Source organism: Roseateles puraquae (assembly GCF_002205845.1).
GTDB classification, from domain to species: Bacteria; Pseudomonadota; Gammaproteobacteria; order Burkholderiales; family Burkholderiaceae_C; genus Pelomonas; species Pelomonas puraquae.
On the sequence record NZ_NISI01000002.1, the window covers coordinates 166,023 to 278,592 of the forward strand.

Sequence of the window (112,570 nt, forward strand, 5' to 3'; positions counted from 1 at the left end):
GACCACGCCGCTGAAGGTCTTCTTCGCGTCCAGCGGCTTGCGGGTGGTGACGTTGATCGTGCCGGCCAGGCCACCGTCCAGCACATTGGCCTGCGACGTCTTGTAGATGGTGGCGGCATTGAGCACCGAGCTCGGCATCAGGCTCAGCGACGTGGAGCGGCTGCTGGAGGTCTGATCGGAGATGTACCAGTCACCACCGGAAACGGTATGGCCGTTGAAAAGGATCAGCGTCATGTCCGGGTTGGTGCCGCGCATGGCCACCTTCTCGGCTTCGTCGTAGTCGGTGCGCACCGCCACGCCGGCCACGCGCTGCAGCGAGTCGGCCAGGTTCTTGTCGGGCATCTTGCCCACGTCCACCGCGGTGATGACTTCGACGTTGGCCGAGGCGTCGCGCTTGGCGTTCAGCGAGGCCTCGGTGGACGCTCGGATGCCGGTCACGACGACCGCTTCAAGCTGCTTGGCCTTGGCATCCTTGTCGTCCTTGGCCGGCGTCTGCTGCGCCAGCGCCGCGCCGTGCAGGGACACCAGCAGGCCGGCCAGCGCGAGGCTCACGGGGGTGGGCTTGAAGAACTGCATCGTTTCATCTCCGCTCTATGACTGAATGCGAAGATTCTTGCGACGCCCGCGCCGCCGTGTGAGCGGGCTCGCCCGTGAAGTCGGCACGGGAACAACACTCGGCGCATGACGGAATGGTCCGGTGGCATGTGCCGCGGTTATGGCCCGCCGGGTCGACCCCTGGCGGCGGGTCAGTTCAGTGCGCGCTCAGACGACGTGGCAGGCCACGCGCCGGCCGTCGACCTCGCGCAGGAGCGGCACCTCGTCGGCACAACGCGGCTGCGCCAGCGGGCAGCGCTTGTGGAAGGCGCAGCCCGTGGGCGGGTTCAGCGGGCTGGGCAGTTCGCCATGGATGACGATGCGCTCGCGGCGGTCGGCCCGCTTGAGCGCCGGCGTGGCGCTCATCAGCGCGCGGGTGTAGGGGTGCAGCGGCGCGCCAAACAGGCGGCGCTTCTCGCCGATCTCGACGGCCGCACCCAGGTACATCACCATCACCTCGTCAGCCACGTGCTCGACCACGCTGAGGTTGTGCGAGATGAACACATAGCCCGTGCCGAACTCGTCCTGCAGGTCCATGAAGAGGTTCAGGATCTGGGCCTGGATGGACACGTCCAGCGCGCTCACCGGCTCGTCGGCCACGACGATGCCCGGGTTCAGGATCATGGCCCGCGCGATCGCGATGCGCTGGCGTTGCCCGCCCGAGAACATGTGCGGGTAGCGGCGCAGGTGTTCAGGCCGCAGGCCCACCTTGGTGGCGAGCTCGGCCACGCGCTCGCGCCGCTCGGCGGCTGTCATGGGCGTGTTGATCAGCAGCGGCTCGGCCAGCGTGGTCTCGATGGTCTTGCGCGGGTTCAGCGACGCGAACGGGTTCTGGAACACCATCTGCACGTCGCGGCGCAGGCGCTGCAGCGTGGCGGGTTCGGCGGTGGCCGCATCCGTCCCGCGGATCTTCAGCGAGCCGTGGGTGGGCGGCTCGATCAGCGTGAGCTGTCGGGCGAGCGTGCTCTTGCCGCAGCCAGATTCACCGACGACGGCCAGCGTCTTCTTCGGGGCCAGTGTGAAGCTCACGCCATTGAGCGCCTTCACCGTGGCCTTGGGCTTGAACAGGCCGCGGCTGACGCTGTAGTGGCGGGCCAGGTCAGTCGCCTGAAGCAGCAATTCAGACATGGGCAGCGGCCTCGACAGGGAAGAAGCAGCGCACGCCGTCGGCCAGCGCCGGGCGCTCGACGCGGCAACGGTCCTGCACGCGCGGGCAGCGGGGGCTGAGCAGGCAGCCGGCGGGGCGGTCCAGCGCACCTGGCACGATGCCGGGCAGGGCCGACAGGCGGTGCGCGCCCTGGTTGTGTTCAGGAATCGCCGCCAGCAGCGCGTTCGTGTAGGGGTGGCGCGGGGCGTCGAAGAGCTCGGGCACCGGGCCGGTCTCGACGATCTGCCCGGCGTACATCACGGCCACGCGCTGGGCCATTTCCGCCACCACGGCGAGGTCGTGCGTGATCATGATCAGCCCCATGCCCTGCTCGCGCTGGAGCTTCAGCAGCAGGGCCATGATCTGGGCCTGGATGGTGACGTCCAGCGCGGTCGTGGGCTCGTCGGCGATCAGCAGCTTCGGCGAGCAGGCGATGGCCATCGCGATCATCACGCGCTGGTTCATGCCGCCTGACAGCTGGTGCGGGTAGGCGTCCGCACGGTTGGCCGCGTCGGGAATCTCCACCAGCTCCAGCAGCTCGATGACGCGCCGGCGTGCGGCCTTGCCGCTGAGGTTCAAGTGGGCCTTGAGCACCTCGGCGATCTGGGCGCCGACGGTGTAGCTCGGGTTGAGGCTGGTGAGCGCATCCTGGAACACCATCGCGATGTCCCGCCCGATCAGCCGGCGGCGTTCGCGCGGGGTGAGCTTGAGCAGGTCGACGCCTTCGAACTCGACCGCATCGGCGGTGACCTGGCCGGGCGCGTCGATGAGGCCCATCAGCGCCAGCATGGTGACGGATTTGCCGGAGCCGGACTCGCCGACGATGCCCAGCAGTTCGCCTTTGTCGACGGTGAGGTCGACGCCGTCGACGGCGGGGAAGGGGCCGAAGGTGACGCGCAGGTTGCGGAGGGTAAGGAGGCTCATGCGCTCGGCGTTGATGATGGTTTTCTGGCAAGGCCCATGCCGGGAGTTCGCCCCGGCGGGCGACCTACTTTTTGAGCGACCAAAAAGTAGGCAAAAAGTCGCCCCCCGATCCGCCCGGCCCTGCGGGCTTCCCTGCGCTGCTCAGGCCTTGAGGGCCCGCGCAAAACTCGCTTCGCTACGCTGCGCTCAAACAGTTGCGCGGAGTCAGTTGTTGAAGCGTGCTGCGCGCGCGCCCTCAAGTCCTTCCGCTGCTCGGCGGGCTCAAGGGGGGACAGCGAAAACAGCCACGACCGAAGGGATGTGGCGTTTGGCTGTTGGCTGTTTCGGCTGTTCTGGGCTTCCCCTTCTAAACCGCCGAGAAGCGCAGCAACCCAGGGCGCGCGCGCAGCGCGCATCAACCTCTGACTTCGCGCCCCTTTGTTTGAGCGTAGTGAGCGCAGCGAACGAAGCGAGTTGGGCGCGGCCCTGGGTTGCGAGCATCGCAGGGAACCCACCCGCAGGGTGGGCGGTTTTGCAGGGGCCGCTCTTTGCCTACTTTCTGGCGGGCCAGAAAGTAGGTCGCCCGCCGGGGCGAATTCCCGGCTGGGCCTTGCCCCCAAGCCAAATCCACGCAAAAGCATCGAAGCGCCGCAGGCAACCTCCATCACGCCACCTTCTTCAACTTCGGATCGAGCGCATCCCGCAGCCCATCCCCCATCAAGTTGATGGCCAACACCGTCACGAGGATGGTCAGCCCCGGCAAAGTCACGACCCACGGCGCCCGCGTGATGTAGTCCCGCGCCGCCGACAGCATCGTGCCCCACTCCGGCGTGGGCGCCTGCACCCCCAGGCCCAGGAAGCCCAGGCCGGCTGTCTCCAGGATGGCGGAGGAGAACGACAAGGTCGCGTTCACGATCAGCGGCGCCATGCAGTTGGGCAGCACCGTGATGAACATCAGCCGCCACACGCTGGCGCCGGCCACGCGGCTGGCGGTGACGTAGTCGCGGTTGATCTCGCCCAAGGCCGCCGCGCGCGTGAGCCGCACATAGCCCGGCAGCGCACCGATGGCGATGGCAATGACCGTGTTGACCAGGCCCGGCCCGAGGATGGTGATCACGCAGATGGCCAGCAACAGCGCCGGCAGCGCCAGCACGATGTCCATCACGCGCATGATGGCCGGCGACAGCCAGCGCTGGAAGAAGGCCGCCAGCAGCCCGAGCAGCACGCCCGGCACCAGCGACATCACCACCGCCGCCAGGCCGATGCCCAGCGACACGCGGCCACCGTGGAGCAGCCGGCTCAGCATGTCGCGGCCGAGTTCGTCGGTGCCCAGCAGGAAGCGGGTGCTGCCGCCTTCGGCCCAGACGGGCGGGGTCAGCATGAAGTCGCGGTATTGCTCGATCGGGTCGTGCGGCGCCAGCAGCGGCGCGAACAGCGAGGCCAGCGCGATCAGCGCGAAGACGATCAGCGCGATGAAGGCGCCGCGGTTGGCCGTGAAGCCTTGCCAGAACTCTCGCAGCGGGCCGGGCGGGTCGATCGGTTTTTCAAGCACGGCGCTCATCAGTGCCCGCCTCCGCGGATGCGCGGGTTCACCACGCCATACAACACGTCCACGATCAGATTCACGCCGATGAAGGTCAGTGCCGAGATCAGGATGCCGGCCTGCACGACGGGATAGTCGCGCCGGGCAATCGAGTCGATCAACCACTTGCCGATGCCGGGCCAGCTGAAGATGGTTTCGGTCAGCACCGCGCCGGCCAGCAGGCTGCCGGTCTGCAGGCCCACGACGGTCAGCACCGGGATCAGTGCGTTGCGCAGCGCATGCACCACCACCACCCGCGTGGGCGACAGCCCCTTGGCGCGTGCGGTGCGCACATAGTCTTCGCGCAGCACTTCCAGCATCGAGGAGCGCGTCATGCGCGCCACCACGGCCAGCGTGCTCGTGCCCAGCACCAGGGCCGGCAGGATGAGGTGCATCAGCGCCGACCTGAACGCCCCTTCCTCGCCCGACAGCCAGGCGTCGATCAGCATGAAGCCAGTCACCCGCTCGGGGTCGTACTCGATGCCGATGCGGCCGCTCACCGGCGTCCAGCCCAGTTGCACCGAGAAGAACATGATGAGGATCAGCCCCCACCAGAACACCGGCATGGAGTAGCCCACCGTGGCCACGCCCATCACGCCCTGGTCGAGCAGCGAGCCGCGCTTCAGGCCCGCGCTCACGCCCAGCAGCAGCCCCAGGCCCACGGCAAACACGAGCGCGGCGGTGGCGAGTTCGACCGTGGCCGGAAACAGGGCCGCGAACTCCTTGCTGACCGGCTCGCGGCTCACCAGGCTCTGGCCGAGGTCGCCCTGCAGCAGCTTGCCCACGTAGTCCAGGTACTGCACCGGCAGCGGCTGGTCCAGCCCCATGCGCTTGACGAGGGCGGCGTGGGTCTCGGCGTCCAGGCGGCGCTCGCCCATCATCACCTCGATGGGGTCGCCCGGCACGAGGCGGATGAGGCCAAAGGCCACGATCGTGATGCCGATCAGCGTCGGCACCAGCGTGGCCAGGCGTTTGAGCAGGAAGGCGAGCATCGGGGCGGCTTACCAGCGCGAGGTGTAGGGGCGGGTCTCGCCTTCGGCCGCGCCTGCCACGCGCATGGTCGCGGGCGTGGAGGCCACTTCGATCAGCGCGGCCGTCTCGGCGTCCACCACGCCGGAGATGTCGCGCGGGCGGTACTTCATCTGGAAGGTGCTCACGACCTCCTTGGTCAGCACATCCATCTGGCCCGAGCGCGACACGTTGTAGCCGATGCGGGCGAGGCGGTCCTGCAGCCAGGCCACGTCGCGCGGTGCGACCTCGTGCTCCAGCGTCTTGATGAGCACCGACGGGCCGTCCGGCCAAGGGATGAGGCCGGCATCGGCCAGCTGCTTCCACGGGAAGTTGGGGCCGGGGTCCTGCTTGCGGCCGGGGGCGATGTCGGCATGGCCGATGATGCGCTCGGGCCGCACGTTATGGCGCTTCTGGATGTCGCGCACCAGCGCGATGACCTCGTCGACCTGCGCCTGCGGGAAGGGCGCATAGACGCGGCCGCCGGGGCCATCGACGAAGCCCGGGTTGACGATCTCGATGCCGATGGACGAGGAGTTCAGGTTGGTGTTGCCCGCCCAGAAGCTCGCACCCGCGTGCCAGGCCCGGCGGTTCTCGTCGACCAGGGCATAGCTGGCCACCGGGTTGTCGCGCACCAGGTAATGGGCCGAGACCTGGCCGCCGGTGGTCAGCACCTTCAGCGACTTCTCCCAGTCCAGCACGGTGTAGTGCAGCACGATGTAGAGCGCACGGCTGTCCTGGTTCTGGGAGGTGTAGCTGCGGTCGATGTTGGGGGCGCGCAGGGCGATGCCCGTCGCGGTGGTCGCAGGCGCAGGGCCGGGTGCGGTACCGGAGGGCGCCGGGGTCGGCACGCTGGCGCAGGCGCTGAGCAACAGGGCCAGGGCGGCAGCGACGAGAGAGGTGGACTTCATGCGGGATTCGGGCGTGGCCGGAGGCCGGATTGTTGCAGCGCACCGCGAGCCCGGGCCCCGGGCCTCCCCGCAGGGGCCATGTCGGTCGGCCATGCGGGTATGAGCCCAGGTGATGGTTGAATGGCGCATGGTCTACGAAACCCTGCACGCCACGCCGACGCCCGAGGTCTACCGCCAACTGCGGGTGGGCGCCGGCCTGAGCCCCAAGACCGCCGAGGCCGCGGCCCGTGGGCTGCCCAACACCCTGTTCGCCGTGCAGCTGCTGCACGAGGGCCAGCCCATCGGCATGGGCCGGGTGGTCGGCGATGGCGGCACCGCCTTCCAGGTGGTGGACATCGCGGTGCTGCCGGCCCATCAGGCTCGGGGCCTGGGCAAGCGCATCATGGCCGAGATCGCCACCTGGCTGCGCGAGCATGTACCCGAGACCGGCTATGTGAGCCTGCTGGCCGATGTGCCGGCCGATGCGCTGTACGGGCAGTTCGGCTTCGTCCACACCGCGCCGCGCACGCTGGGCATGGCCTGGCAGCGCCCCACGCCATGAGCCGGCGCATCGCCCGATGCGGGATGGCGCTGTTGGCGCTCGCGGCATCGCTCCACGCCGGCGCCAAGACGCTGACCGTGTGCACCGAGGCCAACCCCGACGGCTTCGACTACGCGCTCTTCCACGCCAACTCCACCGCCGATGCCTCCTCCGAGGCGCTCTACAACCGGCTTGTCGAGTTCGAGCCCGGCACGACCCGCCTGGTGCCGGGCCTGGCCGAGCGCTGGGAGATCAGCCCCGACGGGCGCAGCTACACCTTTCATCTGCGGGCCGGCGTGGCCTTTCACACCACGCCCTGGTTCAAGCCGACGCGGCCACTGGCGGCGCAGGACGTCGTGTTCAGCGTCATGCGCCAGCTCGACCCGCGCCATCCCTGGCATGGCCAGGCGCGGCCGGGCTGGTACTACGCGTCGGCCATGCAGCTCGCCCGCCTGGTGCAGCGGGTGGTGGCGGTGGACGAGCGCACCGTGCGCATCGAGCTCAGCCGGCCCGAGGCGCCGTTGCTGGCCAACCTGGCCATGGGCTTTCTCAGCGTGCTGTCGGCCGAGTATGCCCAGCAGCTCGAAGCCGCCGGTCGACTGGAGGACATGAACCTCAAGCCGGTCGGCACCGGTCCCTTCGTCTTTCGCAGCCATGTGAAGGACGCGGTGGTGCGTTACGACGCCCACCCGGGCTATTTCCGCGGCCGGGTAGCGCTGGACAAGCTCATCTTCTCCATCTCACCCGACCCCGCCGCCCGGCTGCAGCGGCTCAAGGCAGGCGAATGCGATGTCGCCCTCTACCCGGTGCCGCAGAGCTGGGATGACATCCGCCGCGACGCCCGCCTGCAGCTGCTCACCGGCCCCGGCCTGGTCACCACCTTCGTCGCGCTGAACGTCACCCGCAAGCCGCTGGACGACCGCCGCGTGCGCCAGGCCCTGGTGCTGGCGACGGACCGGCCGGCGGTGGCCCGGGCGGTCTATGCCGGCGCGGCGACACCCGCCGGCAATCCGTATCCGCCGTCGCAGTGGAGCTACGACGAGCGGGTCGCGCCGCCGGGGCAAGACCTGGCCAAGGCGCGCGAGCTGCTGAAGGCGGCCGGTGTGGCCGAAGGCTTCACGCTCAAGCTCTGGATCCGCTCGGGCGCCGGTGCCACCAACCCCAACCCGCGCGCCACGGCCGAGCTGCTGCAGGCGGACTGGGCGCGCATCGGCGTGAAGGTCGAGGTCGTCACGCTGGAGTTCGGCGAGCTGCTCAAGCGCACGCGGGCCGGCGAGCATGATGCGACGCTGCTGGCCTGGGCGTCGGACAACGGGGACCCCGACAACTTCCTGACGCCCAACTTCAGTTGTGCGGCCGTGACCGGCGGCAGCAATGTGTCGCGCTGGTGCCGGCCGGAGGTCGACGCACTGCTGGCCGAGGCGCGCCAGGTGGCCGACCTTGCCCGGCGCGACAGCCTCTACCGCCGCGCCCAGGCACTGGTGCGGGACGATGCGCCCTGGGTGCCGCTCGTCTACCCCACCACGGCGATCGCCACGAGCCGTCGCGTGGTGGGCCTTGCGGTCAGCCCCTTCGGGCTCAACAACTACGCCAAGGTGGACCTGCGATGAAGATCGCCGACATGAACTGGATGCAGGTCGAGGCCTACCTGCAGCATGACGACCGCTGCCTGCTGCCCATCGGCTGCACCGAGCAGCACGCCGCGCTCAGCCTGGCGGTCGACGCCATCCTGGCCGAGCGCGTCGCGGTGGAGGCCGCCGAACCGCTGGGCGTGCCCGTCTTCCCGGTGCTGCCCTTCGGCATCACGCCCAGCTTCATGAGCTACCCGGGCACGGTCACGCTAAAGATGGAGACGATGCTGCGGGTGGTGACCGACCTGCTGGACAGCCTCGACCACCAGGGCTTCCGGCGCATCCTCATCGTCAACGGCCATGGCGGCAACCAGCCGGTGGCGGCACTCGTCGCCGAATGGATGGCCGCCCATCCGCGCACCCGGGTGCGCCTGCACAACTGGTGGAACGCGCCGCGCACGCTGGCCTATGTGAAATCCATCGACCCGCAATCAGCCCATGCCTCCTGGATGGAAAACCTGCCCTGGACCCGCCTGCCCGGCGTCACCCAGCCGCCAGGTCGCAAGGCGCCCGTGGACTATCAGCGTTATGCGGTGCTGCCGCCGGACGCGGCGCGGGCGCTGGCGGGTGATGGCAACTTCGGCGGCGCCTACGAACGGCCGGATGCCGAGGTGCTCGAGATGTGGCGCATCGCGGTCGAGGAGACCCGGGCGTTGATCGAAGGGCCGTGGGCCTAGCCAGACCAGCTCAGCGCAGCCCGTCGATCAGCTGCTGGCGCTGCATGGGCGTCAAACCCGGTGCGCGGCCCAGCCATGCGGCGGCTCGCGCCGGGTCGATGTCCTGCAGATGGCCGGCCAGGGCCTGCCAGGCGGCCCAGCGGCGTTCGGGTGAGCTGATGCGGGCCACGAGGTCCAGCGCCTCGGCCGGTGCTTCGCGGGCCAGTTCATCGCTGGCGGCGTAGCGCGACAAGAGGGCATCCAGCTCCGCGGACGGCGCGGTGGCGCGCAGCCAGTCGCGGGCGCCGGGGCCGTCCTGGGCGAGCCAGCGTGAAAGGCCTTCTTCGAGCAGCGCCTGGCGCGTGTCGCCGGGAGGCAGTTGCGTGGCGAACATGGCGGCCGAGCGGGCGTCCTGGTGCAGCCAGCGGTCCTGCAGCGCGCCGAGCGGCGCCATCTGGCCGCTCGCCAGTGCCCAGCGGGCGGCCTGGTCGGGGGCGGTCTCGGCCCAGTGGTCGAGCAGTTGCTGGCGCAGTCGCGCGCGGGTGGTCTCGTCCAGCGGGGCGCGGCCCAGGGCCTGCAGCGCCGACAGGTGCAGGCGTTGTTGCGCCCAGCGGCTGGCCAGGGCTTCGTACAAGGCCGCGGCGCGGCCCGGCCAGCGCCGGGCAAAGGCCTCCAGCTCCGGCAGGGCGGCTTCGCGCAGGGTGCCCAGGCGCGCCAGCAGGCCAGCCTCGGTGGCGGTGGCGGTGGCGGTGTCGGTGGCAGACGCTGCGGCTGCCGTGTCGCCCGTGGTGGGCGCCGCCAGCCCGATCATCTGCAGCACCGGGCTGGGGGCCGGGCGTGCGCCGCTTGCCAGCACGACGGCCGCGGGTGGGGCGTCCGGGGCCAGCAGCGCGAACGCCCCCAGCCCGGCCGCCCCGGCCAGCAGCAGTCCCGCCAGCGGGCGCCCACGCATCACTTGAACACGCAGGCGCGTGCGACGTTGCTGGTGTTGGTGTCCTTCACCGGCTCATTGCCCGAGCCCGTGCCGACATAGCCTTCGCACTTGGGCTTGGAGCCGCTGTAGACGAGGTCGGTGATGGTGGCCGCGTCGTACTGGCCGGCGATGCCCGACTTGCTGTCATAGCTGCTGTTCACGCCCAGGCCGGCGACGTTCAGTTGCCCCAGGCGCACGCCCGAGATCGTCACCTTGCGGGCGTACTGGGTCGAGCAATTGCCGCACGAGCGGTAGAGCTTGCCGATGTTGTCGGCATAGAAGTCCTGGATGACCAGCGTGCCGTCGCCGTTGTGCTGGAACAGCTTGTCAGCCGCCTTGAAGGCGGCGCCGCCGCTGATGGTCAGCTTGCTGGTCACGCCGCTGAGCTTCTTCACGGTCGCGCCGTCCTCGCCCACGTCGGCCCAGTAGACGTTGGTGATGTTGCACTGACCGTAGCAGTGCACCCCGTCGGCGCCGCCCGCGGCCAGGTTGGTGCCGCTGCCGAGCGAGCCGTCGCCAATCACGACGTTCTTCACCGTCGAGCCGTTGTTCAGCTTGAACATCGGGATCTGGCTCTCGCTCTGCGTGCCTTTCATGTTGGACGCCGTGCCCACGAGGCAGACCCATTTGCCGTACTTCGCCAGCCCGTCCCAGGTCGTGCCCGCCGGCACGTCGATGGTGGCGCTGACGTTGACCTTGGTGCAGGCCGGGACGGTGCGCACGCCCGGCGCGGCGGCGGCGCTGCCGGCGGTGGCAATCAGGGCCAGGCCGAGCAGGCCCTGCCAGAAATGGCGCATGCGGTGCTTGAGTGTCATGGTGCTTGTCTCCTGTCGATGCTGTGGATGTGGCCGCCGTGTGCATGAGCGGCTCGGCGTCAGCGCAGGGTCGAAGCCAGCAGGGCGTCGACAGGAATCCGTGGGTGCCGTGACGGCCGCCCAGCACCGCCGGCAGGGGCGGTCGAGGCCTCGGTGGGAGGCGTTGGCGCTGAACGGAACGCATGTTCATTTTTTTGAAACGCCATTCCAATCGGCGATTGCCTGACGCTGAATCAGGGGGCAAGGCGGCTGCTGCGCCGCAGCATGGGTGATCCTCATCTCGCAGTCGCGGGCGTTGATCCATTCGCCGGGCGGGCGCCATCCTGGGGCCGCCGTGGCGTTCAGCATGACTTTGGCGCCCCAAGGGCCAGCGGCCTAGCATGCAGAGCTTCAAAGGATTCGCCGCACGAACCGGGCGTTTCTGCGCGCCGGAGGTCGGGTATGGAAGCGAAGAGGGGTTGGCCCTGCAGCCGCTGGCTGCGGGGTCTGTTCATGGGGGTCAGCGTGCTGGCGTCGGCTGTCGCGCCGGCACAAGCGAGCGGGCCAGCACCCGGGCCGGCTGTCATGGCCCTGCAGGTCGACGCGACCGACCAGGTCCACAAGGTCTTCCAGATTCGCCAGCGCCTGCCCGTGGGCGGCGACGGCGCCGTCACGCTGCGATACCCACAGTGGCAGGCCGCCAGCCATGCGCCGACCGGGCAGGTGGGGCGCCTCGCCGGGCTGGTTGTCCAGGCCAACGGGCAACCCGTCGCCTGGACCCGCGACCCGCTGGACCCGCATGCCTTCCGGCTGCGCGCACCGGCAGGCACGCGGGCGCTGGACGTGAAGTTCACTTACCTCTCGCCGCGTGTCGGGAATCTGGCGATGACGCGGCAGATCGTGAACGTCGGCTGGTCCAACCTGCTGCTGTACCCGGCGGGCGTCGACGTCCGGGAGCTCCAGGTGCAAGCCGAGGTCCGGCTGCCGGCCGGCATGCAGTTCGCCACGAGCCTGGAGGTTGACCGGCGCGATGGCGATGTCGTGCGATTCAGGCCCGCGTCGTTGCAGACGCTGGTGGATTCGCCGGTGATCGCGGGCCGGCATGTGCGCACGGTGTCGGTGTCGGACAGCCCTGATCTGCCCGTCACGCTGACCCTGTTTGCGACTCGGCCGGAAGACCTGGCGCTGCCCGAGGCCGCGTTCGCGCCGCTGCGTGCCTCGGTGGCCGAGGTGCAGCGGCTGTTCGGCGCGCGCCGGCGCGCGGCCTACCGTCTACTCGTGGTGCTCGACGAGCGCATGGGTGGCCCCGGCGGCATTGAGCATCGGCACTCGACGGAGACCTTCCTGCCCGCCAGCGTCTTTGCGCGGCCTGAAGACAACCTGCGCAATCTGGACCTCGCCCTGCATGAGTACATCCACGCCTGGAACGGCACCCAGTTCCTACCGGCGGGCATGGAGCAGCGCCATTTCAATCACCCGTTGCAGAACTCGTTGCTGTGGGTCTACGAGGGCTTGACCCAGTACCTGGGCAAGGTGGCGGCGGCACGCGGCGGCATGCGCACCCTGGCGCAGGCGCTCGACGACCTCGCCCTCGACGCTGCGGCGGCCGAGACCCGAGCGGCGCGCGGCTGGAAGCCCCTGCGTGACAGCGTCCACGACCCCGTCATCCTGTCCGGCCGTGGCATCGAGTGGCCCGACTTCACCGGCAAGAAGGACTACTACGTCGATGGTGCGCTGCTCTGGCTGGCGGTAGATGTCGAGATCCGCAGCCGCAGCGGAGGGCGCCTGAGCCTGGACGACTTCGTGCGCGTGTTCTTCGCCGAGCGCCGCGGCGCCGATGCGCTGCATGTCTATACCGAGGCCGACCTCCTCGCCACGCTCGAGCGGCTGGTGCCGGGTGACTGGCCGCGCTTCTTCGCGGCGCGGCTGGACACCCTGGCGGATGCCGGCCTTGTGCAGGCGTTGGCCCGTGGTGGTTACCGCCTGGCCTACGTCGACGAGCCGACCGAGACCTTCCGTCAGGATGCCCAGGACCGTGGGGTGGACGATTACCTGTCCTCCGCCGGGATGGCGGTAGGCAAGGCGGGGCTGCTGCGCGCCGTGCGTTGGGACGGCCCCGCCTTTCGTGCCGGGCTGACGGCGGGCGCCCGACTGGTGGGGATCAACGGTCAGCCCTACGACGCGGGCACGCTGAGGGCCGCGCTGGCGGCCGGTGGGCCGCTGGCGCTCGATGCCGAGATCGACGGCGAGCGGGTGGCGGTGAGGGTGGAGGCTGGCAGTGGCCTGCGCTACCCGCGGCTGGTGCGGTCAGAGCCGGGCCCGGCCCTCATCGACGCGATCTTCAGCCGCCCTTAGACGCCGCCACCGGCGGGCGCTTCGCGCGGGCGCGCTTGGCCGCGGGCCGCGTGGGCTTGTCAGTGTCGGCAGGCAGGGTGAGCGGCCCCAGTGCCGCCAGCGCATCCAGTTGCGTCAGCAACCGCTGCAGATAGTCGGGCGACAGGGTCTTGAGCTCCTGCAGCGCCCGGGCGACCAGCACCTGGCTGTTGAGGGGCCCCAGGTGCTCGGGCACCGGGGCGCTGACCTCGGCGAGGCGGCGGTTCAGGCGCAGGGCGCGCCAGGTGCCCTCGTGGGCCTGCACATGGCGCAGCTCGGTGCCGGCGGCCTGCAGTTGCGTCACCAGCGCGGCGAGCGGGCGCGGGGTGTCATCGCGAGGCGGCAGTGCCGGCGCAGGCAGGGGCGCGCCGGCCCGCTGCACCAGGCGCGCCACCAGCTGGGCCCGCAGCGCCTGCGAGGGGGCGCTCGCCGCGCGCCGCGCCAGGCCTTCGAGCACGCGCTGGCGAACCGGGTCGGCCGCGGCGTGCGCAGCCACCCAGGCGAGCGGGTCGTGCTGGGCGTCGTCTACAGCGTCGTCCATGGCGTCGTCCATCAGGGGGCTGAGGCGGCCGAGGCCGCGGCGCTGGCGGCGGCCGTCGCCTGGCGCGGCCGCGGGGTGGGGGCGATCTCCACGCGCCGGTTCAGCGCGCGGCCGGCCGCGTCGTCGTTGGAGGCCACGGGCTGCTGCGGCCCGAAGGCGGCGGCGAAGACGGCATCGGGCGGCAGGCCTTCGGCCATCAGCGCGCGGGCCACGGTCAGCGCGCGCTGGGCGGAGAGCTCCCAGTTGTCTGCGAACTTCGGCGCGCCCTTGCCGGTGATCAGGCCACGGTCGTCGGTGAAGCCGCTGACCATCAGGATCTCGTCGCGCTGTGCAAGGTAGGTGCGCAGCGGTGCCGCCAGGCTCTTGATGAGCGCGCGGCCGTCGGCATGCAATTGGTCAGAGCCCACCGCGAACAGCACCGCGCCGCTGATGCCGATGCGGCCCTCCACCAGCGTGATGCGGCCATCGGCCAGCGGCCCGGCCAGGGCGCGCTCCAGCGCCTCGCGGCGGGCCTGCTCGGCCTGGCGCTGGGCCACTTCGGCTTCGAGCTGGTTGGCCAGGTCCAGCTGGCCCACCAGGGCGGCCGCCAGCACGAGCACGAAGGCGCCCAGCACGCCGGCCATCAGGTCGCCAAAGGCGGCCCAGGCGGGCGCACCCACACCTTCCTGTTCGATCTCCAGCGGCTCATCCATGCGAGGCGGCTCCCTGCAGCGCGTCCAGCACCTGCTTCTGCGAGCCCAGGCACAGGTCGATCACCTCGCGGGCCTGCGCCACGTAGTAGCCCAGCTGCTCGTCGCTGCGCGCCATGGTGCTGCCCAGGCGCTCTTCCAGGGCGGCCAGGTGCTGCACGAGCTGCGCGTTGGCGGCCTGGTATTGCTCGACCGCGGTGCCGAAGCCTTCGCCCAGGCTGGCCATCTCGGCCGCACTCGCGGCGATGGTGGTCGCCGCCTCCGCCAGGGCCTGGCCGGTCGCACCAGACTGCTCCGTGAATCGCTCGCCCAAGGCTTGCAGCTGTTCGGCCGAGCGGCTCACCAGCGTGTCCACCTGCGAGGCGGCGCTGTCGACGAGGGTGTCCAGCGCGCTGCGCTGCTCGCCGGCCGCCTGCTGCAGGGAGGCCAGCAACGTGGAGACGGTCTGCATCAACTCGGCACGCTCGGCCAGCGCGGCGCGGTCCTGGGCCTGGCTTTGCGCCAGCTGCTCGCGCAGCGCGGCCACCACTTCCACGGCCGCACGCGGCGCCTCGCCAGCGGCCTTGAGCAGCTCGCCCGCTTCGGTGAGGGTGCTGCGCGCCTGGGCTTCGGCCTGGGCGACCAAGTTGCGCGTGTGCGCCAGCAGCCCGTCGGCGAGCTGCTGCTGCTGCGCCAGCTGCGTGGCGCCAGCCGCCTGCAGCTCGGTGCGCCAGGCGGCCAGGCGTTCGGCATCGTGGCGTGCATGGGCCGACTGCAGCTCGCCATGGGCCTGGGCGATGGCGGCGATGGCGGCCTGGGTCTGCTCGGTGAAGCGGGCGGTCAGCTCGGCCAGTGCGGCCTGGGCACGCTCGCCGCTGGTGGCCAACAGCTGCTGCGCCGCGTCGCGCTGGGCCGCGAGCAGGCGCTCGTTGGCGTCGCGCTGTTCAGCCAAGGCCTGGGCCTCGGCACGGGCTTCGGCACGGCGCTGGGCGTCGAGCTCGCCCTGCAGCGCGGCATGGCGAGTCTGGGTCTCGGCGATGCGGTCGAGCAGGTCTTGGGTCTGGGTTGCGAAGCCCGTGGTCAGCTCGGTCAGGGCGTTCTGGGCGCGGGCGCCGCTGTCGGCCAGCAGCTGTTGCGCGGCCTCGCGCTGGGCGGCCAGCAGGCGCTCGTTGGCGCCGCGCTCCGCGGCCAGGGCTTCGCGCTCGGCCTGCAGGGCGGCGCGCTGTTGTGCCTCCTGCGCGGCCTGGGCAGCGGCGCGCTGGGCTTCGCGCTCGGCCTGCTCGGCCTGCTGGCGGGCCTGGGCCTCGGTGAGGCGATCCAGCAAGGCCTGCGTCTGGCTGGCGTGGCGCTCGGCCATGGCGGCCAGTTCGGCCAGCAGCGCCTGGGCCTGCTCGCGGTTGCGCTCGGCCAGGCGGTCCACGGCCTGCTGGGCGGCAGCCTGGGTCTCGCTGAGTTGCTGCAGGGCCGCCTCGCGCTGCCGGGCGAGTGCGGTGGCCTGGGCGGCCAGGGCTGCTTCGCCCTGCTCGGCGATGCGCGCCGCGCCCGCCTCGAAGCGCGTGGCCACAGTTCCCAGCTGCTCGGTCACCTGGGTGCTCACGGCGCCGAGCTGCGCGGCCACTTCGCTGCCCACGCGTTCGTGCAGGGCCGAGGCCTCGCGAGCGATGCCGGCCATCACGGCTTCGGCCGCGGGCTGGATGGCTTCACCCGCCAGGCGCGCGCTTTCGGTCAGGCTCTGGCGCAGCGTGGCGTCCACGCTGGCGGCCAGGGCGGTGTAGGCCTGGTGGGTCTCGCCGTGGAACTGCTGGTTCTGCGCGGCGATCTGGTCAGCCATCTGGCGGGCGTACTGCTGCAGCTGGGCCACGAGTTCGAGCTGGTGCTGGCGGGCGGCCTCGGCCGCGGCGGCGCGGGCGGCTTCTTCGGCCAGCGCGCGGCGGTGGGCGGCGGTCAGCGGGCGCAGCGGGCCGAGCAGGGCCACGTCCAGCTGGGCCGATGCGGCGGTGCGCTCGCGCCGTGCCAGGGCCACCATCAGGCCCAGCATGGCCGAGCCCGTCACGCCGGCCACGCTCGCACTGAAGGCCAGGCCCAGGCCCTGCACCGGCGCGCCGAGCGCATTGCGCAGCGCGGCAAGGTCGGCCGTCTGGCCCAGGGCCGAGGCCGTGCTGCTCAGCGTGATGACCAGGCCGATGAAGGTGCCCAGCATGCCCAGCAGCACCAGCAACCCGGCCAGGGCCGGTGCGAGCGACAGGCCCGGCAGCATCACGCGCAGGCCCTCCAGGCGCTGCTGCACGGCCGCCCGCAGGCTGGCAGGCAGGCGCGCCACCCAGGTGTCGTCCGGTGGCATGGCGAGTGCCGCCTCCAGCTCGCGGCTGGCGCGGCGGAAGGCCTGCAGCTCCATCGCACCAAGCGCGAAGAAGGCCGCGATCAGCAGCGTCATGGCCAGCGCCACCGGGTGGTGGCGGCTCGCGGCGAGCGCCGCACCGGCAATGCCTGCCAGGCCGGCGGCCAGCGCGAAGGGGTAGAGGGCGTTCAGGAGGCGGTTCATCGGGCAGCGTCGTCGTGCAGGGCCTCGATCAGGCCCAGCACCGGTTGAAGTCGGAGGTCGAGCTCGGCCCGCAGCAGGCGCTGCAGGTCGGCCCAGAAGCGCGCGCGCCAGCCGCGCGGGTCGGCGGCGTGGTGTCGCTCGGCGCGGCGGGTGAGCAGGGCGGGCAGGCCGGCCAGGCGCTCGCGTTCGGGGCCCAGGGTGGCGCGCTCCAGCAGCGCGTCGAGCTGGGCCAGGCGCGCCAGGGCGCCGGAGCTTTCGGCGAGGTGGGGCCGCAACCGCTCACGCAGCGTGCCGATGCGGGCGGCCATGCTGCGCTGCTGCTGCGCATGGTGCAGCCGGTAGGGCGCCAGCAGGTCGGGCAGCGACACGCCCTCGGGCGCGGGCTCGGCCGATTCGCGCGCCAGCAGGGCGTCATCGAAGGCGGCGGGCAGTTCCGCCTGCAGCCGGGCCAGCGCGGCATCCGCCCAGTCCAGCGCCTGGGCGCGGGCCTGAGGGTTGCCGGCCGTGGCGGCGGGCGCGGCCAGCACCTGCGACAACCCGATGGCATCGGCCCAGCCCAGCCAGCCGCCCAGGCGTTCGGCCACCGGCGGCGTGGCGGCCATGGGCACGTGGGCGACGCCCCATTGCAGCAGCAGCCGGGCCAGGGGCTCGGCAGGGTGGGGCTGCGGCAGGGGCGAAGACATGCGGGTGGGCGCGTTGGGCAAAAAGGGCAAGATTTTAGTGACCCGCCGGATGCGCCTCCAACCCGGCCTCAGCCCGTCACCATCGGGCCTCTCTCGTCGGCGCAGAATGCGGCGCATGCATTCCCACGACCTCTCCGAATGGCGTCACGACCACGTCTTTGACGCCGGCAATGCCGCCGCCGAGCGCGGCACCCGCTGGGTGATGTGGATCACGCTGGCCATGATGGCCGTCGAGATTGCGGCCGGCTGGTTTTACAACTCGATGGCGCTGCTGGCCGACGGCTTTCACATGAGCAGCCATGCGGTGGCCATCGGCCTGAGTGCCTATGCCTACGCGACCGCCCGGCGCCACGCCAACGACCCGCGCTACGCCTTCGGCACCTGGAAGATCGAGGTGCTGGGCGGCTTTGCCAGCGCGGTGTTCCTGCTGGTGGTGGTGGCGCTGATGGCCTGGGGCTCGATCGAACGGCTGATCAAGCCCGAGGCCATCCACTACCCCGAGGCCATGGCGATTGCCGTGCTGGGCCTGGTGGTGAACCTGGTGTGCGCCCTCATCCTGGGCAAGGCGCATGACCACGGGCATCGCCATGGTCATGATCACCACGGGCACGCGCACCACGGTGACCACCACCACGGCCATGATCACCACCACGACCTGAACCTCAAGTCTGCCTACCTGCACGTCATCGCCGACGCTGCCACCTCGGTCGCCGCCATCGCGGCGCTGGCGGGCGGCTGGTGGCTGGGTTGGGCCTGGCTCGACCCGGTCATGGGCCTGGTGGGTGCGGTGCTGGTGGCGGTGTGGGCCAAGGGCCTGATCGCCGAGACCAGCCGTGTGCTGCTCGACCGCGAGATGGACCACCCCGTGGTGGACGAGATCCGCGAGGTGGTGGCCGAGCAGGGGGCGGCCTCGCACACGTTGATTGCCGACCTGCACGTCTGGCGCGTGGGCCGCGCCACCTATGCCTGCGCGATGAGCCTGGTCACGCACGACGCCGCGCTCACGCCACGCGAGGTGCGCGCCTGGCTGGCGGTGCACGAGGAGATCGTGCACGCCACCATCGAGATCCACCGCTGCACGAACGATCACTGACATGGCCACCGCCTACAGCAACACCACCCCCAACGCCGACATCGACCTGCGCAACCGCTGCACCCGCTGGCTCAACGGTCACCGGCCGCTGCGCAGCATGCGCGAGTCGCTGCTGGCGCTGGCCGAGGCCCCCGAGGCCGACCTGGCGCTGGACGTCTATGGCCAGGGCGAGGCCCTGCAGACGCTGGAGGCTGACGTGGCCGCGCTGCTGGGCAAGCCGGCGGCGCGCTTCCTGCACAAGGGCGTGGCAGCCCAGCTGGCGGCGCTGCGTGTGCATGCGGGCGAGGGCGATGGGCCGGTGGCCTTGCATCCGCAGAGCCATATCGCCATCGACGAGGCGAATGCCGTCGAGCAGCTGATGCGCCTGCGCAGCCTGCCGATGGGATCGACCGATGTGCCCAGCGGCGTGGCCGACCTGGCAGCACTCGCTGAGCGCCCGGGAGTCGTGACCGTGGAGCTGCCGCTGCGGCGCGGCGGCTACCGGCTGCCCACCTGGGATGAGCTCGTGGGCATCAGCTGCTGGTGCCGCGAGCGCGGCGTGCCGCTGCACCTGGACGGCGCGCGGCTCTGGGAGGCGTCGGCGCACTACGAGCGCCCGCTGGCCGAGATCGCGGCGCTGGCGGACTCGGTCTATGTGTCGTTCTACAAAGGCCTCGGGGGCCTGGCGGGCTGCGTGCTGGCCGGCAGCGCCGAGTTCATCGCCCAGGTCACGCCCTGGCAGACGCGGCTGGCCGGCAACCTCTACACCGCCTACCCGATGGTGCTCAGCGCGCTGCAGGGCCTGCGCCGCCGGCTGCCGCAGATGCCGGCCTACCGCGCCCGCGCGCAGGCGCTGGCGGCGGTGCTGGCCGCAGAGCCAGGTTGGCGTGTTGCGCCGGAGGTGCCGCAGGTGAATGCCTTCCAGCTGCATCTGCCCGTGGCGCCCGAAGCGCTGCGCGAGGGGCTGCTCGCCGTGGCGCGCGCGCAGGGCTTTTGGCTCGGCGCGCGGGCGGTGGCCTCGCATCTCATCGACGGCGGCGCGATGGTGGAAGTCGTCATCGGCGATGCTGCCGCGGGGTGGACGGATGCCGAGGCGCTCACCGCCTGGCGGCAGGCCGTGGCGGGCTGATCAGCGCGGCGGCGTGCGCTGGATGAAGGTCACGACGTCGTCCAGCACCGGTGCCAGCCAGCGCAACGGCGCGCCGAAGGCGCCGATCAGCGTGGCGTGGCTGACGCCGTCGTAGGTCTTCACGGTCACGGGGACATGCAGCGCCTGCAGGCGACTCGCCAGGCCCAGGGTGTTGCGCTGCGGGTCGACCAGGCGGTCGTCGCGCGCGGCGCCCAGGAAGGTGGGGGGTGCCGTGCGGCTGACATGACTCACCGGTTGCGAGCCGGGCGGGTAGTTGGGGTGGAAGAACACCGGCTGGGTGTCTTCGTTGGTCATGGGCAGGAAGTCGTACGGCCCGGCCAGGCCGATGAAACCGGCCAACTCGTCAGGATGGTGCGCGCCGGCCGGGTTGCCCTGCAGCCAGCGCGCATCCAGGGCCAGCATGGCCGCGTTGTAGGCGCCGGCACTGTGACCCATCACGAACACCCGGCGCGGGTTGCCGCCAAGGGGCGAGGCGTGTTCGAGGCCCCAGGCCAGGGCGGCGGCGCTGTCGCGCAGGAAGTCTGGGTAGCGCACCTCGGGGTAGAGGCGGTAGTCGGCCACCAGCGTCAGGATGCCGCGGGCGGCGAGGGCCTCACCCACGAAAGCGTAGTCGCCGCGCGCGCCGCTGTTCCAGGAGCCGCCGTAGAAGAACACCACCACCGGCCAGCCGCCCGTCGGCGCGGGCTGCGCCGGGCGGTAGATGTCCAGCTTCTGGCGAGGGCCGTCGCCGTAGGCCACGTCAGCGGTGCGGGTGTGGGTGCCGGCGGGGGCCAGCGCGTTGAGGGCCGTGATCGGCGAGCAGGCCACCAGCGCCAGCGCCGCCACCAGGGCCGCGAGCAGGGCCCAGCCGAACTTCATCGCCGCCATCGTCGGGTTCCGTCCTTTGAGATGCAAAGGCCCGCATGGTGCGCAAAAAAACGGCCGCCCGGTGTAGTCCGGGCGGCCGTTCGATGGGGGCCGGTCAGGTCAGCGACGGGCGCCTGCGGTCGGCGCGGGGCGCGGGCCACCGAGGTGACGGAAGGTGATGCGGCCCTTGGTCAGGTCGTAGGGCGACATTTCCAGGGACACGTTGTCGCCGGCCAGGATGCGGATGTGGTGCTTGCGCATCTTGCCGCCGGTGTAGGCGATGACCTTGTGGCCGTTCGTCAGCGTCACGCGGAAGCGCGAGTCCGGCAGGATTTCGTCGACGACGCCGTGCATTTCGATCAGTTCTTCTTTGGCCAAGTGTGGGGCTCCGTTTGCGAGTTGTTGGACGGGGGCCGGGCCCGAAGGCCCTGCCGGCACGAGGTGCGGCCGCTTGCCGCAGGCGCTGCTCAGTGGCAGCGCGCCCAGGCCAGGCCTTCGGCGCGGGCGTAGCGCAAGGCCGCGCCCGGGCTGATGAACTGGGGCGTGAAGCGCATGACGCGGTCCACGCTGGCCATGCCGCGTCCGGAGCGGATCGACACCAGGGCGTCGAAACCACCGCCTTCGCGGGCCTGGGACATGGGTGAAACGATGAAACGTCCCACCGGGATGATGTTGTTGTTGTTCTTCAAGTACTTCTTTACTGAAAGGGGCGCCGCTCGGGCGCCCCGGGCACGCCTTACAGCGTGCGGATGTTGGAGGCTTGCGGGCCCTTGGCGCCTTGGGTCGATTCGAACGAGACCTTGGCACCTTCGGCCAGCGTGCGGAAGCCGCCGCTGTTCTTAATTTCGCTGTGGTGGGCGAACAGGTCCTTGCCGCCCGCGTCAGGCGTGATGAAGCCGAAGCCCTTGCCGTCGTCGAACCACTTCACGGTACCGGTTTGAGTCGTCATGGTGTTTCCTTTGAAAAGATGGAATGGAGAAACCTCCCGCTGGCGACATGCCTGACGGGAACAGAAACACTCAAGAACACTCGCCGGGGAGTTGGCTGAAGCGAGCCGCTCGCAAGAAGGGCCAGGGGGTGGCCAGCGGGGCTGCAGATAAGACCTTGAGGAAACGGTCTTGCGCGAATCTATGCCCGCTAATGTACCAGCCGTGTCAAGCCCTGCGGCGCAGCAGGGGTGGGTGGGTCGGCGTGGGCGATGCAACCGTTGTCAAGTTGCGTGGCAATTGCACATAAATGGCCGTCAATTTGCGTTGAAAATAATTTCTGGCGGCGTTTGCAATCGATGCAGGCCGCCGCTGCAAGACGGCCGGCTGCCCGCATCCGCACGGCCCAGGAGACGAGACACCCATGATTCCCCCGGCGCTGCCCCCCGATGAGGCTGAACGCCTGAAGGCGCTGCAGCAGCTGGCCGTGCTCGACACCCCGGCCGAGGCGGCCTTCGACGCGCTGGCGCGGGCCGCGGCGGCGTTGTGCGGCGTGCCGATCGCGCTGGTGTCGCTGGTGGATGCCGACCGCCAGTGGTTCAAGGCCCGCGTGGGCCTGGACAGCACGCGCGAGACTCCGCGCGAGCAGGCGTTCTGTGCCCACGCGATCCTGCAGGCAGACGTGTTCGAGGTGACTGACGCGCAGGCCGACCCGCGCTTTGCGGGCAACCCCCTGGTCGCCGGCCCGCAGGGCATTCGCTTCTACGCCGGCGCGCCGGTGACCCTGCCCGGCGGCGCGGCGGTGGGCACGGTCTGCGTCATCGACCGCGTTCCCCGCCAGCTCGACGAGCGCCAGCGCGAGGTGCTGGCGGAGCTGGCCCAGGCCGCCTCGGCCCTGCTGCAGGCACGGCGCGACGCCCACACCCTGGCGCAGAGCGAGGCCCGCTACCGCGCGCTGGCCGAGCTGTCGCCGGCCGGGCTCTTCCTGGGGGATGCCGACGGCCAGTGCACCTACACCAACCCCAGCTGGCAGGCCATCCACGGCCTGTCGCTGAGCGAGAGCCTGGGGCTGGGGTGGATGCAGGTGGTCGAGCCTGCGGAGCTGGAGCGGCTTGGCGGACAGTGGCGTGCCGCCATTCGCGAGCGGCGGCTGTTCGATGAGGTCGTGCGGGTGAGGCGCCTGGATGGCAGCGCCTGCGTCGTGCGCAGCCGCTCCGCACCGCAGTTCGACGACCAGGGGCGGCTGACCGGCTTCGTCGGGCTGGCGGAAGACATCACCGCATCGCATGTCGAACAGGAGCGTCTGGCCGACGAGCGCCAATACCTCGCCTCCGTCATCGAAAGCACCGGCGTGGGCACCTGGGAGTGGCATGTGCCCAGCGGCGCGATGCGCATCAACGAGCGCTGGGCGGCCATCCTCGGCTACACGCTGGAGGAGCTGGAGCCGGTGTCCATCGACACCTGGCGGCGCCTGGTCGACCCTGAGGACGAGGCCCGTGCCCGGATCGCCCTGCAGCGGCACTTCAGCGGCGAGCTGCCGCAGTACCGCTGCGAGGTCCGCATGCAGCACAAGGCCGGTCACTGGGTCTGGGTGCTGGCCGTGGGCCGGCTGCTGTCGCGCGCGGCGGATGGCACGCCGCAGTGGGCCTTCGGCACGCACCTGGACTTCAGCGAGCAGGTGCGCCATCGCGAGGCGGCCGAGCAGGCCTACCGGCGCATGGAGCTGGCGCTGGAAGGCGGCGGCGTGGCGCTGTGGGAGTACGACGTCGCCCGCAACCAGCTGAGCTGGCAGCAGCGGCTGGAGGCGCTGTATGGCCTGCCCGACGACGCGCCCGCCATGACCTACCCGGAGTGGCTGGCCGTCATCCACCCGGACGACCGCGAGCGTGTGCAGGCCGAGATCGGCGAGGTCATCTCGGGTCAGCGCGATTACGACATCCGCTTTCGCGTGCAGCGGGCCGACGGTGCGCTGCGCCACATGCATTCCATGGCGCGCTGCCGCTACGACGGCCAGGGCCGCGTGGCCGGCCTGCTCGGCGCCACCTGGGACACCACCGAGCTGAACGAACTCAGCGCCGAGCTGGCCGAGCAGCACGAGCTCATGCGGGTCACGCTGAAGTCGATCGCCGACGGCGTCATCACCACCGACCAGCGCGGCTGCGTGACCTGGATGAACCCGGTCTCCGAGCGCATGACGGGCTGGCTGGCCGCCGAGGCGCGGGGGCGGCCGCTGGAAGAGGTGTTCGTCATCCGCTCCGAAGAGACCCGCGCCCTCGCGGCCAACCCGGTCCAGGCCTGTCTTGCCACGGGGGAGGTCGCAGGCCTGAGCCCGCACACGGTGCTGATCTCGCGCAGCGGCGAACACTTTGGCATCGAAGACTCTGCTGCTCCCATCCGCGACACACGCGGCCGGGTGCTCGGCGCCGTGCTGGTGTTCCACGACGTGACCGAGCAGCGCCGCCTCAGCTCGGAGATGACCTACCGCGCCAAGCACGATGCGCTCACCGGCCTGGTCAACCGCCAGGAGTTCGAGCACCGCTTGCGGCGCGCGCTCGAGCAGGCGCGGCGCGACGCAGCCTGCCACACGCTGCTGTTCATCGACCTTGACCAGTTCAAGCTCGTCAACGACGCCTGCGGCCACCAGGTGGGCGACCAGCTGCTGCGGCAGGTGGCCCAGCTCATCGGCACGGTCGTGCGCTCGCGCGACACGCTGGCGCGGCTGGGCGGTGATGAGTTCGCCGCGGTGCTGGAGCAATGCACCAGCGATCAGGCCCAGCGCGTGGCGCAGCAGATCTGCGACCGCATCGACGAGTTCCGCTTCGTGCACGACGGCCGGCGCTTCCGCATCGGGGCCAGCATCGGCCTGGTGCAGGTCGATGCGCGCTGGAACGACCTGGCCGCCCTGCTCAAGGCCGGTGACGCCGCCTGCTATGCCGCCAAGGAGGCCGGCCGCAACCGGGTGCACACCTGGTACGAGTCCGACCGCATGATCCTGGAGCGCAGCGGCGACATGCAGTGGGCCACGCGTCTGGCCCAGGCGCTGGACGAAGAGCGCCTCGTGCTGTTCGGCCAGCGCCTGCAGCCTTTGAAGGAAGGGCCGGACGGCCTGCACGTCGAGGCCCTGGTGCGCATGCGCCAGCCTGACGGCAGCCTCACGCTGCCCGGCAGCTTCCTGCCCGCCACCGAGCGCTTCGGCCTCGCGCCGCGGCTGGACCGTTGGGTGGTGCGCGAGGCGCTGCGCTGGCTGCACGACCATGGCGCCGGCTGTGGCCTCGCCTGCCTGCATGTCAACCTGTCGGCCCAGTCGCTGGCCGATGCGAGCTTTCGGCGCGACATCCTCACCGTGCTGGAAGACGCCGGCACCGCCAGCTGCCACGCGCTGTGCTTCGAGATCACCGAAACCGTGGCCCTCGCCAACCTCGGTGAGCTGGCCGCCTTTGTGGACGGCGTGCGCGCCCGCGGTGCGCGTGTCGCGGTGGACGACTTCGGTGCCGGGGCCTCCCACTTCGGCTACCTGCGCTCGCTGAAGGTGGACATCATCAAGGTCGATGGCCAGTTCATCAAAGGCATGCTGCGCGACCCGCTGGACGATGCGTCGGTGCGTGGCTTCCTGGAAGTGGCGCGCGTTCTGGGCGTGCAGACCGTGGCCGAGTTCGTCGACGAGGCCGCGGTGCTGACCCGCGTGCGCGAGCTGGGCTTTGACTTCGCGCAGGGCTACTTCATTGGCAGGCCGCAGCCGTTGTCCAGTTGCACGGCCGGCGCAGTCTGAGGCGGCCCGCCTATGCTTGCGCCATGTGCAGCAACTACAAGCCCGTCACGCTGCAGGACCGCCTGCTCGCCCACTTCGGCGTGGCCCGGCCTGACGATGCCGAGCCGCCCGAGCTGACCTACGCCGGCCGCGCGGCGCCCTTCATCGTGCGCACCGACCAGCGCGAGGCCATCGCCTGCGAGGTCGGGCTGTACGGCCTGCTGCCCGACTGGGCGCCCAACCTTGCCTTCGGCCGGCGCACCTACAACTGCCGCACCGAGACCATGCGCAGCAAGCCGAGCTTCCGGCAGGCCTGGTTCGAGGGGCGGCGCTGCGTCATCCCGGTGGAGATGCTGTTCGAGAACTGCTGGGAGACCGGCGACCCGGTGCGCTGGGCCATCTGCCGCAGCAATGGCGACCCGATGGCGGTGGCCGGCCTCTGGGGCGTCTGGCACGACCCCGAGGGCCGCGAGGTGCTGAGCTTCACCATGCTCACCGTCAATGCCGATGGCCATGGCGTGTTCGGCCGCATGCACCCGCCCGGCGACGAGAAGCGCATGCCCGTCATCCTGCGCATGCAAGACCAGCACGCCTGGCTGCACGGCAGCCCCGCCGAGGCCCTGGCCTTCATCCGTCCCTTCCCGGCGGAGATGCTGCGCGCCGAGCCCGATCCCGCTGCCTGGAAGCCCCTGGCCGAGCCCAAGAGCTGGGCTGCTTCAGAAGACCTCTTCGCCGACGACTGGCACCAGGCCGCGGCCGACCCCAAGGCCCGGGCGCTGAAGGCGCGCCGCACACGCGCGGCGCCGCCACCGCCGCCTCCGGCGCAGGGCGGGGACAGCGGTGAGACGGGGGATCTGTTCGGCTGACGGCAGGGGCGCTCAGGTGCTGCTGTCGGCCGTCGCACCCTGGCGCGCGAGCTCGATGAAGGCCTTCAAGTAGTCGATGTGCAGTTCGCTGTCGCGCGCGCCCAGGTAGATCTGCTTGGCGACACCCTTCTTGCCCAGCTGCACGGGCACGACGTCCAGTCGTTCGGCGTATTCCTCGACCAGCCAGCGCGGCAGGGCTGCAACGCCGCGGCCGCTGGCGACCATCTGCAGCATGATGTCCGTGGTCTCGATGCACTTGTGGCGTCGCGGTGAGATGCCGGCGGGCATCAGGAACTGGGTGTAGATGTCGAGCCGCTCGATGTCCACGGGGTAGGTGATCAGCGTCTCGGACGTCAGCTGCTGTGGCTTGGCATAGGCGGCGTTGGCCAGCGGGTGCCCGCGGTTCACCACCAGCACCTGCTCGTAGTCGAACACCGGCTCGAAGTGCAGGCCGGGCTTGAACAACGGGTCTGGCGTCACGAGCAGGTCGATCTCATAGCCAAACAGCGCACCAATGCCGCCGAACTGGAACTTCTGCTTCACATCCACGTCCACGTCCGGCCAGGCGGCGAGGTAGGGCGAGACGACCTTCAGCAGCCACTGATAGCAGGGGTGGCACTCCATGCCGATCCGCAGCGTGCCGCGCTCGCCCGCCGCGAACTGGCGCACGCGCTGCTCGGCCAGCTCCAACTGCGGAAGCATCCGGTTGGCCACGGCCAGAAGGTATTCGCCCGCTTGCGTCAACCGCAAGGTCCGCCCTTCGCGCAGCCAGATTTGCGTGCCCAGCTGGTCCTCCAGCTTCTTCATCGCGTGGCTGAGTGCGGACTGGGTCACGCAGAGCACCTCGGCGGCGGCCGTCAGCGTGCCGGTGCGTTCCACCTCCCGGATCACGGCGAGATGAGTGCGTTCAAGCATGAGCGAAATTGATTGAACGTTGAGAAATGACCATTTTACGTCATGGGTTGGGCTGCCTACGATGCCGCCATCGACAGGCCCTCGGACGCCCTCACGCCATGCCCACCTTGAACCCACCGCTTGCCTTCGCGATCCAGCGCGTTTGCTTCGATGAGCATTACCAGCCGTCTGACAGCACGCGCATCACCACCAACTTCGCTAATCTGGCCCGCGGGGCCAAACGTCAGGAGAACCTGCGCAATGCGCTGAAGATGATCAACAACCGCTTCAACGCCTTGGCCCGCTGGGACAACCCCGGCGCCGACCGCTACGCCGTCGAGCTCGAGATCATTTCCGTGCAGATGCGGTTTGGCGCTGATGGCCCCGGTGACGCCGTGCCGGCGATCGAGGTGCTGAAGACCCACATCCTCGACAAGCAGACCGGCAAGCGCACCGAGGGCATCGTCGGGAACAACTTGTCGTCCTACGTGCGGGACTACGACTTCAGCGTGCTGCTGCAGCGGCACAACCAGAACCGGACCGCATTCAGCATCCCCGACAACTTTGGCGACCTGCACGGCAAGCTCTTCCAGCACTTCGTGCATTCCGAGGCCTACCGGCAGAACTTCGCCAAGCCGCCGGTCATCTGCCTCAGCGTCTCGGACAACAAGACCTACCACCGGACCGAGAACCAGCATCCCGTGCTGGGCTTGGAGTACGTGCCCGAAGCGTCATCACTGACCGAGCGCTATTTCAAGAAGATGGGTCTGCAGGTGCGCTTCTTCATGCCACCCAACAGCGTGGCGCCCCTGGCGTTCTACTTCTTTGGCGATCTGCTCAACGACTACACGAACCTTGAGCTCATCAGCACCATCAGCACGATGGAGACGTTCCAGAAGATCTATCGGCCGGAGATCTACAACGCCAACTCCGTCGCGGGCGCCTGCTACCGGCCGGACCTGAAGAACCCTGACCATTCGATCACCCAGATCGTCTACGACCGCGAGGAGCGCAGCCGCCTGGCCGTCGAGCAGGGCCAGTTTGCCGAGGAGCACTTCATCAAGCCCTACCAGGCGTTGCTTGAGCAGTGGACGGCCGGCCCCCTGCACTGACCGATCGATCGACCCACACAGAGCAAAGGCTCGCGCAAGACCATGAAAAGACTCCTCCCCACCGCAACGGCAGGCAGCCTGCCCAAGCCCGCCTGGCTCGCTGAACCCGAGAAGCTCTGGTCGCCCTGGAAGCTGCATGGCGCTGAACTGGCCGAGGGCAAGCGCGATGCGCTGCGGCTGTCGGTGCAAGAGCAGCAGGTGGCGGGCATCGACATCGTCAGCGACGGCGAACAGTCGCGCCAGCATTTCGTCACGACCTTCATCGAGCACCTCGATGGCGTCGACTTCGAGAAGCGCCAGACCGTCAGGATCCGCGACCGCTACGACGCGAGCGTGCCGACGGTGGTGGGCCCGGTGTCACGGTCAAGGCCGGTCTTTGTCGAAGACGCCCGATTCCTGCGCCGCCAGACCCAGCAGCCCATCAAATGGGCGCTGCCCGGCCCCATGACGATGATCGATACGCTCTACGACGCGCACTACAAGAGCCGCGAGAAGTTGGCGTGGGAGTTCGCCAAGATCCTCAACCAGGAAGCCCGGGAGCTGGAGGCTGCCGGTGTCGACATCATCCAGTTCGACGAACCGGCCTTCAACGTGTTCTTCGACGAGGTCAATGACTGGGGCATTGCCGCGCTGGAGCGGGCCATTGAAGGGCTGCGGTGCGAGACCGCCGTGCACATCTGTTACGGCTACGGCATCAAGGCCAACACGGACTGGAAGAAGACGCTGGGGGCGGAGTGGCGGCAGTACGAGCGCACCTTCCCGAAGCTGCAGGCCTCCGGCATCGGCATGGTGTCGCTGGAATGCCAGAACTCGCGCGTACCCATGGATCTGATCGAACTGCTCCGCGGCAAGCAGGTCATGGTCGGCGCCATCGACGTGGCCAGCGAGACCGTGGAGACGCCGGAGGAAGTGGCCGCCACGCTGCGCAAGGCGCTCCAGTTCGTCGATGCCGACAAGCTCTTCCCGTGCACGAACTGCGGCATGGCGCCGCTGTCGCGCACGCTCGCCCGGGCCAAGCTCGAAGCCTTGAGCGCCGGTGCCGCCATCGTCCGCAACGAACTCGCTCACTGAGTCGCTAACTGACTCGTGAAGCGGCGCGATGGCGTGCCCCGCATAATCCAGATGCCCCGCGGTTTTCCGTCTTCCTCACGGGGAGGCCGGAAATGAAAAGGGAACAACAGAAGGGTCGCTGGCGACCTGCGCTGTGGCTGCCCCCGCAACTGTGATCGGCGAATGTCGTGCCCCTCAGCCACTGGCTCCGTGCCGGGAAGGCGGGTGCGATGTCACGACCCGAGAGCCAGGAGACCTGCCGCGGAGCGATTGTTTGTGACTTGGGGCGGGGTGTCTCCGAGCAAGAAGCGCTGCCGCGTGGCGAGTGCCTGGACGGTCTGCCTGCTCATGGCCAGGCCGCCTACGGCGCTCGCGCGTCCGCAACTCTCTTGCCCAAGCCTCGCTCCGCGATGGAGAACGTGCTTGTCCCCCTCTCTCGAATCCACTCCCGCCATGACCGTGGTGGACATGGTCTGGCCGGATCAATCCAATCACCACGGCACCTTGTTCGGCGGCGCCGCCTTGTCGATGCTGGATCGCATGGCCTTCATCATGGGCAGCAAGGTGCTGCGCGGCTCGGTCGTCACGGCCGCCGTCGGCCAGTTGAACTTCGCGGCACCCGCGCCGGCCGGGCATTTGGTCGAATGCCAGGCCGTCGTCATCAGGCAGGGCCGCCGTTCGGTGACCGTCGAGACACGGCTGTTGGCCGAGGACCTGCTCAGCGGGTCGCGCACGCTGTGCCTGAGCGGGGAATTCGTGATGGTCCGTCAGGCCGATGACGGCGCACCACCGTCCTTGGCGGTCGATGTCGAAGAGCGACAGGCGGATTCGGGCCACTTCGCGTCAGCCACCGTGGCAGAGATCGTCTTCCCCGGCCACGCCAACCACAGAAGCCTCTTGCACGGCGGCCCGGCGATGGCCTGGATGGCCAAGGCCGGGTTCGTCGCTGCTACGCGCCAGGTGCGGCGGACGGTGGTCATGGCCGCCAGCGAGAAGCTCGATTTCAAGGCGCCAGCGCACGTCGGCGAGGTGGTGGAGGTCCTCGCGCGTGTCACCCGCGTCGGCAACCGCTCCGTGCAGGTGCAGACCGAGATGTGGGCAGAGTCGCCAACCACCGGCGCGCGCCGCCAGTGCACGACGAGTCAGCTGGTTTTTGTCGCCATCGATTGAAGGCAACCCCGCCAAGCGACGGCTTGAGCGTGGCCGGTCGGCGCCAAGGCCTGGCTTCGCCGGCGCGCCCGGGCGACGAGGGCGTGCCGCGGCGGCTCAGTCCAGCGGCTGCGTCTGCGGCGTGCGCTGGAAGGCGGCCTTGTCGAAGCCCAGTTCGGCCGCGCGGTCCAACAGGGTCTGCAGCGTGGCCTCGTCAAGCTGCGGCGTGCGCGACAGCACCCAGGCGTACTGGCGGCTGGGCGCGCCCACAAGCACGTGCCGGTAGTCGGCGTCGAGCGCCAGCACCCAGTAGTCGCCGTAGAAGGGCCAGAAGAAGCTCACCCGCAGCTTGGCATTGCCGCTGCCGTCCACCACCTTGGCGCGGCCCTTGATGTCGTCCACCCGGCCATCGGCCAGGCGGCAGCGGTTGAGCACCGCCACGCGGTCGCCGTCCAGCTGGTAGCGCGCCTGCGTGTCGGCCACGCATTGCTTCTGGAAGCGGTTGGGCAGCAGCGCGATTTCATACCAGGCGCCGGCATAGCGGGCCAGGTCGACGCTTGGCACGGTGGGCAGCGGCGGCGGGGCAGCCCGCACCGTCAGCGCTGCAAGGGTCAGGGCGAAGGCGGTCAGCAGTGTGCGCATCAGGCGTAGGCGTAGAACAGCGCCGCGAAGAAGTGGCAGACGCTGCCGCCCAGCACGAACAGATGCCACACGAAGTGGGCGTAACGCAGCTTGTTGTCGAGTAGGAAGACCACGGCGCCGAGCGTATAGCTCAAGCCGCCGGCCACCAGCAAGGCCAGGCCGCCGGCCGGCATGCGCTCCACCAGCGGGCCCATCGCAAACACCACCACCCAGCCCATGGCCACATAGAGCGCCGTGGACACCAGCGGGTGGCGCAGCCGGTTCAGCAGCTTGATGGTCACGCCGAACGCGGCCGCGGCCCACACCGCGATCAGCAGCGTCAGGCCCGGCCCGGTATTCAGCACGCCCAGCGTAAAGGGCGTGTAGCTGCCGGCGATGAAGACATAGATGGCGGCATGGTCCAGCCGGTTGAGCCAGGCCTTGACCCGGCCGCCAGCCAGGGACGCCGGCAGCGCGTGGTAGGCCGCCGAGATGCCGTACAGCAGGATGGCCGTGGCCGCGAAGATCGCCGCCGCCACCACATCGGCCACGCCACCGTGGTTCACCGCACGCATGACCAGGATGGGCAGTGCCGCCACCGCCAGCAGGGCACCCAGGCCGTGGCTGACGGCGTTGGCGATCTCTTCGCCGAGGGTTTGCGGGCGGTCGGGCGTGGCGGTGGACATGGCGGGGTACTGCAGGGTTCGAACTACGAGGGCAAGCATGCCACAGCGCAGCCCGGCGGCGCCTCCACAGCCTTGACACCCTCTTGCCGGCAGCGCCGGGCTTCTTGATGCGTTCTTGACGGCCTGCGGCCTAGATTGAAGGCCTCGCAACACAGGCCGGTTCAGCCCGGCTGGCTCATGAGATCGATCGCCATCCTTCAGCACGACCCGCTGCAAGGGCCCGGATTCCTGCAGGACTGCCTGCGCGCCCAGGGCTGGGACACCCACGTGATCCGGCCTGCCTTTGGTGACCCGATGCCCCAGCACAGCCGGGATTTCGCCGGCCTCGTCGTGCTGGGCAGCGACCATAGCGTGCACGACCGCCTGGGCTGGATCGTCGCGGAACGTGCGCTGCTGCGCGATGCCCTGGCCCACGACGTGCCCGTGCTCGGCCATTGCTTTGGTGCGCAACAACTCGCGATGGCCGCCGGGGCTCGCGTGCACCGCAACGCCTGGCCCAACGTCGGTTGGTCGCGGGTATGGGTCACGCCGGACGGCCGGGCGCTGCTCGGCGGCGCGCAAACGCTGGACGTCTTCAACTGGCACTACGACACCTTCGAGCTCCCGGCCGGCGCACGCCGCACGCTCTATGGCGCCCATTGCCTGAACAAGGGTTTCCGGCTCGGCCCGCACCTGGGCTTCCAGTGCCACCTGGAGGTGACCGAGGCCGGGGTGCGCCGCTGGTGCGAGGCCGGCCGCGCCGAAGTGCAGGCCTTGCGCGGCCCCGCGGTACAGACCTGGGCCGACATCCAGCGCGATCTCGGCGCACGGACCGCAGCGCTGCAGGCCGTGGCCCGCGAGACCTATCGCCAATGGGCGGGCTCGCTGACCCGGCCGCCCTTGCTGCGCGTGGGGGTGGGGCTGGGCGTGTGACCGGCAGGGCCGCGGGTTGCCAGCGGCCAGCACCCTTGCGACACTGCGCCCACACTTCGGCCGCGTCCTGCAACGCGCCATGGGCATGCACAAGATGGAGACAGGGGGGCGGCACGCCCGGCTGTGGCGCGCATGGGTGGGGATGGCCTGGGCCGTGCTCGCGGCTCCCGGGGCGCTCGCCACCGAGCCCCTGAACGTGACCTTGGCCGCCACCGAGCGCGTGCCTTACCTGGGCGAGGCCTTGCCGGGCGGCGGCTACGTGGCCGAGTTGGTGACCGAGGCGCTGCGCAGCCAGGGCTACACGGTGCGCCTGCAGTTCTACCCGGCGGCCCGCGGCCTGGCGCTGCTGCGTCGTGGCGAGGTCGATGGGCTGCTGCCCGCCACCGAGGCCGACGCCGCGCCCGAGCAGGGGCTGGGTGCTTCCGACGCCTTCCCCGGCGACACCGTCGGCCTGCTCAAGAAGACCAGCACCGCCCTGCCGCCCGGCCTGGCGACGCCAGGCGCCTCCCTCGCAAGCGCCCTGGCCGCACTGCGCCAGGCCGGTATGCGCGTGGGCGTGGTGCGCGGTGCGGCAGGGGAGGCGGGCGAGGGCCCGGAGCCCGCCGACACCGCGGCCGATGACCTGCAGAACCTCGACAAGCTCGAACGCGACCGGGTGTCACTGCTGCTCATCGACAAATACACCGCCGCCGATCTCATCACCGGGCGACGCCCCCACCTCATCGGCAAGCTCGCCTTCGTGCCCGAGGTGTTTCAGTCACGACCGTTTCGCGTGATCTTCAACACCCGCACGCCGCAGGGGCGTGCCCAGCTCGCCGCCTTCAATGCCGGGCTCAAGCAACTGCGCCAGGGGCAAGGCCTGGCACGCATCCAGGCGCGCCACGGCCTGCAGCCGGCGCCGGCGGTGGCGCCCGGTGAGCAGCGGCTGGTGATCGGCACCGTCAACAACAGCGACATGCTGGTCATGCGCCAATTGGCCAGGGAGTTCGAGACCGCGCACCCCCGGGTCAAGCTGCACTGGCGTGTGATGGACGAGGGCACCTTGCGCACGCGGCTGCTGAGCGACCTGGCGATCGCCGACGGCCAGTTCGACGTCATCACCCTCGGCGCGTACGAGGTGCCGCTGTGGGCGCAGCGGGGCTGGCTTGAGCCTTTCGGGCCGCTGCCGGCGGCCTATGAGCTGGACGATCTCTTTCCCGGCGTGCGCGCCGGGCTGACGCACGCGGGCCAGCTGTTCGCGCTGCCCTTCTACGCCGAGAGTTCGCTCACCTACTACCGCACCGACCTCTTTCGCGCCGCCGGGCTCACCCTGCCCGCGCAGCCCACCTGGGATGACATCGCCACCGCCGCGGCCCGGCTGCACCGGCCCGAGGCCGGCGTGTACGGCATCTGCCTGCGCGGCCGCCCCGGCTGGGGCGAGAACCTGGCCCTGATCACCACCATGGCCAATGCCTACGGGGGCCGCTGGTTTGACGAACGCTGGCGCGCCGAGCTGACTTCCCCACCTTGGCACAACGCCGTCACGATGTATGCGCAGCTGCTGGGCCGCTACGGGCCGCCCGCGCCCACGCAGAACGGCTTCAACGAGAACCTGCGCCTGTTCGCGCTGGGGCGCTGCGCGATGTGGGTGGATGCGAGCGTGGCCGCCGGCACGCTGTACGACCCCAAGCGCTCGCAGGTCGCCCAACAGGTGGCCGTGACCGCGGCACCGCGGGCCGTGACGGACCGGGGCGCGGCCTGGCTGTGGAGCTGGTCGCTGGCGGTGCCGCAGTCGTCCAGCCAGCGAAGCGTGGCCCAGGACTTCATCACCTGGGCCACCTCGCGCGGCTACATCCGCAGCGTGGCACGGCGCTACGGCTGGGTTGCGGTGCCACCCGGCACGCGCAAGTCCACCTACGACAGCGAGGAGTACCGACGCGTCGCCCCCTTTCATGCCGCGGTGCGGGCAGCCCTGGACGGCGCCTCGGTCCAGGCCCGTGCACCCCAGCATCAATACCCCGGCATCCAGTACGTCGGCATCCCCGAGTTCCCGGCCATCGGCAGCCAGGTGGCGGTCGAACTGGCCAAGGTCGTCAGCGGCCAGCAGACGGTGCCGCAGGCCCTGCAGCGGTCGCAGTCGCTGACCACCGCGGCCATGGCGGCGGCAGGCTACGCGCCGCCCTGAGGGGCGAGGCCCCGCTCCACGCGGGCCTGGAAGCAGTTGAACTTGGAGCGGATGTGCACATACGCCACATCCTCGCGGGCCAGCAGGGTGCGGCAGGTGGCATCGAGCGCCGGCCCGTCCAGCACCTGGCCGGTTTCGTAGACGATCCAGTCCGCCGCGTTGTAGCCGCGCACCAGGGCGGGCGACAGATGCGCGAACCAGGCAGGCAGCGCTTCGGCGTCATAACGCGGGCAGTCAGCGGCATGCAGAAAGATCGGCCCGGTCTCGGCGTAAGGCTGCGCATGGTCGAAGGGCCGGTAGGCCAGCACCAGCTTCTCGTCACCCTCGCGGATGAGCTGCAGGCAGTGGCGGCAGGGGTTGCCGGGCCCCTGGGCCACGGCGCGCAGCGGCAGCTGGCCGTTGGCGTCGGGGCCGCCTTGGCGCAGGGCCTGGGCGTGGGCGGTCGGGATGCCTCGGACGGCGAGGCGAAGCGGCAAGGATTTCATGGCCGGTGTGCGAGTGAAGATGCCTCATTGCACTCGCCCTTGGCCCAGCCGGCTCGCCGGGACCGGACATGCAGTTCCTGCCCGTCGCGGTCGTTCAGAACCGGTGGCTCAGGCTGGCGCTGGCCAGCCAGGTGCGGCCCGGCGCCGGCTCGAAGAAGCGCCCGTTGCCGTCGTTGACGATGACGGAACCCGCATAGCGGCGGTCGGTGAGGTTGTCCACGCGCAGCAGGGTCTCCAGCGTCCAGGCGCCGCGGGTGAGCGTGTAGCCGGCGGTGGCGGCCAGGGTGGCGTGGCCGGCGGCGGCGTCGGTGTTCAGGTCGTTGACCCACACGCGGCTCAGCGCGCGGCCCTCCAGCCCGAGTTGCCAACCGACGGCGGGCTGCCACTGCAGCGCGGCATAGCCGGCGCTGCGGGCCAGGCCGGGCAGGCGGTTGCCGGCTGCCACCGCGCTGGCCGCGGTGGCGCAGGGCGTGGCGGTGCAGGTCAGGAAGCCGTCGCGGTAGCGGGCGTCCAGCCACGTGGCGCTGAGCAGGGCCTGCAGCGTGGGCGCGAGTGGCCAGCGGGCCGAGGCCTCCAGCCCGCGGCGCTGCGTGGCGCCGGCGTTCTGGAAGGTGGCCCGGCCGCCGAGGTTGGTCTGCGTGACGATCTCGCGCGCCGTGCGGGTGTCGAAGACCGCGAGCGTCGCCTCGCCGCTGCCAGGCAGCTGGGCCTTGAGCCCGACTTCGAGACTGCGGCTGGTGGCCGACTGCAGCGCGAAGTTCAGGCCCGTGGCGCCGCTGGGGCGGTAGGCCAGTTCATTGAGCGTGGGCGTCTCGAAGCCGCGCCCGGCGGTCGCGTAGACGCGCAGCCCCGGCGCCAGCGCATGGCTGACGCCCAGCACGGGCGACGTGGCGGCGTAGCGCGCGCGGCCGCTGTCGTCGGGGTTGGTGGCGGTGATGTAGGCGTCGGTCGAGCTGAAGCTCACGCGGCTGCGGCGCAGGCCGGCGGTGACCAGCCAGTGGGCCGACGGGCGCCATTCGGCCTGCAGATAGGGGTCGGCGCTGTTCACGCGGTTGGTTTCGTCGCGGCGCAGCGCGCCTTGCACGCCCAGCGCGCTGCCGACGAAGTTCTGGTAGCCCAGGCGCCGCTCGCGCAGGCCGTCGGCCGCGATGCCGGCCACCAGCGTGAAGCCCGGCTGCTGCCAGCGCCAGCGCAGGTCGGCGCCTTCGTAGTCGCGGGCGAGGTCGATCACGCCGCCGGGGTGCAGCGCGTTGGCCTGGGTCGCCACCGGAATCGCCTGGAACTGCGTCGTGGCGCGGTGGCCCTGGTAGACCATCACACGCAGGCTGTGGGCCGCATCGATGCCGTGCTCCAGCACCAGGCCGCCCTGGGTCTGCTGCAGGGTCTTGCGGGTGTCAAAGCTGAGGGCGGCCGGGTCCACGCCGCGCGGGTTGGCGGCCCATTGCGTGCGGCTCAAGCCGAGTGGGTCCTGCGCTTCGGGCAGGTCCAGCGAGTTGGCCACCAGCGTGAGCCGTGTGCGCTCACCGAGCTGCCAGGCCAGCCGGGCATTGGCCAGCCGCCGGTCGGCGGCGCTGTGCTCGCGGTAGCCGTCGGTCGTGAAGCGGCTGGCGCCCAGCGTGTAGCCCAGGCCGCCGGCCGTGCCGCTGGCGGTGGCGGCCACGCGGCGCAGGCCGTCGCTGCCCACCGCCACGCTGGTGCTCACGCGCGGTGGGCGGGCCGGCTCTTCGGTGTAGAGGCTGATGACGCCGCCCGAGGCATTGCCATACAGCGCGGAGAACGGCCCGCGCAGCACCTCCACCCGGCCTGCGCTGCCCAGCTCCATGTGCGTGACCTGGCCCTGGCCGTCGGGCAGCGTCGCCGGGATGTCGTCCACATAGACCCGCACCCCGCGGATGCCAAAGCTCGCCCGCGCCCCGAAGCCGCGCACCGAGATCTGCACGTCCTGTGCGTAGTTCTGCCGGTCGCGGGCCAGCAGGCCGGGCACCTCGCCCAGGCTTTCGGAGAGGTTCACCTGCGCGCGGCCGGCGCGCAGCGCGTCACCGTCGATGCGGGTGACGGCGGCCGGCACCGCGAGCGCGGCCGCCTCGCTGCGCGTGGCGGAGACCACGACCGTCTCCAGCCGCTGTGTCGGGGCCGTGGCCTGGGCCGAGGCGAGGCCGGGCGTGGCGCCGCCCAGCAGCGCAAGGCAGGCCAGGGTGAGGGGGGAGGCGGGGCGTCGTCGAGGCGGCACGGGCACAGGCGGGGTCAGCGGCGATGGGGGGCGAAGCATGCCAGGGTTGCCCATCGTGCCTCGCCCGCGGCACGAGCAGCCCCACGGTGGCCGCAGGCGTGGCGCGGATCACGCGAAATGCAACAGGCGGTAGCCCGAAGTCACAGCCCTGCGTGACGGCGCGCCGACAACGTTGCCATCGGCGCTGTTACATGTTGCCCAGGACCCTTACCGACCCTCGTTCCTAGAGTCGCGCCTGCTCTCAATCCCCACTGATGCAGGCTCGCAGCGTTCCCTCGTGAAGGGTCATCTCAGGTGACCGGGCGTGGTGCGGCGTGCGTCTCCTACGCAAGGCGTCGACACCATGAAGTCCAAGCACTCCTGCCCCCGCCCGCGCCTGCTGCTCGTGGCAGCGGCCTGCCTCGCCAGCGCCGGTTCGGCGCACGCTGCGCTGACGCTCAACATCAAGCAGGACGTCTGGCAAGGCGGCTTCTGCAGCCACGTCAATGTCTACAACGACGCCAGCCAGCCCAGCGGCGCCTGGACGCTGCAGTTCGACCTGCCCCAGGGCCAGGTCACCGGCACCTGGAACGGTCAGTTCAAGCAAAGCGGCAGCAGCTTCACCGTCACCGGCGTCAGCTGGAACTCGCCGGCCGCGCCGGGCCAGCGTTTCGAGGTGGGCTTCTGCGGCAATGGCACCGCGCCGGCGGTGTCGTCCTTCCGCATCAATGCCGGCACCGTCACGCCGCCGCCGGCGCCCTCGCCAGCGCCTTCACCGGCACCGACCCCCGCGCCTACTCCCGCGCCTACCCCCGCGCCAACGCCAGCCCCGACACCGGCCCCCACGCCCGCTCCCACGCCGGCGCCTGCACCCGCTGGTGACCTCGCCGTGCCGGCCAACGGCGAGTTCAAGCCGCCCTTCAGCATCGTGGACGGCAACCGCGTCGTCGACAGCCAGGGCGCCACCACGTCCATCCGCGGCGTGAACTGGTTCGGTTTCGAGACACCCGACCTCATCGCCCACGGCCTCTGGCAGCGCAACTACAAAGACATGATTGCGCAGATGAAGAGCCTGGGCTTCAACGCAGTGCGCCTGCCGTTTTGCTCGCGCACGCTCAGCGCCACCGGCGTGCCCACGGCCATCAACACCAGCCTCAACACCGACCTCACCGGCAAGACGCCACTGCAGGCGCTGGACCGCATCGTGGCCGAGTTCGCCAGCCGCGGCATGTATGTGCTGCTGGACCACCACCGCTCCGGCGACTGCAGCGTCATCTCCACCACGCCGCAGACCACCAACTACTCGCTCGACCAATGGGTGGCCGACCTCAAGTTCGTGGCCCAGCGCTACCGCAACGTGCCCAACGTGATCGGGCTGGACCTGAAGAACGAGCCGCACAGCGACGGTGGCAGTGGCGCCTACTGGGGCACCGGCAACCTCGCCAACGACTGGAAGCTCGCGGCCGAGCTGGCCGGCTCGGCCGTCAACGCGGCCAACCCCAACCTGCTGGTGTTCGTGGAGGGCGTGTCTGACAACGGCGGCCGCTGCGAGTCGCCCGAAGGCCACTGGTGGGGCGGCAACATCGAGCCGCACGCCTGCTATCCCATCGACACCACGCGCATCCCGGCGTCCAAGCTGGTGCTGTCGCCGCACATCTACGGCCCGTCGGTGTTCAGCATGGCCTACTTCGCCGATGGCACCGGCTTCCCGAACAACATGCCCGCCATCTGGCAGAACCAGCTCGGCCGCTTCATGCCGCGCAACGCGGTGATCCTCGGCGAGTTCGGCGGCAAGTTCGAGGGCAAGGACGCGCTCTGGCAGACCAAGTTCGTCGACTGGCTCAAATGCAAGGGCGTGCGCAACTTCTTCTACTGGTCGTGGAACCCCAACTCGGGCGACACCGGCGGCATCGTGCTCGACGACTGGACCACCGTGTCCACGGCCAAGTACAACAACCTCAAGCGGCTGTGGGACGGCTCGGCCGTGGACAGCAGCGTCTGCGTGCGCTGAGGGCGGGGCCGGCGCAGTTGTCAGCCAGCGCGGCGGCGTGCTGCCGCAGCGCCCAGCACGGCCAGGCCGGCCAGCGCGAGGGCAGCGTTGGCCGGCTCGGGCACGGCGGAGGTCAGGAACACGACGTTGTCCAGGCCCACGTTGTAGGCCGAGTTGCGCCATTCGATGCGCAGGCCGGCCGTGGAGGTCAGGCCGAGGTTGAAGGTGTTGGCGCTGATGCTGCCGTTGCCTACGGGGCCGACAAAGCTGTAGAGCTCGGCGTTGCTGCCCAGGTCGAACACCTTGAGGTCGGTGCCGCGGGTGGTCAGCGAGTAGGCGCCCAGGTCCAGGCTGGTCAGCGTGATGCTGTGGCCGGCCAGTGGCACGAGGTCCACGCGGGCGTAAGACGCGGGGTTGTCGCCGCCGTCGGCCCAGAGCACGCCGTACAGGTTGTTGTAGTTGGTAGACCACCACCGCAGCGAGGTGGCGCTGGCGGCCAGCGGCTGGCTGTACTGCACGTCGAGCACGCCGGCAATGTCGCCATAGCTCTGGTTGATCCAACTGCCATCGCTGCAGCCCGTCAGGGCCCCCACGCCGTTGGCGGCCGCTGCACAGATGCTGGGTGCGGGCGCCGCGTTGGAGAAGTCCAGCGTGTCAGCCTGGGCTTGCAAGCCCGCAAGGGCAAGAGACGCGGTCAACAGCAGCTTGGTCATGGCGGTCCTCCAGAAGTACTGCTGATGCTGCACGGGGCGGCCGGTCTGGAGAACCCCTCGAATCGAGTTTCCGGGCGCTGTGTCGCCGATGCGGGCGACACAGGCCCCGGCGGGCGCTCAGCGCCGCCTTACCCGCGCACTCTTGCGCGTGGCCACGAAGAAGTCATCGGGCTTGGTGCGCACCCAGTCCACGAAGCGGCGGATCTCGGGGTGCGTCAGCAGCGCCTCGACGGTGGCGTACTGGCGGGCGAGTTCGGTCTCGGTCAGCAGCGCATGGATCTGCCGGTGGCAGACCCGGTGCAGGTACTCGGTGTGCCGCCCGCCGCGGCTCTTGGGCACGAGGTGATGGGCGTCGCGCTGCGCGGGCGGGATGGGCCGCTCGCACAGCGGGCAGACGACGGGCTCGGGCACGGCCACGGGCAGCGCCTCAGGCCAGGCCCGCCAGCAGCCAGCCGCAGGCCGCGATGTGCGCCAGCGTCACCCCCACCGACAACCCGTGCAGCCAGGCAAAGCGGCGCCGGTCGCCGGCATCGGTGGCGCGGTTGATGGCCGGCATCAGCAGCTGCCGCACCGGCACCGTGCTCAGCGCCACCGCCGCCAGCACGGCGGCCCGGCCCGGGTGCAGCGGCCACCACAGCGCTGCGGCCAATGCTGCCGTGCCGATGACGAACAGGTAGAACCACGGAAAGGCCCCGCGCAGCACCGCCCGCGCCGAGGGCATGGGCAGGGTCTTGAACAACACCGCCGCAAAGCCGAAGGCATACAGCGTCATGCCGCCGAACAGCAGCGCGGTGGTCAGCAGGGCGAGTGCGGCGAGCATGGCGGGCGGCGACGGGGTGAGCGCAAGCGGGCGAGGCCTGCATGGTGGCGCGGTGCCGCGGGCCTTGCAGGGCCACCTGGCCAAGACCCAGCCGTGCGGCCGTGATTGGCCGTGTTCAGCCGTGTCCGGCCCTGTCTGGGATGAGGATGAGGGCCTGGCGCTCAGTCGCCCGCGCCCGTGGCCGAGCTTTGTGACTCGCGCGCCTGGTCGATCATCAGCCGGGCCATCAGCACCGCCACCAGCACCTCCACGGCGGGGTCGTCGCTGAGCAGCTGCACCCCGTGGCGGTTGCGCAGCGTCAGCCACTTGCCCTCGGCCGTGGCAAGCACCTGGCCCTGGTGCTCCAGCTTGAACGACATGTCGATGAAGTTGCCGGTGAAGGTGGCGCCGCTGAACGGCCCGCTCTCCACCACCAGCGTGCGTCGCAGTGTGAACACCCGCTGGCTCAGCGTGAACGTGCCGCGCGGCGAGCGGATGTCCCAGCGCGGCACCCAGCTCAGCAGACGGCGGCGCATCTCGGTCTCGCTGCCGTCCGCGGCCGTCAGCACCCACACCTCGCGGAACCACGCGAAGCGCCAGGTGCAGTCGTACAGCTCGCGCGGTTCGTCGTCGCCCCGCTCCTCGCGGATCTTGAAGCGTTCCTTCAGGGACAGGAGCTTGGCGGCGATGCTGAGGTGGCGGGGCATGGGCGCGGCATGGGTGAGCTGGCGGGGCCGCGAGTGTCCACGAGAAACGAAGCGGCGCGGCTCAGTTGCCCAGCGCCTGCCACAGCGCTGCGGCCCGCGGGGGCAGAGCGGGGTCGGCGCTGATGTCGATGTTGGTCATGAACAGCCGCCCCACGCGCGTGGCCGGGTCCAGGAAGAGAAAGACCGTCACGCCGTCGTCGCTGCCGGTGTGGCCCACGCTGCCGTCCTTGCGCAGCGCGAAGAACAGGCCCTGGTTGGGCTCGCGGGCGTTCAGCCCCGGCGGCGTGCGGCCGGGCGCGAACTGCGGCGCCAGCGCGGCGCGCAGGGCCGTGGCGGTGAGGGGCGCGGGGGCCTGGCCGTCCAGCGCGCCGGCCCAGGCCTGCAGCAGCCGGGTGAGGTCGGCGCAGGTGCTGCGCAGGCCGCCGTCGGGGTAGGTCGCCAGCAGGTAGGGCGCGAGCGGCTGGCGGTCGCCCGCGTAGAGCGTGGCGCGCTCGGCCGCGCGGTGGGCGGGCATGAACCAGCCGGTGTGCTGCAGGCCCAGCGGCTGCAGCACCTGCGTGGTGGAGAGCACGTCGAACGGCTGCCCGGCCGCGTTGGCCAGCACCTGCGCGGCAAGCGCCGAGCCCACGTTGCTGTACTGAAAGCGCGCCCCCGGCGCGGCCGGCGCGAAGTGGCTGCGCTGGTACAGCCGGCCGCCCGGGCGCAGGTAGGCGTCGAGGTAATCGGGCAAGGCCTGGCGCGGGCGCTGCGGGTCGCCGCGGTCGCGTTCGTAGGCGGCTTGCTGGTAGCCGGCTTCGCTGTCGGCGATGCCGCTGGTGTGCGTGGCCAGCTGCCGCAGCGTGATCGGCACGCCCGGGTGGGCCGGGTGGCGCAGCGGGGTGCGCAGGTGGCGGTCGATGGGGGCGTCCAGGTCCACCACGCCGCGCTCGGCCAGCTGCGCCAGCGTCAGGCCGATGACCGTCTTGCTGACCGAGCCCACCGGCTGCCAGGTGTCCACGGTGTAGGGCCGGCGCTGCGCCACGTCGGCATAGCCAAAGGCCTGCTGCAGCTCCACCGCTGCGCCGCGCGTGCGGGCCACGCAGCCGCCGGGCAGGGCGGCGGGCGCCAGCAGCGCAGCGAGGCGCTCGGCCCGCGGCGCAGGGCTGCTGCCGCTGCCCTCGGTGAGCGTGGTGGCGGTGGCCAGGCTGGTCAGCGCCAGGCCGGCCAGCGTGCCGATCAGGCGGTGGGCACGCCGTGCGGGCGCCAGGTGGGCCGGCAGGCGGGGGGCGCTGGGTGGGAGGGCCATGGGCGGGGTGGCAGTGTCGAAGTTGGCGTTGTAGCGCAACCTTGTCGCCCACTCGGCAGGGCGGGGCCAGGTCTTGCGGCACACTGCGCCGCGCAGAAGAGGAGGAGCCATGAGCCACAACAACCCGGCCATGCTGCAACAAGAACAACCGCCCGCCGCGCTGCTGGCGCAGAGCCAGGAGCTCTGGTGGCGTGAAGACGAACACGGCGTGCTGCAACAGCTGTCCGGCAGCGTGCAGGCCCTGACTGGCTGGGCCCCCGGCGCGCTGCTTGGCCAGCCCGTGAGCCGCCTGCTGTCGCCCGAGGCCGGCCAGGCGCTCGCGCATGCGCTGGCCCAGGGCGAGCCCGACTGCCGCACCTGGCTGCAATGCCAGGGCGGCCCGCCGCGCCGCGTGGCGCTGAGCGCCCAGCCCGTGGCCCATGCCCTCGGCCAGCCCGCCGGCCGCTGGGTGCTGGCGCGTGACCTCACCGACCTCGCCCGCCTGGAGGCCCGCCTCCAAGACAGCGAGCGCCGCTACCTGGAGCTGGGCGAGACCGCCAGCGAAGGCATTGCCGTGGTGCAGGACGGGTGCTTCCAGTTCGTCAACCGCCACCTGTGCGACTTCGTCGGCATGACCGAGGCCGACCTGCTGGGCCGGCCCTTCCTGGAAGTCATCCACGAAGACGACCACGAGCTGGTGTTCTCCAACCACCGCAAGCGCCTGGCCGGCGTGCCCATCCCCACGCGCTACGAATACCGCGTCAAGACCCGCACCCGCGGCGTGCGCTGGCTCGAGATGGGCGGCGCCCTCATCGACTGGCAGGGCCGCCCGGCCACCATCAACACCATCAACGACGTGACCGTGCGCAAGGAGCTTGAAGCCCAGGTGCGCCAGCTCGCGTTTGTGGACTCGCTCACCGGCCTGCCCAACCGCCGCCTGCTCGACGACCGCCTGCGCATGGCCGTCAACCAGGCGCCGCGCAGCGGCCTGCACGGCGCGGTGTTGTTCATCGACCTCGACCGCTTCAAGCCCCTGAACGACACCCACGGCCACGCCGCCGGCGATGCCCTGCTCGTGGCCGTGGCCCAGCGCCTGCAGGCCGCCGTGCGCGCCTCAGACTCCGTGGCCCGCCTGGGCGGTGACGAGTTCGTGGTGATGCTCACGCCGCTGCCCGCCAGCGCGGCAGAGGCCCACCAGCAGGCCGAAGCCGTGGCCGCCAAGCTGCGTGAGCGCCTGGCCCAGCCGTATGAGCTGCGGCTGCCTGAGCCGGGCGGGGCCGGCCCAGCGGGCGCCGAGCGCCGCCTGCTGCACCACGCCTCCGCCAGCATCGGCCTGGCCGTGTTCGGCCCGCAGGACGACAACCCCGAGGCGGTGCTGGCGCGGGCGGATCAGGCGATGTACCGCGTGAAGGCGCGGCGCTAGCGCGGCACCGGCGTCGGCGGCGTGTCGACGCAGCCGCTGTCTGAGTTGCAGCGACGGCGCGTTGCACCACAGATCGGTGAGCCGGTAGGTTGGGGTGAGCCCTGCGAACCCCAACGCGGTCGTCGTCGGGAAATGTTGGGGTTCACTGCTCTCACCCCAACCTACGCGCTGAAGTCGTAGTGGTTCGACATGTTGCTGATCGCCGCCAGCTCGCCGTTTTCAGCCGCCAGCTTTACGTAGGCGCGCGAGCGCGCCATCCAGTCGCGCACGGCCGGCTGCTCGGGCTGGGCCGTGGCGTTCAGCATCGCGTCGCCATACGGCCCTTCTTGCAGGAATGCCATGGCCGCGCCGGGCACGCCGGCCTACGCGGCCCGTTCGGCGTACTGCAGCGCGGTAGGTTGGGGTGAGCCCTGCGAACCCCAACGCGGCTAACTTCGGGATATGTTGGGGTTCACGCGGTTTACCCCACCCTACGGCCCTGCATGACCCGCCGGTGTTTCGATTCATCTTTGATGAAGCGCGATGGGTTAAGGGGGGCGAATCCCAACGAGGGTGCTCCCGGGGTATATATTTGGGTTTCCGCGCTCACCCTCTTCTATTATGTCGAGGATTGGTTTTCCCCCAGTTGCCCCCGAAGAAGTTCAGAATATTCTGTAAATCTGACTTTAAGGGTAGCGTCTGCGAGGGTGGATTTGCTGCTAAGCGCGCGACTACCTTTTTTACGTCATCGACGGTTCGAATTTCATCGACATGGCGACGATTGTTGTCGTAGTTGTCAATGGATTCTGCGCATGGCGCGATAAAGTCGATTAAGTACCGCTCGTCTCCTGAAATCTTGTAAGCCCGAGCGTACAACTGTGCGAGTACTAATGTGGCGCTGAAATAGGTTTGATTCTTCCTCTTTTGTGTGTCGAGTCGAACTTTTCGCGCATGACCAACACCCTCCGTTATCTCTTGAAGTTTGATGCCAAACATCAGTTCTGCTTTTGCGCGCTGCAGCCAATAGTGAGGCTCTAGGGCGTAGATATCAGAAATTCCCTCGTAGATCCGCTTGATGAAGACTCGCGAGCGATGTCCTCCGGATATTTCATTAATCTTGTCAATTCGAAGCAGGTCTTTTGCATGGCTTGAGAATCCGTGCCGTTCAAGTCCCCGAATAACATCGCTGACAGCCTTGTGTGCGAATTCGTTCGATTTGACAAAATCATGAATTATCTTGAGCAGCCAAAGTGTGGCACTGCAGACCAGCACGCGGTCGCCGGTTTTGGTGATTTCTATTTCAAAAACTCGATCGTTCTTGGAGACAAAACCAGCAACATCGAAGTTCTCTGACACGCACGCAATTTGCTCAAGTGATGCTTTGCCGAAGGCAACCAGCAAAATTAGAACAAGATAAGTTTCCCCGCTAAAGCGTTGATTGAAAAGGGTGGATGTTGGCAACTGCCCTTTAAACTCTTCGTGGCATCGAAAGGCAAAGTTGATCAGATTTTCTTTATTGTTAATTATTGGAAGGCCGGACTTTGCGAGCTGTAGATTGAACTGCTTGATTTCTGTTGGATTCAAATAGTTAGAAATCTGAACCTCAGCGAATGGCACGGAACGCTCGCCAAGCTTGGCCCGAACCCGCTCCGCGTCACCAGCGCTTGCGCAGAGAACAAGCCGGCTGCTTGCTGCAAGCTTTGACTCAAGAACTTCTGTCAGTGATTCGGAATCTAAATGATTAGAATCGAAGACGAAAAGGCAATTCTCTAGGTTGTCAATTTGGCGCCCAATTAGCGGCGTGTAAGAGTCGCTTGAGCCGAAAAACTTGGCTCCAAACTCCTGCATAGCCAACATGAGTTGGAACAGAAATAGAGTCTTGCCACTGAATCGGCGCCCAGTGACGAGCAAGCAGTCATTATCTCGTAGAAGTCGGCGAGCGTCGTCGATTACGGTTCTACGGGCAAACGTTTCGCTTGCAACAGCGACTCTGCGTTGGTCGACAAGTCTGTAAATGGGGCCGCCGTTTGCGATCAATTCGATAGCTGTGCCTCGCGGCAGAACAGCGTCGTCAAAAGCTAACTCCCTCACCGGGGCATCACGATGAATTCCCGACAAGGTGATGCGCAGCCAATGGTAGATCTCATCGTAGTTGTCAAAATATATTACTCGGCTGATTCCATAGTTTGCCAAATTCAGCCTGTCCTCCACTGAGGTCTTGCCCTTTTTTAAATAGATCGATTTCGAGAAGGGTGTATCTCGAGTGAGGTGGATTAGATCCAACTCCGCATCCAGGCTGCACCCGACGAACAAAAATGCGGAGGTTTTTGCTTGATCGGATAAGAACCCGAGGAGAGCCTTGTTGCTAGCGATGCTGTGAGCGTAGTCGCGCCAAGTGAAAATCAGGTTGGTATCTTCGGTGGCGACAAAATCCTTGATGTCCCCATGGATCTTGAAGAGACATTGATTGGCTGAAATATACTCTCGGGAAGTCACCTTGTTCGGACGAAGCTTTTCGTATTTATTGGTGGTGCGCTCGATTGCATCGTCAATGTTGAAGGTGAATATGTGAGGCCAATCCAAGTGAAGTATTGCGCGCTTGTCATGACTTGCGATTTCAACTTTGTAGAATATATTTCCAAGGAGCGTTTGGGCTTGCTTGGTTGATATGTAGTCTGGCGTCGACAATAAGGAAAACGCGCTCTTTAGAGCTTTAATCGCGAGGATTTGTTGTCGCTGCTCCTCTGATATTCCCGGCTTGGAGCTTGCAATCTTTGTTATCTCCTTTGTGAGCTCCGTGGCATCCGGAACGCGACCTTTGGATGCCTTCTCGTTACGCGTGAATCCGCTGCCGAAGAAAGGTATGAGTCGTGAACCCTTAAATAGAGTCTGAATCTCCTGGGTAGCGCGCGGATCTGTAAAATGAATCTCATCAATCGATTTCATGCCATCCCCGTTTTAATGCGTCGCCTAGCGCTTGGGTTGGGTAGGCGAAGCGCTGGTTAATATTCTCGTCGGTCAGTTTTTTGTGCGATCACGTCATGCTCATTCATTCGATATTCCGAATTGGCGTGACGTTTAGTAGACCAGTTAGCCCGCCCTCCTGTACAGCGTATTCCTACTAATCCCCAACCTCCTTGCCGCCTCCGACACATTCCCCCCGGTCGCGGCCAACACCTCGCGAATCCGCGCCGCCGTCAGCGCCCGCAAATCCTCCGGCGCATCGCCGTCCACGGCCGCCACGGCGGCGCTCGCCACGCGGCGCGATGAGCCGTCAGCCGCCCGCACGGCATGGCCCCGATCACCAGCCGTCACCACACCTTCCCCAGGCACGGCTTCCATCGCAGCCCTGACCTCCTCCGGCCATTCCTCCGCCGTCACGACGTCCACCCCTTCGTCCAGCAACGCCACCGCCGTCCTCACCGCATTCGCCAGCTGCCGCACATTCCCCGGCCAGCGCAGCCGCTGGAGCGCAGCCATCACGGCGTCATCCACGCGCAGCGCGCGCTCGGGCGCCTCGGCCTGCAGCAGCTTGGTCACCAGCGCGGGGAGGTCGCTGCGCTCGCGCAGCGGGGGCAGGGTCAGGGTCAGGCCGTTGAGGCGGTAGAACAGGTCTTCGCGGAAGCGGCCGGCCGCCACTTCATCCGCCAGGCGGCGGTGGCTGGCGCAGATGAGGCGGAAGTCCACCGCCACGGCCGCGCCGCCGCCCAGGGGCGTCACTTCTCGCGCTTCCAGCACGCGCAGCAGGCGGGCTTGCATGGCCAGCGGCATGTCGCCGATTTCGTCCAGGAAGAGGGTGCCGCCGTGGGCTTCGCGGATGCGACCCGGGGCGCCCTGGCGGCTGGCGCCGGTGAAGGCGCCGGGGCGGTAGCCGAAGAGTTCGGCTTCGATCAGCGTCTCGGGCAGGGCGGCGCAGTTGACGGCCACAAAGGGCTGGCTGCGGCGGGTGCTGCTGGCGTGCAGGGCGCGGGCGAGCACGTCTTTGCCAGTGCCGGTTTCGCCGTGCAGCAGCAGCGGGATGGCGGGTTTGTCGAGCACGCGGCGGGCGCGTTGCAGCGTGGCGCGGAAGGCGGCGTCGCCGGTGTCCAGCGCCGCCAGCGCGTCCAGCGGGCGCCAGGCGGTGTCGGTGGCGGGCGCGGCCGGCGCCGTGGCGCGCGGGCGGGGGCGCAGGGTGTGGCCGGGCTCCACGCGCAGCCACAGCGGGGGCAGGCCGGCGGGGCGGGGCAGCGGGCGTGGGGCGCCGCCTTGGGCGAGCAGCTGGGGCAGGGTCAGGCCCAGCGCGCGCTCGGCGGTGGCGGCGCCGATGTCGCGGCGGGCCAGGCCCAGCAGTTCCAGCGCGGCGGTGGTGGCGCCCACCAGCCAGCCGTCTTCGCTGAGGGCGAGCAGGCCTTCGGTCACGGTGCCCAGGCCTTCAGCTTGCGCATGCAGGCGCACCACCAGCCCGGCCTGGAAGCGCGCGGTGAAGAGCTGGTGCTCCACCATGCGCGCGCCGCTGCGCACCAGGGCCAGGGTGTGGCGGTGGTAGCCGCGGCGGTCGCCGGAGATGTCGAGCACGCCGAGCAGCTGGCCGCCGGGGTCGGCAATCGGGGCGGCGGCGCAGGTCAAAAAGCCGTTGCGCTCCAGGTAGTGCTCGCCGCCGTGCACGACGGTGGGCTGGGCTTCAGCCAGCGCGGTGCCGATGGCGTTGGTGCCGCGCCATTGCTCGCTCCACAGCGCGCCGGGGCGCAGGGCCACGCGGGCGGCGCGGTCGGCAAAGTGGGCGTCGCCGGTGCTGTGCAGCAGCAGGCCTTGCGCATCGGCCAGCAGCACGAGGCTGTCGCTGCCCTGCACCTGTTCGTTCAGGAAGGCCATCACCGGCTTGGCGTGGGCCACCAGGCTGTGGCGGTGGTCCAGCGCGCGGGCCAGCTGGGCGGCGCTGGCATGCGGCGCGCCTTGCGGGCGGCCCAGCGGCTCCAGGCCGAACTCGCGGCAGCGGGCCCAGCTGGCGCGCAGGGCGTCGGGGATCAGGCCGGTGTCGACCTGGCCTTGCTCCAGCCATTGGCGGCGGGCGGTGCGCAGTGGGGTGGGCGCGGTGGGCATGCGGCATGTCTCCTGGGTGGCCGTGGTCGGCTCTGGCCGGCAGGCTAAGCCTGCGCGGAGATGCGGACGCTAGCCTGACGGCGCCGCTCGTCAAGCGCTCGGCGCGAGGCTGGGCTGATCTGTGTCAACCCGAGGCGTTGTGACACCGGGGTGTGTCATTTCGGAACAGTTCGCCGGCCGCGGCGGCCGGGTTTTGCGCCGGCGTGCGCCCGGGCCGGGCCGAACCCGCGCTGGCACGCCCCTTGCGCTGAAGCGCCCGACCCGCGCCATGTCACGACGCCGGGCATTCATCCAGGAGACACCGCCATGACCGTTTACGCCGCACCCGGCACTGCCGGCGCCCCGCTCGCCTACAAGGCGCGCTATGACAACTTCATCGGGGGTCGGTTCGTGCCGCCCGTGGAGGGGCAGTACTTCGACGTCATCACGCCGATCAACGGCCAGGTCTACACCCAGGCCGCCCGCTCCGGCGCCGCCGACATCGAGCGCGCGCTGGACGCCGCCCACGCGGCCGCCGCCGGCTGGGCCGCGGTGCCGCCGGCCGAGCGCGCGAACGTGCTGCTCAAGATCGCCGACCGGATCGAGCAGAACCTGGCCCTGCTGGCCTACGCCGAGACCGTGGACAACGGCAAGCCCATCCGCGAGACGCTCAATGCCGACATCCCGCTGGCGGTGGACCACTTCCGCTACTTCGCCGGCTGCGTGCGGGCGCAGGAGGGCGCGCTCAGCGAGATCGATCAGCACACCATCGCGTACCACTTCCACGAGCCGCTGGGCGTGGTGGGCCAGATCATTCCGTGGAACTTCCCCATCCTGATGGCGGCGTGGAAGCTCGCGCCCGCGCTGGGCGCCGGCAACTGCGTGGTGCTCAAGCCGGCGGAGAGCACGCCCATCAGCCTGCTCATCCTGGTGGAGCTGATCGCCGACCTGCTGCCGCCGGGCGTGCTCAACGTGGTCAATGGCTTCGGCCGCGAGGCGGGCATGCCGCTGGCCACGAGCAAGCGCATCGCCAAGATCGCCTTCACGGGCAGCACCGCCACCGGCAAGGTCATCGCGCAGGCCGCGGCCACCAACCTCATCCCGGCCACGCTGGAGCTGGGTGGCAAGAGCCCCAACATCTTCTTCGAGGATGTGATGGCGGCGGATGACGCCTTCCTCGACAAGGCCATCGAAGGCCTGGTGCTGTTCGCCTTCAACCAGGGCGAGGTCTGCACCTGCCCGAGCCGTGCGCTCATCCAGGAGAGCATCTACGACCGCTTCATCGAGCGGGCCTTGAAGCGCGTGGCCGCCATCAAGCAGGGCAACCCGCTGGACACCGACACCATGATGGGCGCGCAGGCCTCGGCGATGCAGATGGACAAGATCCAGACCTACCTCGCGCTCGGCAAGGAAGAGGGCGCCAAGGTGCTGATCGGCGGCGACCGCGCGCAACTCGGCGGAGACCTGGCCGGCGGCTACTACATCCAGCCCACGCTCTTCCAGGGCCACAACCAGATGCGCATCTTCCGCGAGGAGATCTTCGGCCCGGTGCTGGCGGTGACCACCTTCAAGACCGAGGCCGAGGCGCTGGCGATTGCCAACGACACGCCCTACGGCCTGGGCGCCGGCGTGTGGAGCCGCGACGGCAGCCGCGCCTACCGCATGGGCCGCGCCATCCAGGCCGGCCGGGTGTGGACGAACTGCTACCACGCCTACCCGGCCCACGCGGCGTTTGGCGGCTACAAGGAATCGGGCATCGGCCGCGAGACCCACAAGGCCATGCTCGACCACTACCAGCAGACCAAGAACCTGCTGGTGAGCTACAGCCCGAACGCACTGGGCTTCTTCTGAACGCGGCGGCCCACCCGGCCGCTGGCGACCCTCAGACCCTCGGGGCGGCTGCGGCCGCCCCTTTCTGCAGGAAGGCGGCGATGACGGAAGCCCTCCCCCGCGTTCGCGCGACCGATGCGGCCCAGGCCTTGGTGGCCGAGTTGCAGCGACAGCACGGCGAGATCCTGTTCTACCAGTCGCACGGCTGCTGCGCCGGCAGCGCGCCGATGTGCTTCACGGCGCAGGAGCTGCACCTGAACGAGAACGACCGCCGACTGGGCGAGGTGGCGGGCGTGCCCGTCTACGCGAGCCAGTCACAGTGCGACTACCTCGCAGGCCTGGCCATGACGCTGGACGTGGCGCCCGGCAACAGCGGCAGCTTCGGCCTGGAAGACGGCTCCGGCCAGCACTTTGTGGCGCACCTGCGGCTGTGGACCGACGACGAACTGCCCCGCCTGGCGCCGATCACGCCCGCCCTCGGCGCGGCGAGCTGAGCCGCCCGGCCGCAGCTCGCCGGCTCAACGGCGGCGCCGTGCCAGCGGCAGGGCACCCAGCGTCAGGGCCACCAGCGGCAGCGTGCCCGGCAGGGGCACGGTGTTGCCGTTGCCTTCGCCGCGCAGGGCCACGCGCAGGTTGTCCAGCGTGGTCTCTTCGTTGCCGCCGCTGGCCTCATGGGCCTCGTTCCAGCGGAAGCTGGTGATGGCGAAATCGGCCACCACGCCGATGAAGATGTTGGCACCCGTGGCATTGCCGGCGATCTCCAGCAGCTCGGTGCTGCCGTCGCTGAAGGTGAACACCAGCTGGCCGGTGTCGACCGCGGTGCTGCCGTTGCCGGGGATGGACTCGAAGCTCCCAATGTCCAGCGCCACGGCGCGGTAGGGCAGGGTGTACTGGCCCTCGTAGTAAACGTTGCCGCCGCCGCGCCCGCCCAGGGCGAAAGCTTCCAGGTCCGGGCCGAAGACCTCCAGCCGCTGGGTGTTGGCCGTCAAGGTCATGCCGGGCAACAGGGTCTCGCCGAACAGGCTGGTGCCCGTGGCATAGCCGGAGAAGTCCTGCGTCTGGACGGCGCCGGTCACGGCGGCCTGCCAGTCGGCGAGGTTGGTGAACACGCTGACCGTTGCTGCCTGGGCGGCGGCGGCGGTCAGCAGGGCGAGGGCGGTGAGGGTGCGGCGCATGCGAGTCTCCTGGCCGTGAGCGGCGCCACGATTGGGCGCCGGCCTGCGCGGTGCGCGCACCCTACGCCTTGGGGAGGACCCCGCAGCCGTGCGGCCGGCGCCCTGCCGATGCGGGACGGTGGCTGCCCGGTTCAGGGGGCGGCGGCGGTGCCGCGGCTTGACAACAGCATGGCCAGTCTCGCTGGCAGGGCGTCGATGTCCAGCGGCTTGGTCCAGTAGTCGTCGAAGCCGGCGGCCAGGGCGCGTGCGATCTCCTCCGGCATGGCATCGGCCGACACCGCGACCGCGGGCACCTGGCTCAGGCGCGGGTCGCGCTTGAGCCGGCGCAGCAGCTCGCGGCCGTCCATGTCGGGCAGGCTCATGTCGAGCAGCAGCAGGTCAGGCGGCTGTTGCTCGGCCAGTGTGCAGGCGGCCTGGCCGGTGGTGGCCACGGTCAGCACCACGTGTGGGAGGCGGTCCAGCACGGCCTGCATCAGCAACGCGTTGACCGGGTCGTCTTCGGCATACAGGAGCTGCCAGGTGCGGCCTTCGGGTGGGCGGGCCAAGGCGGCGGGCAAGGGCGCCACCGCCGCGCCGTCCTCAGGCGCGGGCAAGGGCGTGGCGGCGGGCAGCTCCACGGTGAAGCAGCAGCCGTCGCCCGGCTGCGACTGCAGCTGCAGCGTGCCGCCCATGCACTCCACCAGATGCCGCGTGATGACCAGGCCCAGGCCCGTGCCCTGCACGCGGCTGCGCTCGGCCCCCAGGCGGTTGAAGGGCTGGAAGAGCTGTTGCTGCTGCGCGGGCGTCAGGCCGGGGCCGTTGTCGCGCACCCGCAGCTGCACGCGCGCGGGCCGGGGGCCTTCGCCCACGGCAGCCACTTCCACCGCCACCCAGCCGCCGTCGCGCGTGTACTTGATGGCGTTGGAGACTAGGTTGTTCAGCACCTGCTGCAGGCGGGCCTCATCGGCCAGTGCACCCAGGCCGGCCGTGGCCGAGACGGTCAAGGTCAGCCCGCGGGCCAGGCGCGCCGGCTCCAGCGACTGGCAGACCTGCTCCACCAGCGGCGCCAGGGGCACCGGCGCGAGCTGCAGATGCAGCCGGCCGGACTCGATGCGTGAGATGTCGAGCACCTCGTCCACCAGCTGCAGCAGCTGCTCGCCGGCCGCATGGATGATGCCCACGCGCTGCTGCGCCTGGGCGCCTTGCAGCGTGGCGTCGGAGCCCAGCAGCTGCGAGAAGCCGATGATGGCGTTCAGCGGCGTGCGCAGCTCGTGGCTCATGCGGGCGAGGAATTCGCTCTTGCTGCGGTTGGCCCGCTCGGCCGCGTCGCGCTCGCGTTCGGCCTCGTCCACGGCCACCTGCTCGGTCACGTCGACGATGGTGCCGTACCAGACCATGCGCCCGTCGGGCTCGGCATAGGGCTGGGCGCGCACCCGGTGGCAGCGCCACGGGCCCTGGCCCGCGCGGGCGCGGAACTGCCCGACCCACAGGCTGAGCGTCTGCGCCGAGTCTTCGCGGCGGGCGAGCAGCGCGGCGCGGTCGTCGTCGTGCACGCAGGCCAGCCAGGGCGCATCGCTGAAGGCCACGGCCTCGGCCGTCAGGCCGTAGAGCGACACGAGACCGGCGCTCGCGTAGTTGAGCCAGCTGCGCCCGTCGACATCGCGCACGCATTCGAACAGCACGATGGGCGCGGCATCCGCCGAGCGTTGCACGCGGGCGAGTTCGGTCTCCACCCGCAGCCGCTCGCGCATGGGCGACAGCACCAGCTCGGCCAGTGGCCCGCCCGCTTCGCCCGGCCGCTCCACCAGGCTGGCCGAGCACAGCACATGCACCTTGCCCGACGGCGCCCGCAGCGACAGGCTCAGCTCCTGCACCTGGCCGTGCAGCCGCAGCGTGGGCAGCAGGTGGGTGTGATACAGCACGCGGCCCGGGCGGCTCAGCAGCTCGTCGACCGGCTGGCCGATGAGCGCCGCCGCCGGGCGTCCCAGCCAGCCGGCGAGGCAGTCGTTCAGCGCATGGATGCGGCCGTCGAAGCTGACCTGCAGCACGCCGACCGGCAGCCGCTCAAGCGCTGGTGCGAGCCCGGGCATCGAGCACCTCCTGCACGAGCTCCACGGTGAGCGCCGGATGGCTGACGTGCGGGCAGTGCCCCGAGATGTCGATCTCGCGCAGCCGGCTGCCGGCCATGTGGCGGTGCAGCCATTGGCCGACTTCGGGAGGCGCAATGCCGTCCCGCATGCATTGCACGATGGTGGTGGGCACGCGGGTGCGGCTCATCAGCTCGCGGGCATCGGCCAGGAAGGCCAGCCGCGCGAAGTGCCGGGCGATGCGCGGCTCCAGCGCACACAGCGCGGCCTCGAACTGCTGCACCAGGTCCTGCGGGTTGCTCTCGCCGATGGCGATCGGGGCCAGGAAGCGAGCCCAGCCGAACTGGTTGGACTCCATCAGGTGGAACATCTCGTCGAGGTCTTCCCGCTCGAAGCCGCCGATGTAGTCGGGCGGGTCGTTCACGAAGCGCGGCGACGGGGCCAGCAGCAGCACATGCTCGAAGGCGTCGGGGCGCTGCTCGGCAGCATGCAGTGCGATGACGCCCCCCACGGAGTGCGCCACGCAGATGGCCGGCGCCATGCCGGCTTCGTCGATGACCTCCAGCAGGTCCGCGGCATAGCCCTTCAAGCTGGCGTGGCGCTGCAGGTCCCAGGCGGGCACCGCGCGGCCGCAGCCGGCATGGTCGTAGACGAGGGTGCGGCAATGCGGCTCGAAGGCCGGCTCGACGAAGCGCCAGATGTCGCGGTCGCAGCCGAAGCCGTGGACAAACACCAGGCGGGTGCCGCCAGTGCCCCGCAGCACGGCGTGGTGGCGTTGAAGTGCAGGCCCCTTGTCCATGTCCACCCTCCTTGATGTGCCGCCGGCCGCAACGGTCGTGGCCGTCTTTGCAGCCATCGTTGCCGAGGTCGCCCTGGGGCGTCAAGGTCCGACGCGCCCCGGCGGCGGCGGTGCGCAGGGGCTGCTGGAAAACGTTGCAAAAGTCACGCATCGCGAGGTGACTCGCGGGTTTGGCGCGATGCGGGGCGGGGTGACGAACGTTCTCGGCAGCATGCGCTGCTAACGTTCTTGCCATGCTGAGTTTTCGTCCCCTGACCCCTGCCGACCAGGATGCCCTGTGGCACTGGCTGCACATCGCCCTCTGGGACCCGCCGCCGGCGGGCCTGCGCCCCATCGAAGTCCTGCAGCACCCCGGGGTGCGCATCTATGCGGAGGACTGGGGCCGCCCGGGCGACATTGGCCTGGTGGCCGTGCGCGATGGTGAGGATGCCGGCGCCTGCTGGATGCGGGTGCTGCCCGAGGGGGTGGGGCTGGCGTCGGTGGATGCCGACACGCCGCAGCTCGGCATCGGGCTGCGGCCCGCCTTCCAGCGCCAGGGCATCGGCCGGCCGCTGATGCAGGCCGCCTTGCGCGCGGCATGGTCACAGGGCCACAGCCAGGTGGCGCTGACGGTCCACCCCGAGAACCCCGCGCGCCGGCTGTATGCCGAGTGCGGCTTCGTGGACGTGGAGGTGCGCAACGGCTACCACCTGATGGTGGCCCAGCGGCCCTGAGCCGCGCGCGGCATGGCCGTCAGCGCTGGCCGGTGCAGTTGGCGTAGAAGCTGACCGTGGCCGGCCAGTCGGAGAACACGCCGATCACGCCGATGTCCTGCGCCAGCACGTCCAGCATGCGGAACATGTCGCCCTCGCGTTTGATGGCGGCGTCGTAGGTCTGGTAGTAGGACCCGTTGTTGCCGTCGGCCAGGATGCCGCTGCGCTCCAGCGACCAGGTGATGATGTCCAGCCCCGCCGCGCGGGCGTTGCGCGCGTAGGCCGAGGGCAGCAGGTTGCCGCTGCTGTCGGCCTGCAGCAGCACCCACAGCGGCGGCGCCACGATGCGGATGCCCTGGGCGCGGTAGCTGCGCAGCTGCTCCAGCGTGGGCACGTCGGCCGGCGTGTTGGCGTCGTCCAGGTAGACGGCCTGGCGGCCGAACGCGGGTTCGTTCTTGACCCAGTACAGGATGTCGTTGATGTCGAAGCTCTGCGCCCACACATCGCGCGCCGGCACGCCCGCGGCCTTGTGTTCGTCGATCATCTTCTGCGCATACGCGGCCTGGCTGAAGCCGTTGAAGGGCATGGCCACGCTGGGCGACTTGAGCTCCGGCGTCATCTTCACGCCGAGCTGCTTGAACAGGGCGATCGCTTCCTTCAGCGACAGCAGCGTGCCACTGGTGGGGCCGGCGTAGAGGTCGGTGCGCCAGTTGGGCGTGCCGGCCATGTACTCGGCCACCGTGCGGCCGCGCGGATTGAAGGCGTCCATCTTGCCGCGCAGGCTCTTGAACTCGGCCAGCGTCAGCTCGCTGGTGCGGCATTCGGCAGCAGCCGGCGTGACGACATTGCCCGCGGCGTCCAGCACGGCCGGCGTGAACGGCTTGATGCAGGTGGCCGCCAGCGGCGTGGCCAGGATGTTGGTGGTGGTGTGCAGGTCGTTCTGCGCGTGGCGGCAGACGAGTTCCTTGTCTTTGGTGAAGGTCACGTCGCACTCGACGATGCCCGCACCCATGCGCGCGGCGGCCTCGTAGCTCTCCTTGGTGTGCTCGGGGAACTGCAGCGCCGCCCCCCGGTGGCCGATGGAGAACAGCGTCGGGCGGTAGGTGTCGCGGGTGGCGGCGCAATGCTGCAGGCGCTTCTTGAGCGGGCTGTCCAGCATGTCGTTCACCAGGAAGAACGGGCGCGGGCCGAGCTGCACCGGCACGCCTTCACTGCGGTCGTGTGCCAGCGCGGGCAGGGTCGCGCCGGCCAGGGTCAGGGCCAGCGTGGCCAGGCGCAGGAGGGAGCGGTTCATGCGGTGTCTCCGTGGAATGAAGCACCGCACGCTAGGCAGCCGGCATGAAGCCGGCATGACAGCGCGCCGCGAAGTTAGGGGTGGCGTCAGGCGCCCGGCGCGTAGGCCTTGGTGCGCAGCGCATCGGCAATGCCCTTGCGGTTCTGCGCCAGCGCGGCCATGCTGAAGTGGATGTGGCCGCTGCCCGGCGACTGGCGCCGGATGATGTCGATCTGCGCCAGCACTTCGTCGGGCTGCCAGCTTTGCGGCGTGTCGTTGATGCGGCTCGTGAACAGGCCCGGGTGGATGGGCCGGCCCAGCGGGTTGAGCGCGCGCCAGGCTTGCAGCAGCGGCTCGAAAGCCTGTGCCGTCTGCGCGCGCGGCCAGTAGAGCTGGGGCGCGAGGTAGTCCAGCCAGCCTTCGCGCAGCCAGAGCTCGACGTCGGCGTAGAGCTTGTCGTACTGGCTGAAGCCGCTGATGCCCGGCGGGCGCGCGCCCGGCTTGGGCAGGCCGAAGGGGCTCACGCCCACCCGCGTGCCTGGGCGCACCTCATGGGCCAGCGCATAGAGGCGCTGCACCAGGCGGTTGACGTTGTAGCGCCGCCAGTCGGCCCGGCCGAGGCTGCCACCGCCGGCCAGGTAGCGCTGCCAGCTGGGGTCGTCGGGGAAGTCCACCTCCTGCTTGGTGGCGGGGTCCTGCACCGGGTAGGGGTAGAAGTAGTCGTCGATGTGGATGCCGTCCACCGCATAGCGGCTCAGGCAGTCGCGCACCACCGCGAGCGTGTGCTCGGCGGCGGCGGGCTCGCCGGGGTCCATCCAGAGCTGGTCGCCATAGCGCTTGACCCACTCCGGGTGGGTGCGGCTCACATGGCTGTCGGCCACGGCCGACTTGGCCGTGCTGTGGCGCGAGCGGTAGGGGTTGAACCAGGCGTGCAGCTCCAGCCCGCGCGCCTTGGCCTCGGTGATCCACACCGCCAGCGGGTCGTAGCCCGGGTGCTGGCCCTGGGTGCCGGTGAGGTATTCGCTCCAGGGCTCCAGCTTCGATTCGTAGAGCGCGTCGGTGGACGTGCGCACCTGCAGGATGAGCGCGTTCAGGCCCGTGGCCACCGCGGTGTCGCACAGGCTGCGGATCTCGGCCTGCTGCACTGCCGCGGGCAGGCCGGGCTTGCTGGGCCAGTCGATGTTGGCCACGGTGGCCACCCAGGCGGCACGCCATTCGCGCGGCGGTGGGGCGAGCAGCGGGCCGGAGGCGGCGGGGGCCGGGCTGGTGACCGCGCCGAGAGCGGCTTCGCCGGGCGAGACCGGCGCGTTGGCCGGCGCGGGCGAGGGCGGTGTGGCGCAGGCGGCGAGCAGCGGGGCCGAGGCGAGGCTGAGGAGGTGTCGGCGTTTCACGGGGTCAGACTTTCACGAACCACTGCTTGCGGTACATCACCCAGGCCACGGCATACATCACCGCGACGAAGGCCAGCGCATGCAGCAGCGAGGCGTTGACGGGCGCGAGGCCCGAATCGCGCAGCGGCGCGTAGAGCGTGGCGCCGAGGCTGCGGCCGTCGGTCAGCTTGACCGTGTAGAGCAATTTGGCCACCAGCCCCGACAGCGCGAACAGGAAGAGGGCGTTCATGCCGAACACCACCAGCGGATGCAGCCAGCGGGCCCAGCGTGCGCGGGACAGCGGCTGGGGCTGCGCGTCCAGCAGCCAGTAGAAGACCGCGAACACGACACAGGCCCAGCCCGCCATCGTGAACACGAAAGAGGGCGTCCACAGCGACTTGTTGATCGGCATCAGCCAGGCGTCCAGCACCTGGCCCAGCCAGAGCGAGGCCAGGCCGGCCAGGACCCAGGTCATGGTCTTCTCGGCGGGCTGGCGGCGGGAGGCCAGTACATAGCCGGCCAGCACGCCCAGCAATTGCGACGACACCGCGGGCAGGGTCGAGAGCAGGCCTTCGGGGTCCCAGGTCTTGGCCTGGCGCCACAGGTGCCCGTCCATCAGCTGGCGGTCGAGCCAGGCGCCCACGTCCTTGCCGGGCTCCAGCAGGCCGGTGTGCACGACGCCGTCGGCATCGGGCACGGGCACGGTGAGCTGCAGCACCGCGTAGACGGCCATCAGCGCCAGCGCCCACAGCGCCACGCCGCGTGGCCGGCACCAGATGACGATGGGCGCCGCCAGCAGGGTGCACAGCCCCAGGCGCTGCAGCACGCCCGGGATGCGCACCGAGCTGAAGTCGAAGCTCGGAATGAGGTTGAGCAACAGCCCGATGCCGATGATGAGCGCCGCCCGGCGCGCGGTGGTCAGCATCAGGGCGGTCTTGTCGGCGCCAGCCTGCGCGCGGCGGGCCAGGCTGATGGTCATGGCCATGCCGCTGATGAACACGAAGAAGGGGAAGACCCAGTCGGTGAAGGTCCAGCCGTGCCACTTGGCATGCAGCAGCGGCGCGTAGACATGGCCCCAGTCGCCGGGGTTGTTCACCAGCAGCATGGCCGCGATGGCGAAGCCGCGGAAGGCATCGAGGCTGAGCAGGCGCTGGCCCGTTCGCGCGTTCATGCGTCCTCCTTGCGGCCGAAGTTTTCGGGAACCTTGATCAGCGCCGCCATCGCAAAGCTCGGCACGGTCGCCACCAGCACCCACACGAAGAAGCTCACGTAGCCGAGGTGGTCCTGCAGCCAGCCGCTCCACATGCCGGGGATCATCATGCCCAGCGCCATGAAGCCGGTGCAGATCGCGTAGTGGGCAGTCTTCTGCGGGCCTTCGGCCACATGGATCATGTACATCAGATAGGCCGTGAACCCGAGGCCATAACCGAACTGCTCCACGGCGAGCGCGGCGCTGATGACGGCCAGGTTCGTCGGGTGCGTGAGCGCCAGCACCAGGAAGGCCACGTTGGGTACGTGCATGGCCAGCACCAGCGGCCAGAGCGCGCGCTTCAGGCCCACGCGGGAGATCACCCAGCCGCCGGCCAGGCCGCCCAGAGTGAGCGCGGTCAGGCCCACGGTGCCATAGGCGATGCCGACTGCCTTGGTGGACAGGCCCAGGCCGCCTTGCTCGACCGGGTCGAGCAGGAAGGGGCTGGCCAGCTTGAGCAGCTGCGCCTCCGGGAAGCGATAGAGCAGCAGGAAGCCGAGGATGACCGCGATGCCGGGCTTCTTGAAGAAGCTCACGAACACCGCGAAGAACTCGCGCGCCAGGCCGCGGGCGGCACGGTGGCCCGGGCCGCGCACATCGGCTGCGGGGCGCGGCAGCACCAGCGCATGCCACGCCGCCAGCGCCACGAACAGCCCGCCAAGCAGCCAGAACACCCAGCTCCAGGCCTGCGCGGCACTGCCGGTGCGCTCGGTCAACTCGCCGGCGAGGTAGACGAGCCCGCCCTGGCCGCCGATGTTGGCCAGGCGATAGAAGGTGGAGCGCACGCCCACGAAGGCGGCCTGCTGGTGCTGGGGCAGGGCCAGCATGTAGTAGCCGTCGGCGGCGATGTCGTGCGAGGCCGAGGCGAAGGCCATCAGCCAGAACACCGCGAGCGACAGCTGGAACACGTGATCGGTCGGGATCGTCAGCGCCACGCCCGCGAGCGCCGCGCCCACGAAGAACTGCAGCACCGCCACCCATTGCCGCTTGGTGCCGAACAGCTCGGCCAGCGGCGACCACAGCGGCTTGATGACCCAGGGCAGGTAGAGCCAGCTGGTGTAGAGCGCGATGTCGGTGTTGGAGATGCCGAGGTTCTTGTACAGCACCACCGACAGCGTCATGACGACGACGTAGGGGATGCCCTGGGCGAAGTAGAGCGTGGGGATCCACGCCCACGGGGAGGTTTGCCCCTCGACCGCCGGGTACGGCGGTCGATCCCCCGGCGCTGCGGCCTTGTCGGTCATGCGCTCAGGGCCCGGCTCACGCTGCCGTCGGCCGCGTCCAGCAGCGCCCGCGCCTGGGCGGCGTCCACGCCCCGCTTGAGCATGACCAGCGCGGTCTTCACGTGGTGGTCGCATTGCGCGAGTGCGGCTTGCGCGTCGGCTTCGCTGGCGCCGCTGGCGCGCACGGTCAGCGCCAGGGCGCGCTTCACGAGCTTGGCGTTGGTGGCCTTGAGGTCGACCATCAGGTTGCCGTAGACCTTGTTCAGTTTGACCATCAGCGCCGACGAGAAGGTGTTCAGCGCGATCTTCTGCGAGGTGCCGGCCTTCAGCCGCGTGCTGCCGGAGATGACCTCGGGGCCGGTGTCCAGCGTGATGCCGATCTCGGCCTGGGCGGTGACCGGGGCGCCGGGGTTGTTGGCAAAGCCAATCGTCAGCGCGCCGGCCGCCCGGGCCGCCTCGATGGCGCCCAGCACATAGGGTGTGCCGCCCGACGCGGCCAGCAGCAGCGCCACGTCGTTCGGGCCGGGGTTCAGCGCGGCGAGGTCGGCGGCGCCCTGGGCGCGGTCATCCTCGGCGCCTTCGACCGCGACGAACATCGCGCCCTCGCCGCCGGCAATGACCGCCACGGCCCGCTCGCGCGGCCACGAGAAGGTGGGGTGCAGCTCCACGCTGTCGAGCACGCCCAGGCGGCCGGAGGTGCCGGCGCCGGCATACAGCAGCCGGCCGCCCGCGCGGATGCGGGGCAGCGCGGCGTCCACCGCCGCCGCGAGTTGGGGCAGGGCCGCCTTCACGGCGGCGACGGCGGCGGTCTGGTCGTCGATGAATGCATCCAACAGGGCCGGCGTGGCGTAGGTGTCCAGGTCGGGGTGACGGGTGCTCGGGGTCTCGGTGTTCAGCATGGGGAAAAGGCAGCGGCAGGCTGCCGGACTCTAGCGGCTGCCACCGGGGCCTGACGAATGCCGGCCGCCATTGCAGTCATAACGTCAGCTCATCAGAATCTGACCGCGGGCTGTAAGGAAGCGGCCAGTCATGCCGACGCAAGCAGGCAAGTCGATGCGGAGGGCTGCTCTGCTCGACCTGTGGTGACCCGATCTCAACCACTTCCTTTTTTCTGGAGAGCTTCATGAACGCATCCCTCAAGACCGGCCTGGGCATTGCCGCCGCCGCTGCCGCCCTGTTCGCCACCGCCGTGCCCACCACGGCCCTTGCCGCTGACGGCATGGTCAAGTGCTCCGGCATCAATGGCTGCAAGGGCACCTCCGAGTGCAAGACCGCCAAGAGCGAGTGCAAGGGCCACAACGGCTGCAAGGGCCAGGGCTGGGTCAGCAAGAAGTCGGCCGAAGAGTGCACGAAGGCTGGTGGCAAGGTAGAGAAGTAAGACCCCCCCTACCGGCTGACGCCGGCCCCCCGAGGGGGCACTGCCAATGGCCCGGCAAAGCCGGATCCATGGCAGTCGCTGGATGGCGCGGGAGCCTGTGGCCCCGCGTCTGCTTCTTTGTACGCCATGACCCACATCCAAGGCTTTGGCCTGGGGTTGCGCGTGGAGCATTACGCGGCCTTCGAGGCGGGCGTGGATGCTGCGGTGCGGCCTGACTGGCTGGAGATCATTTCCGAGAACTACCTGGTGCCGGGCGGGCCGCCGCTGGTGCATCTGGAGCGCATCCGGGCGGACTATCCGCTGGTGATGCATGGCGTGTCGCTGAACATCGCCGGGCCGGTGCCGCTGGATGAGGGCTATCTGCGCGAGCTGCGGGCGCTGGCTGACCGGCTGGAGCCCGGCTGGGTGTCCGACCACCTGTGCTGGAGCGCCGATGCGCACAGCCAGTTGCATGACCTGCTGCCGGTGCCGCTCACGCGCGCGGCGCTCGACCATGTCGGCAGCCGCATCGCCCAGGCGCAAGACGCGCTGGGCCGGCCGCTGGTGCTGGAGAACGTGTCGAGCTATGTGCGCTTCGCGGCCGATGAGATGACCGAGTGGGACTTCATCACCCAGCTGCTGAAGGCCACCGGCGCGCAGCTGCTGCTGGACGTGAACAACGTCTATGTGTCCAGCCGCAACCATGGCTTCGACCCGCTGGACTATCTCGCCGGCCTGCCGGTCGAGCCGGTGCGGCAGATCCACCTCGCCGGGCATGAAGACCGCGGCGACATCGTCATCGACACCCACGACCACCCCGTGCGCGATGAAGTCTGGGCGCTCTACGAGCAGGCCGTGCGCCGCTTCGGCCGTGTGCCGACCATGATCGAGCGCGACGACCACATCCCGCCGCTGGAGAGCCTGCTGGCTGAACTCGCCGTGGCACGCCGCCTGGCCGCCGCCGCATGACACCCGCCGCGCTGCAATCCCGCCTGGCCGCCGCCATCCGTGACGGTGCGGATGCCGACGGCCTGCTGGCGGGCGATTTCGCGCTCGGCCTCGAGGTCTACCGCCATGCCTACCGGGCCCGGCTGGCAGCGGCCCTGGCCGACAACTTCACCGTGCTGGCGCGCGCGCTGGGGGACGAAGCCTTCGAGGCCCTGGCTCAGGCCTACCTCACCGCCCGGCCCAGCCAGCAGCCGTCCATCCGCTGGTTCGGCGACGGGCTGGCCGACTTCATGGCCGGCGCGGGCGCTGACCACGTGCCCCATCCGAGCCTGGTGGACGTTGCCCGCATGGACTGGGCACTTCGCGGCGCCTTCGATGCGGCCGAGGCGCTGCCGCTGCAGGCGGCTGCCCTCGCTGCCCTCGCCCCGGACGACTGGGCCGGCCTCGTGCTGCACCTGCATCCCAGCGTGCAGCGGGTGGCCTTGGCGCATGCGGTCGAGCCCGCGTGGCGTGCGCTGCGCGAATGGGACCCCGAGTCCGGTGACGCGCAGCCCGAGCTGGACGAGCCCCTGCCGCACCGCCATGTGCTGCTCGCCTGGCGCCAGGGTCACGAGACCCGCTGGCGCTCGCTGGCCCCGCTGGAGGCCGGGCTGCTGGCCGCTGTGGCGGCAGGGGCGCCGTTCGCGGCCCTGTGCGAGCAGGCCGCGGCTGAGCTGGGGGATGCCGGCGCCGCCGCGCAGGCGGTCATCGGCCTGCTGCAGGGCTGGCTGGCCGAGGGCCTGCTTCAGGGGCGGGCGTCGTAGCTGAGCAGGTGAGAGGCGCTTCGCTCGCCCCGCAGCACGCCGTGCCGGTTCATCGTGGCAGGCGTGCTGCCCAGGGCGGTCGAGGTCCAGACGATCGTCAGGTCACAGCGAGCGACGGCGGACGTGCGCGGGTCGTCGTTGTTCTGGCTGCGGCTGGCAGCGTTCAGCGCGTCATCCACGGTGGCCGGCTCCAGCCGGTAGCCACCTCCCACGACGCCATCGGCACGCACGCCCAGGGCGGTGCCCGTGGTGGTGAAGCGGCTGCCATCGGCGCGGGTGCAGCTGCCCACGGCCGTCGCACTGGCCGTGCCCACGGTCGCCAGGCTCAGGCGGACCGGCAGCGCCAATCCGCCACGCGTCATCAGGGGCGTGCCCATGGGTTGCAGCACCGTGAAGGCCGGCGGCATCGTCACCTGGCTCACATGCCGCACGCCGGCGCGCGTGAAGACCACCTGCACCACCGGCAGAGCGGAGGCCGCCGGCAGCTGGGCGGTGTAGTCGTAGCGCTTGCCGTCCGGGTTGTCCATCGTCACCTCCGGACTGCCGTCGATGCTGGCGCTCAGCCGCTCGTTGGGCGCCATCAGCACCGTGGTCAGCAGGTTGGCTGACTTGCCCAGGTTGCCGCGCACCTGCACGGCGCTGTCGCCGGCCGCCTGGCTGGCGGTGAAGCGGGGGCTGATCTCATCGAGGTTCAGCGTGCTGGACTCGGTGCAATTGCGCACACCGCAGACGACGCCGTCACCGACCGCCTGTCCGATGTCGTTGCCGACGTCACTGCCGACGCCGCCGCAGCCGGCCAGCGCCCCCAGAAGGGCCAGTGGCATCAGTCCAAGCGCCGTCACGCGGCAGCTGGGGGAAGAAGTCATGTCATTCACCTCGGTATTCGACGCCGCGCATACTAGCCACTCGCCGGCCGCGCCGGCACCCCCTTGACCTGTGACTGTTCACCTCTTGGAGTCGTTATGTTGACGTCTACTGCCCGCCTGCTGTCGGCCCTGCCCCTGCTGCTCGGCCTGGCCCTGCCTGCCCATGCGGCGCTGACCGTCGGCGCGCCGGCGCCCGACTTCAGCGCCGACGCCGCCGTCGGCGGCCAGCCCTTCAAGTTCAAGCTGGCCGAGGCGCTCAAGCAAGGCCCGGTGGTCGTCTACTTCTACCCCAAGGCCTTCACGAGCGGCTGCACGGTCGAGGCGCACCAGTTCGCCGAGGCGACCGACAAGTTCAAGACGCTCAACACCACCGTCATCGGCATGTCCAACGACAACATCGACACGCTGAAGAAGTTCAGCGTCGAGGCCTGCCGCAACAAGTTTGCCGTCGCGGCCGACGCCGATGGCAAGGTCATCAAGGCCTATGACGCCAGCCTGAAGATGGTGCCGGGCACCATGGCCGACCGCATCTCCTACCTGATCGGCACCGACGGCAAGATCGCCGCCGTGCACGCCAGCATGGACCCCGATGGCCACATCGCCGCCATGCTGAAGGCCGCGGAAAAGCTCAAGAAGTGATCGCCGGCCTGTCGGCCGCCGAGCTGCTGTCGGCCTACCGCACGGGTGAGCTCTCGCCCGTGGAGGTGATGCGCGCCGTGCTGGCCCAGGCCGAGGCGCGCGAGGCCGAACTGCATGCGTTGTGCGCGGTCGATGCCGAAGGCGCGCTGGCCGCGGCCCGCGCCAGCGAGGCGCGATGGCGGGCGGGCCAGCCGCTGGCGCTGGACGGCGTGCCGGTCACCCTGAAGGAAAACATCGCTGTGCCGGGGGCGCCCTACCGCCTGGGCACGGCCGCCACGCCCGAGACGGCGGTGGCAGGTTTTGAGGCCCCGCCCGCGGCGCGGTTGCGCGAGGCGGGCGCCATCGCGTGGGCGCGCACCACCATGCCCGACTACGGCATGCTGAGTTCGGGCCTGTCCAGCCTCTACCCCGAGCCGGCCCGCAACCCCTGGGACACGCGGCTCACGCCCGGCGGCTCCAGCGCCGGTGCCGCCGCCGCCGCGGCGGCCGGCTATGGGCCGCTGCACCTGGGCACCGACATCGGCGGCTCCATCCGCCTGCCGGCGGGCTGGTGCGGCCTGGTCGGCCTCAAGCCCAGCCATGGCCGCGTGCCCATCAAGCCGGCCTATGCCGGCCGCGTGGCCGGGCCCCTGACCCGCAACGTGGCCGACGCCGCCTTGATGCTCGCCGCGCTGGCCCAGCCCGATGCGCGCGACGCGACGCAACTGCCACCCGCTGACGTGACGCCGCGCCCGCTGGCGCTGCGCGGCCTGCGCCTGGGACTGATGCTGGACGCCGGCTGGGGCGAGGCGGTGCAGCCGGAGGTGGCCGCTGCCATCACCGCCGCGGCGCGGGCCTTCGAGCGGGCGGGCGCGGTGGTCGAGCCCATCGCGGGCTTCACGACGCGCGAGATGGCCGACGGCATCGACCGCTTCTGGCGCATGCGCTCCTGGCTGGACATCTCGGCCCTGCCGCCCGCGCAGCGTGCGCGGGTGCTGCCCTACATCCTGGACTGGGTCGCCCCGGCAGCGGGCTACGACGGCGCCACGGTGTTCCACGGCTACAGCCAGATGCAGGCCCTGCGCGAGGCGGCCAACGCGGCCATGGACGGGCCGCGGCCGTTGGACTTCCTGCTCTCGCCGGTGTCGCCGATGCCGGCCTACCCGGCTCACCAGGCCAGCCCCCTGCACGACCCGGCACGGCCCTTCGAGCACATCGCCTTCACGCTGCCCTTCAACATGAGCGAGCAGCCGGCGCTGGCCGTGAACGCGGGCTACACCGCGGGCCGCCAGCCCTTGCCCATCGGGCTGCAGATCATCGGCCGGCGCTTTGACGACGCCGGTCTGCTGGCCCTGGGGGCGGCCTGGGAGCAGCTGCGCCCGGCCCAGCGGCCCTGGCCCTTCGAGCCGGGCTGAGCGGTGCCCTCAGGCCGTGCCCAGCCCGGCCGGCATCGGCTGCTGCGGCAACCCAGCCTCGCGCAGCACGCGGTTGACCTCGGCCCAGGCGTCGGTCGGGGTGGTGCAGACCACGCAGGGGCGACTGCGCCGATAGATGGCGGCCATGTCGGTCACCATGGGGGCGTCTTCATCGCCGGGCGCCACGAGCAGGATGGTGGCCAGCGGCACCGTCTGTCGATCGATGAAGCCGCCGACCGTCTCGCGGAATTCGCGCAAGCCGTCTTCATCCAGGCCGAGCGGCCGGCGGAACTCCATCAGGCTCACATAGCGCCGGTCCGCCGGAATGCGCTCGGCCGCGATGTTGGTGCCCCGCTTGGCGGCGGCCATCAGCGTGGCGTCGAACGGCCCCTGGGCGATGTAGTGCATGACCCGGTCGAGAAAGCCCACCGTGACACGGCCGAAGCCGTAGGCATCAGGCTGTTCGTACAGGGGCGTGGGGCCGGCGGCGCACATGGGAATCGGGGGCAGTCGCCCGGATTCTCGCGCCAATGTGGTGCAAAGAGGGAGAGACAGGGGAGCGGCTGGCTCAAGCGCGCGGCCGCGGTGTCGGCGCTGGTTGCGGAGGCAGGCCGGCGGCGATGAGGTCGGCATTGACCAGCGCCCAGGCGGCGTCGAAGGTGTCGGCGCGGCGCACCGGGCGGCTGGCGCGCCAGATGTCCATCAGCGCGGGCAGCCGCTCGATGCCCGGCAGCCCGGGCGGCACCAGGAAGACGGTGGACACGGCCACCAGCCCCCGCGAGGCGAAGGCGTCGATGCTGGCGCGGAGCTGGTCCACGGCGTTGGCGTCCATCTGCAGGCTGGTGCGGATCTCGATCATGTCGCCGAAGCGGCGGTCGGCCGGCAGCCGCTTGCCGGCCAGCGCGATGGCGCGCTTGGCGGCGGCCATCAAGGCGGCATCAAAAGGCCCTTCGGCCACCGACATCATCACGCGGCCCACCACGCCCACGCTGACCCGACCGAAGCTCGACCGAGGCTGCGGGCGGCGGTGGGTGAGCAGGGGAGGGCGGGGCGTGGCCATGATGTGAGACGATTTTGCACGCTCAACTGAGGAGTCATGACGATGTTGACCTTGTACGGCACCAAGGGCTCCGGCTCCGCCGCGATCGAAGCGGCCCTGGCGCGCGCGGGCCTGGCGTTCACCAGCGTGGACGCCGCCTCCTGGAACCCCGGCCCAGGGCATGAAGCGCTGCTGCAGGTGAACCCGCTGGGGCAGATTCCGACGCTGGTGCTGGCCGACGGCACGGTGCTGACCGAAAGCGCCGCCATCCTGATCCACCTGGGCCTGACCGTCGCGCCGGGGCTGCTGCTCCCCGCCGAGGCCAGCGAGCGCGCCCGTGCGGTGCGGGGGCTGGTGTACATCGCGGCCAATTGCTACGCCGCCATCAGCGTCATCGACTACCCCGAGCGCTGGTGCGAGCCCTGCGACGACGACATGAAGGCCCGCATCCGCGCCGGCACCCGCGCGCGGCTGCACGAGCACTGGCGCGTGTTCGCCGACCAGTTCAGCATCGGCTTCGAGGCCGCCAAGCCCGGCGCGCTGGAGCTGCTGGCCGCGGTGGTGAGCAAGTGGTCAGGCACGCGCCCGATGCTGCAGGCCGAGCGGCCCACCTTTCATGCGCAACTGCTGCGGGTGGAGCAGCACCCGGAGGTGGCCGCCGTGTTCCAGCGGCACTGGCCCTGAGAGCAGGAGGCCGGGATCAGAACACCGGGTCGGGCAGTTTTTCCTTGGCCACCACGCGCTGCGTCGCCGGGCGCTCGAACACCCGTTGCAGGTAGGCGCCCAGCGCCGGGCGGGTCTTGGCCGGGCGGGCCTGCATGCGCGTCCAGCGGCACAGCATGAAGGCCAGCGGGTCGACCGCGCTGTAGGTCTCGCCCAGGAACCACGGGCCGCCGTGGCGGGCGAGCTCGGCGTCCATCTGATCCAGCATCGGCGCCACCTGCGCTTCGGCGCGGGCCTTGACCTCCGCGGCGTCGCTGGCCATGCGGTCGGGGTAGAAGTAGTGGATCAACATGGCCTGCAGGGTGTTGGTGAGCCACACCATCCACTTGTAGTACTGGGCGCGCTGCGGCGTGCCCGGCGCCGGGCAGAAGCCCGGGTGGCAGTCGGCCAGGTGCATCAGGATGGCGGCGGTCTCATAGAGCACGAGGTCGCCATCGACCAAGGTCGGGATGAGGCCGTTGGGGTTGAGCTTGAGGTAGGCCGGCGACTTGTGCTCGTTGTTGGCCCGGTCCACCTGGCGCAGCGTGTAGGGGATGCCCATCTCCTCCAGCAGGATGTGGGGCGCGAAGCTGGCGTTGCTGGGGTAGTAGTGCAGTTCGATCATGAGGCTGACAGGCGGGCGACAGGGGAAGCTGCGAACTTTACGTGGGCGCAAAGCGCCGGCAGTCCACCGGCGCCAAGCTCGCGACGTTGCCTGCCCATCACGGCTGCCTCCCTGACGATCATGAATGCCTTGCTTCGCACCACCGCCACGGCGGTTCTGGCCCTGACCGCCGCGTTCTCTGCCCATGCCGATGTCCGCGCCCGCGTGAACATCGGCATGGTGTTCGACAACCGCTACCACCACGACCATTACTACCCGGCACCCGGCTACATCGCACCGGTCGTGCCCCATGGCGCGGTCATCGTCGGCGCCGGCCCGGGCCGCTATTGGTTCCATGGCGGCGTCTGGTACCAGCCCTACGGCCCGCGCTACCGCGTGGTGCTGCCGCCGGTGGGGGTGGTGATTCCGCTGCTGCCGCCGGCCTATGTGACGCTGACCGTGGGCGGCCTGCCCTACTACTACGCCAACGGCGTGTACTACCGCGCCGTGCCCGAGGGCTACGCCGTGGTGGCGCCGCCGCCCGAGCCGGTGGCCCAGGTGCAGCCCGCTCCACCGCCCCCGCCGCCGCGGGCCGAGCCCATCATCTACCCGCGCAACGGCCAGTCGGCCGAGCAACTGGAGAACGACCGGCGCGAGTGCAACCGCTGGGCCACCACGCAGCCAAATGCCCAGGCCGACGCCAGCGTGTTCAACCGCGCGGTCGAGGCCTGCATGGACGGCCGCGGCTACACGATGAAGTGAAGCCCGCCGCCCGGGCGGGCCGGCTTGGGTCGGCCCGGCGCTGGGCCCGTTCCGGGGGTCAGAGGGCGCAGCCGGCTTCGACCGTGTTGCCGCCGGCCTGGTAGCGCACGGCGGTCATCTCCGCCAGGATGCTCAGTGCAATCTCCGGCGGCGTGCGGGCGCCGATGTTCAGCCCGACCGGGCCGTGCAGGCGGTCGAGCTCCGCGTCGCTCAAGCCGAAGTGCTCGGCCAGCCGAGCGCGGCGCTTGGCCTGGTTGACCCGCGAGCCGATGGCGCCGACGTAGAAGGCCGGGCTCTTGAGGGCCTCCATCAGTGCCAGGTCGTCGAGCTTGGGGTCGTGCGTCAGCGCGACGATGGCGGTGGCGTCATCCACCTGGAAGGCCGTGACCACGTCGTCGGGCATCTCGCGCGTCAGCGTGACGCCGTCGATCGCGAAGCCGTCGGCGTATTCCTCGCGCGGGTCGCACACCGTGACGCCGTAGCCGAGGGCCTGGGCCATCTGGGCGAGGTAGTCGGTCATCTGCCCGGCGCCGATGACGAGCAGCCGCCACTGCGGGCCGTGGTGGCTGATGAGCTGGGTGTCGGTCACGCTCAGCGTGTCGGCCCCGCGTTCGGCGGGGGCGAGCGTCACGGCGCCGGTGGCGAGGTCGAGCGTGCGGCGCACGCGCTCGCCACGGGTCAGGCGGGTGAGCAGGTCGTCGAGTGCCGACCGCGGGCCCAGCGGCTCCAGCATCAGCTCCAGCGTGCCGCCGCAGGGCAGGCCGAAGCGGCGCGCCTCCTCCGCGCCCACGCCGTAGCGCAGGGGCGCGGGGCGGTCGAGCGTGAGGCTGCCCGCGCGCAGCTGGGCGACCAGGTCGTCCTCGATGCAGCCGCCGGACACCGAGCCGGCAATCTGGCCGTCATCCCGCACGGCCACGAGCGAGCCCACCGGCCGCGGCGCCGAGCCCCAGGTGCGGGTGATGGTGCCCAGCACCACGCCGCGCTGCTCGGCACGCCAGCCGGCGGCGGTGCGCAGCACGCTCAGGTCGAGGTTGTCCATCGTTTGTTCATCCCAAGCTTGATTCCCCACTAGGGTAAACGGCAATCACAAGTCCGGTGGGCAGGAACAGCATTTGACCCACAACACCCACGGAGACAAGCGATGAAGATCCAGCTCACGGTCAACGGCCGTGCGGTCAGCCGCGACGTGTCGCCCGACAAGCTGCTGGTGCAGTGGTTGCGCGAAGACCTGGCCCTCACCGGCACCCATGTCGGCTGCGACACCTCGCAGTGCGGCGCCTGCACCATCCACCTCAATGGCCGCGCAGTGAAGGCCTGCAGCCTGCTGGCCGTGCAGGCCGATGGCGGCAGCATCACCACCATCGAGGGCCTGGCCGCCGCTGATGGCGGTCTGCATCCGATGCAGGCGGCTTTCAAGGAATGCCACGGCCTGCAGTGCGGCTTCTGCACGCCGGGCATGGTGATGAGCGCGGTGGACCTGGTGCAGCACCACGACTGCAGCAGCGAGGCGGCCATCCGCGAAGGGCTGGAGGGCAACCTGTGCCGCTGCACGGGCTACCAGAACATCGTGCGCGCCGTGCAGACTGGCGCACAGGCCATGAAGGGGGCGTGACATGAACGCACCGCAAGACGGCTTCATCGGCCAGAGCGTCAAGCGCCGCGAGGACGCGCGCTTCCTGACCGGCCGCGGCCAGTACACCGACGACATCCTGCTGCCGCGCCAGACCTACGGCGTCTTCGTGCGCAGCGCCTATGCGCATGCACGGCTGAACAAGGTCGACACGGCCGCCGCCGCTGCGGCGCCGGGTGTGCTGGGCGTCTACACCGGCGAGCATTTCAAGGACGTCGGCGGCCTGCCCTGCGGCTGGCTGATCAACAGCCTTGACGGCTCACCCATGAAGGAGCCCAAGCATCCCATCTTGGCGCACGGCAAGGTGCGCTATGTGGGCGATGCGCTGGCCCTCGTCGTGGCCGAGACCCTGGCCGAGGCCAAGGCCGCAGCGACGCTGGTGGAGGTCGACTACGAAGAACTGCCTGCGGTGGCCGACACCGCCACGGCGGCCGGCCATGCGGGCGTGGTGCACGACGAGGCGCCCGACAACCGCTGCTACACCTGGGGTTGCGGTGACAAGGCCGCCACCGATGCCGCCATGGCCGGTGCCGCCCACATCACGCGGCTGCAGTTCCGCAACAACCGGCTCATCCCCAACGCCATCGAGCCGCGCGCGGCCAACGCCAGCTACAGCCCGGCCGACGAAAGCTACACCCTGTACGTCGCCAATCAGAACCCGCATGTGGAGCGGTTGCTGATGTGCGCCTTCGTGCTGGGCATCCCCGAGCACAAGCTGCGCGTGGTGGCGCCGGACGTGGGCGGTGGCTTCGGCTCCAAGATCTTCCTGTATGCCGAGGAGACCGCGCTGGTGTGGGCCAGCAGGCAGCTCGGCCGCCCGATCAAGTGGACGGCCGAACGCAGTGAGAGCTTCCTGAGCGACGCCCATGGCCGGGACCACGTCACCACGGCCGAGCTGGGCCTGGATGCCAACGGGCGCTTCGTCGGGATGCGGGTGCACACCACAGCCAACCTGGGCGCCTACCTGTCCACCTTCGCGTCCAGCGTGCCCACCATCCTGTACGCCACGCTGCTGGCGGGCCAGTACACGACGCCCCGCATCTACGCGGAGGTGACGGGCGTGTTCACCAACACGGCGCCGGTCGATGCCTACCGGGGCGCCGGCCGGCCCGAGGCCACCTATGTGGTCGAGCGCCTGGTGGAGACGGCCGCGCATGAACTGAAGCTCGACCCAGCCGAGCTGCGCCGGCGCAACTTCATCACGACCTTCCCCTACGCCACGCCGGTGGGCCTGACCTACGACACCGGCGACTACGACGCCACGCTGCGCCAGGCGCAGGAACTGGCCGATGTGGCGGGCTTTGCGGCCCGCCGGGCGGCGAGCGAGGCCAAGGGGCTCAAGCGCGGGCTGGGCTACTCGACCTACATCGAGGCCTGCGGACTGGCGCCGAGCAACATCGCCGGTGCACTCGGCGCGCGTGCCGGCCTGTTCGAGGCGGGTGAGGTGCGGGTGCACCCCACCGGCAAGGTCACGGTCTTCACCGGCAGCCATTCGCATGGCCAGGGGCACGAGACGACGTTCGCCCAGGTGGTGGCCGACCGGCTCGGCATCCCGCTGGACGATGTCGACATCCAGCATGGCGACACCGGCAAGGTGCTGTTCGGCATGGGCACCTACGGCAGCCGCTCGCTGTCGGTGGGCGGCACGGCCATCGTGAAGGCGCTGGACAAGGTCATCGCCAAGGGCCGCAAGATCGCCGCCCACCTGCTGGAGGCCAGCGAAGGCGACATCGAGTTCAAGAACGGCGAGTACCGCATCGCCGGCACCGACCGGGCCGTGCCCTTCGCCCAGGTGTCGCTGACCGCCTATGTGCCGCACAACTACCCGCTCGACAAGCTGGAGCCCGGCCTCAACGAGAACGCCTTCTACGACCCCACCAACTTCACCTACCCGGCGGGCAGCTATGTCTGCGAGGTGGAGGTGGACCCGGCCACCGGCGTGGTGCGCATTGACCGCTTCACTGCGGTGGACGACTTCGGCAACATCGTCAACCCGATGATCGTCGAGGGCCAGGTGCATGGCGGGCTGGCGCAGGGCATCGGCCAAGCGCTGCTGGAGCATGGCGTGTACGACGCCGACTCCGGCCAGCTGCTCACCGGCAGCTACATGGACTACGCCATGCCGCGTGCCGACGACCTGCCGAGCTTCACGGTGAAGACCGCCACCGGCACGCCCTGCACCCACAACCCGCTGGGCGTGAAGGGCTGCGGCGAGGCGGGCGCCATCGGCTCGCCGCCGGCCGTCATCAATGCCATCTGCGACGCCATCGGCGTGAAGGACCTGCCCATGCCGGCCACCCCCTGCGCGGTCTGGACGGCGCTGCAGGCCAAGGCCTGAGGAGACGACGATGAACTACCAAGTTGCTGCTTCCGTAGCCGCCGCCCGCCTGGGCGCCGACGACAAGTTCCTGGCCGGCGGGCAGAGCCTGCTCGGTGCCATCAAGCTGGGCCTGGCGGCGCCCGAAGGCCTGGTGGACGTGCGCCGCCTGCCCGAGCTGCAGGGCATCAGCGTGACGGGCGCTGCGGTGCGCATCGGGGCTGCCACGCCGCATGCGGTGGTGGCCGCCTCGCCCGAGGTGCGGCGCGCCATCCCGGCGCTGGCCGACCTGGCCGGGCGCATCGGCGACCGGCAGGTGCGCAATCTCGGCACCCTCGGCGGCAGCCTGGCCAACAACGACCCGGCGGCCTGCTACCCCGCAGCGGTACTCGGGCTCGGGGCCACGGTGCATACCGCCACGCGCCAGATCGCAGCCGACGACTTCTTCCAGGGCCTGTTCACCACGGCGCTGCAGGAAGGGGAGCTGATCACCGCGGTGAGCTTTCCCATCCCGAAGGCCGCCGGCTGGCAGAAGTTCAAGCAGCCCGCCTCGCGCTTCTCGCTGGTGGGTGTGTTCGTCGCGCGCTTTGACAGCGGCGTGCGCGTGGCCGTGACGGGCGCGGGGCCGGGCGTGTTCCGTTGCCATGAGCTGGAGGCGGCACTGGCCCACGACTGGAGCCCGGCCGCCGCCCGCGCGGTGAAGCTGTCAGCCGATGGCCTCAATACCGACCTGCACGGCACCGCCGCCTACCGCGCCGCCCTGATCCCCGAACTGGCCGCCCGGGCGGTTGCGGGCTGAGCGGCGGGCCGGGTGGGTCAGCCCACCGGGCGCTCGTTTTCCTGGGCGGCGATCAGCGCTTCGCGCCAGAGGCGCGCGGGGATGAAGGTGCGCAGCTGCTCCATGGCCTTCTCGATGAGGGCCGGGTGCAGGCTGTGGTCGATGTGTGGCAGCAGGTCGGCCGTCACGTCGGCACCCAGGTCGACCAGGGCCTGGGCGGCATCCACCACGTGGCGGTAGGGGAAGCGCTGGTCGGCGATGCCGTGCAGCAGGTGTACGCACACATCCTGGGGCGCGCTCTCGGGGCGCGCCAGGTAGCCGCCGGCAAAGGCCAGCACGCGGCCCACGAGCGCCTGCTCGGCCTGAACGGCTTCGAGGGCCAGCAGCGCGCCATCGCCCACACCCGCCAGCGCCACGCGCTGCCAGGGCAGGCCGTGGCGGGCGGCCTCGAAGCGCAGGCGCTCGATCAGGTGCGGCACGGCGGCGTTGACGCCGGCTTCGTCCGGCGAGGCGCCGGGCCACCAGCGGCAGCGGCCTTCGGCATCCCGCAGCGGCGGGTGCAGGTGCAGCACCAGCGCCCGCGGGTATTGCGCCGCCAGGGCCGCGGCCAGCGGGGCGAGGGTGTCAGGGCCGTCAGGGGCAATGCCGCTGTCGGGCAGGAGGGCGAACAGCAGGTCAGGGGCTGTTGCATCTTGGGGCTGGCTCATGCCGGTATTTTCGTCGCCTGCGGCTATCCTGGGGCGCCCTGCTCGCCGAGATGACGCGCCGATGGATCTGAAAGTGAATGGCCAGGTCGTGGCCCTGCCCGAGATTGCCAGCGACCCCGCCATGCCGCTGCTGTGGGCGTTGCGGGATGGCCTGCAGCTCACCGGCACCAAGTTCGGCTGCGGCGTCGGGGCCTGCGGGGCCTGCACCGTGCATCTGGACGGTCAGCCGGTGCGGTCCTGCGTCACGCCGCTGGGTGCCTGCGCGGGCAAGCCGGTCACCACCATCGAGGGTCTGGCCCCGGCCGGCTCGCCGCATGCGTTGCAGCTGGCCTGGCTGGCCGAACAGGTACCGCAGTGCGGCTACTGCCAGAGCGGCATGCTGATGGCGGCCGCGGCCCTGCTGGCCCGCAACCGCCGCCCGACGGATGCCGACATCGACGCCGCCATGACCAACCTCTGCCGCTGCGGCACCTACCCGCGGGTGCGGGCGGCGATCAAGCAGGCGGCCCAGGGGCTCAAGCCATGAAGCGCCGTACCTGGTTGCTGGCCGGTCTGGGCGCGGCCGGCGCGCTGGTGGTGGGCTGGGGCGCGCTGCCGCCGCGGTCGCGCCTGGGCACGGCCCACAGGCTGCCGGTGGTGGCGGGCGAGGTGGGGCTCAATGGCTGGATCAAGATCGCCGCCGATGGCCATGTCGTGCTGGCCATGAACCGCAGCGAGATGGGGCAGGGCGTGCACACCGGCCTGGCGCAGTTGGTGGCGGAGGAGCTCGATGTGCCGCTGCACACCGTGCGCCTGACAGCTGCCGGGCATGAGAGCCTTTACGGCAACGTGGCCACCATGCTCGGCAACATGCCCTTCGGCCCGCGCGACGAGGGCACTGTGCCCGAACGCATCGCGCACTGGGCGACCGTGCGGGTCGCCCGCGAGCTGGGTATCAACCTCACGGGCGGGTCGTCGAGCATGGCCGACGCCTGGGAGCCGCTGCGCCTGGCCGCAGCCACGGCCCGCGCGCAGCTGCTGGGCGCGATGGCGCTCAAGCACAAGCTGCCGGTGGCCGAACTCACGGTCAAGGACGGCGTCGTCCACCATGCCAGCGGGGCGCTGGGCCATTACGGCGAGGTGGCCGCCCAGGCGGCGCTGACGCCGCCGGGCGAGGTGACGCTGAAGCCACCCGCGCAGTGGCGCCAGATCGGCCAGGCCCTGCCGCGCATCGACCTCGCCGGCAAGGTGAATGGCCAGGCCCGGTTCGGCCTGGACGTGCGCGAGCCCGGCCAGCTGTTCGCGGCGGTGCGGCACTGCCCCATGCTGGGCGGCGGCGTCGGCCCGGTGCGCAACCTCGCGCAGGTGATGGCCATGCCCGGCGTGCTGCGGCTCGTGAGCCTCGGGCCCATGACCGGGTCGACGGCGGCCTATGCTGTCGTGGCCCGCACCACCTGGCATGCCCAGCAGGCCGCCCGCGCGCTGGAGGTGGACTGGCAGGCGCCACCGTCGGGCCGGGTCGATTCGGCCACCGTGATGCAGCAGCTGGCGCAGGCCGCGCAGGCGGCGCATGACAGCGGCGGGGGCTTCGCCTTTCGCCGCGAGGGTGACGTGAAGGCCGGCCTGCAGTCGGCGGCACGGCAGGTCAGCGCGGTCTACAGCGCGCCTTATCTCGCGCATGTGACGATGGAGCCGATGAACTGCACCGTGCAGGTCCGCGACGGCGCGGCCACGGTCTGGGCGCCCACGCAGGTGCCCGGTGCTGCGCGTGAGGCGGCGGCCCGCGTGCTGGGGCTGCCCGATGAGGCGGTGACGGTGCACGTGACCTACCTCGGCGGCGGGTTCGGCCGCCGCCTGGAGGTGGACTTCATCGCGCAGGCCGCGCGCGTCGCGCTCGAATGTGGCGGCGCGCCGGTGCAGCTGGTCTGGTCGCGCGAGGAAGACATGACGCACGACTTCTACCGTCCGGCCGGAGTGGCCGTGCTGCAGGCGGGCCTCGGCGCTGACGGCCGGCCGGTGGCGCTGGCCATCACGAATGCCGGCGACGCGCTGGTGCCGCGCTGGCTGTCCCGCATCGTGCCGCGGGTCTCCGGTCTGATCGATGGGCTCACCCGCAACGGTTTCCCCGACAGCCGGGCCCTGGGCGCGCTCACCGCCCCCGGCGACGCCCCCGACAAGACGGCCGCCGAGGGCCTGTTCGACCTGCCCTATGCCGTGCCCGCGCTGCGCGTGGCGCATGTGGCCACGCACAGCGGCATCCCGGTCGGGTCCTGGCGGGCGGTGGGGCATTCGCACCACGCGTTCTTCCTGGAGAGCTTCATCGACGAGCTCGCGCATGCGGCAGGCGCCGACCCGGTGGCCTACCGCCTGGCGCTGCTGGACGGTCTGCCGCGCCATGCGGCGGTGCTCAAGCGCGCGGCCGAGGCGGCCGCCTGGGGGCAGCCGTTGCCGGCGGGTGTGGCGCGCGGTGTGGCCCTGCACGAGAGCTTTGGCAGCATCGTGGCGCAGGTGGTGGAGGTGACCCAGCTCGCCGGCCGGCCGCGCGTGCGGCGCGTGGTCTGCGCGGTGGACTGCGGCACCGTGGTCAACCCCGGCGTGGTGGCGCGGCAGATGGAGAGCGGCATCGTCTTCGGCCTCACGGCGGCGCTCTATGGCCGCATCGACGTGGTCCGCAGCGAGGTTCAGCAAAAGAACCTGCCCGACCAGCCACTGCTGCCGCTGGCGGAATGCCCGGTGATCGAAACCTATTTCGTGCCGAGCGACGGCCCGCCGACCGGTGTGGGTGAGCCGGGTACCCCGCCCATGGCGCCCGCGCTGGCCAATGCCTGGTTTGCGCTGACGGGAGAGCGGCGACGCAATCTGCCGCTGATTTGAGCGAGCCGATCTTTGCCGGCGGATTTCCAGGGCACCTCGGAAATCTTTCTGGTTAGTAAAACACCGGCTTTCGCCAAACTGTCCGTGTGGCGGACTCGGTGAATATTCGCATTGAATATCCCATGACTTCCAGCATGGCTCCGCATGCGCTCTTGGCCGGCGACGTGGCGCTGTGCGCGCACCGGCATCTGCGCGCTGGCGCGATGGAGTTGTTGGGAAGTTGCAACATAAGTGTCACGGAGAGGCCTGCCCAGGCTCCGGGAAGACCCTGGATCGAAGCACAGGGATGACCTCCCAAGGGACCCCCTCCCTAACATGAGGTTTCGAGCCCGATGGCCGCGTCGCCCCACCCGGATTACGCAGGGTTCGAGATACCCCTTGATGGACCCAATATGCCTACGAACTCCACCCGCTTCAAACCCGCTCGCAAACCCATCGCGATTGCAGTGGTCGGTTTGATCCTGGCGCAGCAAAACGCGCTCGCCCAAACCCAGGCCCCGGAAACCAAGCCCGCCACCACGGCTGAAACTCCCGCGCCCAAGACCGACAACCCGCAGAAACTCGAAACGGTGGTCGTCACCTCGGGTTCGCGCATCAAGCGTGACAACTACAGCAGCACCGCCCCGCTGCTGGTGGTGAAGACCGAAGACGCTGCGCTGGCTGGCTACAGCTCGACCGCCCAGGTGCTGCAGGGCACGGCGGTGACCGGCGGCCAGGGCCAGATCAACAACGCCTTCGGCGGCTACGTCACCGACGGCGGCCCCGGCGCCAACACCATCGGCCTGCGCGGCTTCGCCCCGACCCGCTCGCTGGTGCTGCTGAACGGCCGCCGCATGTCGCCCTCGGGCACGCGCGGCTCGGTCGGTGCCGCTGACCTGAACACCCTGCCGAACTCCATCGTCGACCGCATCGAAGTGCTGAAGGACGGGGCGTCCTCCATCTACGGCTCTGACGCCGTGGCCGGTGTGATCAACATCATCACCAAGAAGGACCTGACCTCCATCCAGGTGGACGGCTCGGCCTCCCGCACGGTGGACGGCGGCGGCAACGCCTACAACTTCTCGCTGGCCGGCGGCTTCGTCACCGACCGCACCCGTTTCCTGGCGTCGTACAACTACAACGCCATCACCGGCATGACGCTGGCCCAGCGCGACTGGACCACCTGCAACACCGACTACCGCCGCACCAGCGTGAACGGCGTGGTGGGTGACTGGGGCAGCGCCGACACCATCGACCCGCTGACCGGCAAGCCCAAGTGCTACCCCATCACCGGCACGGGCTCCAACGGCGTGACGATCAACACCATCGGCACGAACACCCTGACCGGCGTGCCCGCCGTGGGCGCCACCGGCACCAGCTTCAACCGCTGGCGTCCGAACTCCTCCGTCTCGACCGGCCTCGTGGGCTTCGAAGGCGTGGGCGGCGGCCAGACCACCAACACCAACATCCGCGACACCTTCGACCCGCGTACGCTGAACCGCACGCTGTACTCGCCGGTGCGCAACCACAACATCTACGCCCAGGGCGGCGTGGACCTGGGTGTGCTGGGTGATGCCGAGCTGTACTACGAAGTGCTGCTGAACCGCCGCGAGTCCTCGCAGGTTGGTTACCGCCAGCTGTCGCTGGACTACATCAAGGGCAGCCCGCTGATCCCCGCCAACCTGGCAGGCAGCACCTTCTCGGGCCCGGTGAACACCAGCAACGGCCAGAACGTCGGCGTGCGTGCCTTCATCGGCTTCGGCAACGACTACAGCAGCCAGAGCGTGGACTTCGTCCGCACGGCCGTCGGCCTGCGCGGCGCCATCCCGGCCTTCAGCTCGTGGGACTACGACGTGTCGTGGACGCACGCTGAAAGCCGCGGCTCCTACGCCCAGCAGTCGTTCCTGACCGACCGTCTGGCCAACAGCCTGAACGTCGTGGCCAGCGGCAGCGGCTTCGCTTGCGCCAACACGTCGGCCACCGGCTGCGTGGCGGCACCCCGCCTGACCTCGGCCGTCATCGGCGGCCAGCTGCCCCAGGCCTGGGTCGACTACGTGTGGCAGACCGTCACCGGCATGACCAAGTACAAGGAAGACGTGGTCACGGGTTCCGTCACGGGTTCGCTGTTCAAGCTGCCCTACGGCGATGTGAAGGGCGCCTTCGGTGCCGAGTTCCGCAAGAACAAGATCGACGACACCCCGTCGCTGGACTCGCAGAACAACAACCTCTACAACCTGACCTCCTCCGCCCCGACCCGCGGCAGCGACCAGGCCACCGACTTCTTCGGCGAAATCGAAGTGCCGGTGCTGAAGAACCTGCCCCTGGCCAAGGAACTGACGGTCAACGCCTCCACGCGCTACGCCGACTACAAGTCCTACGGCTCTGACTCCACCTACAAGTTCGGCGCCATCTGGGCCCCGGCCAGCTGGATCACGCTGCGTGGCTCCAACGGCACGTCCTACCGCGCACCGGCCCTGTACGAGCAGTTCCTGGGTGCCACCACCGGCTTCCTGAGCAACCAGAACGACCCCTGCAACAACTGGGACAACCCCGCCCAGGCTGGCACGCCGCGCGCGGTCAACTGCAAGTCCGAAGGTCTGCCGGCCGGCTTCCAGGCCACGTCCAGCATCACCGTCGTCAACTCCGGCGGCCGTGCGGCCGGCCTGAAGGCTGAAACCTCGAAGAACGCCTCCTGGGGCGTGGTGCTGCAGCCCGAGCTGCCCACCGGCTGGGGTACGGTCTCTCTGGCGGTGGACCGCTTCGACCTGGTCGTCGACAACGGCGTCTCGCGCGCCGGCACGGCCAACATCCTGCAGCGTTGCTACGACAGCCCGGGCTTCCGCCAGGCCGGTGGCTTCTGCCGCCTGGTCGATGCTCGCAACACGACCTCGAACGCGCTGACCGTCAACGACAGCTACGTCAACCTGGCGACCGACATCGCCCGTGGCTTCGACTACACGGCCCAGTACACGAACGAGATCGGCTCCGGCAAGCTGAAGATCGACCTGACGGTGACCGAGTACCGCTCGCAGGCCTACAAGCTGTTCGCGGACGATGCGCTGGATGACAACAACGGCAACGTCGGCACGCCGAAGTGGTCCGGCCAGCTGGACGTGAAGTACAACCTCAAGAACTGGGGCGCGTACTACAGCCTGGAGTGGGTCGACAAGACCTCCAGCTACGCCTACTACGGCGAAGATCCGGCCACCAGCCGCTTCAAGCTGAACACCCCGAGCTACTTCCTGCACTCGGCCTCGGTCTCGTACAACGACTCGGTCAACAAGTGGAAGGCCACCATCGGCGTTCGCAACCTGTTCGACAAGAAGCCCCCGGTGATCTCCTCCGGTGTCTACAACCGCGTGGGCAATGCGCCCCTGTACAGCGGCTATGACTACCTGGGCCGTCGCCTGTTCGTGAACGTCTCCAAGACGTTCTGATCGCGTAAGTGATCCAATGCCCTGGCAGCTTCGGTTGCCGGGGCTTTTTTTTGACGTGAGACTCCCATGAAGAGCTATTTCAGGCCGGCAGGCCAGGCGCTGGTGATCGCCAGCGCAGCCCTGCTGTACAACTTCGCGGTGGCCGCCGAGGCGCCGCCGATCCGCGTCCCCACGGTGGAGACGCTGGCCCAGTTCCCGGGCATGACGGGCTTTCGCATCTCGCCGGACGGCAAGCACATGCTGGCCATCCAGAGCCAAGGCGACACCCGCAACATCCTGGTGTGGAAACTGGCCGACCTCGCCGCCAGGCCCACGGTCATCGGTTCCAAGAACATGCAGATCAGCAGTGCGTCGTTCCTGAAGAACGACATGCTGCAGGTCACCATGACCCAGCCCTACGACTGGCGCGATGACGAGATCACCAAGACCTTCATCAGCAAGCTGCTGTTCACCGACCTGGAAGGCAAGAACTGGATCGAGCCGACCGTGTCGGGCGAGGTAGCCCGCTCCGAAGCCGCCAAGCGCGCAGCCGCGCTGTCCAACCCGCGGGTGATCAACCGCCTGCTGGCCGACCCCGACAACGTCATCATCCAGAGCGGCTCCATCGAAGGCCGCGACATCTACCGCTACAACCTGCGCACCAACAAGACCTCGCGCATCCTGCGGCTGGGTGAGTCCGACAACACCGTTCGCGTGAACAACGCCGGGCAGGCCTGGGCGAAGTCGCGTGCGGGCATCGATGCCACCGGCCCATTCATCGCGATCGACTTCCGCAGCCCTGACGGCGAATGGGTCGAGCATTTCCGCAGCTATGTGAAGGACCGCGACATCGTGGACGTGGTCGCGCCCGGCCTGAAGCCCGGTACGGCCATCGTGCGAAGCAACGTCGGCCGCGAGTTCACGGCGCTGTACGAGTACGACATCGCCGCCCGCAAGATGGGCGCACCGGTGTTCGAGCACAAGTATTTCGATGCCAGCGGCGTGCGCAGCTTCCGTGACGACGACGCACCTCGCGAGGAGGGCTTCGATGGCTACGTCTTCGAAGGCCACCTCGGCGGCGACGAGCACTGGGAGAACCCCAAGCTGGAGGCCACCCTGCGCGGCGTCGCCCAGGCGCTGGGCATCAAGGAGATCGACCAGGAACTGGTGAATATCGGCAGCGGTGAGCGCGCCACCATCAAGTCACTCGATGGCGTGCAGGTGCGACTGGTGTCGTATGTGGGGGGCGAGACGCCGACCTACCTGATCCGCGTCAGCGGCCTGACCTACCCGACCGAGCACTACCTGCTGCGCGGCCAAGCCATTCAACTGCTGGCCAAGGAGTACCCGGACGTCGACAAGCGCTCGCTCGGCACGGCCCGCTTCGTGTACTACAAGGCGCGCGACGGCCTGACCATCCCGGCCTACCTCACGGTGCCGAACGCGCAGCTGTGCGGCCCGGGCCCCTACTCGGCCGTCATCCATCCTCACGGCGGCCCGTGGGCGCGTGACACCATGGACTACGACCGCTCCGGCTGGGTGCCGCTGCTGGTGTCGCAGTGCCGGGTCGTGCTGCAGCCGCAGTTCCGCGGCTCGGCCGGCTGGGGTCGTGCCCTGTGGTACGCAGGCGACCGCGAGTGGGGCCAGAAGATGCAGGACGACAAGGATGACGGCGCCAAGTGGCTGGTCAGCGAGAAGCTGGCCGACCCCAAGCGCATCGCCATGTTCGGCTTCTCTTACGGCGGCTACTCGGCCTTTGCCGCGGCGGTGCGGCCCAACGGGCTGTACAAGTGCGCGATCGCCGGCGCGGGCGTGTCGGACATCGAGCGCATCGGCGCGCGGCTGTTCACCAACCCGTTCTTCCGCTCCGCGCAGGAGCCCACGATGCGCGGTCTGAATCCGCTGGCCCAGGCCGACAAGATCCAGATCCCGATCATGGTCTACCACGGCGACCGCGACCAGACCGTGCCGCTGATGCAGTCCGAGCTGTTCGTGGACAAGGCCAAGGCCGCCGGCAAGCCGGTCGAGTACCACGTGCTCAACGACTATGCCCACGGCCCGGCCTGGACGCGCAAGGTCAACATCGACCAGCTCAACCTGATCAGCAACTACCTGGGCAAGGGCTGCGGTGGTGGCGGCCTGTGATGGCCTGACACGCTAACCCAGCGACTCATGACGGCGGCTCTCGGGCCGCCGTTATTCATGGGGTCAGACCTTGATCTTGAAGGGGTTGAAGTTGGTGCCCCGGTCGTAGAAGTCCACGCCCTCGGCGCGCTTCAGGAAGTTCACGACCCGCGCGGTGACCGGGTACATCACCGCCTCCCAGGTCGTCTTGAACAGGTACTGCGCCAGGATGACCGCGAACAGCTGCTCGTTGGCCCAGATGCCGTAGAAGGCGATCAGGAAGAACACGCTTGTGTCCACCAACTGGCCCACGACGGTGGAGCCCACGATGCGGGCCCACAGGTAGCGGCCCTGTGTGGCGATCTTCATCTTGGCCAGCACGAAGCTGTTCGCGAAGCTGCCGCAGGCAAACGCGATCATCGAGCCCGCCGCGATGCGCCAGGTGTTGCCGAACACCGCCTCCAGCTGCGGCTGGTAGACCGCCATGAAGGGCGTATCGGCCGGCGTCTGGTGCACGACGGCCCAGGCCATGAAAGCCGAGAACAGCAGCGCGCCGAAGCCGGCCCACACCACGCGTCGGTCGCGGCCGTAGCCGTAGACCTCGGTGAGGATGTCGCCAAAGATGTAGCTGATCGGGAAGAAGAACAGGTCGGCGCCGTAGGTCACCGTACCGATGAGGGGCAGCGTCAGTTGCGCCTGTTTGGCCGCCCCGATCAGGTTGGAGCACAGCAGCACGCAGACGAAGGCCGCCATGATCAAGTCGTAGTACTTGAAATGACGCGGCGCGGTGTCGTTCATGGGGGCCCTCCGTGTGGAGCCCGCATTGTCAGTGTTTGGCCGAGACCAGGCGCAGCAGGGTTTGATGCAGCTTGGGTGTGTCGATGGGCTTGGTGAGGAAGTCGTTCATGCCGGCCGCAAAGGCATCGTCGCGCTCCGACACCAGCGCGGCCGCGGTCAGGGCCACGATGGGCAGCTGCTCGGCATTGAAGTGCTTGCGCAGCTCGCGGGTGGCGTCATGCCCGCCCATGACCGGCATCTGCACGTCCATCAGCACGATGTCAAAGGGCTTGCCCACGCTGGCGGCGGCCAGCACGGCCTCGATGGCCTGGCGGCCGTCACTGGCCTGGGCGACTTCCATGCCCCACTGCTCCAGCTGCGCCACCGCGATCAGCATGTTGACCGGGTGATCCTCGGCGATCAGCACGCGGCGGCCGAACAGCGCCTCCTCGGCCGTGCCCTGCGGGCGCGGGTCGCGGGGCTGGTGGGACAGCGGGGCCGGCGCGGCCGGCAGGGGCAGTTCGGCCCAGAAGGTCGAGCCCTGGCCGGGTGTGCTGTTCACGCCCACCTCGCCGCCCATCAGCGAGGCCAGCTCACGGCAGATGGACAGGCCCAGGCCCGTGCCGCCGAAGCGCCGCGTGGTGGATTCGTCGGCCTGCGTGAAGGGCTGGAAGAGCCGCGCCTGCTGGTCGGGCGCAATACCCGGGCCGGTGTCACGCACCTCGATGCGTACCCAGTCACCGGCACTGCCACGGGCGTTGGCCGTCAGTTGCCGCACGCTGACCGTGATGCCACCCTTTTCGGTGAACTTCAGCGCGTTGGTCAGGTAGTTGGACAGGATCTGGCGCGTGCGCAGCGGGTCCCCGAACACCCAGTGTGGCAGCCCGGGGTCGATCTCGACCGCAAAGCTCAGGTCGCGCGCCTGGGCCAGCGTCAGGTAGGCCAGGCGGATGGACGCGAGCAGCTCGCGCAGCGAGAAGGGCTGGGTCTCCAGCGTCAGCCGGCCGGCTTCGATCTTGGAGAGGTCGAGGATGTCGGAGATCAGCCCCGACAGGCTCTCGGCACTGTCCATCATCTGGTTGAGGTAGTCGCGCCGCTGGGCGTCACTGATGTCGGGCTGCTGGGCCAGGCGACCCAGGCCCAGCAGGCCGTTGAGCGGCGTGCGGATCTCGTGGCTGGTGTTGGCCAGGAAGGCGCTCTTGGCCCGGTTGGCGGCCTGCGCTTCGTCCATGGCCTGGGCGAGCTGGTCTTCCACGCGTCGGCGCTCGGTCACGTCCTCGATGATCCAGATGGTGCCGCCGCGGCTGGGGTGCGCCGGGTCCACGGCCTGGGCCAGCAGGCGGGCCAGGAAGGTGCTGCCGTCGCGCCGGCGCATGACGCGCTCGATCTCCACCTGCTGACCGGCGGCCAGCTCCGGGCCGAGCTCGCGCCCGACCGCCTGCCAGTCTTCCACGCTCGGCCACACCACGCTGCCATGCTGGCCGATGAGGGCGCCGCGCGGCCAGCCAAACATCTTCTCGACCCGCGGGTTGGCGAGCACGAACTGCTGGTCCCGCGTGAGCGTGATGCCGATGGAGGCGTTCTCCAGGATGGCCCCGTGCACGAGCCGCGTGCGCTCGCTCTCGGACACGTCGCGCGCGTACAGCACGAGGTAGTGCTGGCCGTCCATCTCGAAGGGCGCGACCGAGACCAGCATGGAGATGGTGCTGCCGTCCTTGCGACGGAAGACGACCGCCCGGTTGCTGGCGATGCCGTCGCGGCGCACGGCTTCGCGAATGGTGTCGCGGTCGACAGGGTTCTGCCAGATGCCGATCTCGGTCGAGGTGCGGCCCACGACCTCGGCGCTACTCCAGCCGGTGAGCGCCTCGAAGGCCTGGTTGACCATGGCGTAGCGGCCGCTCTCGGCTTCGGTCAGCGTGATCAGGTCGGGGCTCGTGGCCACGAGGTGGCTCAGCAGGCCTTCGCTGCGGCGCAGCGCGTCCTGCGCGCGGCTCTGCTCGGTCTGGTCGGTGAAGAAGGTCAGCGTGGCCGGGCCGCTGGCGGTTTCCACGCGCACGCTGGTGGCCTGCACCAGGCGGCGCCGGCGCGACAGGGTGCGCAGCCGGTACTCGGCCATCGGCTGCATCGCCCCGGGCGCTAGGCCTTCCAGTCGGGCGGCCTGCTGGCGCGCGAGTTCGTCGTCGCCCGGCTCGTAATGGCTGAACAGGTCCTGGCCGATCATGCTGGAGCGCTGGGCATAGCCGAACATCGCCATGGCCGCGGGGTTGGCATCCACGACACGGCCCCAGCGGTGCAGCACCAGCGGGCTGGGCGAGCGGCGGAAGAGCTCGCGGTAGCGCGTCTCGGTGGCCAGCAGGGTCTGCTCGGCCGCCACCTCATGCGTCACGTCGCGGCCCACGCCCCAGTAGCCGCGGAAGTTGCCCTGGCTGTCAAAGCGCGGCTCGCCGCTGATGGACACCCAGCGGGCGCTGCCGTCGGTGGCCACCCGGCGGGCCACCATGCCGTGGAAGGGGCGGTGCGACTCCAGGTCGGCGCGGTGGGCGTCGAGCTCGTCGTCGGTGAGGCCCATGCCCTCCAGCTCCCAGGGCGTCTTGCCGATGCGTGACTCCAGGTCCAGCCCCGACGACCCCGGCCGCTCCTCCGCCACGTGGGTGAAGCGGAATTCGCGGTCCATCTCCCAGTACCAGTCCACCGCCATGCCCAGCAGGCCGCGAAAGCGCGCCGTGCGCTCCTCGGCCTCCACCAGCGATCGCTGCACCATCTTCAGCAGGCCGAAGCCCGCGATCAGGCCCGCACCCAGCAGGCAGAACTGCACCGTGGTGCGCAGCAGCAGGCTGTTCATCGCCATCGGATGCGTGGCCCAGCCCTGCGCCTCGGCCAGCCCCAGGCCGGCCAGGGCCAGGCCCGCCAGCCCGGCCAGCGTCGCGCCCGCGCGCAGGCCCAGCATGCCGGTGGCAAAGGTGACGATGACGCCGGTGATCGCGAGGCTCAGGGCCCACAGCCCTAGGTTGCGCGAGATGGCCACGCACACCGGCAGGGCGATCACCAGGGCCATCAGGGCCAGGGCGATGCCTGGGCGTGACTCGCTGCGCGGGTTGCGCGACAGGAAGAACAGCCGCACCAGCGCCAGCACCGACACCAGGGCCGACATGATCGGCGGCAGCCAGCCGTCCAGCCACTCGCCGGGCTGGCGGGTGTAGGCCAGCAGCGCGGCCACCGGCAGGAAGATGGGCGCGCAGGCCAGCAGGAACACCCGCGCGGCCTGCCAGCGCATGCTGGTGGCCAGCTTCACGCGCTGCAGCTCCGGCGGCGCGGCCAGGCCGACGAGGCTGCTGGGGTCGTCGCCGGTGCGGGCCATGTCAGGTCAGCGAGGCGCGTGTGGCCTCGGCCACCGCGCGGGCGCGTGCCGCGAAGTCGGGGCCGGCGCTGGCATACAGGATGGCGCGCGATGAATTGACCACCAGCGGCGCCGTGCGGCCGGCAGCCTGCACCACCGCAGCCGCATCGCCGCCCTGCGCGCCCACGCCAGGCACCAGCAGCGGCAGCGTGGGTGCGAGTTCACGCACGCGGGCGATTTCGCCCGGGTAGGTGGCGCCCACCACCAGGCCGAGCTGGCCATTGCGGTTCCACTGCGTCTCGGCCAGGTGCGCGAGGTGCTCGAACAGGCGCGGCTGACCCGGGACATCGGCCAGGCGCTGCATCTGCCAGTCGTCACCGCCCTTGTTGGACGTGCGGCACAGCAGGATGGCGCCCTTGCCCTCGTAGGCGAGGTAGGGTTCGACGGAGTCAAAGCCCATGAAGGGCGACAAGGTCACGGCGTCGGCCTGGTAGCGCACGAAGGCCTCGCGGGCGTACTGCTCGGCGGTGGAGCCGATGTCGCCGCGCTTTGCGTCCAGGATGACCGGCACGCCGGGGGCGACCTCGTGGATGTGGGCGATCAGCTGCTCCAGCTGGTCCTCGGCGCGGTGGGCGGCGAAGTAGGCGATCTGGGGCTTGAAGGCGCAGACCAGGTCGTGCGTGGCGTCGACGATGGCCGCGCAGAAGTCGTAGATCTTGCTCGCGTCACCCGCCCAGGCTCCCGGGAACTTGCTCGGCTCGGGGTCGAGGCCGACGCACAGGCGAGAGGAGGACAGGGCTTGGAGTTGGGCGACGAAGCTGGGCATGGATCAGAGGGCGTAGGCGGAAAGGGGGGCCGCAGCCGACGTGGCGGCGACCTGCGCAAGGACGAATTCTGCAAAAGCCTGCGCGGTCAGCGGCCGGCTGAACAGGAATCCTTGCACCGCCTGGCAGCCCTGATGACGCAGGAAGGCCAGCTGGCCCTCAGTCTCGACACCCTCGGCGAGCGTCTGCAGCCCCAGGGCCGCGGCCATGCGGATGACCGCGTCGACGATGGCGCGGTCTTCCGCGTCCTCGGTCAGGTCGCGCACGAAAGACTGGTCGATCTTGAGCTTGCCCACGCGGAACTTCTTCAGGTAGGCCAGCGACGAATAGCCGGTGCCGAAGTCGTCGATGGACAACTGCACGCCGCGCGCATGCAGCTCATTCATCACGGTGATGGCGACGCTCGGGTTGTCCATGGCCGCGCCCTCGGTCAGCTCCAGCTCCAGGCGCTCCGCCGGCATGCCGACTTCGTCCAGCACGCGGCCCACCAGCTCAGGCAGGTCATCATGCCGGAACTGCACGGCCGACAGGTTCACCGCCATGGTCAGCGGCGGCAGGCCGGCGGCGTCCCAGCGGCGCAGCTGCGTGAGGGCCTCGCGCAGCACCCATTCGCCAATCGGCAGGATCAGGCCCGAGGCCTCGGCCACCGGGATGAACTCGGCCGGCGACACCCAGCCCAGGTCCGGGTGATGCCAGCGCAGCAGGGCCTCGGCGCCGATGATGCAGCGCGCGTCGTCCTCGCCCAGCGCGAACTGAGGCTGGTAGTGCAGGCTGAGCTGCTGGCGCTCCAGCGCGCGGCGCAGCGCGTTCTCCAGTTGCAGCGCGCGGGCCGACTGGGCCTGCATCTCGCTCGTGAAGAAGCGGTAGGCATTGCGGCCATCGCGCTTGGCGCGGTACATCGCGGCGTCGGCGCATTTGCACAGCGCCTCGAAGTCGTCGCCATCGGTCGGGAACATCGCGATGCCCATCGACGGCGTCACCATCAGCTCCTGCCCGTCCACCGGGAAGGGGGCGCTGGCCAGCGTCATCAGCTTGGTGGCCAGGTGGGCGGCACCGGCGATGTCGGTCAGCGGCAGCACCAGCACGAATTCGTCGCCGCCCATGCGGGCCACGGTGTCCTGTTCGCGCACCGCGCCGCGCAGCCGGGCGGCCAGCTGGGTCAGCAGGCTGTCGCCCACGCGGTGGCCCAGGGTGTCGTTGACGTTCTTGAAGTGATCCAGGTCCAGGAACAGCACGGCCAGCGGTTCGTCGCTGCGCCGGGCGATGTCGATGGCCTGGCTGGCGCGGTCGGCCAGCAGGTGGCGGTTGGGCAGCCCGGTGAGGCCGTCAAACAGCGCCAGCCGCTCGGCGCGGGCCTCGGCGGCCTGCTGCTGGGCCATCTTCAGTTCGAGTTCGGCCACCGTCTGGCTCAGCTCCAGCGTGCGCTGGGCCACCAGGGCCTCGAGCTGCGCCTTGGCCTGCACCAGCTCCAGCTCGGCCTGCTTGCGGGCCGTGATGTCCTGCGTGATCCAGATCGAGCCGCGCGACAGGTCGCTGCGGTCGATGGCCTTGCTGCGCACCTCGCACCAGACGGGCGTGCCGTCCTTGCGGCCGAGCAGCATCTCGGCATGGAAGGATTCGCCGCGTGAGAGCGGCTCATAGCAGAGGTCGCCCGCGGCCTTCCAGTCCTCGTCGTTCAGGTACCAGGCGCGCGAGAGTGCACCGTCGAGCTCGCCGGGGTCGTAGCCGAAGAGCTGCTCGAAGGCCCGGTTGCAGCGTGTGACGCGCCGGCCGCGCAGGAAGACGATGCCCACCATCGCGTGGTCGAGGATGAGCTGCTGCTCGGCATGCAGGTCGGCCAGCGTGGCATCGGCCTCCTTGCGGTCCTGGATGTCGTCGACGATCCAGATCGAACCTTCGGCCGGGTCGTCGGGGTTGATGAGCCGGCCGGTCAGGTGGGTCCAGAACAGCTCGCCGTTCTGGCGGCGCATCAGCTGCTCGACGCGGAAGGTTTCGCCTGCGGCCAGCACCGGGTAGGCGCGGCGGCCCAGTTCGCGGGCCTCGGCCTCGGTGCGGTAGAGCTCCAGGCTGCTGCGCCCGACGGCCGCCTCCGGGCTGGCGAAGCCGTAGATGTCCGCGTAGCGCTGATTGCAGCGTACCAGCGTGCGCGCCTTCACGAAGACCACGCCGACCCCCGCGTTGGCGAGGATGACGTCCAACTCGCGCACGACCTGGTCGAGCACGGGGTTGTCGCTGGCGTCGGGCGCGTGACTCATCGGGGATCAGGGCGGGGGCAGGGCGCGAGAGAACGGGGCGAGGGCAGGGGAGCGGAGCATGACCGGTTATTGTCTTGTCTCATGCAAATCCTCAGCACCGAACGCCTGTCCCTGCGTGAATTCACACCGCTTGATGCGCCCTTCCTGCTGCGCCTCGTCAACGAGCCCGGCTGGATCCGCAACATCAACGACCCCGGCGTGCGCACCGCCGAAGAGGCCCTGACCTGGGCCGAAGGGCGGCTCTTCAAGGCTTACCGAGAACTGGGTCACGGTTTCTGGGCCGTGCAGCGCCGTGACGATGGCGTGCTCGTGGGCATGTGCGGCCTGTTCAAGCGCGCCGCCCTGCCGGAGCCCGACCTGGGCTACGCGCTGCTGGCCGAACACGAAGGCCGCGGCTACGCGCTGGAGGCCGCCCGCGGCTGCGTGGCCCATGCGCGGGAGGTGTTGCGCTGGAAGACGCTGATGGCCATCACGGCCGTGGACAACCCGCCGAGCATTGCGCTGCTGGGCAAGCTCGGCTTCGAGGAGCAGGCCCAGCAGGTGCTGGAGGGCTACAGCGGGCCGTCCCGGGTGTTCCGGCTCGCGCTGTGAACGCTCAGACGCGCCGGGCCAGGTCTTGCGCCAGGCCGGTGTAGGACCCCGGCGTCATCTTCAGCAGGCGGGCCTTTTCGGCCTTGGGCAGGTCCAGCCCTTCGATGAAGGCGCGGATGGACTCTTGCGTGATCGCCTTGCCGCGCGTGAGCTCCTTGAGCTGCTCGTAGGGGTTGGGCAGGCCGAAGCGGCGCATGACGGTCTGGATGGGCTCGGCCAGCACTTCCCAGGCGGCATCCAGGTCTTCGGCCAGCGCGGCCTCGTTGACCTCCAGCTTGGCCAGGCCCTTGGCGAGCGAGTCGTAGCCCAGCAGCGCATAGCCCAGGCCCACGCCCATGTTGCGCAGCACGGTGGAGTCGGTCAGGTCACGCTGCCAGCGGCTCACGGGCAGCTTCTGGCTCAGGTGGGTCAGCACCGCGCTGGCCAGGCCGAAGTTGCCTTCGGCGTTTTCAAAGTCGATCGGGTTGACCTTGTGCGGCATGGTCGAGCTGCCGATTTCGCCGGCCTTGGTCTTCTGCTTGAAGTAGCCCAGCGAGATGTAGCCCCACACATCGCGGGCCCAGTCGATCAGGATCGTGTTGGCGCGGGTGAAGGCGTCGAACAGCTCGGCCATGTAGTCGTGCGGCTCGATCTGGATGGTGTACGGGTTGAAGCTCAGCTTGAGCTGCTTCTCGATGACTGCCTTGGAGAAGGCTTCCCAATCGTGCTTGGGCCAGGCCGACAGGTGGGCGTTGAAGTTGCCGACCGCGCCGTTCATCTTGGCCAGCGGCTTGACCGCGGCAATGCGTGCGCGCGCCGTTTGCAGGCGCGCCACCACGTTGGCGATCTCCTTGCCCACCGTCGTGGGGCTGGCGGTCTGGCCGTGGGTGCGGCTCAGCATCGGGATGGCTGCGAACTGGTGCGCCATGTCGCGCAGCTTGGCCAGGATGCCGTCCAGCGCCGGCAGCATGACCTCGTCGCGCGCGGCCTTCAGCATCAGCGCGTGGCTGGTGTTGTTGATGTCTTCGCTGGTGCAGGCGAAGTGCACGAACTCGGACGCCGCCAGCAGCTCGGGGTGACCCTCGAAGCTGCGCTTGATCCAGTACTCCACCGCCTTCACATCGTGGTTGGTGGTGCGCTCGATGGCCTTGATGGCTTCGGCATCGGCCTCGCTGAACTTCTTCACGAGGCGGCGCAGGCGGCTGCGGGCGGCGCTGGAGAGCGGCTTGAATTCCTTGAAGCCGGCGTCACTCAGCGCGATGAACCACTCCACCTCGACCTGCACGCGGCGGTGCATCAGCCCGTACTCGGACAGCAGCGGGCGCAGCGCAGCCACCTTGGCGGCGTAGCGGCCGTCCAGCGGCGAGAGGGCGCTGATGGCGGAGTAGTCGGTCGAGGTCATGGCGGGCCGGCAGGTCGTGGAAAACCCGCGATTCTAGTTTTGGGGGCCCGGCCGCCCGATTCGGCCGGCCCGGCGCGATCTGCGCCGTGGCCCATGAAGCCGATTTGAAGGACAGCCTGGCACGGGTTGCGCCCGGCCGCAACTCAGCACTCTGACGGGGGCGTGCCGCTCTGACAAGCCCTTTTCCGGGTGGCTGTGGACCGCAGCCGACAGGCCCTTTTCACGGCCGGACCGCGAGGACCCGCTGGCTAGAATCGTTTCGACCTGTGACCCCCTTGCCGCCTTTATGACGATGAAGTTGATCGGATCTCTCGCCAGCCCTTACGTGCGCAAGGTGCGCATCGTGATGGCCGAGAAGAAGCTCGATTACCAGTTGGTGCTCGAAGACGTCTGGGGCAGTGATGCCATCCTCAAGATGAACCCGCTGGGCAAGGTGCCCTGCCTGGTCATGGAAGGCCAGGACTCCATCACCGGCGCGGTGTTCGACTCGCGCGTGATCGTGGAGTACGTCGACACCCTCTCACCCGTGGGCAAGCTCATTCCCGAGCGCGGCCGCGAGCGCTGCGAGGTGCGCACCTGGGAAGCGCTGGCCGACGGCATCATGGACGCCGGCGTCCTGGTGCGCCTGGAGCGCACCTGGGCGCACCGCCCGCCGGAGCAGCGCAGCCAGGCCTGGATCGACCGCAACCTCACCAAGGTGAATGCCGGCCTCGCGGCCATGAGCCAGGGCCTGGGCGACAAGGCCTGGTGTTCGGGCAACCACTTCTCGCTGGCCGACATCGCCGTGGGCTGCGCCCTGGGCTGGCTGGCCTTCCGCTTCCCGGAGATCAACTGGCGCGAGGCCTATCCCAACCTGGCCCGCCACATGGACAAGCTCTCGCAGCGCCAGAGCTTCATCGACACGGCACCGGCCTGATTGCGCCAGCCTGATCGCCCGCGGGCCTCTCAGCCCCCGGCGATCAACAGCTCGCGCGAGCGCACGTGCAGCAGCCGCACGAGACGCCACACCCGTCGTTCGATCTCGGCGGTGTCCAGCTTCCACAGCGTGGCGATCTCAGGCAGCAGCAGGCCTTGTGCCAGCAGGGTCAGCAGATGCCGGCTGGCCTGCTCGATCTGTCGACCGGCCGGGCTGGCGTCCAGCGGTGCGGCGGGTTGGCGGGCGGTGACCAGCGGGCTGCGCTCGATGCCAAAGGCCGCCAGCGCCTGGCGGGCCAGTTGGGGGCTGAGCATGGAGCGGCGGTCATGCAGCCGCGTGAGCGCCTCCACCAGGGCGCGGGTGTTGCCGTCGTCGACGTGATAGGCGTTGGCGCCGGCGCTCAGGGCGGCGAACAGCTGCAGGTCGTCCGCCGTGGGCGTGAGCAGCAGCAGTTGCGGGCGCACTGGCAGCCGACCGAGCTCGTGGGCCACGCGCATGGCGTGGGCATCCACCAGGCGCAGGTCGCTGGCGACGATGTCGGGCGCCAGCGCGGCGATCTCGGTCAGCGCATCGCCCAGCACATGGCTGCTGCCGGCCAACTCGACCCCCTTGGCCTGCAGCAGCTGGGAGCGGGTGCGCTGGAGGGTGGCCTCGTTGAGACGGAGCAGGTAGACGGTGGGCATGACGGTGCTTGGGAACGGGGCGCATTGTGCGCGTTCCGCCCCTTTTCCCCCTAACTTGAAGCCGTCTTCCCCCGCACCCGAGCGGTCTGCCGAGCCCCCGCATCCGGGTGGGCGTCAGTGTGTCCGTTCGATGGGGCCCTGGGGGGCGAAGCTGTGCGCGCTGGCCAGGGGCCAGTAGATGCGGAAGGTGTTGTGCGGCACCTCGCCCCGCAGCACGGCGCCGGGCTCCACGAAGGGCAGCAGATTGGCCAGCAGCCTCACCTCGTGCTTGTCCATGCGATGCACGATGTGCTGGGCCGTGATCTCCTGCGGATGGCACAGCCCGGCGGCTTCCACCAGTTCCTTCAGCGCCTTCAGCGTGTTCTGGTGGAAGTTGGCCACCCGCTGGGCCTTGTCGGGCACGAACAGCGCCCGCTGGCGCACCGGGTCCTGGGTGGTGACGCCGGTCGGGCAATGGCCGGTGTGGCAGGCCTGGGCCTGGATGCAGCCCAGCGCGAACATGAAGCCGCGGGCCGAGTTGCACCAGTCCGCACCCAGGGCCATCAGCCGCACGATGTCGAAGGCGGTCGTGACCTTGCCGGCGCAGCCGATCTTGATCTGGTCGCGCAGGTTCAGCCCGATCAGCGTGTTGTGCACCAGCAGCAGGCCCTCCTGCAGCGGCGCGCCGACATAGTTGGTGAACTCCAGCGGCGCCGCCCCGGTGCCGCCCTCGGCGCCGTCCACGACGATGAAGTCGGGCGTGATGCCGGTCTCCAGCATCGCCTTGCACAACGCGAACCACTCCCAGGGGTGCCCGATGCAGAGCTTGAAACCGGTGGGCTTGCCGCCCGACAGGGTGCGCAGCCGGTCGATGAACTGCATCATCTCGACCGGTGTGGAGAAGGCGCTGTGGCGCGCCGGCGAGATGCAGTCCTGGCCCACGGGCACGCCCCGGGCGGCCGCAATCTCCTCCGTCACCTTCGGGCCGGGCAGCACGCCGCCGTGGCCCGGCTTGGCGCCCTGGCTGAGCTTGAGCTCGATCATCTTCACCTGCGGGTCGCGGGCGTTGGCCTCGAACTTCTCGGCGCTGAAGCTGCCGTCGTCGTTGCGGCAGCCGAAATAACCCGAGCCAATCTCCCAGATCAGGTCGCCGCCATGCACGCGGTGGTGCACGCTGATCGAGCCCTCGCCGGTGTCGTGCGCGAAGCCGCCCGTCTTGGCGCCCTTGTTCAGCGCCAGGATGGCGTTGGCGCTGAGCGCGCCGAAGCTCATGGCCGAGATGTTGAAGACGCTGGCCGAGTAGGGCTGCGCGCGGCCGGCGCCGATGGTGATGCGGAAGTCGTGGCTCGTGAGATGAGTCGGCGCCAGGGAATGGTTGATCCACTCGTAGCCCCGCGCGCTGGTGTCGAGCTGCGTGCCGAAGGGGCGCTGGTCGGGCTCGCCCTTGGCGCGTTGGTAGACGATGGAGCGCTGGGCGCGCGAGAAGGGCGCGGCGTCGGTGTCGCCCTCGACGAAGTACTGGCGGATCTCCGGCCGGATGAACTCCAGCAAAAAGCGCAGGTGCCCGATGACGGGGTAGTTGCGCAGGATGGCGTGGCGCTCCTGGCGCACGTCGCGCAGGCCCAGCAGCGACAGCGCCAGGAACACCAGCACCAACACCCCGCCGGTCAGTCCAGCCGTCCAGGTGAGGGCGAAGAACAGCGCCAGTGCGCCGCACAGCAGCCAGGTGAGATAGCGCAGCGGGAAATGCTGGTTGATCCGTGTGGTCCACCGGGGCCAGGCGAGCATGGGGCGTCCTCTTGGTCGTGACGACCGGATGCTAAGCCCGATGCCTTCACAATGACCGCCACTCCTTCTCGAGGTCATTGCTCCATGAAGTCTTTGTTCTCCGGTATCGGCTGGCTGTTCTCCAAGGCCTGGTGGCTGCTCGACGGCACCCGTCGTGCGCTGATGAACCTGATCGTGCTGCTGCTGATCATCATCGTCGTGACGGCCATCGTCACGCGCGGCCCCAAGCCGCTGGCCGACAAGACGACCCTCGTGCTCAAGCTCGACGGCAACCTGGTCGAGCAGTTCTCCGGCAGCCCGCGCGAGCAACTGATGGCCCAGGCCCAGGGCCGCGGGGTGCCCAAGCAGACCCGCCTGCGGGATGTGCTCGCGGCGCTGGACCAGGCCGCGCGCGATGACAAGATCAGCGCCGTGCTGCTGGATGTCGAGAACTTCGACGCCGCCGGCCTGGCCGGCCTGCACGAGGTGAGCGCGGCCCTGCAGCGCTTCAAGAAGAGCGGCAAGCCGGTGCTCGCCTATGCCGACAGCTACAGCCAGCGGGGCTACTTCCTCGCGGCCCAGGCCAACGAGGTGTACCTGCACCCGATGGGCCTGGTGATGCTGGAAGGTTTCGGCCGTTGGCGCACTTACTACAAGGACGCCCTGGACCGCCTGGGCGTGACCGCCCACGTGGCCAAGGTGGGCACGTACAAGAGCTTTGCCGAGCCCTACACCGCCACCGGCCCGAGCCCCGCCACGATGGAGGCCGAAGGCCTGGTCTATGGCGAGCTGTGGAGCGGCTTCACGCAGGCTGTGGAGGCCGCGCGCAAGCTGGAGGCCGGCAGCATCGGCCGCGACATCGACCAGATCCCGCAGCTGCTGGCTGCCGCCAAGGGCGATGCCGCCCAGATGGCCGTGCAGACCAAGCTCGTCGATGGCCTGAAGACGCGCGACCAGATGCGTGAGCTGCTCATCGCCAAGGGCGCCAAGGACGAAGAGAACAAGACTTTCCGCCAGGTGTCGCTCGGCCAGTACCTCGCCTACGTCAAGAACCCCGGCGCGCCCAACAAGCTGCAGCCGGGGGTGGGCGTGGTTGTGGCCGAGGGCGAGATCATCGACGGCGAGGCTGGCCCGGGTCGCATTGGCGGCGACTCCACTGCCCGCCTCATCCGCAAGGCGCGCGAGGACGAAGGCATCAAGGCCGTCGTGCTGCGTGTGAATTCGCCGGGCGGCAGCGCCTTCGCCTCCGAAATCGTGCGCCGCGAGCTGGAACTGACCCGTGCCGCGGGCAAGTCGGTCGTGGTGTCGATGGGTGACGTGGCGGCCTCCGGCGGCTACTGGATCTCCATGGCCAGCGATGCCGTCATCGCCGATGCCGGCACCATCACTGGCAGCATCGGCGTGTTCGGCATCCTGCCGACGGCCGAAAAGCTGATGGACAAGCTGTCCCTGCACACCGGGGGCGTCACCACCACCTGGCTGGCCGGCGCCGGTGACCCGCGCCGGCCGATGGACCCGCGCTACCTGGCAGCGGTGCAGTCCAGCGTGGAGAACATCTACAGCCGCTTCACGAGCCTGGCGGCGCAGGCCCGCAAGAGCACGCCGGAGAAGATCGACACCGTCGCCCAGGGCCGCATCTGGACGGGCGCCCAGGCCAAGGAACGCGGCTTGGTGGACCGCCTCGGCAGCTTCGACGATGCGGTGCAGGCGGCGGCGCAGCTGGCCAAGCTCGAGGTCAAGGACGGCGAGAAGCCGCGCCTGGCCTATGTGGAGCGTGACCTGAGCCGCAGCGAGCAGCTGATCGCCTCGCTGACCGACGTGCTGGCCCCGCCGCTGGCGGTGGCCGTGGGCCAGGCCCTGGGCCTGGGCCTGGATGCGCTGCCGGCACCGGTCGTGGAGGAGATGGCCGCGCTCAAGGACCTCACCCGCATCGCCACCCGCGGCCAGTGGGACCGTGCGGCCGCGGTGCATTGCCTGTGCGGCGTGCCCTGACGCTGGCGCGGGTGCCTGGTCGCAAAAACCGGTAGCAATCCTCGTTTCCTGCCCCTGCGCCCTCTGGCGCGTGGGGGCCCTTGATCCCGATCATGGCCGCTCAACACACGACGCGGCCAAGATGCGCCGTGCATCAGCCGCAGGTCGGCTGGCGCTTGCCATCACGGATCGAATCATTAGCATGCAGCCGGGCCCGTCGTCGCGCCTGCGCATGGAGGAAAGAGCATGAATATCGCCACCTGGATGCGAAGCTTCACCATCCGAACCCGCATGCACGGGGCCATTGCGATGGTGCTGGCGATGTTTGCCGCCATCGGCCTGACCGGCCTGGCCGGCGGCAAGCGGCTCGCATCGCTGAACGAAGATTTCATGCACCACTCCGTGAAGGAGGTCGGGCATGTGTCGTCCATCCGCCAGGCGCTGGCGGATGTGCGTCTGGCCGAGAAGGACATGGTCATCGCCTACGAGGTGCCCGAGAAGATCCGCCAGGACCGCCAGCGCTGGGATGCGGCGGCCGACCGGCTCGTGGTGTCGCTCAAGGGCCTGCTCGAAGGCGAGGAAGACGAGGACAACCCGCTCGCCCGCGAATCCATCCAGCTGCTGGCCGACTACCGTCAGTCGGCCGACCCGGTGCTCAAGCAGATCGAGGCCGGCAGCTACGACAACGCCCGCGTGGCCGACCGCATGCTCGCCCGCCCCAAGGCCAGCATGGCCGAGATCGAGAAGCGGGTGGAGAAGATCGCCGGCATCATCAATGACGAGGTGGTGAAGACCCAGGGCGAGTTCGACGACGAGATGCGGCTGATCGCCTACCAGTCCCTGGCGGTCCTCGCCCTGATCATGGTGCTGGTCGTGCCGCTGACGCTGATCAACTCCAACACCATCATCAGCCCGATGCGCTATGCCTGCTCGGTGGCGCGGGCAATTGCCGGGGGCGACCTGAACTGCGCCATCCGCGTCGTCGGCCGTGATGAGGCGTCCGAGCTGCTGCAGGCGCTGGACGCGATGCAGAGCAGCCTGCGCAACCTCGTGGGGCAGGTGAAGGCGTCCACGGAAAGCATCGAGGGCGCCAGCAACGAAGTGGCCTCGGGCAACCTCGACCTCAGCCATCGCACCGAGGAGGCGGCCTCCAACCTGCAGCAGACGACGGCCTCGATGGAAGACCTGACCGCCGGCGTGCAGCACGGCGCCGAGGCGGCGCTCAACGCCAAGGAGCTGGCCCTGGGCGCCGCCGAGGTGGCGCGCCGCGGCGGCGAGGAGGTGGCCCAGGTCGTGACCACGATGGACGAGATCAACGCCAGCTCCAAGCGCATCGGCGACATCCTCGGGCTGATCGACAGCATCGCTTTCCAGACCAACATCCTGGCCCTGAATGCCGCTGTCGAAGCGGCCCGTGCTGGTGAGCAGGGGCGCGGCTTTGCCGTGGTGGCCGGCGAGGTGCGGGCTCTGGCCCAACGCTCGGCAGGCGCGGCGCGCGAGATCAAGACCCTGATCGAGGCCAGCGTGGCGCGCACCGACGAAGGCGCGCGGCTGGTGCAGCATGCGGGGCACACGATGCAGGAGATCGTGAATGCCGTGCAGCGGGTCAGCGACATGATCGGCGAGGTGGCAGCCGGCGCGGCCGACCAGAGCGCGCGCATCCAGGAGGTCAACGGCTCGGTCAGCAAGCTCGACCACATGACGCAGCAGAACGCCGCCTTGGTGGAGCAGTCGGCCGCCGCCGCGGAGAGCCTGCGCGAGCAGTCACAGCTGCTGTCGGGTGCGGTGGCGCAGTTCCGCCTGGAGGCGCAGCCCTGACGGGCCTGGCGCGGCGGCGCGCATAGAATCCCGCCACAGCGCCGATTTGTTCCGGATTGCGGGCGCTCTACAAATGCCGCTAAACAGGACTCCGAAACCCGGCGTCCGCAACAGTGGCCGCCGGTTTTTCTTTTTTGGAGTGGCCCATGACAGGCCGTAGCGTCGGCGACGTGTCGCCGCAGAGTTTTCACTTCGACGAGCCGCTGCCGCTGCGCAGCGGCGCGAGCTTCGGCCCCTACGACCTGATGGTCGAGACCTACGGCCAGCTCAATGCCGATCGCAGCAACGCCGTGCTGGTGTGCCATGCGCTCAATGCCAGCCACCACGTGGCGGGCACCTACGCCGGCCAGGCGAAGAGCGAAGGCTGGTGGGACAACCTGATCGGCCCAGGCAAGCCGCTGGACACCGACCGCTTCTTCGTCATCGGCGTCAACAACCTGGGCTCCTGCTTCGGCTCGACCGGCCCGATGCACGTCAACCCCGCGACGGGCCGTGCCTGGGGCGCCGACTTCCCCGTCGTCACCGTGCAGGACTGGGTGGATGCCCAGGCCCGCGTGGTCGAGCGCTTCGGCATCCTGAAGCTGGCCGCCGTGCTGGGCGGCTCGCTCGGGGGCATGCAGGCCCTGGACTGGGCGCTGCGCTACCCGGAGCGGCTGGCGCACTGCATCGCGATCGCGACGGCGCCGAACCTCTCGGCCCAGAACATCGCCTTCAACGAGGTGGCACGCCGAGCCATCGTGACCGACCCCGACTTCCACGGCGGTCACTTCTACGCCCACGGCGTGGTGCCCAAGCGCGGCCTGCGGGTGGCGCGCATGATCGGGCACATCACCTACCTGAGCGACGACGTCATGGCCGAGAAGTTCGGCCGCGAGCTCAAGACCGGCGCGCTCGGCTACAGCACGCAGGAGATCGAGTTCCAGATCGAGAGCTATCTGCGCTACCAGGGCGACAAGTTCAGCGACTACTTCGACGCCAACACCTACCTGCTCATCACCCGGGCGCTCGACTACTTCGACCCCGCGTCCGAACATGGCGGCGACCTGGCGCGGGCCTTCGCGTCGGCGCGGGCCAAGTTCCTGATTGCGAGCTTCACGACCGACTGGCGCTTCTCGCCGCAGCGCTCGCGGGAGATCGTCAAGGCGCTGCTCGACAACCGGTTGGACGTGTCCTATGCCGAGATCGATGCGCCCCACGGCCATGACGCCTTCCTGCTGGACGACCCGCGCTATCACGGGGTGCTGCGGGCCTATTTCGAGCGCATCGCCGAGGGGTTGCCGCGGCCGACCGGCTTCACACTGAAGGGGGTGGCGGTATGAGCTTCGACCCCGCGATCGCGGCCCTCGTGCCGCCCGGCTCCCGCGTGCTCGACCTGGGCTGCGGCACCGGCGAGCTGCTGGAGTACTTGATCAAGCACAAGGGCTGCACGGGCTATGGCGTGGAGCTGGACGACGCCAACCTGCTGGCCTGCGTGAAGCGCGGCGTGAACGTCATCCAGCGCAACCTGGAGGAAGGCCTGTCCATCTTCGAGGACCAGAGCTTTGACGTCGTGCTGCAGCTCGAAACCCTGCAGCATCTGCGCAATGCCGAACAGATGCTCAAGGAGACCGCGCGGGTGGGCAAGATGGGCATCGTCAGCTTCCCCAACTTCGCCCACTGGCCCAACCGGCTGCAGGTCCTGACCGGCCGCATGCCGGTCACGCGGGCGCTGCCCTACGAGTGGTACGACACGCCCAACATCCGCGTCGGGACGTTTGCGGATTTCGAGGTGCTCGCGCGCAAGAACCGGCTCAAGATCCTCGACAGCTTCGGGCTGCAGGCGGGCCGCGTGGTGCGGTCACTGCCGAACCTGATGGCCAGCGTGGCGGTGTTCAAGTTCGAGCGGGAGTGATGGGGGCGGCGATGCCAGCGGCATGGCGCCGCTCGCACATCGCCTGACGGGCCAGCTGAGGGCGGCCCGGCGCTCGGCCCGGGGAGGCCGGGAATCAGGCGGCCTTCTTGTGGCCCTTCTTGGCCTTCTTGTGCTTGGCCTTGGTGGTCTTCTTGCTGGCGGTCTTGACCTTGGCGGCGCTGGTGGCGTGGCTGCCGTGGTGGTGCGGGCTCACGCGGGCTTCGGCGGCCGGGGCGACGAAGGCGATGGCGAGAGCGGCGGCGGTGAGGAGGGCTTTCATGGGGGCTTCCTTGAACGAATACCGAGAGCGTAGCGGATGCAGCTTGCGCCGGGCGGACAGGCCGTGGCGTGGGGGCCGAAGCAAGCCCCGCGCGCGCGACCGGCAAGACGGCGGCCTAAACTCTTTGGATGCGCCACAAGCGCACAAGGAGCCGCCATGAATGCACGAGACCCCCACCTGCCCCTGCAAGCCGATGAAGCCACGGCCCTGGGGGCATTCGCCGAGCGCGTCTGGGACGACGAGATCGTCCCCGCACTGACCGACTACATCGCCATCCCGGCCAAGAGCCCGATGTTCGATGCCGACTGGGCCGCCAACGGCCACATCGAAAAGGTGCTGACCCAGGCCGCCGCCTGGGTCGAGGCCAAGAAGGTGGCGGGCCTGAAGCTCGAAGTGGTGCGCATCCCGGGCCGCACGCCCGTGATCTTCTTCGAGGTACCGTCGACCAAGTCCGGCAGCGACGACACCATCGTGCTCTACGGCCACCTCGACAAGCAGCCCGAGTTCAGCGGCTGGCGCAGCGACCTCGGCCCCTGGACGCCCAAGTACGAAAACGGCCTGCTCTACGGCCGTGGCGGCGCTGACGACGGCTATGCGGTCTACGCCTCGCTCACCGCCATCATGGCGCTGGACCAGCAGGGCATCCCGCGCCCGCGCTGTGTCGGCATCATCGAGACCTGCGAGGAGAGCGGCTCCTACGACCTGCCGGCCTACATCGACATCCTCAAGCCCCGTCTGGGCAACGTCTCGCTCGTCGTCTGCCTGGACTCCGGTGCCGGCAACTACGAGCAGCTGTGGCTCACCACCTCGCTGCGCGGCATGGTGTCGGGCGTGCTCAAGGTGGAGGTGCTGACCGAAGGCATCCACAGCGGTGACGCCTCCGGTGCGGTGCCGTCGAGCTTCCGCATCCTGCGCCAGGTGCTGGACCGCCTGGAAGACAGCAAGACCGGCCGGCTGCTGCCCGAGAGCTTCCACTGCGAGATCCCGGGCGTGCGCCTGGAGCAGGCCCGCGCCACGGCCGCCATCCTGAAGGAAGAGGTCTACAAGCGCATGCCCTGGGCCTGCGGCGCCGATGGCGGCCCCGTGCTGCCCGTGACGACAGATCCGGTCGAGGTGCTGCTCAACCGCACCTGGCGGCCGACGCTGTCGGTGGTGGGCGTCGATGGCTTCCCGGAGCTGAAAAACGCCGGCAACGTGCTGCGCCCCTACACCGCCTTCAAGCTCAGCCTGCGCCTGCCGCCGCTGATCGACGGCAACGAGGCGGCGCTCAAGCTCAAGGCCCTGCTGGAGGACAACGCGCCCTACAACGCCAAGGTCACCTTCACGCCCGATGGCCGGGCCGGTGCCTTCGGCGCCACAGGCTGGAACACGCCGGACCTGTCGCCCTGGCTCAGCCAGGCGCTCAACGACGCCAGCCAGACGCACTTTGGCGCGCCGGTCGGCTACATCGGCCAGGGCGGCACCATCCCGCTGATGAGCATGCTGCAGAAGGGCTTCCCGAAGGCGCAGATGATGGTTTGCGGCGTGCTGGGCCCCAAGAGCAATGCCCACGGGCCGAATGAGTTCCTGCATGTGCCCTACGGCAAGCGGCTGACGGCCGCGGTGGCCCAGGTCATGGCCGCCCACCCCTGAGCGACGCGGCCGGATGGACCAGCTCCGCGCGATCAAGGTTTTCGTCCGCGTCATCGACGAGGGCAGCTTCGCCGGGGCAGCCCGGGCGCTGGACCTGGCGCCGGCCGTGGTCACGCGGCTGGTCGCCGAGCTGGAGGAGCATCTCGGCGCCCGGCTGCTCAATCGCACGACGCGGCGGTTGTCGCTCACCGAGATCGGCGACGCCTACCTGGAGCGCGCGCGGCGCATCCTGGCCGATGTGGAGGAGGCCGCAGCCCTCGCGGCTTCGGCCACCCAGGAGGTGCGCGGCCTGCTGCGGGTGCTGTGCCCGCCTGCGATTGCCGTGCACCAGCTCGCCAAGCACCTGCCCAAGTTCCATCGCGACTACCCGGCGGTGACGCTGGAGATCACGTCGCCCGGCCCGGTCAGCACGGTGGACGACAGCTACGACCTGACCATCTTCCTGACCCGCGAGGTGCCCGACGGCGACTTCATCGCCCGGCTGCTGGCGCGCAGCGAGTTCATCATGTGCGCCTCGCCCGAGTACCTGGACCGGCGCGGCCGGCCTGAGCATCCGCGCGACCTCAAGCAGCACGACGCCCTGCTGCCGCCTACCGCGGCCCTGGCCCGCGGCCTCACGCTGCAAAGCGGTGACGGCAGCGAGGAGATCACCCTGCCCATCGTGCCCTCGCGGGCCGCGCTGGCCACGACGCACATGGACACCAACTACGCTGCCGCCCTGCACGGGCTGGGCGTGGCCGGCCTGCCGAGCTTCATCGTGGAAGACGCGCTGCTGGAACAGGCGCTGGAGCGGGTCATGCCGCAATGGCGACTGTTCGGCACGACGATCTGGGCCGGCATGCCGACCCGCAAATACGTGCCGGCGCGCACGCGGGCCTTTCTGGACTTCCTGCTGGAAGTCTTCGGCGGTGAGGACAAGGACCCCTGGCTGGTGGCGGCCGGCTGCGCGACGCGCGCCTGAGCCGGCGGGTCACTTCAGCGTGAAGCCCAGCTCGAAGAACTCCGGGTGGCGAGCCTCCATCGCGCGCTTGAGCGGGCTGAGCGCCACATAGCGCGAGGCCGTCTTGACGACGTAGGCCAGCAGCCGGCGCTCCTCGGCGTGGCCTTGGCCCAACAGCACGAGGTGGTGGCGCAGCGCGCTCCATTCCAGCCGGCGCCAGTACTCGCCGAAGTCAGCCGCCAGGTCTTCATCCAGCTGGCCCGCTGCGCGGCTGGCCTCCCAGTGGCGCACGGCCCAATCGATTTCCTGGGCTTCGTCCCAGGCCAGCTCGGCGGGCCGCAGCAGCGCGGCGATGCCCTCGGTGGCGGCGCCTTGCGGGGCGTCGTCGAGCAGGCGTTGCAGCACGGTGTCGAGCCCGCTGTCCGCGATGCGGGCCAGGCCGGCGCGCAGTGCATCGGCCTGCGGCGGCACCAGCGCCGGCGGCTGCTGGCGCAGTTCGGCGCAGGCGGCGCGCATGAGCCGATCGGCGTCGGCGGGTTGGGCGAGGAGGGCGGCGAGAAAGTCTGAAGTCGGCAAGGTCATGGCAGCGGGAGCCCTCGTGGATAATGAAATTCTAAGAACCGCCGGCCCCGGCATCCTCACCGACTCCGAGCCTTGTCCCTGCCCGTGCCGCGCTCGTTCCATCTTCCCCGCCCCGCTCCCCTCACCACGCTGATCGCCCTGGCGCTGTGCGCCTGGGAGGCATCTGCCCAGCAAGCCCCCGCCGAAGCCCCCGAGGCCAGCCTGCCGCTGCGCAACAGCCGCGTGCTGGGTGCCCCCGCCAAGCCGGGCTCGACCAAGCCGGCCCTGGTCATTTCCGCCGCCAAGCTGTCGGCGCAGATGGACCAGCAGGCCGAGGGCAGCGACGGCGTCGAGCTGCGCTACGGCGAGCTGCTGCTGAACACCGACAAGCTCACCTACCGCGTCGTGGACGACTTCGCCCGCGCCGAGGGCAACGTGCGCATCAACCACAACGGCAATGTCTTCACCGGCCCGTTGCTGCAGATGTACGTGAGCCGCTTCGAGGGCGAGTTCCTGACGCCGAGCTTCTTCCTCGCCGCCACCGGCGGCGCGGGTACGGCCAAGGTGGTGCGCTTCCAGGACAGCGAGCACATGAGCGCGGTCGACGGCAACTACAGCAGCTGCCCGGCCGTGGAGGGCCAGGAGCCGGCCTGGCAGGTCACGGCCCGCCAGCTGCGCCTGGACCTGGCCGCCAACGAGGGTGAAGCGGACGGCGCCGTGCTGCGCTTCCTGGGCGTGCCCATCCTGGCCGCGCCGTCCATGAGCTTCCCGCTGAGTTCGGCCCGCAAGTCGGGCTGGCTGCCGCCCAACATCTTCCTGGACAGCCGCAGCGGCCTGGAAACCGGCGTGCCGTACTACTGGAACATCGCGCCGCAGCGGGACGCCACGTTCACGCCCTTCGTGATGACCAAGCGCGGCGTGGGCCTGGACAGCGAGTTCCGCTATCTGGAGCCTGACCATGCCGGCCGCATCAACGTCGACCTGCTGCCGGGCGACCGGGTGTTCGGCCGCTCGCGCTGGAGCCTGAAGTTCAACAACGACGGCAAGATGTTTGGCGACTGGCGCTATCGCTTGAAGAGCGAGCGCGTGTCCGACGACGACTACTGGAAGGACATGTCGCGTCGCGTCGAGAGCCAGACGCCGCGACTGCTGGCCACCGACTTCACGTTGAACCGCCAGCGCGAGCTGTCCTGGGGCGTCATCGACACCTATACCCGCGTGCAGCGCTGGCAGACCCTGCAGGGCACCGACGCGCTGTCGCAGTTCGATTCGCCCTACCAGCGCAGCCCGCAGATCGGTGCGCGCGTGACCACGGCCGCCGACGAGGCCGTGCTGGACAGCTTCCGCCCCTGGGGCCGCAAGGCGCGGCTGGAGGGCGGCCTGGAGCTCGAATACAACCGCTTCGACCTGCCCAGCTCGGCGCTGGCGGCGCAGCCGCGTGGCGGCCAGCGGGTGCATGCGCTCGGCCACGTGGCGGCACCTCTGGGTGGCGAGGCGTGGTGGTTCATCCCGCGAGCGTCGTTCAATGCGGCGGCCTACGACCTCGACCAGGTCCAGGCGGACGGCCGCCGGCGCATGAGCCGCGTCATCCCGACGCTGAGCATCGACCACGGCTGGGTGTTCGAGCGCGACACGCGACTGTTCGGCCGCGACGTGCGCCAGAGCCTGGAGCCGCGGCTGCTGTACGTGAACACGCCGTTCCGCGACCAGTCCAACCTGCCCAACTTCGATTCGGCGGCCAAGGACTTCAATTTCGATTCCATCTACACCGACAACCCCTTCTCGGGTGTGGACCGGGTGTCGGACCTGCATGCGCTCAGCGTGGGCGCCACCAGCCGCTGGGTCAGCGCCGCGCAGGGCGAGGAGATCCTGCGCCTGGGCGCGGTGCAGCGCTTCCTGTTCCGCGACCAGCGCATCACGCCGGACGGCCAGCCGGTCACGCAGCGCTTCTCTGACCTGCTGCTGGCCGCGGCAGCCCACCTGGACGAACGCTGGTGGGCCGACGGCACGCTGGAGTTCAACCCCGAGACCAACCGCTCGGTGCGCTCGGTCATGCGCGCACGCTATTCGCCCGGCCCGTTCAAGACCATGAGCGTGGCCTACCGCTTTGCGCGCGCGCAGAGCGAGCAGGTGGAGCTGGCCTGGCAGTGGCCCATCTACGGCACGCCCGTCACTTCACGCGGTGCCAACAGCAACTCCTGCGGTGGCGCCTGGTACAGCGCGGGTCGCGTGCAGTACTCGCTGCGCGACAAGCGCCTGACCGACTCGGTGCTCGGCTTCGAGTACGACGCCGGCTGCTGGGTCATGCGCTGGGGCGTGGAACGGCTGTCCACCGGCCGCGCCGAAACCAAGACGCAGCTGATGTTCCAGCTGGAGCTGGTCGGCCTGTCACAGGTGGGTTCAAACGCCCTCAAGGTCTTGAAGGACAATGTGCCCGGTTACCGCAGGCTGAGCTCCGACCGCTCACCGAGTTCAGATTTCCAACCATGATGCTTCGTCTCGCTCCCCTCGTGCTCGCCCTGGTCGCTTTCCAGGCGTCGGCACAAAAAACCAACCTGCAGCCGGGGGACTACATCGCCGCGGTCGTCAACCAGGACGTCGTGGCGGCCAGCGAGGTGGTGCAGCGCACCGAGCGCCTGCGCCAGGAGGCACGCCAGCGCGGCGAGGTGATGCCCGAGACGGCTGGCCTGCGCAAGCAGGCCCTGGAGGCCCTCATCGAGGACCGCGTGCTGGTCACCTACGCCCGCGAGAACGGTGCGCGGGTGGACGAAGCCGAGCTGGATCGCGTGGTGGCCAACGTGGCCGCACAGAACAAGCTGACCATGGACCAGCTGCGCGAGCGGCTCAAGCAGGACGGCACCGACTACAAGAGCTTCCGCGAGAACCTGCGCGACCAGATGATGACCGAGCGCGTTCGCGAGCGCGAAGTGCAGGGGCGCATCAAGGTGTCCGACGCCGAGATCGACGCCTACCTCGACAAGAAGCGCGCCGACCTCGACAGCGGCGGCATGATCAACCTGGCCCAGGTGCTGGTGCCGGTGCCCGAGGGGGCGCCCGAGAGCGTCGTGGCCGAGCGTCGGGCGCGCGCCGACGCGGCGATGGCCCGCATCAAGGCCGGTGAAGACTTCGCCAAGGTCGCGCGCGAGGTGTCCGAGGACGGCAACAAGGCCCGCGGCGGCGAGATCGGCCTGCGTCCGGCGGACAAGCTGCCGGACATCTTCGTCACGGCCGTCAAGGGCCTGAAGAGCGGCGAGGTGGCGCCCGAACTGCTGCGCAGCGGCGCCGGCTTTCACATCCTGAAGGTGGTCGAGCGCCAGGGCGGCTCGTCGCTGACCCAGAGCGTGCAGACCCATGCCCGCCACATCCTGCTGCGCCCGTCGGCCCAGCTGACCGCCGAAGTGGCGGCACGCCGGCTGGCCGAGTACAAGCGCCAGATCGAAAGCGGCCAGGCCAAGTTCGAGGACATCGCCAAGGCTTACTCCGAAGACGGCAGCGCCCCCGAGGGCGGCGACCTGGGCTGGATGGGTGCGGGTGGCTTCGTGCCTGAGTTCGAGGAAGCGATGAACGCGCTGCCGCTGAAGGGCATCTCCGGCCCGGTGGTGTCGCGTTTCGGCGTGCACCTGATCCAGGTGCTGGAGCGCCGCACGGTCGAGGTCGAGATGAAGCAGCTGCGCGAGCAGGCCCGGGCGGCCCTGCGCGAGCAGAAGTACGACGAGGCTTACCAGGAGTGGGTCAAAGACCTGCGCAACAAGGCTTTCGTCGAGGTCCGCGAATGGCAGGACTGACCGGTCGCTGCGGACGCGCGTGAAGTCGCACATCCCCCGCAAGCGCTTCGGTCAGCACTTCCTGACCGACACGGCGCTGATCGAGTCCATCGTCGACCTGATCGACCCGCAGGACGGCGAAACCCTGGTGGAGATCGGGCCCGGCCTGGGCGCAATGACGCTGCCGCTGCTGGCGCGCATCCCCAAAGGCTCGGTGCCGCTGACCGTCATCGAGCTGGACCGTGACCTGGCCGCGCGGCTGCGCAAGCGCGATGACGTCGAGGTCATCGAGAGCGACGTGCTCAAGGTCGACTTCCATGCGCTGGCCGTGGCCAAGGCCGCCAAGCTGCGCGTGGTGGGCAACCTGCCCTACAACATCTCCACGCCCATCCTGTTTCACCTGCTCGAGGTGGTGGACGACGTGGTCGACCAGCACTTCATGCTGCAGAAGGAAGTCGTCGACCGCATGGCCGCGGGCCCCGGCAGCAAGGACTACGGTCGCCTGAGCGTGATGCTGCAGTGGCGTTACGACATCGAGTCGGTGCTGGACGTACCACCCGAAGCCTTTGACCCGCCGCCGCGGGTGGACTCCGCCATCGTGCGCATGCTGCCCCTGCCGCAACCGCCGGCCGTGGACCGCGTGCTGCTGGGCGAGCTCGTGGCCAGCGCCTTCTCCCAACGCCGCAAGCTGCTGCGCCACAGCCTCGGCCACTGGCTGGCTGAACGCGGCTATTCGGGCCACTTCGACCTACAGCGCCGCGCGGAGGAAGTGCCCGTCCACGAATTCGTGGACCTGGCCCTGAAGGTCCAGGCGCAAACCCCAGAAACAACAAAGCCCGCCTGAGCGGGCCTGAGCCAGAAACAACAAAGCCCGCCAAGGCGGGCTTTGTTTCCTCCAGCAGCTGCAGCGGAACCGGCTTCGCCGGGCCGCGAGCAGCGCCCCCTCGGGGGGGCCGGCGTCAGCCGGTACGGGGGGTCTCGTCAAGCAGCATTGAGCCACATGGACGTGTCGAAGGCACTGCACATCATCGGCATGTTCATGCCGAAGTTGGGATTGCCAATCGTCTTCGCGCTTTTCGGCGCAGGCTTTTCAACCACCGGGGCCACCTCAGCAGCCCGCTCCCATGACCCGTTTTCTTGGGAGCGGGCTACTGAAAAGAATAGAAACACCGGAAGGGCACCTTCCGGTCGGCCCAGTAGTCGGCCGTATCGCGGAAGACGTCGAGCAACTGCTCCCGCGCTTCGCGGTCGAAGCGCACGTTGTCGGGCAACTGCTCCAGCACCACCACGAAGCCCGGCTGGCTGCCGGCCTTGTGGACGAGGTCGGTCATGCAGTCATGCAGGGCGTCCAGGTTCTTGCCGAAGTGAGCAGGGAAGAGGAAGGCCTGCGCGATGCCGTCGAGCACGTCCTGCTTGGACTGCGCCTCCGACAGGTTGGCGTACAGGAAATGCTGGCCCGCTTCTTGAGCGGCCTGCATCAAGTCCTCGACCCGGTAGGCCCGTATGGCCTGCACGATATTGGGACGGACGGTCTGCAAAAGCATGGTCGCGTTCCTCCTTTCAAGTCACAAAACTGCCGAACCTTCGACCTTCACCGGCCGGCTTCGGCGCGGATGCGCTTGAAGCTGGCATAGTGATCGTCGGTGTAATAACAAACCTCGGGCGCCGTGGGCGGGGTGCCGCCACAGACGAGACGACGAGCGCCTCGGTTGCGAGCGCCAGGGGTTTTCACCGTGTATTCGCGATAGAAGCCGCGAGCCTTGCGGGGCAGCAGGCGCTCGCGATTGCCGAACACCACGCCATCCTTGCTGTAGGGAAACGGGCCGCCGGCGAGTACGAGCCGGTGGGTTTCCTGCGCCTGGACAGGCAGCTCGCTCAGCCAAATCTCGGCCAGAGCGGGCGTTGCGGTGGGGGGAGCTTCCTTGGCTTGCACGCCCCCGGCCAAGCCGGAAAGCAGCAGGGCGGTGGTGACCGCCGAGGCGCCGGAGCGCGCCAGCCACGAGAGCAAAGACACGGGTTTACCCTGAACGGAAAACCTCAATGGTACCGAAGCGACCCCAAAAGCTCAAGCCGCCGACGTGCGGCCGAGTCTGGATTGGGGCCTTGTGAGCCGGCGCTCACATGCCAATAAGTAATTGATTCTTCAGGGCTTGTGACGTCCCTGTGACGAAGTTTTCGGCATGAAAACTTCTGTCAATTGGGGGAGTCAGGGCCGGCGGAGCCTGTTCTTCCGCCGTTCCTGGTTGTCGCCTGAATGAAGGTTCAGGTGCGCGCGGCGTTGGCGTCAGCCACGGTCAAGGCCGTCATGTTGACGATGCGGCGCACCGTGGCCGAGGGTGTCAGCACATGCACCGGCTTGGCCGCGCCGAGCAGCACCGGGCCGATGGCGATGCCGCCGCCGGCCGCCGTCTTGAGCAGGTTGTAGGAGATGTTGGCCGCGTCGATGTTGGGCAGCACGAGCAGGTTGGCCTCGCCGGTCAGTGGGCTGTGCGGCATGAGCTGCTTGCGGTAGGGCGCGTCGAGCGCGGTGTCGCCGTGCATCTCGCCATCGACTTCCAGCCAGGGCGCGAGTTGCTGGATGAGCGCGAGCGTGTCGCGCATCTTCACGGCCGAGGGCTTGTCGCTGGTGCCGAAGTTGCTGTGCGACAGCAGCGCGGCCTTCGGTGTCAGGCCGAAGCGGCACATCTCCTGCGCGGCCATGATGGTGATCTCGGCGAGCTGCTCGGCGGTCGGGTCGTAGTTGACGTGGGTGTCGACCAGCATGACCTGGCGGCCCGGCAGGATCAGGCCGTTCATGCAGGCGTAGGTCTTGACGCCGGCGCGCTTGCCGATGACCTGGTCGATGTACTGCAGGTGGGTGGCCGTGGTGCCCCAGGTGCCGCAGAGCATGCCGTCGACCTCGCCCTTGTGCAGCAGCATCGTGCTGATCAGGGTGAGGCGGCGGCGCATCTCGATCTTGGCGAGCTGCTGGGTGACGCCCTTGCGCTCGGTCATGCGCAGATAGGTCTGCCAGTAGTCGCGGTAGCGGTCGTCGTGCTCGACGTTGACGACGTCGTAGTCGCGACCATGCTGCAGGCGCAGCCCGAAGCGCTCGATGCGCTCGGCGATCACGGCCGGCCGGCCCACCAGCGTCGGCCGCGCGAGGGCTTCGTCGACGACGACCTGGGCGGCGCGCAGCACGCGCTCCTCCTCACCCTCGGCATAGGCGACGCGCTTGTTCGGCGCGCGCTTGGCGGCGGTGAAGATGGGCTTCATGGTG

General features: G+C 69.6%; 99 protein-coding genes and 2 riboswitches (2 of these 101 only partly in view). Of the genes, 44 read left to right on the forward strand and 55 right to left on the reverse strand.

Annotated features, from left to right (window positions below; genetic code table 11):
* The 6 genes from CDO81_RS07840 to CDO81_RS07865 all read right to left on the reverse strand — a co-directional run.
* On the reverse strand, nt 1-576 hold the beginning of the coding sequence (locus tag CDO81_RS07840) for a TonB-dependent receptor (RefSeq protein WP_088482626.1). Its footprint begins 2,409 nt before the window's first position; 576 of the gene's 2,985 nt are visible here — the first part of the coding sequence; its start codon is at nt 574-576; its stop codon lies beyond the left edge, outside the window.
* Between the two features lie 186 nt (nt 577-762).
* Entirely contained in the window at nt 763-1,722 is a 960-nt protein-coding gene (locus tag CDO81_RS07845; protein WP_088482627.1) for a peptide ABC transporter ATP-binding protein, read from the reverse strand.
* Nucleotides 1,715-2,665 carry an ABC transporter ATP-binding protein gene (locus tag CDO81_RS07850; RefSeq protein ID WP_088482628.1) on the reverse strand — a complete coding sequence of 317 codons (951 nt, stop codon included), beginning with the start codon at nt 2,663-2,665 and terminating at the stop codon, nt 1,715-1,717. The genes CDO81_RS07845 and CDO81_RS07850 overlap by 8 nt, the downstream gene beginning before the upstream one ends.
* 643 nt (nt 2,666-3,308) lie before the next feature.
* A complete protein-coding gene (locus CDO81_RS07855; RefSeq protein WP_088482629.1) occupies nt 3,309-4,205 on the reverse strand; it encodes an ABC transporter permease subunit in 897 nt (298 codons plus the stop codon).
* A complete protein-coding gene (locus CDO81_RS07860; RefSeq protein WP_088482630.1) occupies nt 4,205-5,218 on the reverse strand; it encodes an ABC transporter permease in 1,014 nt (337 codons plus the stop codon). Before CDO81_RS07860 ends, CDO81_RS07855 begins: the two co-directional genes overlap by 1 nt.
* A gap of 9 nt (nt 5,219-5,227) precedes the next feature.
* Entirely contained in the window at nt 5,228-6,145 is a 918-nt protein-coding gene (locus tag CDO81_RS07865) for an N-acetylmuramoyl-L-alanine amidase (protein ID WP_088482631.1), read from the reverse strand.
* Between the two features lie 112 nt (nt 6,146-6,257).
* On the opposite strand from CDO81_RS07865, the gene CDO81_RS07870 reads away from it, so the two are divergent.
* The 3 genes from CDO81_RS07870 to CDO81_RS07880 are packed head-to-tail and all read left to right on the forward strand — an operon-like array spanning nt 6,258 to nt 8,973.
* Nucleotides 6,258-6,686 carry a GNAT family N-acetyltransferase gene (locus CDO81_RS07870; protein ID WP_162293492.1) on the forward strand — a complete coding sequence of 143 codons (429 nt, stop codon included), beginning with the start codon at nt 6,258-6,260 and terminating at the stop codon, nt 6,684-6,686.
* Nucleotides 6,683-8,275, forward strand: coding sequence for an ABC transporter substrate-binding protein (locus CDO81_RS07875; protein WP_088482633.1), 1,593 nt, complete (start codon nt 6,683-6,685; stop codon nt 8,273-8,275). The genes CDO81_RS07870 and CDO81_RS07875 overlap by 4 nt, the downstream gene beginning before the upstream one ends.
* Nucleotides 8,272-8,973, forward strand: coding sequence for a creatininase family protein (locus tag CDO81_RS07880; RefSeq protein WP_088482634.1), 702 nt, complete (start codon nt 8,272-8,274; stop codon nt 8,971-8,973). Before CDO81_RS07875 ends, CDO81_RS07880 begins: the two co-directional genes overlap by 4 nt.
* A gap of 10 nt (nt 8,974-8,983) precedes the next feature.
* Here the strand turns inward: CDO81_RS07880 and CDO81_RS07885 are convergent, their stop codons facing one another.
* Entirely contained in the window at nt 8,984-9,904 is a 921-nt protein-coding gene (locus CDO81_RS07885) for a hypothetical protein (protein WP_088482635.1), read from the reverse strand.
* Nucleotides 9,904-10,740: a pectate lyase gene (locus CDO81_RS07890; protein ID WP_088482636.1), complete on the reverse strand. Its 837-nt coding sequence runs from the start codon at nt 10,738-10,740 to the stop codon at nt 9,904-9,906. The genes CDO81_RS07885 and CDO81_RS07890 overlap by 1 nt, the downstream gene beginning before the upstream one ends.
* 441 nt (nt 10,741-11,181) lie before the next feature.
* Between CDO81_RS07890 and CDO81_RS07895 the strand changes: the two genes are divergently transcribed.
* A complete protein-coding gene (locus CDO81_RS07895; RefSeq protein WP_158218189.1) occupies nt 11,182-13,074 on the forward strand; it encodes a M61 family metallopeptidase in 1,893 nt (630 codons plus the stop codon).
* Here the strand turns inward: CDO81_RS07895 and CDO81_RS07900 are convergent.
* Genes CDO81_RS07900 through CDO81_RS07915 form a run of 4 tightly spaced genes read right to left on the reverse strand, consistent with a single transcriptional unit; the run spans nt 13,061 to nt 17,526 of the window.
* Nucleotides 13,061-13,633: a DUF2894 domain-containing protein gene (locus CDO81_RS07900; RefSeq protein WP_144397165.1), complete on the reverse strand. Its 573-nt coding sequence runs from the start codon at nt 13,631-13,633 to the stop codon at nt 13,061-13,063. The two genes, CDO81_RS07895 and CDO81_RS07900, sit on opposite strands and share 14 nt — an antisense overlap.
* An 11-nt stretch (nt 13,634-13,644) precedes the next feature.
* Nucleotides 13,645-14,325 (reverse strand): OmpA family protein, encoded by a 681-nt coding sequence (locus CDO81_RS07905; RefSeq protein ID WP_088482639.1) that lies wholly within the window; start codon nt 14,323-14,325, stop codon nt 13,645-13,647.
* Complete coding sequence (locus CDO81_RS07910) at nt 14,318-16,843, reverse strand: coiled-coil domain-containing protein (RefSeq protein WP_088482640.1); 2,526 nt, start codon at nt 16,841-16,843, stop codon at nt 14,318-14,320. Before CDO81_RS07910 ends, CDO81_RS07905 begins: the two co-directional genes overlap by 8 nt.
* Complete coding sequence (locus CDO81_RS07915; protein WP_158218190.1) at nt 16,840-17,526, reverse strand: DUF3348 family protein; 687 nt, start codon at nt 17,524-17,526, stop codon at nt 16,840-16,842. The genes CDO81_RS07910 and CDO81_RS07915 overlap by 4 nt, the downstream gene beginning before the upstream one ends.
* A gap of 115 nt (nt 17,527-17,641) precedes the next feature.
* Between CDO81_RS07915 and dmeF the strand changes: the two genes are divergently transcribed.
* The gene (dmeF, locus tag CDO81_RS07920; protein WP_088482642.1) at nt 17,642-18,619 is read left to right on the forward strand and encodes a CDF family Co(II)/Ni(II) efflux transporter DmeF; all 978 of its coding nucleotides are present in this window, start codon (nt 17,642-17,644) and stop codon (nt 18,617-18,619) included.
* A 1-nt stretch (nt 18,620) separates the two neighbouring features.
* Nucleotides 18,621-19,727 (forward strand): threonine aldolase family protein, encoded by a 1,107-nt coding sequence (locus tag CDO81_RS07925; protein WP_088482643.1) that lies wholly within the window; start codon nt 18,621-18,623, stop codon nt 19,725-19,727.
* On the opposite strand, the gene CDO81_RS07930 is transcribed toward CDO81_RS07925, so the two are convergent.
* The 4 genes from CDO81_RS07930 to CDO81_RS07945 form a co-directional block, all read right to left on the reverse strand.
* Nucleotides 19,728-20,606, reverse strand: coding sequence for an alpha/beta hydrolase (locus CDO81_RS07930; protein ID WP_168928259.1), 879 nt, complete (start codon nt 20,604-20,606; stop codon nt 19,728-19,730).
* A gap of 108 nt (nt 20,607-20,714) precedes the next feature.
* Nucleotides 20,715-20,972, reverse strand: coding sequence for a translation initiation factor IF-1 (infA, locus tag CDO81_RS07935; protein WP_088482645.1), 258 nt, complete (start codon nt 20,970-20,972; stop codon nt 20,715-20,717).
* An 89-nt stretch (nt 20,973-21,061) separates the two neighbouring features.
* Nucleotides 21,062-21,283, reverse strand: a complete 222-nt coding sequence (locus tag CDO81_RS07940) for a hypothetical protein (RefSeq protein WP_088482646.1) — start codon at nt 21,281-21,283, stop codon at nt 21,062-21,064.
* 47 nt (nt 21,284-21,330) lie between these two features.
* A complete protein-coding gene (locus tag CDO81_RS07945) occupies nt 21,331-21,543 on the reverse strand; it encodes a cold-shock protein (protein WP_088482647.1) in 213 nt (70 codons plus the stop codon).
* A gap of 401 nt (nt 21,544-21,944) precedes the next feature.
* Between CDO81_RS07945 and CDO81_RS07950 the strand changes: the two genes are divergently transcribed.
* A complete protein-coding gene (locus CDO81_RS07950) occupies nt 21,945-25,289 on the forward strand; it encodes a PAS domain S-box protein (RefSeq protein WP_088482648.1) in 3,345 nt (1,114 codons plus the stop codon).
* A gap of 23 nt (nt 25,290-25,312) precedes the next feature.
* Entirely contained in the window at nt 25,313-26,134 is an 822-nt protein-coding gene (locus CDO81_RS07955) for an SOS response-associated peptidase (protein WP_088482649.1), read from the forward strand.
* Between the two features lie 12 nt (nt 26,135-26,146).
* On the opposite strand, the gene CDO81_RS07960 is transcribed toward CDO81_RS07955, so the two are convergent.
* On the reverse strand, nt 26,147-27,049 hold the full coding sequence (locus CDO81_RS07960; RefSeq protein WP_088482650.1) for a LysR family transcriptional regulator: 903 nt from the start codon (nt 27,047-27,049) through the stop codon (nt 26,147-26,149).
* 98 nt (nt 27,050-27,147) lie between these two features.
* Here CDO81_RS07960 and CDO81_RS07965 point away from each other — a divergent pair, with 98 nt between their 5' ends.
* From CDO81_RS07965 to CDO81_RS07975, 3 genes are all read left to right on the forward strand, one after another.
* Nucleotides 27,148-28,140, forward strand: a complete 993-nt coding sequence (locus CDO81_RS07965) for a DUF1852 domain-containing protein (RefSeq protein WP_088482651.1) — start codon at nt 27,148-27,150, stop codon at nt 28,138-28,140.
* Between the two features lie 42 nt (nt 28,141-28,182).
* Nucleotides 28,183-29,211 (forward strand): methionine synthase, encoded by a 1,029-nt coding sequence (locus CDO81_RS07970; protein ID WP_088482652.1) that lies wholly within the window; start codon nt 28,183-28,185, stop codon nt 29,209-29,211.
* Nucleotides 29,212-29,253: 42 nt separating this feature from the next.
* Nucleotides 29,254-29,468: riboswitch (cobalamin riboswitch) on the forward strand.
* Between the two features lie 145 nt (nt 29,469-29,613).
* On the forward strand, nt 29,614-30,360 hold the full coding sequence (locus CDO81_RS07975; protein ID WP_241516917.1) for an acyl-CoA thioesterase: 747 nt from the start codon (nt 29,614-29,616) through the stop codon (nt 30,358-30,360).
* A gap of 96 nt (nt 30,361-30,456) precedes the next feature.
* Here the strand turns inward: CDO81_RS07975 and CDO81_RS07980 are convergent, their stop codons facing one another.
* Nucleotides 30,457-30,981 (reverse strand): lipocalin family protein, encoded by a 525-nt coding sequence (locus CDO81_RS07980; RefSeq protein WP_088482654.1) that lies wholly within the window; start codon nt 30,979-30,981, stop codon nt 30,457-30,459.
* A complete protein-coding gene (gene trhA, locus CDO81_RS07985; protein ID WP_420917018.1) occupies nt 30,981-31,685 on the reverse strand; it encodes a PAQR family membrane homeostasis protein TrhA in 705 nt (234 codons plus the stop codon). The genes CDO81_RS07980 and trhA overlap by 1 nt, the downstream gene beginning before the upstream one ends.
* Nucleotides 31,686-31,823: 138 nt before the next feature.
* On the opposite strand from trhA, the gene CDO81_RS07990 reads away from it, so the two are divergent.
* Both CDO81_RS07990 and CDO81_RS07995 read left to right on the forward strand, forming a co-directional pair.
* Nucleotides 31,824-32,558, forward strand: coding sequence for a type 1 glutamine amidotransferase (locus tag CDO81_RS07990; RefSeq protein WP_088482656.1), 735 nt, complete (start codon nt 31,824-31,826; stop codon nt 32,556-32,558).
* Between the two features lie 79 nt (nt 32,559-32,637).
* Entirely contained in the window at nt 32,638-34,722 is a 2,085-nt protein-coding gene (locus CDO81_RS07995) for an extracellular solute-binding protein (protein WP_241516918.1), read from the forward strand.
* Here the strand turns inward: CDO81_RS07995 and CDO81_RS08000 are convergent.
* Nucleotides 34,707-35,207, reverse strand: a complete 501-nt coding sequence (locus CDO81_RS08000; RefSeq protein WP_088482657.1) for a DUF1203 domain-containing protein — start codon at nt 35,205-35,207, stop codon at nt 34,707-34,709. The genes CDO81_RS07995 and CDO81_RS08000 overlap by 16 nt on opposite strands.
* Nucleotides 35,208-35,301: 94 nt before the next feature.
* Nucleotides 35,302-37,437, reverse strand: coding sequence for a TonB-dependent receptor family protein (locus CDO81_RS08005; RefSeq protein WP_241516919.1), 2,136 nt, complete (start codon nt 37,435-37,437; stop codon nt 35,302-35,304).
* 343 nt (nt 37,438-37,780) lie between these two features.
* On the opposite strand from CDO81_RS08005, the gene CDO81_RS08010 reads away from it, so the two are divergent.
* Nucleotides 37,781-39,427, forward strand: a complete 1,647-nt coding sequence (locus CDO81_RS08010) for a cellulase family glycosylhydrolase (protein ID WP_088482658.1) — start codon at nt 37,781-37,783, stop codon at nt 39,425-39,427.
* Between the two features lie 20 nt (nt 39,428-39,447).
* Here the strand turns inward: CDO81_RS08010 and CDO81_RS08015 are convergent, their stop codons facing one another.
* The 5 genes from CDO81_RS08015 to CDO81_RS08035 form a co-directional block, all read right to left on the reverse strand.
* Nucleotides 39,448-40,119 carry a PEP-CTERM sorting domain-containing protein gene (locus CDO81_RS08015; RefSeq protein ID WP_088482659.1) on the reverse strand — a complete coding sequence of 224 codons (672 nt, stop codon included), beginning with the start codon at nt 40,117-40,119 and terminating at the stop codon, nt 39,448-39,450.
* Nucleotides 40,120-40,236: 117 nt separating this feature from the next.
* Nucleotides 40,237-40,536 (reverse strand): HNH endonuclease, encoded by a 300-nt coding sequence (locus CDO81_RS08020; protein ID WP_338139999.1) that lies wholly within the window; start codon nt 40,534-40,536, stop codon nt 40,237-40,239.
* 10 nt (nt 40,537-40,546) lie between these two features.
* Nucleotides 40,547-40,939, reverse strand: coding sequence for a DUF4149 domain-containing protein (locus tag CDO81_RS08025; protein ID WP_088482661.1), 393 nt, complete (start codon nt 40,937-40,939; stop codon nt 40,547-40,549).
* 161 nt (nt 40,940-41,100) lie between these two features.
* Nucleotides 41,101-41,625 (reverse strand): LURP-one-related/scramblase family protein, encoded by a 525-nt coding sequence (locus CDO81_RS08030; RefSeq protein ID WP_088482662.1) that lies wholly within the window; start codon nt 41,623-41,625, stop codon nt 41,101-41,103.
* A gap of 61 nt (nt 41,626-41,686) precedes the next feature.
* Nucleotides 41,687-42,910 (reverse strand): serine hydrolase domain-containing protein, encoded by a 1,224-nt coding sequence (locus CDO81_RS08035; RefSeq protein WP_158218191.1) that lies wholly within the window; start codon nt 42,908-42,910, stop codon nt 41,687-41,689.
* Between the two features lie 109 nt (nt 42,911-43,019).
* Between CDO81_RS08035 and CDO81_RS08040 the strand changes: the two genes are divergently transcribed.
* Nucleotides 43,020-44,312, forward strand: a complete 1,293-nt coding sequence (locus CDO81_RS08040; RefSeq protein ID WP_088482663.1) for a diguanylate cyclase domain-containing protein — start codon at nt 43,020-43,022, stop codon at nt 44,310-44,312.
* Between the two features lie 161 nt (nt 44,313-44,473).
* Here the strand turns inward: CDO81_RS08040 and CDO81_RS27510 are convergent, their stop codons facing one another.
* From CDO81_RS27510 to CDO81_RS08050, 3 genes are all read right to left on the reverse strand, one after another.
* A complete protein-coding gene (locus CDO81_RS27510; protein WP_144397166.1) occupies nt 44,474-44,653 on the reverse strand; it encodes a hypothetical protein in 180 nt (59 codons plus the stop codon).
* A gap of 244 nt (nt 44,654-44,897) precedes the next feature.
* Nucleotides 44,898-47,237 carry an AVAST type 5 anti-phage protein Avs5 gene (gene avs5 / locus CDO81_RS08045; RefSeq protein ID WP_088482664.1) on the reverse strand — a complete coding sequence of 780 codons (2,340 nt, stop codon included), beginning with the start codon at nt 47,235-47,237 and terminating at the stop codon, nt 44,898-44,900.
* Nucleotides 47,238-47,381: 144 nt separating this feature from the next.
* The gene (locus tag CDO81_RS08050; RefSeq protein ID WP_088482665.1) at nt 47,382-49,370 is read right to left on the reverse strand and encodes a sigma-54-dependent Fis family transcriptional regulator; all 1,989 of its coding nucleotides are present in this window, start codon (nt 49,368-49,370) and stop codon (nt 47,382-47,384) included.
* A 306-nt stretch (nt 49,371-49,676) separates the two neighbouring features.
* Here CDO81_RS08050 and exaC point away from each other — a divergent pair, with 306 nt between their 5' ends.
* Nucleotides 49,677-51,200, forward strand: a complete 1,524-nt coding sequence (gene exaC, locus CDO81_RS08055; RefSeq protein ID WP_088482666.1) for an acetaldehyde dehydrogenase ExaC — start codon at nt 49,677-49,679, stop codon at nt 51,198-51,200.
* Between the two features lie 80 nt (nt 51,201-51,280).
* Nucleotides 51,281-51,673, forward strand: a complete 393-nt coding sequence (locus CDO81_RS08060; protein ID WP_088482667.1) for a DUF779 domain-containing protein — start codon at nt 51,281-51,283, stop codon at nt 51,671-51,673.
* A 24-nt stretch (nt 51,674-51,697) separates the two neighbouring features.
* On the opposite strand, the gene CDO81_RS08065 is transcribed toward CDO81_RS08060, so the two are convergent.
* The 3 genes from CDO81_RS08065 to CDO81_RS08075 all read right to left on the reverse strand — a co-directional run bounded on the left by CDO81_RS08065 (nt 51,698) and on the right by CDO81_RS08075 (nt 55,219).
* Entirely contained in the window at nt 51,698-52,354 is a 657-nt protein-coding gene (locus tag CDO81_RS08065) for a hypothetical protein (protein WP_088482668.1), read from the reverse strand.
* Nucleotides 52,355-52,485: 131 nt separating this feature from the next.
* Nucleotides 52,486-54,423 (reverse strand): PAS domain-containing hybrid sensor histidine kinase/response regulator, encoded by a 1,938-nt coding sequence (locus tag CDO81_RS08070; protein WP_088482669.1) that lies wholly within the window; start codon nt 54,421-54,423, stop codon nt 52,486-52,488.
* Entirely contained in the window at nt 54,398-55,219 is an 822-nt protein-coding gene (locus CDO81_RS08075) for an alpha/beta fold hydrolase (protein WP_158218192.1), read from the reverse strand. The genes CDO81_RS08070 and CDO81_RS08075 overlap by 26 nt, the downstream gene beginning before the upstream one ends.
* Here CDO81_RS08075 and CDO81_RS27985 point away from each other — a divergent pair.
* Nucleotides 55,218-55,442 carry a hypothetical protein gene (locus CDO81_RS27985; RefSeq protein ID WP_158218193.1) on the forward strand — a complete coding sequence of 75 codons (225 nt, stop codon included), beginning with the start codon at nt 55,218-55,220 and terminating at the stop codon, nt 55,440-55,442. The genes CDO81_RS08075 and CDO81_RS27985 overlap by 2 nt on opposite strands.
* Nucleotides 55,443-55,452: 10 nt before the next feature.
* Entirely contained in the window at nt 55,453-55,932 is a 480-nt protein-coding gene (locus CDO81_RS08080; RefSeq protein ID WP_088482671.1) for a GNAT family N-acetyltransferase, read from the forward strand.
* A gap of 19 nt (nt 55,933-55,951) precedes the next feature.
* On the opposite strand, the gene CDO81_RS08085 is transcribed toward CDO81_RS08080, so the two are convergent.
* The 5 genes from CDO81_RS08085 to murQ form a co-directional block, all read right to left on the reverse strand.
* Nucleotides 55,952-57,205: a glycerophosphodiester phosphodiesterase family protein gene (locus tag CDO81_RS08085; protein ID WP_088482672.1), complete on the reverse strand. Its 1,254-nt coding sequence runs from the start codon at nt 57,203-57,205 to the stop codon at nt 55,952-55,954.
* 86 nt (nt 57,206-57,291) lie between these two features.
* Nucleotides 57,292-58,575, reverse strand: a complete 1,284-nt coding sequence (locus CDO81_RS08090; RefSeq protein WP_241516920.1) for a glycoside hydrolase family 10-like protein — start codon at nt 58,573-58,575, stop codon at nt 57,292-57,294.
* A 4-nt stretch (nt 58,576-58,579) separates the two neighbouring features.
* Nucleotides 58,580-59,725, reverse strand: coding sequence for an acyltransferase family protein (locus CDO81_RS08095; protein WP_088482673.1), 1,146 nt, complete (start codon nt 59,723-59,725; stop codon nt 58,580-58,582).
* A complete protein-coding gene (locus tag CDO81_RS08100; protein ID WP_144397167.1) occupies nt 59,722-61,047 on the reverse strand; it encodes an AmpG family muropeptide MFS transporter in 1,326 nt (441 codons plus the stop codon). Before CDO81_RS08100 ends, CDO81_RS08095 begins: the two co-directional genes overlap by 4 nt.
* Nucleotides 61,044-61,925 carry an N-acetylmuramic acid 6-phosphate etherase gene (gene murQ / locus CDO81_RS08105; protein ID WP_088482674.1) on the reverse strand — a complete coding sequence of 294 codons (882 nt, stop codon included), beginning with the start codon at nt 61,923-61,925 and terminating at the stop codon, nt 61,044-61,046. Before murQ ends, CDO81_RS08100 begins: the two co-directional genes overlap by 4 nt.
* Before the next feature lie 224 nt (nt 61,926-62,149).
* Here murQ and bufA2 point away from each other — a divergent pair, with 224 nt between their 5' ends.
* The 3 genes from bufA2 (at nt 62,150) to CDO81_RS08120 (ending at nt 64,134) form a co-directional block, all read left to right on the forward strand.
* Nucleotides 62,150-62,404 carry a BufA2 family periplasmic bufferin-type metallophore gene (gene bufA2, locus CDO81_RS08110; RefSeq protein WP_088482675.1) on the forward strand — a complete coding sequence of 85 codons (255 nt, stop codon included), beginning with the start codon at nt 62,150-62,152 and terminating at the stop codon, nt 62,402-62,404.
* A gap of 126 nt (nt 62,405-62,530) precedes the next feature.
* Nucleotides 62,531-63,352 carry an MNIO family bufferin maturase gene (gene bufB, locus CDO81_RS08115; RefSeq protein WP_088483031.1) on the forward strand — a complete coding sequence of 274 codons (822 nt, stop codon included), beginning with the start codon at nt 62,531-62,533 and terminating at the stop codon, nt 63,350-63,352.
* The gene (locus CDO81_RS08120) at nt 63,349-64,134 is read left to right on the forward strand and encodes an HvfC/BufC N-terminal domain-containing protein (protein ID WP_088482676.1); all 786 of its coding nucleotides are present in this window, start codon (nt 63,349-63,351) and stop codon (nt 64,132-64,134) included. The genes bufB and CDO81_RS08120 overlap by 4 nt, the downstream gene beginning before the upstream one ends.
* Here CDO81_RS08120 and CDO81_RS08125 read toward each other — a convergent pair.
* A complete protein-coding gene (locus CDO81_RS08125) occupies nt 64,116-65,000 on the reverse strand; it encodes a hypothetical protein (protein WP_144397168.1) in 885 nt (294 codons plus the stop codon). The genes CDO81_RS08120 and CDO81_RS08125 overlap by 19 nt on opposite strands.
* A gap of 96 nt (nt 65,001-65,096) precedes the next feature.
* Here CDO81_RS08125 and CDO81_RS08130 point away from each other — a divergent pair, with 96 nt between their 5' ends.
* Nucleotides 65,097-65,639 carry a peroxiredoxin gene (locus CDO81_RS08130; protein ID WP_088482678.1) on the forward strand — a complete coding sequence of 181 codons (543 nt, stop codon included), beginning with the start codon at nt 65,097-65,099 and terminating at the stop codon, nt 65,637-65,639.
* A complete protein-coding gene (locus CDO81_RS08135) occupies nt 65,639-67,033 on the forward strand; it encodes an amidase (RefSeq protein WP_206602090.1) in 1,395 nt (464 codons plus the stop codon). Before CDO81_RS08130 ends, CDO81_RS08135 begins: the two co-directional genes overlap by 1 nt.
* 9 nt (nt 67,034-67,042) lie before the next feature.
* Here the strand turns inward: CDO81_RS08135 and CDO81_RS08140 are convergent, their stop codons facing one another.
* Complete coding sequence (locus tag CDO81_RS08140) at nt 67,043-67,528, reverse strand: hypothetical protein (protein ID WP_088482680.1); 486 nt, start codon at nt 67,526-67,528, stop codon at nt 67,043-67,045.
* Between the two features lie 73 nt (nt 67,529-67,601).
* Complete coding sequence (locus CDO81_RS08145) at nt 67,602-68,093, reverse strand: hypothetical protein (RefSeq protein ID WP_088482681.1); 492 nt, start codon at nt 68,091-68,093, stop codon at nt 67,602-67,604.
* 42 nt (nt 68,094-68,135) lie between these two features.
* On the opposite strand from CDO81_RS08145, the gene CDO81_RS08150 reads away from it, so the two are divergent.
* The gene (locus CDO81_RS08150) at nt 68,136-68,756 is read left to right on the forward strand and encodes a glutathione S-transferase (RefSeq protein WP_088483032.1); all 621 of its coding nucleotides are present in this window, start codon (nt 68,136-68,138) and stop codon (nt 68,754-68,756) included.
* Between the two features lie 16 nt (nt 68,757-68,772).
* Here CDO81_RS08150 and CDO81_RS08155 read toward each other — a convergent pair whose 3' ends face one another.
* Complete coding sequence (locus tag CDO81_RS08155) at nt 68,773-69,399, reverse strand: glutathione S-transferase family protein (RefSeq protein WP_088482682.1); 627 nt, start codon at nt 69,397-69,399, stop codon at nt 68,773-68,775.
* A gap of 120 nt (nt 69,400-69,519) precedes the next feature.
* Between CDO81_RS08155 and CDO81_RS08160 the strand changes: the two genes are divergently transcribed.
* The gene (locus tag CDO81_RS08160) at nt 69,520-70,140 is read left to right on the forward strand and encodes a DUF6515 family protein (RefSeq protein ID WP_088482683.1); all 621 of its coding nucleotides are present in this window, start codon (nt 69,520-69,522) and stop codon (nt 70,138-70,140) included.
* A gap of 58 nt (nt 70,141-70,198) precedes the next feature.
* Here CDO81_RS08160 and CDO81_RS08165 read toward each other — a convergent pair whose 3' ends face one another.
* Nucleotides 70,199-71,179: an XdhC family protein gene (locus tag CDO81_RS08165; RefSeq protein WP_088482684.1), complete on the reverse strand. Its 981-nt coding sequence runs from the start codon at nt 71,177-71,179 to the stop codon at nt 70,199-70,201.
* A 102-nt stretch (nt 71,180-71,281) separates the two neighbouring features.
* Between CDO81_RS08165 and CDO81_RS08170 the strand changes: the two genes are divergently transcribed.
* Genes CDO81_RS08170 through CDO81_RS08180 form a run of 3 tightly spaced genes read left to right on the forward strand, consistent with a single transcriptional unit; the run spans nt 71,282 to nt 74,886 of the window.
* On the forward strand, nt 71,282-71,752 hold the full coding sequence (locus CDO81_RS08170) for a (2Fe-2S)-binding protein (RefSeq protein WP_088482685.1): 471 nt from the start codon (nt 71,282-71,284) through the stop codon (nt 71,750-71,752).
* Between the two features lies 1 nt (nt 71,753).
* Entirely contained in the window at nt 71,754-74,108 is a 2,355-nt protein-coding gene (locus CDO81_RS08175; RefSeq protein ID WP_088482686.1) for a xanthine dehydrogenase family protein molybdopterin-binding subunit, read from the forward strand.
* Nucleotides 74,109-74,118: 10 nt separating this feature from the next.
* Nucleotides 74,119-74,886: an FAD binding domain-containing protein gene (locus CDO81_RS08180; RefSeq protein ID WP_088482687.1), complete on the forward strand. Its 768-nt coding sequence runs from the start codon at nt 74,119-74,121 to the stop codon at nt 74,884-74,886.
* A gap of 17 nt (nt 74,887-74,903) precedes the next feature.
* On the opposite strand, the gene CDO81_RS08185 is transcribed toward CDO81_RS08180, so the two are convergent.
* Nucleotides 74,904-75,572, reverse strand: a complete 669-nt coding sequence (locus CDO81_RS08185) for an alpha/beta hydrolase family protein (protein ID WP_158218194.1) — start codon at nt 75,570-75,572, stop codon at nt 74,904-74,906.
* Nucleotides 75,573-75,633: 61 nt separating this feature from the next.
* On the opposite strand from CDO81_RS08185, the gene CDO81_RS08190 reads away from it, so the two are divergent.
* From CDO81_RS08190 to CDO81_RS08205, 4 genes are all read left to right on the forward strand, one after another.
* Nucleotides 75,634-76,098, forward strand: coding sequence for a (2Fe-2S)-binding protein (locus CDO81_RS08190; protein ID WP_088482688.1), 465 nt, complete (start codon nt 75,634-75,636; stop codon nt 76,096-76,098).
* The gene (locus tag CDO81_RS08195) at nt 76,095-78,425 is read left to right on the forward strand and encodes a xanthine dehydrogenase family protein molybdopterin-binding subunit (RefSeq protein WP_088482689.1); all 2,331 of its coding nucleotides are present in this window, start codon (nt 76,095-76,097) and stop codon (nt 78,423-78,425) included. Before CDO81_RS08190 ends, CDO81_RS08195 begins: the two co-directional genes overlap by 4 nt.
* Nucleotides 78,426-78,817: 392 nt before the next feature.
* Complete coding sequence (locus tag CDO81_RS08200) at nt 78,818-81,841, forward strand: TonB-dependent receptor domain-containing protein (protein ID WP_088482690.1); 3,024 nt, start codon at nt 78,818-78,820, stop codon at nt 81,839-81,841.
* Between the two features lie 66 nt (nt 81,842-81,907).
* On the forward strand, nt 81,908-83,965 hold the full coding sequence (locus CDO81_RS08205) for an alpha/beta hydrolase family protein (RefSeq protein ID WP_088482691.1): 2,058 nt from the start codon (nt 81,908-81,910) through the stop codon (nt 83,963-83,965).
* Between the two features lie 63 nt (nt 83,966-84,028).
* Here CDO81_RS08205 and CDO81_RS08210 read toward each other — a convergent pair whose 3' ends face one another.
* From CDO81_RS08210 to CDO81_RS08225, 4 genes are read right to left on the reverse strand one after another with little or no spacing between them, the layout of a single operon-like run.
* Nucleotides 84,029-84,742 carry a queuosine precursor transporter gene (locus CDO81_RS08210; protein ID WP_088482692.1) on the reverse strand — a complete coding sequence of 238 codons (714 nt, stop codon included), beginning with the start codon at nt 84,740-84,742 and terminating at the stop codon, nt 84,029-84,031.
* A gap of 28 nt (nt 84,743-84,770) precedes the next feature.
* The gene (locus CDO81_RS08215) at nt 84,771-88,079 is read right to left on the reverse strand and encodes a PAS domain-containing hybrid sensor histidine kinase/response regulator (RefSeq protein WP_088482693.1); all 3,309 of its coding nucleotides are present in this window, start codon (nt 88,077-88,079) and stop codon (nt 84,771-84,773) included.
* Nucleotide 88,080: 1 nt separating this feature from the next.
* On the reverse strand, nt 88,081-88,884 hold the full coding sequence (gene pyrF, locus CDO81_RS08220) for an orotidine-5'-phosphate decarboxylase (RefSeq protein ID WP_088482694.1): 804 nt from the start codon (nt 88,882-88,884) through the stop codon (nt 88,081-88,083).
* Nucleotides 88,885-88,887: 3 nt separating this feature from the next.
* A complete protein-coding gene (locus CDO81_RS08225) occupies nt 88,888-91,137 on the reverse strand; it encodes a putative bifunctional diguanylate cyclase/phosphodiesterase (protein ID WP_088482695.1) in 2,250 nt (749 codons plus the stop codon).
* An 81-nt stretch (nt 91,138-91,218) separates the two neighbouring features.
* Here CDO81_RS08225 and CDO81_RS08230 point away from each other — a divergent pair, with 81 nt between their 5' ends.
* Entirely contained in the window at nt 91,219-91,728 is a 510-nt protein-coding gene (locus CDO81_RS08230; RefSeq protein ID WP_088482696.1) for a GNAT family N-acetyltransferase, read from the forward strand.
* A gap of 4 nt (nt 91,729-91,732) precedes the next feature.
* Here CDO81_RS08230 and purB read toward each other — a convergent pair whose 3' ends face one another.
* Nucleotides 91,733-93,109 (reverse strand): adenylosuccinate lyase, encoded by a 1,377-nt coding sequence (gene purB / locus CDO81_RS08235; RefSeq protein WP_088482697.1) that lies wholly within the window; start codon nt 93,107-93,109, stop codon nt 91,733-91,735.
* A 292-nt stretch (nt 93,110-93,401) separates the two neighbouring features.
* Here purB and CDO81_RS08240 point away from each other — a divergent pair, with 292 nt between their 5' ends.
* Complete coding sequence (locus tag CDO81_RS08240) at nt 93,402-94,025, forward strand: glutathione S-transferase family protein (protein WP_088483034.1); 624 nt, start codon at nt 93,402-93,404, stop codon at nt 94,023-94,025.
* A gap of 29 nt (nt 94,026-94,054) precedes the next feature.
* Here CDO81_RS08240 and CDO81_RS08245 read toward each other — a convergent pair whose 3' ends face one another.
* Entirely contained in the window at nt 94,055-94,708 is a 654-nt protein-coding gene (locus CDO81_RS08245) for a response regulator (RefSeq protein WP_088482698.1), read from the reverse strand.
* A 114-nt stretch (nt 94,709-94,822) separates the two neighbouring features.
* Entirely contained in the window at nt 94,823-96,475 is a 1,653-nt protein-coding gene (locus CDO81_RS08250) for an FMN-binding glutamate synthase family protein (RefSeq protein ID WP_088482699.1), read from the reverse strand.
* A gap of 84 nt (nt 96,476-96,559) precedes the next feature.
* On the opposite strand from CDO81_RS08250, the gene sppA reads away from it, so the two are divergent.
* The 4 genes from sppA (at nt 96,560) to metW (ending at nt 102,134) form a co-directional block, all read left to right on the forward strand.
* The gene (sppA, locus tag CDO81_RS08255) at nt 96,560-98,446 is read left to right on the forward strand and encodes a signal peptide peptidase SppA (protein ID WP_088482700.1); all 1,887 of its coding nucleotides are present in this window, start codon (nt 96,560-96,562) and stop codon (nt 98,444-98,446) included.
* Nucleotides 98,447-98,671: 225 nt separating this feature from the next.
* Nucleotides 98,672-100,243, forward strand: a complete 1,572-nt coding sequence (locus CDO81_RS08260; RefSeq protein ID WP_088482701.1) for a methyl-accepting chemotaxis protein — start codon at nt 98,672-98,674, stop codon at nt 100,241-100,243.
* 28 nt (nt 100,244-100,271) lie between these two features.
* A riboswitch (SAM riboswitch) is annotated at nt 100,272-100,347 on the forward strand.
* Nucleotides 100,348-100,389: 42 nt separating this feature from the next.
* The gene (gene metX / locus CDO81_RS08265) at nt 100,390-101,562 is read left to right on the forward strand and encodes a homoserine O-succinyltransferase MetX (protein WP_088482702.1); all 1,173 of its coding nucleotides are present in this window, start codon (nt 100,390-100,392) and stop codon (nt 101,560-101,562) included.
* Nucleotides 101,559-102,134 (forward strand): methionine biosynthesis protein MetW, encoded by a 576-nt coding sequence (gene metW / locus CDO81_RS08270; RefSeq protein ID WP_088482703.1) that lies wholly within the window; start codon nt 101,559-101,561, stop codon nt 102,132-102,134. The genes metX and metW overlap by 4 nt, the downstream gene beginning before the upstream one ends.
* A 94-nt stretch (nt 102,135-102,228) precedes the next feature.
* Here the strand turns inward: metW and CDO81_RS08275 are convergent, their stop codons facing one another.
* Nucleotides 102,229-102,414: a hypothetical protein gene (locus CDO81_RS08275; protein WP_088482704.1), complete on the reverse strand. Its 186-nt coding sequence runs from the start codon at nt 102,412-102,414 to the stop codon at nt 102,229-102,231.
* Nucleotides 102,415-102,570: 156 nt separating this feature from the next.
* Between CDO81_RS08275 and CDO81_RS08280 the strand changes: the two genes are divergently transcribed.
* Entirely contained in the window at nt 102,571-104,046 is a 1,476-nt protein-coding gene (locus CDO81_RS08280) for a M20 family metallopeptidase (RefSeq protein WP_088482705.1), read from the forward strand.
* 13 nt (nt 104,047-104,059) lie between these two features.
* Nucleotides 104,060-105,007 (forward strand): LysR family transcriptional regulator, encoded by a 948-nt coding sequence (locus CDO81_RS08285; protein WP_088482706.1) that lies wholly within the window; start codon nt 104,060-104,062, stop codon nt 105,005-105,007.
* A 9-nt stretch (nt 105,008-105,016) separates the two neighbouring features.
* Here CDO81_RS08285 and CDO81_RS08290 read toward each other — a convergent pair whose 3' ends face one another.
* Nucleotides 105,017-105,568: a hypothetical protein gene (locus CDO81_RS08290; RefSeq protein ID WP_088482707.1), complete on the reverse strand. Its 552-nt coding sequence runs from the start codon at nt 105,566-105,568 to the stop codon at nt 105,017-105,019.
* Between the two features lie 72 nt (nt 105,569-105,640).
* Here CDO81_RS08290 and CDO81_RS08295 point away from each other — a divergent pair, with 72 nt between their 5' ends.
* Genes CDO81_RS08295 through rsmA form a run of 3 tightly spaced genes read left to right on the forward strand, consistent with a single transcriptional unit; the run spans nt 105,641 to nt 110,155 of the window.
* Nucleotides 105,641-108,037 (forward strand): LPS-assembly protein LptD, encoded by a 2,397-nt coding sequence (locus CDO81_RS08295; RefSeq protein WP_088482708.1) that lies wholly within the window; start codon nt 105,641-105,643, stop codon nt 108,035-108,037.
* On the forward strand, nt 108,034-109,332 hold the full coding sequence (locus CDO81_RS08300) for a peptidylprolyl isomerase (RefSeq protein WP_088482709.1): 1,299 nt from the start codon (nt 108,034-108,036) through the stop codon (nt 109,330-109,332). The genes CDO81_RS08295 and CDO81_RS08300 overlap by 4 nt, the downstream gene beginning before the upstream one ends.
* Before the next feature lie 19 nt (nt 109,333-109,351).
* Entirely contained in the window at nt 109,352-110,155 is an 804-nt protein-coding gene (gene rsmA, locus CDO81_RS08305) for a 16S rRNA (adenine(1518)-N(6)/adenine(1519)-N(6))-dimethyltransferase RsmA (RefSeq protein ID WP_088482710.1), read from the forward strand.
* Between the two features lie 304 nt (nt 110,156-110,459).
* Here the strand turns inward: rsmA and CDO81_RS08310 are convergent, their stop codons facing one another.
* The 3 genes from CDO81_RS08310 to CDO81_RS08320 form a co-directional block, all read right to left on the reverse strand.
* Complete coding sequence (locus tag CDO81_RS08310; RefSeq protein WP_088482711.1) at nt 110,460-110,855, reverse strand: barstar family protein; 396 nt, start codon at nt 110,853-110,855, stop codon at nt 110,460-110,462.
* A 47-nt stretch (nt 110,856-110,902) separates the two neighbouring features.
* On the reverse strand, nt 110,903-111,325 hold the full coding sequence (locus CDO81_RS08315; protein WP_168928262.1) for a guanyl-specific ribonuclease: 423 nt from the start codon (nt 111,323-111,325) through the stop codon (nt 110,903-110,905).
* Nucleotides 111,326-111,573: 248 nt separating this feature from the next.
* Nucleotides 111,574-112,570 carry the 3' end of an NADP-dependent malic enzyme gene (locus CDO81_RS08320; protein ID WP_088482713.1) on the reverse strand. Its footprint extends 1,301 nt past the window's final position, so only the last 997 of its 2,298 coding nucleotides appear in the window; the start codon falls outside the window, past its right edge — the gene reads right to left on this strand; it ends in the stop codon at nt 111,574-111,576.

Bases quoted from the DNA above. Each gene is read 5' to 3' on its own strand.
- CDO81_RS08200 (WP_088482690.1), top strand. From the start codon at position 78,818: ATGCCTACGAACTCCACCCGCTTCAAACCCGCTCGCAAACCCATCGCG.
- CDO81_RS08275 (WP_088482704.1), bottom strand. From the start codon at position 102,414: ATGAAAGCCCTCCTCACCGCCGCCGCTCTCGCCATCGCCTTCGTCGCC.
- CDO81_RS08120 (WP_088482676.1), top strand. From the start codon at position 63,349: ATGACACCCGCCGCGCTGCAATCCCGCCTGGCCGCCGCCATCCGTGAC.
- CDO81_RS08210 (WP_088482692.1), bottom strand. From the start codon at position 84,742: ATGAACGACACCGCGCCGCGTCATTTCAAGTACTACGACTTGATCATG.
- CDO81_RS07950 (WP_088482648.1), top strand. From the start codon at position 21,945: ATGATTCCCCCGGCGCTGCCCCCCGATGAGGCTGAACGCCTGAAGGCG.
- CDO81_RS07895 (WP_158218189.1), top strand. From the start codon at position 11,182: ATGGAAGCGAAGAGGGGTTGGCCCTGCAGCCGCTGGCTGCGGGGTCTG.
- CDO81_RS08065 (WP_088482668.1), bottom strand. From the start codon at position 52,354: ATGCGCCGCACCCTCACCGCCCTCGCCCTGCTGACCGCCGCCGCCGCC.
- CDO81_RS08035 (WP_158218191.1), bottom strand. From the start codon at position 42,910: ATGGCCCTCCCACCCAGCGCCCCCCGCCTGCCGGCCCACCTGGCGCCC.
- CDO81_RS08010 (WP_088482658.1), top strand. From the start codon at position 37,781: ATGAAGTCCAAGCACTCCTGCCCCCGCCCGCGCCTGCTGCTCGTGGCA.
- CDO81_RS07865 (WP_088482631.1), bottom strand. From the start codon at position 6,145: ATGAAGTCCACCTCTCTCGTCGCTGCCGCCCTGGCCCTGTTGCTCAGC.
- CDO81_RS08150 (WP_088483032.1), top strand. From the start codon at position 68,136: ATGTTGACCTTGTACGGCACCAAGGGCTCCGGCTCCGCCGCGATCGAA.
- CDO81_RS08230 (WP_088482696.1), top strand. From the start codon at position 91,219: ATGCAAATCCTCAGCACCGAACGCCTGTCCCTGCGTGAATTCACACCG.
- CDO81_RS08260 (WP_088482701.1), top strand. From the start codon at position 98,672: ATGAATATCGCCACCTGGATGCGAAGCTTCACCATCCGAACCCGCATG.
- CDO81_RS08185 (WP_158218194.1), bottom strand. From the start codon at position 75,572: ATGAGCCAGCCCCAAGATGCAACAGCCCCTGACCTGCTGTTCGCCCTC.
- CDO81_RS08180 (WP_088482687.1), top strand. From the start codon at position 74,119: ATGAACTACCAAGTTGCTGCTTCCGTAGCCGCCGCCCGCCTGGGCGCC.
- CDO81_RS08080 (WP_088482671.1), top strand. From the start codon at position 55,453: ATGCTGAGTTTTCGTCCCCTGACCCCTGCCGACCAGGATGCCCTGTGG.
- CDO81_RS08030 (WP_088482662.1), bottom strand. From the start codon at position 41,625: ATGCCCCGCCACCTCAGCATCGCCGCCAAGCTCCTGTCCCTGAAGGAA.
- CDO81_RS07900 (WP_144397165.1), bottom strand. From the start codon at position 13,633: ATGGACGACGCTGTAGACGACGCCCAGCACGACCCGCTCGCCTGGGTG.
- CDO81_RS08240 (WP_088483034.1), top strand. From the start codon at position 93,402: ATGAAGTTGATCGGATCTCTCGCCAGCCCTTACGTGCGCAAGGTGCGC.
- CDO81_RS07870 (WP_162293492.1), top strand. From the start codon at position 6,258: ATGGTTGAATGGCGCATGGTCTACGAAACCCTGCACGCCACGCCGACG.
- CDO81_RS08050 (WP_088482665.1), bottom strand. From the start codon at position 49,370: ATGCCCACCGCGCCCACCCCACTGCGCACCGCCCGCCGCCAATGGCTG.
- CDO81_RS08160 (WP_088482683.1), top strand. From the start codon at position 69,520: ATGAATGCCTTGCTTCGCACCACCGCCACGGCGGTTCTGGCCCTGACC.
- CDO81_RS08175 (WP_088482686.1), top strand. From the start codon at position 71,754: ATGAACGCACCGCAAGACGGCTTCATCGGCCAGAGCGTCAAGCGCCGC.
- CDO81_RS07925 (WP_088482643.1), top strand. From the start codon at position 18,621: ATGGCCACCGCCTACAGCAACACCACCCCCAACGCCGACATCGACCTG.
- CDO81_RS07875 (WP_088482633.1), top strand. From the start codon at position 6,683: ATGAGCCGGCGCATCGCCCGATGCGGGATGGCGCTGTTGGCGCTCGCG.
- CDO81_RS07845 (WP_088482627.1), bottom strand. From the start codon at position 1,722: ATGTCTGAATTGCTGCTTCAGGCGACTGACCTGGCCCGCCACTACAGC.
- murQ (WP_088482674.1), bottom strand. From the start codon at position 61,925: ATGCTGAACACCGAGACCCCGAGCACCCGTCACCCCGACCTGGACACC.
- CDO81_RS08070 (WP_088482669.1), bottom strand. From the start codon at position 54,423: ATGCCCGGGCTCGCACCAGCGCTTGAGCGGCTGCCGGTCGGCGTGCTG.
- CDO81_RS08100 (WP_144397167.1), bottom strand. From the start codon at position 61,047: ATGACCGACAAGGCCGCAGCGCCGGGGGATCGACCGCCGTACCCGGCG.
- CDO81_RS08085 (WP_088482672.1), bottom strand. From the start codon at position 57,205: ATGAACCGCTCCCTCCTGCGCCTGGCCACGCTGGCCCTGACCCTGGCC.
- CDO81_RS08095 (WP_088482673.1), bottom strand. From the start codon at position 59,725: ATGAACGCGCGAACGGGCCAGCGCCTGCTCAGCCTCGATGCCTTCCGC.
- CDO81_RS08225 (WP_088482695.1), bottom strand. From the start codon at position 91,137: ATGAGTCACGCGCCCGACGCCAGCGACAACCCCGTGCTCGACCAGGTC.
- CDO81_RS07955 (WP_088482649.1), top strand. From the start codon at position 25,313: ATGTGCAGCAACTACAAGCCCGTCACGCTGCAGGACCGCCTGCTCGCC.
- CDO81_RS07885 (WP_088482635.1), bottom strand. From the start codon at position 9,904: ATGCGTGGGCGCCCGCTGGCGGGACTGCTGCTGGCCGGGGCGGCCGGG.
- CDO81_RS08155 (WP_088482682.1), bottom strand. From the start codon at position 69,399: ATGATCGAACTGCACTACTACCCCAGCAACGCCAGCTTCGCGCCCCAC.
- CDO81_RS08215 (WP_088482693.1), bottom strand. From the start codon at position 88,079: ATGGCCCGCACCGGCGACGACCCCAGCAGCCTCGTCGGCCTGGCCGCG.
- CDO81_RS08060 (WP_088482667.1), top strand. From the start codon at position 51,281: ATGACGGAAGCCCTCCCCCGCGTTCGCGCGACCGATGCGGCCCAGGCC.
- dmeF (WP_088482642.1), top strand. From the start codon at position 17,642: ATGCATTCCCACGACCTCTCCGAATGGCGTCACGACCACGTCTTTGAC.
- CDO81_RS08025 (WP_088482661.1), bottom strand. From the start codon at position 40,939: ATGCTCGCCGCACTCGCCCTGCTGACCACCGCGCTGCTGTTCGGCGGC.
- CDO81_RS07880 (WP_088482634.1), top strand. From the start codon at position 8,272: ATGAAGATCGCCGACATGAACTGGATGCAGGTCGAGGCCTACCTGCAG.
- CDO81_RS08195 (WP_088482689.1), top strand. From the start codon at position 76,095: ATGAAGCGCCGTACCTGGTTGCTGGCCGGTCTGGGCGCGGCCGGCGCG.
- CDO81_RS07990 (WP_088482656.1), top strand. From the start codon at position 31,824: ATGAGATCGATCGCCATCCTTCAGCACGACCCGCTGCAAGGGCCCGGA.
- CDO81_RS07860 (WP_088482630.1), bottom strand. From the start codon at position 5,218: ATGCTCGCCTTCCTGCTCAAACGCCTGGCCACGCTGGTGCCGACGCTG.
- CDO81_RS08290 (WP_088482707.1), bottom strand. From the start codon at position 105,568: ATGACCTTGCCGACTTCAGACTTTCTCGCCGCCCTCCTCGCCCAACCC.
- CDO81_RS08300 (WP_088482709.1), top strand. From the start codon at position 108,034: ATGATGCTTCGTCTCGCTCCCCTCGTGCTCGCCCTGGTCGCTTTCCAG.
- CDO81_RS07970 (WP_088482652.1), top strand. From the start codon at position 28,183: ATGAAAAGACTCCTCCCCACCGCAACGGCAGGCAGCCTGCCCAAGCCC.
- CDO81_RS08245 (WP_088482698.1), bottom strand. From the start codon at position 94,708: ATGCCCACCGTCTACCTGCTCCGTCTCAACGAGGCCACCCTCCAGCGC.
- CDO81_RS07850 (WP_088482628.1), bottom strand. From the start codon at position 2,665: ATGAGCCTCCTTACCCTCCGCAACCTGCGCGTCACCTTCGGCCCCTTC.
- CDO81_RS08075 (WP_158218192.1), bottom strand. From the start codon at position 55,219: ATGGACAAGGGGCCTGCACTTCAACGCCACCACGCCGTGCTGCGGGGC.
- CDO81_RS08040 (WP_088482663.1), top strand. From the start codon at position 43,020: ATGAGCCACAACAACCCGGCCATGCTGCAACAAGAACAACCGCCCGCC.
- CDO81_RS07980 (WP_088482654.1), bottom strand. From the start codon at position 30,981: ATGCGCACACTGCTGACCGCCTTCGCCCTGACCCTTGCAGCGCTGACG.
- sppA (WP_088482700.1), top strand. From the start codon at position 96,560: ATGAAGTCTTTGTTCTCCGGTATCGGCTGGCTGTTCTCCAAGGCCTGG.
- CDO81_RS08000 (WP_088482657.1), bottom strand. From the start codon at position 35,207: ATGAAATCCTTGCCGCTTCGCCTCGCCGTCCGAGGCATCCCGACCGCC.
- CDO81_RS08170 (WP_088482685.1), top strand. From the start codon at position 71,282: ATGAAGATCCAGCTCACGGTCAACGGCCGTGCGGTCAGCCGCGACGTG.
- CDO81_RS08015 (WP_088482659.1), bottom strand. From the start codon at position 40,119: ATGACCAAGCTGCTGTTGACCGCGTCTCTTGCCCTTGCGGGCTTGCAA.
- purB (WP_088482697.1), bottom strand. From the start codon at position 93,109: ATGACCTCGACCGACTACTCCGCCATCAGCGCCCTCTCGCCGCTGGAC.
- CDO81_RS08130 (WP_088482678.1), top strand. From the start codon at position 65,097: ATGTTGACGTCTACTGCCCGCCTGCTGTCGGCCCTGCCCCTGCTGCTC.
- metX (WP_088482702.1), top strand. From the start codon at position 100,390: ATGACAGGCCGTAGCGTCGGCGACGTGTCGCCGCAGAGTTTTCACTTC.
- CDO81_RS08250 (WP_088482699.1), bottom strand. From the start codon at position 96,475: ATGCTCGCCTGGCCCCGGTGGACCACACGGATCAACCAGCATTTCCCG.
- CDO81_RS07915 (WP_158218190.1), bottom strand. From the start codon at position 17,526: ATGTCTTCGCCCCTGCCGCAGCCCCACCCTGCCGAGCCCCTGGCCCGG.
- CDO81_RS08285 (WP_088482706.1), top strand. From the start codon at position 104,060: ATGGACCAGCTCCGCGCGATCAAGGTTTTCGTCCGCGTCATCGACGAG.
- CDO81_RS27985 (WP_158218193.1), top strand. From the start codon at position 55,218: ATGTCCACCCTCCTTGATGTGCCGCCGGCCGCAACGGTCGTGGCCGTC.
- pyrF (WP_088482694.1), bottom strand. From the start codon at position 88,884: ATGCCCAGCTTCGTCGCCCAACTCCAAGCCCTGTCCTCCTCTCGCCTG.
- CDO81_RS07945 (WP_088482647.1), bottom strand. From the start codon at position 21,543: ATGACGACTCAAACCGGTACCGTGAAGTGGTTCGACGACGGCAAGGGC.
- trhA (WP_420917018.1), bottom strand. From the start codon at position 31,685: ATGCTTGCCCTCGTAGTTCGAACCCTGCAGTACCCCGCCATGTCCACC.
- CDO81_RS07855 (WP_088482629.1), bottom strand. From the start codon at position 4,205: ATGAGCGCCGTGCTTGAAAAACCGATCGACCCGCCCGGCCCGCTGCGA.
- CDO81_RS07910 (WP_088482640.1), bottom strand. From the start codon at position 16,843: ATGAACCGCCTCCTGAACGCCCTCTACCCCTTCGCGCTGGCCGCCGGC.
- bufB (WP_088483031.1), top strand. From the start codon at position 62,531: ATGACCCACATCCAAGGCTTTGGCCTGGGGTTGCGCGTGGAGCATTAC.
- CDO81_RS07930 (WP_168928259.1), bottom strand. From the start codon at position 20,606: ATGAAGTTCGGCTGGGCCCTGCTCGCGGCCCTGGTGGCGGCGCTGGCG.
- CDO81_RS08140 (WP_088482680.1), bottom strand. From the start codon at position 67,528: ATGTGCGCCGCCGGCCCCACGCCCCTGTACGAACAGCCTGATGCCTAC.
- metW (WP_088482703.1), top strand. From the start codon at position 101,559: ATGAGCTTCGACCCCGCGATCGCGGCCCTCGTGCCGCCCGGCTCCCGC.
- CDO81_RS08280 (WP_088482705.1), top strand. From the start codon at position 102,571: ATGAATGCACGAGACCCCCACCTGCCCCTGCAAGCCGATGAAGCCACG.
- bufA2 (WP_088482675.1), top strand. From the start codon at position 62,150: ATGAACGCATCCCTCAAGACCGGCCTGGGCATTGCCGCCGCCGCTGCC.
- CDO81_RS08145 (WP_088482681.1), bottom strand. From the start codon at position 68,093: ATGGCCACGCCCCGCCCTCCCCTGCTCACCCACCGCCGCCCGCAGCCT.
- CDO81_RS27510 (WP_144397166.1), bottom strand. From the start codon at position 44,653: ATGGCATTCCTGCAAGAAGGGCCGTATGGCGACGCGATGCTGAACGCC.
- exaC (WP_088482666.1), top strand. From the start codon at position 49,677: ATGACCGTTTACGCCGCACCCGGCACTGCCGGCGCCCCGCTCGCCTAC.
- CDO81_RS08205 (WP_088482691.1), top strand. From the start codon at position 81,908: ATGAAGAGCTATTTCAGGCCGGCAGGCCAGGCGCTGGTGATCGCCAGC.
- CDO81_RS08125 (WP_144397168.1), bottom strand. From the start codon at position 65,000: ATGACTTCTTCCCCCAGCTGCCGCGTGACGGCGCTTGGACTGATGCCA.
- CDO81_RS08310 (WP_088482711.1), bottom strand. From the start codon at position 110,855: ATGCTTTTGCAGACCGTCCGTCCCAATATCGTGCAGGCCATACGGGCC.
- avs5 (WP_088482664.1), bottom strand. From the start codon at position 47,237: ATGAAATCGATTGATGAGATTCATTTTACAGATCCGCGCGCTACCCAG.
- CDO81_RS08190 (WP_088482688.1), top strand. From the start codon at position 75,634: ATGGATCTGAAAGTGAATGGCCAGGTCGTGGCCCTGCCCGAGATTGCC.
- CDO81_RS07905 (WP_088482639.1), bottom strand. From the start codon at position 14,325: ATGGATGAGCCGCTGGAGATCGAACAGGAAGGTGTGGGTGCGCCCGCC.
- CDO81_RS07965 (WP_088482651.1), top strand. From the start codon at position 27,148: ATGCCCACCTTGAACCCACCGCTTGCCTTCGCGATCCAGCGCGTTTGC.
- CDO81_RS07995 (WP_241516918.1), top strand. From the start codon at position 32,638: ATGGGCATGCACAAGATGGAGACAGGGGGGCGGCACGCCCGGCTGTGG.
- CDO81_RS08165 (WP_088482684.1), bottom strand. From the start codon at position 71,179: ATGGACAACCTCGACCTGAGCGTGCTGCGCACCGCCGCCGGCTGGCGT.
- CDO81_RS07960 (WP_088482650.1), bottom strand. From the start codon at position 27,049: ATGCTTGAACGCACTCATCTCGCCGTGATCCGGGAGGTGGAACGCACC.
- CDO81_RS07890 (WP_088482636.1), bottom strand. From the start codon at position 10,740: ATGACACTCAAGCACCGCATGCGCCATTTCTGGCAGGGCCTGCTCGGC.